The organism is Bradyrhizobium sp. WSM3983, assembly GCF_000473045.1.
GTDB lineage: Bacteria > Pseudomonadota > Alphaproteobacteria > Rhizobiales > Xanthobacteraceae > Bradyrhizobium.
In genome coordinates this window covers 171,550-286,114 of sequence record NZ_AXAY01000008.1, presented here as the reverse complement: position 1 = coordinate 286,114, position 114,565 = coordinate 171,550, and the positions used below count along the sequence as shown (strand labels likewise).

101 protein-coding genes and 4 pseudogenes (1 of these 105 cut by a window edge) are annotated in these 114,565 nt (G+C 64.7%); 39 read left to right on the top strand and 66 right to left on the bottom strand.

Annotated elements, in window-relative coordinates:
• The 4 genes from accD to YUA_RS0115760 all read left to right on the top strand — a co-directional run.
• Positions 1–257 carry the final stretch of an acetyl-CoA carboxylase, carboxyltransferase subunit beta gene (accD, locus tag YUA_RS0115775; protein ID WP_027531587.1) on the top strand. It extends 685 nt beyond the left edge of the window, so 257 of the gene's 942 nt are visible here — the last part of the coding sequence; the start codon falls outside the window, past its left edge; it ends in the stop codon at positions 255–257.
• On the top strand, positions 254–1,597 hold the full coding sequence (locus tag YUA_RS0115770; RefSeq protein WP_027531586.1) for a folylpolyglutamate synthase/dihydrofolate synthase family protein: 1,344 nt from the start codon (positions 254–256) through the stop codon (positions 1,595–1,597). Before accD ends, YUA_RS0115770 begins: the two co-directional genes overlap by 4 nt.
• 37 nt (positions 1,598–1,634) lie before the next feature.
• The gene (locus YUA_RS0115765; protein WP_027531585.1) at positions 1,635–2,375 is read left to right on the top strand and encodes a metallophosphoesterase; all 741 of its coding nucleotides are present in this window, start codon (positions 1,635–1,637) and stop codon (positions 2,373–2,375) included.
• A gap of 70 nt (positions 2,376–2,445) precedes the next feature.
• Positions 2,446–2,880: an SRPBCC family protein gene (locus YUA_RS0115760; protein ID WP_027531584.1), complete on the top strand. Its 435-nt coding sequence runs from the start codon at positions 2,446–2,448 to the stop codon at positions 2,878–2,880.
• A gap of 71 nt (positions 2,881–2,951) precedes the next feature.
• Here YUA_RS0115760 and trxA read toward each other — a convergent pair whose 3' ends face one another.
• From trxA to ubiE, 11 genes are all read right to left on the bottom strand, one after another.
• On the bottom strand, positions 2,952–3,272 hold the full coding sequence (trxA, locus tag YUA_RS0115755) for a thioredoxin (RefSeq protein ID WP_007598398.1): 321 nt from the start codon (positions 3,270–3,272) through the stop codon (positions 2,952–2,954).
• 69 nt (positions 3,273–3,341) lie between these two features.
• Complete coding sequence (addA, locus tag YUA_RS0115750; RefSeq protein WP_027531583.1) at positions 3,342–6,851, bottom strand: double-strand break repair helicase AddA; 3,510 nt, start codon at positions 6,849–6,851, stop codon at positions 3,342–3,344.
• Entirely contained in the window at positions 6,845–9,991 is a 3,147-nt protein-coding gene (gene addB, locus YUA_RS0115745; protein ID WP_027531582.1) for a double-strand break repair protein AddB, read from the bottom strand. The genes addA and addB overlap by 7 nt, the downstream gene beginning before the upstream one ends.
• Positions 9,992–10,215: 224 nt before the next feature.
• A complete protein-coding gene (locus YUA_RS0115740; RefSeq protein ID WP_027531581.1) occupies positions 10,216–10,938 on the bottom strand; it encodes a nucleotidyltransferase family protein in 723 nt (240 codons plus the stop codon).
• A 123-nt stretch (positions 10,939–11,061) separates the two neighbouring features.
• Positions 11,062–11,379: a PilZ domain-containing protein gene (locus YUA_RS0115735; protein ID WP_027531580.1), complete on the bottom strand. Its 318-nt coding sequence runs from the start codon at positions 11,377–11,379 to the stop codon at positions 11,062–11,064.
• Positions 11,380–11,467: 88 nt separating this feature from the next.
• The gene (gene tsaE, locus YUA_RS0115730) at positions 11,468–12,988 is read right to left on the bottom strand and encodes a tRNA (adenosine(37)-N6)-threonylcarbamoyltransferase complex ATPase subunit type 1 TsaE (protein ID WP_027531579.1); all 1,521 of its coding nucleotides are present in this window, start codon (positions 12,986–12,988) and stop codon (positions 11,468–11,470) included.
• Positions 12,985–15,489, bottom strand: coding sequence for a PAS domain-containing sensor histidine kinase (locus YUA_RS0115725; protein ID WP_027531578.1), 2,505 nt, complete (start codon positions 15,487–15,489; stop codon positions 12,985–12,987). The genes tsaE and YUA_RS0115725 overlap by 4 nt, the downstream gene beginning before the upstream one ends.
• A 365-nt stretch (positions 15,490–15,854) precedes the next feature.
• The gene (gene dut / locus YUA_RS0115720) at positions 15,855–16,313 is read right to left on the bottom strand and encodes a dUTP diphosphatase (RefSeq protein ID WP_027531577.1); all 459 of its coding nucleotides are present in this window, start codon (positions 16,311–16,313) and stop codon (positions 15,855–15,857) included.
• On the bottom strand, positions 16,310–17,758 hold the full coding sequence (gene coaBC / locus YUA_RS0115715; RefSeq protein WP_027531576.1) for a bifunctional phosphopantothenoylcysteine decarboxylase/phosphopantothenate--cysteine ligase CoaBC: 1,449 nt from the start codon (positions 17,756–17,758) through the stop codon (positions 16,310–16,312). Before coaBC ends, dut begins: the two co-directional genes overlap by 4 nt.
• Positions 17,759–17,815: 57 nt before the next feature.
• Complete coding sequence (gene ubiB, locus YUA_RS0115710; protein ID WP_027531575.1) at positions 17,816–19,390, bottom strand: 2-polyprenylphenol 6-hydroxylase; 1,575 nt, start codon at positions 19,388–19,390, stop codon at positions 17,816–17,818.
• Positions 19,387–20,148: a bifunctional demethylmenaquinone methyltransferase/2-methoxy-6-polyprenyl-1,4-benzoquinol methylase UbiE gene (gene ubiE, locus YUA_RS0115705; protein ID WP_027531574.1), complete on the bottom strand. Its 762-nt coding sequence runs from the start codon at positions 20,146–20,148 to the stop codon at positions 19,387–19,389. Before ubiE ends, ubiB begins: the two co-directional genes overlap by 4 nt.
• 80 nt (positions 20,149–20,228) lie before the next feature.
• Here ubiE and mutM point away from each other — a divergent pair, with 80 nt between their 5' ends.
• Positions 20,229–21,110 (top strand): bifunctional DNA-formamidopyrimidine glycosylase/DNA-(apurinic or apyrimidinic site) lyase, encoded by an 882-nt coding sequence (mutM, locus tag YUA_RS0115700; RefSeq protein ID WP_027531573.1) that lies wholly within the window; start codon positions 20,229–20,231, stop codon positions 21,108–21,110.
• Positions 21,111–21,116: 6 nt separating this feature from the next.
• A pseudogene (locus YUA_RS51645) lies at positions 21,117–21,246 on the top strand (GNAT family N-acetyltransferase); the annotation flags it as partial.
• 177 nt (positions 21,247–21,423) lie between these two features.
• On the opposite strand, the gene YUA_RS0115690 reads toward YUA_RS51645, so the two are convergent.
• Positions 21,424–22,164, bottom strand: coding sequence for a ParA family protein (locus YUA_RS0115690; protein WP_027531572.1), 741 nt, complete (start codon positions 22,162–22,164; stop codon positions 21,424–21,426).
• A 244-nt stretch (positions 22,165–22,408) separates the two neighbouring features.
• On the opposite strand from YUA_RS0115690, the gene ggt reads away from it, so the two are divergent.
• Entirely contained in the window at positions 22,409–24,088 is a 1,680-nt protein-coding gene (ggt, locus tag YUA_RS0115685; RefSeq protein WP_027531571.1) for a gamma-glutamyltransferase, read from the top strand.
• Between the two features lie 3 nt (positions 24,089–24,091).
• Here ggt and YUA_RS0115680 read toward each other — a convergent pair whose 3' ends face one another.
• On the bottom strand, positions 24,092–25,453 hold the full coding sequence (locus tag YUA_RS0115680) for a serine protease (RefSeq protein ID WP_027531570.1): 1,362 nt from the start codon (positions 25,451–25,453) through the stop codon (positions 24,092–24,094).
• Between the two features lie 91 nt (positions 25,454–25,544).
• Here YUA_RS0115680 and YUA_RS0115675 point away from each other — a divergent pair, with 91 nt between their 5' ends.
• A complete protein-coding gene (locus tag YUA_RS0115675) occupies positions 25,545–26,348 on the top strand; it encodes a molybdopterin-synthase adenylyltransferase MoeB (protein ID WP_027531569.1) in 804 nt (267 codons plus the stop codon).
• Positions 26,349–26,357: 9 nt separating this feature from the next.
• Here the strand turns inward: YUA_RS0115675 and YUA_RS0115670 are convergent, their stop codons facing one another.
• The gene (locus YUA_RS0115670; RefSeq protein ID WP_027531568.1) at positions 26,358–27,365 is read right to left on the bottom strand and encodes an aldo/keto reductase; all 1,008 of its coding nucleotides are present in this window, start codon (positions 27,363–27,365) and stop codon (positions 26,358–26,360) included.
• A 116-nt stretch (positions 27,366–27,481) separates the two neighbouring features.
• Between YUA_RS0115670 and YUA_RS0115665 the strand changes: the two genes are divergently transcribed.
• Positions 27,482–28,393, top strand: coding sequence for a LysR family transcriptional regulator (locus YUA_RS0115665; protein WP_027531567.1), 912 nt, complete (start codon positions 27,482–27,484; stop codon positions 28,391–28,393).
• 3 nt (positions 28,394–28,396) lie between these two features.
• Here YUA_RS0115665 and YUA_RS0115660 read toward each other — a convergent pair whose 3' ends face one another.
• Positions 28,397–29,398: a D-glycerate dehydrogenase gene (locus YUA_RS0115660; protein ID WP_027531566.1), complete on the bottom strand. Its 1,002-nt coding sequence runs from the start codon at positions 29,396–29,398 to the stop codon at positions 28,397–28,399.
• 329 nt (positions 29,399–29,727) lie between these two features.
• Between YUA_RS0115660 and YUA_RS0115655 the strand changes: the two genes are divergently transcribed.
• Positions 29,728–30,258 carry an SH3 domain-containing protein gene (locus YUA_RS0115655; RefSeq protein ID WP_027531565.1) on the top strand — a complete coding sequence of 177 codons (531 nt, stop codon included), beginning with the start codon at positions 29,728–29,730 and terminating at the stop codon, positions 30,256–30,258.
• A 161-nt stretch (positions 30,259–30,419) separates the two neighbouring features.
• On the opposite strand, the gene irrA is transcribed toward YUA_RS0115655, so the two are convergent.
• Positions 30,420–30,911, bottom strand: a complete 492-nt coding sequence (irrA, locus tag YUA_RS0115650; RefSeq protein ID WP_027531564.1) for an iron response transcriptional regulator IrrA — start codon at positions 30,909–30,911, stop codon at positions 30,420–30,422.
• 349 nt (positions 30,912–31,260) lie between these two features.
• Here irrA and fabA point away from each other — a divergent pair, with 349 nt between their 5' ends.
• The 3 genes from fabA (at position 31,261) to fabI (ending at position 34,020) form a co-directional block, all read left to right on the top strand.
• Entirely contained in the window at positions 31,261–31,782 is a 522-nt protein-coding gene (gene fabA / locus YUA_RS0115645; RefSeq protein ID WP_027531563.1) for a bifunctional 3-hydroxydecanoyl-ACP dehydratase/trans-2-decenoyl-ACP isomerase, read from the top strand.
• 39 nt (positions 31,783–31,821) lie between these two features.
• Positions 31,822–33,045, top strand: coding sequence for a beta-ketoacyl-ACP synthase I (gene fabB / locus YUA_RS0115640; RefSeq protein WP_027531562.1), 1,224 nt, complete (start codon positions 31,822–31,824; stop codon positions 33,043–33,045).
• A 174-nt stretch (positions 33,046–33,219) separates the two neighbouring features.
• Complete coding sequence (gene fabI, locus YUA_RS0115635; protein WP_027531561.1) at positions 33,220–34,020, top strand: enoyl-ACP reductase FabI; 801 nt, start codon at positions 33,220–33,222, stop codon at positions 34,018–34,020.
• Positions 34,021–34,130: 110 nt separating this feature from the next.
• Here the strand turns inward: fabI and YUA_RS48205 are convergent.
• The 3 genes and pseudogenes from YUA_RS48205 to YUA_RS0115620 form a co-directional block, all read right to left on the bottom strand.
• A pseudogene (locus YUA_RS48205) lies at positions 34,131–34,262 on the bottom strand (glutathione S-transferase family protein); the annotation flags it as partial.
• The gene (locus YUA_RS0115625; protein WP_027531560.1) at positions 34,259–34,723 is read right to left on the bottom strand and encodes a GNAT family N-acetyltransferase; all 465 of its coding nucleotides are present in this window, start codon (positions 34,721–34,723) and stop codon (positions 34,259–34,261) included. The gene YUA_RS0115625 and the pseudogene YUA_RS48205, both read right to left, overlap by 4 nt.
• Before the next feature lie 7 nt (positions 34,724–34,730).
• Positions 34,731–35,657: a hydrogen peroxide-inducible genes activator gene (locus YUA_RS0115620; RefSeq protein WP_027531559.1), complete on the bottom strand. Its 927-nt coding sequence runs from the start codon at positions 35,655–35,657 to the stop codon at positions 34,731–34,733.
• Positions 35,658–35,771: 114 nt separating this feature from the next.
• Between YUA_RS0115620 and katG the strand changes: the two genes are divergently transcribed.
• Complete coding sequence (katG, locus tag YUA_RS0115615) at positions 35,772–37,931, top strand: catalase/peroxidase HPI (protein ID WP_027531558.1); 2,160 nt, start codon at positions 35,772–35,774, stop codon at positions 37,929–37,931.
• A gap of 110 nt (positions 37,932–38,041) precedes the next feature.
• Here the strand turns inward: katG and pnp are convergent, their stop codons facing one another.
• From pnp to rbfA, 4 genes are all read right to left on the bottom strand, one after another.
• Positions 38,042–40,198 carry a polyribonucleotide nucleotidyltransferase gene (gene pnp, locus YUA_RS0115610; protein ID WP_027531557.1) on the bottom strand — a complete coding sequence of 719 codons (2,157 nt, stop codon included), beginning with the start codon at positions 40,196–40,198 and terminating at the stop codon, positions 38,042–38,044.
• Between the two features lie 378 nt (positions 40,199–40,576).
• Entirely contained in the window at positions 40,577–40,846 is a 270-nt protein-coding gene (rpsO, locus tag YUA_RS0115600) for a 30S ribosomal protein S15 (protein WP_027531556.1), read from the bottom strand.
• A 2-nt stretch (positions 40,847–40,848) separates the two neighbouring features.
• Positions 40,849–41,967: a tRNA pseudouridine(55) synthase TruB gene (truB, locus tag YUA_RS0115595; protein ID WP_027531555.1), complete on the bottom strand. Its 1,119-nt coding sequence runs from the start codon at positions 41,965–41,967 to the stop codon at positions 40,849–40,851.
• Positions 41,964–42,341 (bottom strand): 30S ribosome-binding factor RbfA, encoded by a 378-nt coding sequence (gene rbfA / locus YUA_RS0115590; protein WP_245285176.1) that lies wholly within the window; start codon positions 42,339–42,341, stop codon positions 41,964–41,966. The genes truB and rbfA overlap by 4 nt, the downstream gene beginning before the upstream one ends.
• Between rbfA and YUA_RS51640 the strand changes: the two genes are divergently transcribed.
• Positions 42,258–42,542, top strand: coding sequence for a hypothetical protein (locus tag YUA_RS51640; protein WP_245285177.1), 285 nt, complete (start codon positions 42,258–42,260; stop codon positions 42,540–42,542). The genes rbfA and YUA_RS51640 overlap by 84 nt on opposite strands.
• 9 nt (positions 42,543–42,551) lie before the next feature.
• Here the strand turns inward: YUA_RS51640 and infB are convergent, their stop codons facing one another.
• The 4 genes from infB to rimP form a co-directional block, all read right to left on the bottom strand.
• On the bottom strand, positions 42,552–45,257 hold the full coding sequence (infB, locus tag YUA_RS0115585; protein ID WP_027531553.1) for a translation initiation factor IF-2: 2,706 nt from the start codon (positions 45,255–45,257) through the stop codon (positions 42,552–42,554).
• Positions 45,258–45,327: 70 nt separating this feature from the next.
• The gene (locus tag YUA_RS0115580; RefSeq protein WP_027531552.1) at positions 45,328–46,011 is read right to left on the bottom strand and encodes an RNA-binding protein; all 684 of its coding nucleotides are present in this window, start codon (positions 46,009–46,011) and stop codon (positions 45,328–45,330) included.
• A 23-nt stretch (positions 46,012–46,034) separates the two neighbouring features.
• Positions 46,035–47,645 (bottom strand): transcription termination factor NusA, encoded by a 1,611-nt coding sequence (gene nusA, locus YUA_RS0115575; protein ID WP_027531551.1) that lies wholly within the window; start codon positions 47,643–47,645, stop codon positions 46,035–46,037.
• 2 nt (positions 47,646–47,647) lie between these two features.
• Complete coding sequence (rimP, locus tag YUA_RS0115570) at positions 47,648–48,406, bottom strand: ribosome maturation factor RimP (protein ID WP_027531550.1); 759 nt, start codon at positions 48,404–48,406, stop codon at positions 47,648–47,650.
• 368 nt (positions 48,407–48,774) lie between these two features.
• On the opposite strand from rimP, the gene YUA_RS0115565 reads away from it, so the two are divergent.
• A complete protein-coding gene (locus tag YUA_RS0115565) occupies positions 48,775–49,857 on the top strand; it encodes a DUF2336 domain-containing protein (RefSeq protein WP_027531549.1) in 1,083 nt (360 codons plus the stop codon).
• A 56-nt stretch (positions 49,858–49,913) separates the two neighbouring features.
• On the opposite strand, the gene trmB is transcribed toward YUA_RS0115565, so the two are convergent.
• The 16 genes from trmB to murJ form a co-directional block, all read right to left on the bottom strand.
• Positions 49,914–50,624, bottom strand: coding sequence for a tRNA (guanosine(46)-N7)-methyltransferase TrmB (gene trmB, locus YUA_RS0115560; RefSeq protein ID WP_027531548.1), 711 nt, complete (start codon positions 50,622–50,624; stop codon positions 49,914–49,916).
• The gene (locus YUA_RS0115555) at positions 50,621–51,778 is read right to left on the bottom strand and encodes a M20 family metallopeptidase (protein WP_027531547.1); all 1,158 of its coding nucleotides are present in this window, start codon (positions 51,776–51,778) and stop codon (positions 50,621–50,623) included. Before YUA_RS0115555 ends, trmB begins: the two co-directional genes overlap by 4 nt.
• A gap of 85 nt (positions 51,779–51,863) precedes the next feature.
• The gene (locus YUA_RS0115550) at positions 51,864–52,277 is read right to left on the bottom strand and encodes a helix-turn-helix domain-containing protein (RefSeq protein WP_027531546.1); all 414 of its coding nucleotides are present in this window, start codon (positions 52,275–52,277) and stop codon (positions 51,864–51,866) included.
• 232 nt (positions 52,278–52,509) lie between these two features.
• A complete protein-coding gene (gene lnt / locus YUA_RS0115545) occupies positions 52,510–54,123 on the bottom strand; it encodes an apolipoprotein N-acyltransferase (RefSeq protein ID WP_027531545.1) in 1,614 nt (537 codons plus the stop codon).
• Positions 54,120–55,235 carry a hemolysin family protein gene (locus YUA_RS0115540; RefSeq protein ID WP_027531544.1) on the bottom strand — a complete coding sequence of 372 codons (1,116 nt, stop codon included), beginning with the start codon at positions 55,233–55,235 and terminating at the stop codon, positions 54,120–54,122. The genes lnt and YUA_RS0115540 overlap by 4 nt, the downstream gene beginning before the upstream one ends.
• Before the next feature lies 1 nt (position 55,236).
• The gene (gene ybeY, locus YUA_RS0115535; RefSeq protein WP_027531543.1) at positions 55,237–55,746 is read right to left on the bottom strand and encodes an rRNA maturation RNase YbeY; all 510 of its coding nucleotides are present in this window, start codon (positions 55,744–55,746) and stop codon (positions 55,237–55,239) included.
• Positions 55,747–55,805: 59 nt separating this feature from the next.
• A complete protein-coding gene (locus YUA_RS0115530; RefSeq protein WP_027531542.1) occupies positions 55,806–56,804 on the bottom strand; it encodes a PhoH family protein in 999 nt (332 codons plus the stop codon).
• A gap of 64 nt (positions 56,805–56,868) precedes the next feature.
• On the bottom strand, positions 56,869–58,263 hold the full coding sequence (gene miaB / locus YUA_RS0115525; protein WP_027531541.1) for a tRNA (N6-isopentenyl adenosine(37)-C2)-methylthiotransferase MiaB: 1,395 nt from the start codon (positions 58,261–58,263) through the stop codon (positions 56,869–56,871).
• 139 nt (positions 58,264–58,402) lie between these two features.
• Positions 58,403–59,083 carry an HAD family hydrolase gene (locus tag YUA_RS0115520; protein ID WP_027531540.1) on the bottom strand — a complete coding sequence of 227 codons (681 nt, stop codon included), beginning with the start codon at positions 59,081–59,083 and terminating at the stop codon, positions 58,403–58,405.
• 52 nt (positions 59,084–59,135) lie between these two features.
• A complete protein-coding gene (locus YUA_RS0115515) occupies positions 59,136–59,591 on the bottom strand; it encodes a Fur family transcriptional regulator (RefSeq protein ID WP_027531539.1) in 456 nt (151 codons plus the stop codon).
• Between the two features lie 38 nt (positions 59,592–59,629).
• Positions 59,630–60,115, bottom strand: a complete 486-nt coding sequence (rimI, locus tag YUA_RS0115510) for a ribosomal protein S18-alanine N-acetyltransferase (protein ID WP_027531538.1) — start codon at positions 60,113–60,115, stop codon at positions 59,630–59,632.
• Complete coding sequence (tsaB, locus tag YUA_RS0115505; RefSeq protein ID WP_027531537.1) at positions 60,112–60,807, bottom strand: tRNA (adenosine(37)-N6)-threonylcarbamoyltransferase complex dimerization subunit type 1 TsaB; 696 nt, start codon at positions 60,805–60,807, stop codon at positions 60,112–60,114. Before tsaB ends, rimI begins: the two co-directional genes overlap by 4 nt.
• A gap of 88 nt (positions 60,808–60,895) precedes the next feature.
• Positions 60,896–61,465: a NifU family protein gene (locus tag YUA_RS0115500; RefSeq protein WP_027531536.1), complete on the bottom strand. Its 570-nt coding sequence runs from the start codon at positions 61,463–61,465 to the stop codon at positions 60,896–60,898.
• Between the two features lie 170 nt (positions 61,466–61,635).
• The gene (locus YUA_RS0115495; RefSeq protein ID WP_027531535.1) at positions 61,636–62,130 is read right to left on the bottom strand and encodes a universal stress protein; all 495 of its coding nucleotides are present in this window, start codon (positions 62,128–62,130) and stop codon (positions 61,636–61,638) included.
• A 108-nt stretch (positions 62,131–62,238) separates the two neighbouring features.
• The gene (gene trpS / locus YUA_RS0115490; RefSeq protein WP_027531534.1) at positions 62,239–63,291 is read right to left on the bottom strand and encodes a tryptophan--tRNA ligase; all 1,053 of its coding nucleotides are present in this window, start codon (positions 63,289–63,291) and stop codon (positions 62,239–62,241) included.
• Between the two features lie 94 nt (positions 63,292–63,385).
• Positions 63,386–64,918, bottom strand: a complete 1,533-nt coding sequence (murJ, locus tag YUA_RS0115485) for a murein biosynthesis integral membrane protein MurJ (protein WP_027531533.1) — start codon at positions 64,916–64,918, stop codon at positions 63,386–63,388.
• 125 nt (positions 64,919–65,043) lie between these two features.
• Here murJ and YUA_RS0115480 point away from each other — a divergent pair, with 125 nt between their 5' ends.
• Positions 65,044–66,045, top strand: a complete 1,002-nt coding sequence (locus YUA_RS0115480) for an adenosine kinase (RefSeq protein WP_027531532.1) — start codon at positions 65,044–65,046, stop codon at positions 66,043–66,045.
• Positions 66,046–66,211: 166 nt separating this feature from the next.
• Here the strand turns inward: YUA_RS0115480 and YUA_RS0115475 are convergent, their stop codons facing one another.
• Positions 66,212–67,906: an AMP-binding protein gene (locus YUA_RS0115475; RefSeq protein ID WP_027531531.1), complete on the bottom strand. Its 1,695-nt coding sequence runs from the start codon at positions 67,904–67,906 to the stop codon at positions 66,212–66,214.
• Between the two features lie 116 nt (positions 67,907–68,022).
• Positions 68,023–69,216, bottom strand: coding sequence for a serine hydrolase (locus tag YUA_RS0115470; RefSeq protein WP_027531530.1), 1,194 nt, complete (start codon positions 69,214–69,216; stop codon positions 68,023–68,025).
• A 339-nt stretch (positions 69,217–69,555) separates the two neighbouring features.
• Here YUA_RS0115470 and YUA_RS0115465 point away from each other — a divergent pair, with 339 nt between their 5' ends.
• Positions 69,556–69,876, top strand: coding sequence for a hypothetical protein (locus tag YUA_RS0115465; protein WP_027531529.1), 321 nt, complete (start codon positions 69,556–69,558; stop codon positions 69,874–69,876).
• Between the two features lie 179 nt (positions 69,877–70,055).
• Complete coding sequence (locus tag YUA_RS0115460) at positions 70,056–71,549, top strand: NAD-dependent succinate-semialdehyde dehydrogenase (protein ID WP_027531528.1); 1,494 nt, start codon at positions 70,056–70,058, stop codon at positions 71,547–71,549.
• 12 nt (positions 71,550–71,561) lie between these two features.
• Here the strand turns inward: YUA_RS0115460 and YUA_RS47455 are convergent, their stop codons facing one another.
• Positions 71,562–72,374 carry an AraC family transcriptional regulator gene (locus YUA_RS47455; protein WP_027531527.1) on the bottom strand — a complete coding sequence of 271 codons (813 nt, stop codon included), beginning with the start codon at positions 72,372–72,374 and terminating at the stop codon, positions 71,562–71,564.
• Between the two features lie 118 nt (positions 72,375–72,492).
• Here YUA_RS47455 and YUA_RS0115450 point away from each other — a divergent pair, with 118 nt between their 5' ends.
• Complete coding sequence (locus tag YUA_RS0115450) at positions 72,493–73,374, top strand: NAD(P)H-binding protein (protein WP_027531526.1); 882 nt, start codon at positions 72,493–72,495, stop codon at positions 73,372–73,374.
• A 48-nt stretch (positions 73,375–73,422) separates the two neighbouring features.
• Here the strand turns inward: YUA_RS0115450 and YUA_RS0115445 are convergent, their stop codons facing one another.
• The 3 genes from YUA_RS0115445 to YUA_RS0115435 all read right to left on the bottom strand — a co-directional run bounded on the left by YUA_RS0115445 (position 73,423) and on the right by YUA_RS0115435 (position 77,930).
• Entirely contained in the window at positions 73,423–75,639 is a 2,217-nt protein-coding gene (locus YUA_RS0115445; RefSeq protein ID WP_027531525.1) for an SLC26A/SulP transporter family protein, read from the bottom strand.
• 382 nt (positions 75,640–76,021) lie between these two features.
• Entirely contained in the window at positions 76,022–76,936 is a 915-nt protein-coding gene (locus YUA_RS0115440) for a phosphoribosylaminoimidazolesuccinocarboxamide synthase (protein ID WP_027531524.1), read from the bottom strand.
• Positions 76,937–77,012: 76 nt separating this feature from the next.
• Positions 77,013–77,930, bottom strand: a complete 918-nt coding sequence (locus YUA_RS0115435; protein WP_027531523.1) for a pirin family protein — start codon at positions 77,928–77,930, stop codon at positions 77,013–77,015.
• 292 nt (positions 77,931–78,222) lie between these two features.
• Here YUA_RS0115435 and YUA_RS0115430 point away from each other — a divergent pair, with 292 nt between their 5' ends.
• Positions 78,223–79,287 carry a helix-turn-helix domain-containing protein gene (locus YUA_RS0115430; RefSeq protein WP_027531522.1) on the top strand — a complete coding sequence of 355 codons (1,065 nt, stop codon included), beginning with the start codon at positions 78,223–78,225 and terminating at the stop codon, positions 79,285–79,287.
• A 146-nt stretch (positions 79,288–79,433) separates the two neighbouring features.
• Positions 79,434–80,861, top strand: a complete 1,428-nt coding sequence (locus tag YUA_RS0115425; protein WP_027531521.1) for a serine hydrolase — start codon at positions 79,434–79,436, stop codon at positions 80,859–80,861.
• 191 nt (positions 80,862–81,052) lie between these two features.
• On the opposite strand, the gene YUA_RS0115420 is transcribed toward YUA_RS0115425, so the two are convergent.
• Complete coding sequence (locus YUA_RS0115420; RefSeq protein WP_027531520.1) at positions 81,053–82,423, bottom strand: MmgE/PrpD family protein; 1,371 nt, start codon at positions 82,421–82,423, stop codon at positions 81,053–81,055.
• A gap of 117 nt (positions 82,424–82,540) precedes the next feature.
• Between YUA_RS0115420 and YUA_RS0115415 the strand changes: the two genes are divergently transcribed.
• Complete coding sequence (locus YUA_RS0115415) at positions 82,541–83,656, top strand: aromatic acid exporter family protein (RefSeq protein WP_027531519.1); 1,116 nt, start codon at positions 82,541–82,543, stop codon at positions 83,654–83,656.
• A gap of 129 nt (positions 83,657–83,785) precedes the next feature.
• Positions 83,786–84,172: a VOC family protein gene (locus YUA_RS0115410; RefSeq protein ID WP_245285175.1), complete on the top strand. Its 387-nt coding sequence runs from the start codon at positions 83,786–83,788 to the stop codon at positions 84,170–84,172.
• Between the two features lie 35 nt (positions 84,173–84,207).
• Here the strand turns inward: YUA_RS0115410 and YUA_RS0115405 are convergent, their stop codons facing one another.
• From YUA_RS0115405 to rpsT, 9 genes are all read right to left on the bottom strand, one after another.
• Positions 84,208–84,858, bottom strand: a complete 651-nt coding sequence (locus YUA_RS0115405; RefSeq protein WP_027531517.1) for a 2-hydroxychromene-2-carboxylate isomerase — start codon at positions 84,856–84,858, stop codon at positions 84,208–84,210.
• Positions 84,855–85,343 carry a DUF2867 domain-containing protein gene (locus YUA_RS0115400; RefSeq protein ID WP_027531516.1) on the bottom strand — a complete coding sequence of 163 codons (489 nt, stop codon included), beginning with the start codon at positions 85,341–85,343 and terminating at the stop codon, positions 84,855–84,857. The genes YUA_RS0115405 and YUA_RS0115400 overlap by 4 nt, the downstream gene beginning before the upstream one ends.
• A complete protein-coding gene (locus tag YUA_RS0115395; protein ID WP_027531515.1) occupies positions 85,340–86,731 on the bottom strand; it encodes an MATE family efflux transporter in 1,392 nt (463 codons plus the stop codon). Before YUA_RS0115395 ends, YUA_RS0115400 begins: the two co-directional genes overlap by 4 nt.
• 240 nt (positions 86,732–86,971) lie before the next feature.
• Entirely contained in the window at positions 86,972–88,267 is a 1,296-nt protein-coding gene (murA, locus tag YUA_RS0115390) for a UDP-N-acetylglucosamine 1-carboxyvinyltransferase (protein WP_027531514.1), read from the bottom strand.
• A gap of 292 nt (positions 88,268–88,559) precedes the next feature.
• Positions 88,560–90,995, bottom strand: a complete 2,436-nt coding sequence (gene gyrB, locus YUA_RS0115385; RefSeq protein ID WP_027531513.1) for a DNA topoisomerase (ATP-hydrolyzing) subunit B — start codon at positions 90,993–90,995, stop codon at positions 88,560–88,562.
• Between the two features lie 448 nt (positions 90,996–91,443).
• Positions 91,444–92,580: a DNA replication/repair protein RecF gene (gene recF, locus YUA_RS0115380; protein WP_027531512.1), complete on the bottom strand. Its 1,137-nt coding sequence runs from the start codon at positions 92,578–92,580 to the stop codon at positions 91,444–91,446.
• A 205-nt stretch (positions 92,581–92,785) separates the two neighbouring features.
• Positions 92,786–93,904, bottom strand: coding sequence for a DNA polymerase III subunit beta (gene dnaN, locus YUA_RS0115375; RefSeq protein ID WP_027531511.1), 1,119 nt, complete (start codon positions 93,902–93,904; stop codon positions 92,786–92,788).
• A gap of 247 nt (positions 93,905–94,151) precedes the next feature.
• Positions 94,152–95,564 (bottom strand): chromosomal replication initiator protein DnaA, encoded by a 1,413-nt coding sequence (gene dnaA, locus YUA_RS0115370; RefSeq protein ID WP_027531510.1) that lies wholly within the window; start codon positions 95,562–95,564, stop codon positions 94,152–94,154.
• Positions 95,565–96,846: 1,282 nt separating this feature from the next.
• Positions 96,847–97,113, bottom strand: coding sequence for a 30S ribosomal protein S20 (gene rpsT / locus YUA_RS0115365; protein WP_018319466.1), 267 nt, complete (start codon positions 97,111–97,113; stop codon positions 96,847–96,849).
• Positions 97,114–97,509: 396 nt separating this feature from the next.
• Here rpsT and YUA_RS0115360 point away from each other — a divergent pair, with 396 nt between their 5' ends.
• From YUA_RS0115360 to YUA_RS0115350, 3 genes and pseudogenes are all read left to right on the top strand, one after another.
• Positions 97,510–97,827 (top strand): hypothetical protein, encoded by a 318-nt coding sequence (locus tag YUA_RS0115360; protein ID WP_027531509.1) that lies wholly within the window; start codon positions 97,510–97,512, stop codon positions 97,825–97,827.
• 4 nt (positions 97,828–97,831) lie between these two features.
• Positions 97,832–98,110, top strand: a pseudogene (locus tag YUA_RS44030) (peptide-methionine (S)-S-oxide reductase); the annotation flags it as partial.
• A 303-nt stretch (positions 98,111–98,413) separates the two neighbouring features.
• A complete protein-coding gene (locus YUA_RS0115350; protein WP_198029426.1) occupies positions 98,414–99,121 on the top strand; it encodes a polysaccharide biosynthesis/export family protein in 708 nt (235 codons plus the stop codon).
• Positions 99,122–99,138: 17 nt separating this feature from the next.
• Here the strand turns inward: YUA_RS0115350 and YUA_RS0115345 are convergent, their stop codons facing one another.
• From YUA_RS0115345 to YUA_RS0115325, 4 genes are all read right to left on the bottom strand, one after another.
• Complete coding sequence (locus tag YUA_RS0115345) at positions 99,139–99,624, bottom strand: hypothetical protein (protein WP_027531507.1); 486 nt, start codon at positions 99,622–99,624, stop codon at positions 99,139–99,141.
• A 234-nt stretch (positions 99,625–99,858) separates the two neighbouring features.
• Complete coding sequence (locus YUA_RS0115340) at positions 99,859–100,530, bottom strand: dienelactone hydrolase family protein (RefSeq protein ID WP_027531506.1); 672 nt, start codon at positions 100,528–100,530, stop codon at positions 99,859–99,861.
• Positions 100,531–100,694: 164 nt separating this feature from the next.
• Positions 100,695–101,036, bottom strand: coding sequence for a hypothetical protein (locus tag YUA_RS0115330; RefSeq protein ID WP_027531505.1), 342 nt, complete (start codon positions 101,034–101,036; stop codon positions 100,695–100,697).
• A gap of 23 nt (positions 101,037–101,059) precedes the next feature.
• On the bottom strand, positions 101,060–101,824 hold the full coding sequence (locus tag YUA_RS0115325) for an alpha/beta fold hydrolase (protein WP_027531504.1): 765 nt from the start codon (positions 101,822–101,824) through the stop codon (positions 101,060–101,062).
• Positions 101,825–102,168: 344 nt separating this feature from the next.
• On the opposite strand from YUA_RS0115325, the gene YUA_RS0115320 reads away from it, so the two are divergent.
• From YUA_RS0115320 to YUA_RS0115310, 3 genes are all read left to right on the top strand, one after another.
• Positions 102,169–102,660: a (2Fe-2S)-binding protein gene (locus tag YUA_RS0115320; protein ID WP_027531503.1), complete on the top strand. Its 492-nt coding sequence runs from the start codon at positions 102,169–102,171 to the stop codon at positions 102,658–102,660.
• The gene (locus tag YUA_RS0115315; RefSeq protein ID WP_027531502.1) at positions 102,657–104,942 is read left to right on the top strand and encodes a xanthine dehydrogenase family protein molybdopterin-binding subunit; all 2,286 of its coding nucleotides are present in this window, start codon (positions 102,657–102,659) and stop codon (positions 104,940–104,942) included. The genes YUA_RS0115320 and YUA_RS0115315 overlap by 4 nt, the downstream gene beginning before the upstream one ends.
• A 388-nt stretch (positions 104,943–105,330) precedes the next feature.
• Positions 105,331–106,425 carry an HD-GYP domain-containing protein gene (locus YUA_RS0115310; protein WP_027531501.1) on the top strand — a complete coding sequence of 365 codons (1,095 nt, stop codon included), beginning with the start codon at positions 105,331–105,333 and terminating at the stop codon, positions 106,423–106,425.
• Positions 106,426–106,435: 10 nt separating this feature from the next.
• On the opposite strand, the pseudogene YUA_RS48190 reads toward YUA_RS0115310, so the two are convergent.
• A pseudogene (locus YUA_RS48190) lies at positions 106,436–106,791 on the bottom strand (ATP-dependent acyl-CoA ligase); the annotation flags it as partial.
• Positions 106,792–106,929: 138 nt separating this feature from the next.
• Here YUA_RS48190 and YUA_RS0115295 point away from each other — a divergent pair.
• The 4 genes from YUA_RS0115295 (at position 106,930) to YUA_RS0115280 (ending at position 109,577) form a co-directional block, all read left to right on the top strand.
• Complete coding sequence (locus YUA_RS0115295; RefSeq protein ID WP_027531499.1) at positions 106,930–107,904, top strand: tripartite tricarboxylate transporter substrate binding protein; 975 nt, start codon at positions 106,930–106,932, stop codon at positions 107,902–107,904.
• 114 nt (positions 107,905–108,018) lie between these two features.
• A complete protein-coding gene (locus tag YUA_RS0115290) occupies positions 108,019–108,471 on the top strand; it encodes a helix-turn-helix transcriptional regulator (protein WP_035971052.1) in 453 nt (150 codons plus the stop codon).
• Positions 108,471–108,815 (top strand): SRPBCC domain-containing protein, encoded by a 345-nt coding sequence (locus YUA_RS0115285; RefSeq protein WP_245285174.1) that lies wholly within the window; start codon positions 108,471–108,473, stop codon positions 108,813–108,815. Before YUA_RS0115290 ends, YUA_RS0115285 begins: the two co-directional genes overlap by 1 nt.
• A gap of 27 nt (positions 108,816–108,842) precedes the next feature.
• Entirely contained in the window at positions 108,843–109,577 is a 735-nt protein-coding gene (locus tag YUA_RS0115280) for a DUF899 domain-containing protein (protein ID WP_027531496.1), read from the top strand.
• Between the two features lie 163 nt (positions 109,578–109,740).
• Here the strand turns inward: YUA_RS0115280 and YUA_RS0115275 are convergent, their stop codons facing one another.
• On the bottom strand, positions 109,741–110,982 hold the full coding sequence (locus tag YUA_RS0115275) for a S1C family serine protease (protein WP_027531495.1): 1,242 nt from the start codon (positions 110,980–110,982) through the stop codon (positions 109,741–109,743).
• 203 nt (positions 110,983–111,185) lie between these two features.
• On the opposite strand from YUA_RS0115275, the gene YUA_RS0115270 reads away from it, so the two are divergent.
• The 5 genes from YUA_RS0115270 to YUA_RS0115250 all read left to right on the top strand — a co-directional run bounded on the left by YUA_RS0115270 (position 111,186) and on the right by YUA_RS0115250 (position 113,768).
• The gene (locus YUA_RS0115270; RefSeq protein WP_027531494.1) at positions 111,186–111,803 is read left to right on the top strand and encodes a hypothetical protein; all 618 of its coding nucleotides are present in this window, start codon (positions 111,186–111,188) and stop codon (positions 111,801–111,803) included.
• Positions 111,790–112,164: a transcriptional regulator gene (locus tag YUA_RS0115265; protein ID WP_027531493.1), complete on the top strand. Its 375-nt coding sequence runs from the start codon at positions 111,790–111,792 to the stop codon at positions 112,162–112,164. Before YUA_RS0115270 ends, YUA_RS0115265 begins: the two co-directional genes overlap by 14 nt.
• Before the next feature lie 31 nt (positions 112,165–112,195).
• Positions 112,196–112,936, top strand: coding sequence for a di-trans,poly-cis-decaprenylcistransferase (locus tag YUA_RS0115260; RefSeq protein WP_027531492.1), 741 nt, complete (start codon positions 112,196–112,198; stop codon positions 112,934–112,936).
• Positions 112,827–113,186, top strand: coding sequence for a GNAT family N-acetyltransferase (locus YUA_RS44025; protein ID WP_371259884.1), 360 nt, complete (start codon positions 112,827–112,829; stop codon positions 113,184–113,186). The genes YUA_RS0115260 and YUA_RS44025 overlap by 110 nt, the downstream gene beginning before the upstream one ends.
• Before the next feature lie 96 nt (positions 113,187–113,282).
• Entirely contained in the window at positions 113,283–113,768 is a 486-nt protein-coding gene (locus YUA_RS0115250; protein WP_027531490.1) for a Crp/Fnr family transcriptional regulator, read from the top strand.
• Here the strand turns inward: YUA_RS0115250 and YUA_RS0115245 are convergent.
• Positions 113,707–114,534, bottom strand: coding sequence for a metallophosphoesterase (locus tag YUA_RS0115245; protein ID WP_027531489.1), 828 nt, complete (start codon positions 114,532–114,534; stop codon positions 113,707–113,709). The genes YUA_RS0115250 and YUA_RS0115245 overlap by 62 nt on opposite strands.
• Between the last annotated feature and the right edge of the window lie 31 nt (positions 114,535–114,565).

Sequence of the window (114,565 nt, the reverse complement as noted above, 5' to 3'; positions counted from 1 at the left end):
CCGGTGCGCGCGTGATCGAGCAGACCATCCGCGAGAAGCTGCCTGAGGGTTTCCAGCGCGCCGAATATCTGAAAGAGCACGGCATGGTTGACATGGTCGTGCACCGCCATGAATTGCGTCCGACCCTGGCGCGGCTCTGCCGCCTGCTGACCAGGGCTCCGGCGCATGAGGGCGCTTCGAAATCGGTGCAGCCTGTCGTCAGCCCGGCGCAGATCGTATCGGCCGCTGAGCCGGCGCCGGCTGCGCCCCACGCGTGAACGTGTCCTCTAACAGCGCAAAGCCGCCGCTTGATGCATTGATCGGGCGACTGTCGGCCCTGCATCAGAAGCGCATCGACCTCGGGCTTGAGCGGATTCACCGCCTGCTCGAGCGGCTCGGTCATCCCGAACACAAGCTGCCGCCGGTGATCCACGTTGCCGGCACCAACGGCAAGGGCTCGACGGTGGCCTATCTGCGCGCGACGCTGGAGGCTGCCGGCCTGCGCGTCCACGCCTACACCTCGCCCTATCTCGTCCGCATCAATGAATGTTTCCGGCTCGGCCGCGTCGGCGGCGGCGTGCTCGTCTCCGACGACGAATTGCGCGCGGCGCTGGAAGAGGTCGAGCGCGTCAATGCCGGCGAGCCCGCGACACTGTTCGAGCTGAAGACCGCCGCCGCTTTCCATCTGTTCGCGCAAAATCCGTCCGATGCGGTGCTGCTCGAAGTCGGCCTCGGCGGGCGGCTCGATTCGACCAACGTGGTCGATGCGCCCGCGGCCTGCGTGATCACACCGATCAGCATGGATCACACGGATTTCCTCGGGGACACCATGACGTCGATTGCCGGCGAGAAGGCCGCGATCATCAAGCGCGGCGTGCCTGTGATCTCGGCGGAGCAGATGTCTGAGGCGATGGCCGTGATCGAAGCGCAGGCCAAGCGCATGCGCGCGCCGCTGTTTGCCGCGAACGAAAGCTGGCACGTCAATGTCGAGCACGGCCGTCTGGTCTATTCCGACGAGCGCGGCCTGATGGATCTGGCAGCGCCGCGGCTGTTCGGCCGCCACCAGTTCGACAATGCCGGCCTCGCCATCGCGACGCTGCGCGCGATCAGCGCCTTCAAGATCAACCAGGCGGCATTCGAGGCCGGCATCCTCAGCGCCGAATGGCCGGCGCGGATGCAGCGTCTCACCTCGGGCGAGTTACTCTCCTGGGGCCCGCAGGGCTCGGAAATCTGGCTCGACGGCGGGCACAATGCCGAAGGCGGCCGTGTCGCGGCCGCCGCGCTCGGCGATCTCGAAGAGCGGGTGTCGCGGCCGCTGGTCGTCATCGCCGGGATGATGGCGAACAAGGACCCGAAGGCGTTCCTGGCCAACTTCGCCGGCCTGACCCGCCACATCATCGCGGTGCCGATTCCGGACACCGAGAACGCGATGCCGGTCGACCGTCTCGCGGACGCCGTCCGCAGCTTCGGCATGCGCGTCGAGGTCGCGCCCGGCATCGAGGCCGCGCTGCGCGCCTTGTCGCGGCTCGCCTACGAGGTGCCGCCGCGCATTCTGATCACCGGCTCGCTCTATCTCGCCGGCCACGTGCTCGGCCTCAACGGCACGCCTCCTGCATAGAAGTCTCGTGCCTTCGATACGAGACCGGGAATGCCGAATGCGTTTTGCCGCAATTGCCGACGTCCACGGAAACTATCTCGCGCTGGAGGCGGTGCTTGCCGATATCCGCGCCCTCGGCATCTCCGACATCGTCAGTCTCGGCGACATGCTGAGCGGCCCGCTCGATGCGCGGCGCACCATCGAGATCCTGATGCCGCTCGACGCCGTGCACGTGCTCGGCAATCACGACCGCTATCTGCTCGACCGTCCGCCGGAGAAGATGGGTTCGTGGGATCGACCCGCCCATGCGCAGCTCAATGCCGCGCAGCTCGACTGGCTGAGTGCGCAGCCGATGACGCGCATGTTCCGGGACCAGGTGTTTCTCTGTCACGCGACACCTAACGATGATGAAATCTATTGGCTCGACACGGTGCATCCCGACGGCACCGTTGCGCTATCGCCGCTCGATCGCATCGAGCAGCTCGCGCAAGGCGTGACGCAATCCCTGATCCTCTGCGCTCACACGCATCTCGCCCGCGCCGTGCGGCTTCGCGACGGCCGGTTGATCGTCAATCCCGGCAGCGTCGGCAGCCCCGGCTATCGCGACGTGCATCCGTTCCCGCATCTGGTCGAAGCCGGCACACCGCACGCGCGCTATGCGATTCTTGAGCTCGTTCACGGCGTCTGGCAGGTGACGTTCCGCCAGATCGCCTACGACCATGAAGCGATGGCCGCGCTCGCCCGCCGCAACAATCAGCCGGAGCTCGCGAACGCACTGGCGACGGGGTGGATCAAGTAGCGCCGCTACGGGTTTGACTCCTTCATAAGTGCGCTTGTTATAAGCGTACATCTCAAAGAGGGAGCGCGCCATGGGCGACGGACATGTCTGGCGAAACGAATATGCCATCGAGACATCTGCAACCGCAGAGACGATCTGGAGCATCTTTCGCGATGTCCCCGGCTGGAAAAACTGGAATGCGGGTATCGAGCAGATCGACATTGACGGGCCATTTGCGACCGGCACCTGGTTCACGATGAAGCCGCCCGGCGAGGAAGCGCTGCGCTCGCAACTGATCGAAGTTCGCGAGAACGCGTGCTTCGTCGACGAGACGCAAGTCGGCGATCTCGTCATCAAGGTCGCTCATCGCATCGAGTCGCTCGGACCGGCGCACACACGCATCGTCTACGCCGTCGACGCCCAAGGCTCGCAAGCGACCGAAATTGGTCCGGTTGTCGCATCAGATTTTCCCGAAGTCCTCGCGAGCCTGGCCAAGCTCGCGGAGGGCAAGGCCGGTGAGAAATAGACCCGGGCTGCGGGCAAAATAAAACGGCCGGCGATCGGCCGGCCGTTTCGAAAAATCTTCCGCGACGTGGATCAGACCGCGGAGGTGATCCACTGCTGCAGCTTCGCCTTCGGCGCCGCGCCGACCTGACGGGAGGCCATCTCGCCGCCCTTGAAGATCATCAGGGTCGGGATCGACATCACGCCGTACTTCGACGCGGTCTTCGGGCTCTCGTCGACGTTGAGCTTGACGATCTTGACCTTGTCGCCCATCGCGCCGGCGATCTCATCGAGGGCGGGCGCGATCATGCGGCAGGGGCCGCACCATTCGGCCCAGAAATCGACGACGACGGGGCCGTTCGCCTTGAGCACTTCGGCTTCGAAATCGGTGTCGGAAACCTTGCCAACGGCCATTGGAGCACCTCACTCGGTTGAAAGAGAATCGGCGCGACGTGGAATCGCGCCCGGGATCATGGCGTCAACCTATGAACGCCCCCTTGCCGGGTCAAGGATGCTCACGCCGACATGAAGGGATGCCAGCGCCGCGTCCAGCGCGGAGGCTGAAATCTCCATATATTCAAGGGCCTCGGTCCAGAGCAAAACGGCGCGGATCGGCTTTTGGGGATAAAGCCGCGAAAGCACCGCCCGGTACAGCGCAAGCTGCCGGACATGGGCGGCGGGCGCTTCCGCGGCGCTTTTGGGGGCCGCCTGGTTGGTCTTGAAATCGACGATCAAAACCTCGTCCGGACGAACGACCAGGCGGTCGATCTGCCCCGACACCAGCGCCGGCGGGCGGCCCGGCCGGTCGAGTCTCCCGACGATGGCGGCCTCCGCCCGGCTGCCCTCGGCAAACACCGGTGCAAAGCGCGGCTCGGCGATCAAGGCGAGCACCTTGTCGGCCAGCCTGACGCGATCGGCTTCCGCCCAGTCGCCGGCATTACGGGTCATGAAGCCGAGCGCGGCGTCGCGCCGGCGCTCGATGGCGATGTCCGGGAGCGATTGCAGCAGCCGGTGGACCAGCGTGCCGCGCTGCAGCGCCAGTGCGCGCGACTGCACTGATTCGCCGGATCGCACCGCGCGGCCTTCCTCGGCTGACTGCCCGGAGGGACGCACCGGATCGTCGTCGATCGTCTCGCGCTGCGCCGGCGTCCGGAGCCAATCCGGCAGGCTGATCGTCTGGTCCACGGAGGTCGCGGGCGTACCGAGTGCCGCGGCATCCCCGGGCCGGGCGAATCGGGTCACCTTGCCGAGCGGCGTTTCTATCGTCTGCTTGTCCAGGCCGGAGCCGGTGAGCCCGGTGTCGATGAGGTCGTACCAGCTCAGCTTGCGGACCGTCCTCATATTGCCGGGCAGGCAGCCGCCAACGATCAGCCGATCGGCCGCGCGCGTCATCGCGACATAGAGCAGGCGGCGATATTCGTCCTCGGTCTCCTCCAGCATCGCCTTGCGCGCGTCGGCGACGGGCTTGGGATCGTCCGCCTTGCGCCCGGCCCACACCACGACCTCGCCGCCGTTGCCGCGCGGCACGTGGATCAGCCGGACCCGCTGCGAGTCTGCAGGCGACGATGTGGTGTCGACCATGAACACGACCGAGGCCTCGAGACCCTTGGCGCCATGCACTGTCATCACCCGCACCTCGTCGCGGGTGATTTCCATATCGCGCTTCACCTCGGTGTCAGCCGAGCGCAGCCAGGCCATAAAGCCCTGCAGCGAGGCCGGCGCCTTGCGCTCGCAATTCAGCGCCAGCTCCAGAAATTCGTCGAGCGCGTCATTGGCCTCATGGCCGAGCCGGCGCAGGATGCGCGCGCGGCCGCCGTCACCGCCGAGCAGCCAGGCATAGAAGGCGAACGGTGTTTCCTCGCGGGCGCGCGTCTCGCAAGCTTCAAGGCGCTGCAGCACAGTCGCGAACTTCTCGCTTGTCGAGGCATGCTCGCCGAGCGCACGGCGCAGCGATCCCTTGCGGGCGTGGGCGAGCTGGAACAGGTCGTCGTCGTCGAGACCGAACAGCGGGCTCTTCAGCGCGACCGCCAGCGCGAGATCGTCCTGCGGCAGCAGCAGCGCGTCGGCAAGATTCATCAGATCGATGATCGCGATGTGTTCGGTCAGCTTCAGCCGGTCGGCGCCGGCGACGGGAACGTTGGCGTGCTTCAGCGCCTGGATCACCGCGTCGAACGCATTGCCGCGCCGGCGCACCAGGATCAGCATGTCGCCGTAACGCAGTGGCCGCCGCTCGCCCTCGTGTCCGGTCAGAGTGCCGCTCTCCACCAGCCGCTTGATCTCGGCCTGAATGCGGCGGGCAAGCTTCACTTCGGGGCTGGTGACGGCGACGCCGTCGAACGGCGCGCGCCAGCCCTCGATCTCCTGCCTGTCATCGGCTTCGGCAAGATCCCACAGCTCGATCACGCTCGGGCCCGCATCGGCGAGCGCATTGTGCAGGGGATGGCCAATCTCGACCGAATGGATGCTCTTGTAGATCGTGGGTTCGCGGAAGACGTGGTCGACCGAGTGCAGGATCGCGGCGCCGGAGCGGAACGAATAGGTGAATGCGACCGGATCGAATTTCAGCCCGGCCGCGGTGAACTTGCGATGCAGCTCGCGTCGGCGCGCGTCGAATTCGTGCGGCGCCGCGCCCTGGAACGAGAAGATCGACTGCTTCTCGTCGCCGACGGCGAAGACCGTGCGGTTCAGCCCCTCGCGCGCGCCTTCTCCGGCCGTGAATTCCGAGATGATGTGCGCGACGATATCCCATTGCCGCGGGCTGGTGTCCTGGGCCTCGTCGATGAGCACGTGATCGACGCCGCGGTCGAGTTTGTAATGCACCCAGCCCGACGAGATGCGGTTCAGCATCGCCAGCGTCTTGTCGATGAGGTCGTCGTAGTCGAGCAGGCCGCGTTCCTGTTTTTCGCGGCGGTAATTTGCGGCCGCCGCGGTCGCGATATGCAGGAGAGCCGCGGTGCGATCGCGCATGGTGACCGCGCGGCGCTTCTCGATCAATCCGCTGAGGCGAGACGCTTCGTTCTCGAACAGGCGCGCGACGGACGGATTGTGCTCGCCGAACTTCTTGGTCAGCACCGCCTTGCGCGGCAGTTTTTCATCGGTGAGGAAGACGCCGAGATAGGCATCGACCTGTGCGGCGCCGGAAAACGCCTTTGCCTCGCGGAGCCGGCTGGCCTGGTCGTTGTCGGACTTGCTGCCGTCCTCCAGCGCGGAGGCGATGTCGTCCCAGCGCGACCGCGGTAGAAATGGGCCATCGAGAATCTCATTCTCGACGTCCTCGATGCGGTCGTTCGAAGCGACGCCCAACACGGCCGCCATCTGGTCAGCCGCCGCCCCGGCGTTACCGGCCTCATCGGTCCAGGCCATGAAATGATCGCGGCTGAGGCAGGCCTCGCGGACGACCTCCTTGAAGGTGACGTCGGCGGCACTCGCCATCGCGGTCAGCAGCGCGCGGCCGGTGACGGTCTCCGGATCGCGCGCCGCCTCCAGCAGTACCTTCAGATTGGCGCGCTCCATCATGTCGGTCTGGTCGCGCTCGTCCATGACGGCGAACCGCGCCGGCACGTTGGCCTCGAACGGGAACTGCTGAAGCAGGCGCGTGCACAGCGCGTGGATGGTCTGCACTTTCAGCCCGCCCGGCGTCTCCAGCGCGCAGGCGAACAGCTTTCGCGCCTCGCGGCGCAATTTTCGGTCGGGATGGGGCATGCCGACTGCCTTGATCGCTCCGTCGAGCGCCGCATCATCCAGCGTCACCCAATGTCCAAGCGTCGTGAACACGCGCTCGGCCATGTTCGCGGCCGCCGCCTTGGTGAAGGTGATGCAGAGGATCTTTTCCGGCGGCACGCCCGACAGCAGCAGGCGGATCACGCGCTGCACCAGCACATGCGTCTTGCCCGAGCCGGCATTGGCTGACACGAAAGCCGACGCAGTTGGATCGGAGGCACGCGCCTGCCGCGCGCGCACTTCATCGGGGATGGGACGCAGCGCCTTTACCATTCCTCGATCCCCAAACCGCCGGCCGCGGACCATTCCTTGATCCGGGCGAGATCGTCATAGGCGCCGTAGCGGTTTGTCCACATCGGCAGGTTCAGCGAGGTGTAGGGCTGGTTCTCGTCCTCGAAGGCGCGGATCAGCGCTTCCAGCTTGGCCCGCGCTTCTGCGGCTGCCGTATCCGGCGGCTGCGGCTCGTCGCCTGGCTTGAATTTCAGCTCGAGGATGCGCTCCTCGCCCGGCGGATTGTTGCCGCTCAGCCGGACATAGACGAGCTGGCTCACGGACGCGCCGGCGTCGATGTCGCGGAAGCCGCCCTCGCGGAGGATCGCCGCCTCCAGCGTGAGCTGCGGCGACAGGCCCATGCGGACCTGCTTGCCGGTCGGCGGCTGGCCGGTCTTGTAGTCGAGGATGGCGTAACCGCCGCCCTGGCGCCGCTCGATGCGATCGGCACGCGCGGACAGGCGAAAGCTGCGCTCGTTGTCGAGCTTAATCGAGATTTCGCCGCGGGTCTCCGCCGTGATCGCCTCGATCGCGCCACGCCGCGCCGTCTCCCACTCGCCGAACCAGTGTGCGATGCGCTGGAAGCGTGGCCACCACAGCGCCCGCGCCTCGGGCCGCTCCATCAGCGGCGCAAAATACTTTTCGCCGATCGCACGCAGCACACGCGCGGGATCGTCGGGCAGATGCGCGGCAAAATTTTCGGTGAACTCGCCGAGTGCGTCGTGGATCGCGGAGCCGCGATCGGCCGCGGAGAGCGGCATGTCGACGGGATCGAGCGCGTCGAGCCGCAAGATGTGCTTGGCGTAGATCGTATAGGGATCGCGCAGCCAGTCTTCGATCGCAGTCACCGACATTTTCAGCGGCCGTGTCGCGCGCGGCGGGCGCGGCTCCGGCTGCTTGATCGGCGTGACCTCGGCGGGCTGGTCCAGCGCGCCCGCGAACTGCACGTATTTTTCACCCGCGCGAATCGCGGTCTTCCAGAGATCGTCGCCCGCGACCGCCTCCAACCGATGCAGGAAGCGGGAAGCCACCGCCGGCGCGCCGCCGGCCTTGGCGGAATGGGTGAGGATCACCTCGTCGCCGCCGAGCAGCTGTGCGAAGTCATGGGCGGATAGGCCGATACGGCGTTCCGGCAGGTCGAGGCCAAGCTCATGCCGCATCGGTCGGCTCAGCCAGGGATCGATCCGCGGCGCCGGCGGCCAGACGCCCTCGATCAGGCCACCAATAATGACTCGGTCGGCCTGCATCAGGCGCGATTCCAGCGGGCCGTAGATCTGTAAGCGCGCGCCGGGCTTGTCGCGCCGCCGCACCGCGCGATCGCTGAACGCGGTCTGGAAGACATCGGCATAGTCAGGCAGCGTCACCACCAGCCCGCTGGTCGTGCCGCCGCGCAGGAGATCGTCGAAGGCGCTGGCGAGCGCGAGGCCTTCGCGATCCTCGAAGGCGAGAGGAATACCCTGCTCGTCCCGCGACAGCTCGATCATGATCTCGCGATGGCGGTGCGCGAGCTCGGCGAAGTCAAACGGTTTTGATGACGCGAGACTCTCGATCGGCGTCAAGGCTTTCTGCAACGTGTCGATCAGCGCCTGGATACGGTCGAGGTCGTCCGCCTTGAGACGTGCGCGAGGTTCGGCGTGGTGCAACGCGGAGACTTCGCTGCGCCACAGCTTTGCCAGCTCGTCGCGAAAACGGTTGAACTCGCGCAAGAGGCCGAAGGTCGCAGCCGGCGGACGCGTGCCGCGCAGCACTGCGAGCTCCAGGCCCTCGATCGCAACCTTCCACGCGCCGGGCGCCCGGCCGAGCCGGCACAGCGGATGCTTCAGCAGCGCCAGCAGCGTCGGCGGCTCCAATCCCTTGGTTGCCGCCTCCGCCGCGAGACGGGCAAAGACGCCCGCTGAGGTTTCCATCAGCACGTCGCCGCCGGAATCATCGAAGGCGAGATCCCATCGGGCCAGCGCGGCCATGACGCGTCGCGCCAGCGCACGGTCCGGCGTGACCAGCGCGGCCGATTTGTCGAGATGCCGCGCCTCGCGCATCGCAATGGCGATGGCAAGCGCCTCCATTTCCGGATTGGGGGCTTCGACCACCGCGAGATTTTTCATGCCGCCGGCGATCTTCGCCGCGACCTCCGGCTGCTTCAGCCGGTCGTGCCAAACTTCCGTTTTGGCGGAGGGCCGCATCGATTCGGAGGCGAGCAGATCGCGGCCGCCGTCCGCCGGTGGCTGAAGGATCTGGACGTCGCTGCGCCTGATGCCAAAACGATCCAGCAGCGCATGCATCGCATATTGCGGATGGTTCGATGCCGGATGCTCCGCGAACTTGCCGAGCGAATCGCGCACGCCGCCGATAGTTCGCCAGGCATCGTCGTCGAGATCGGTGTCGAGGCCCGGCAGCACCACGGCGCCGTGCGGCAGCGAGGCGACCGCATGGAGGAATTTTGCGGTGGCCGGCATCGAGCCGGTCGAGCCGGCTGCGATCACGGGCCCATGCGGATGCGCGGTTAGTCGTTTGGCTTCCGCCGCGATCAGCAGATCGCGCCGCGCCGCGGGTTCGATCCTGTTGATCTCGGCGAGATGGCCGGGCCAGGCGATGCGCGCGATCCGCAAAAATTCCAGCGAGTGCTGCCAGTACCGATCGAGCTGGTCCGGCACGAGGCCATCGAGCGCGCTCCAGTCGACGCCGCGCGTGACCATGTCGTCGATCAGGCGGGCGAGATCGCCGGCCAGCGCCAGGGTGGAGGCGGGGCCTCCGACCACCAGCGGCGCCAGCACCGGGCCCTTGGCCCAGGCGGCAACGAGCTGCGCCAATGTCAGCCGCCGTTCGAGCTCGCCAAGCCGCGGCGGAATCTCGAGCGGGGTTGCGCCGGAAAACTGCTCGCCTTGGTCGGCGAAAGCGAGCTCATCCTCATCGATGTCGCCGAGCGCGACGATGCGCGGCAGAACCGCGGCGTCGGCTTTCATCTCGTCGAGGAAGATCTCGCGGACAACGCGCATGGCGCGCCGCGTCGGCAGATACAGCGTGGCGTCCGCGAGCCGCGCCGGTTCCTTGCGCGCCTCGAACCCATCGACCAGCCGGCCGTCCAGCAGAGCCGAGACGATCGTGCGCAGGAACGGAACTGAGACTGGAACGCTGAAAACGCGCATGGGCTGCCTGATTCGGGGATCAGGCGCCAATATAGGGAGGCGGATTCAAATGGATATGGGCTGGGCGAGGTCGTCCCCGCTGTTCGCGGTACTGGAACAGGTGCTGTAGAGTGGGCAAGGGCGCACTTGCGCCGTGCCCACCATGTTCGTCACCCCGATCGCCGGTTTGATTGGTGGGCACGCTTTCGCTTTGCCCACCCTACGGCACCGTGTTCGAGGCCGGCCTACGCCACGCTCTCCAAAAACGCCTCTTCCGCGGCGTGGACCGCATCGGGCGTGCCGACATGCATCCATACGCCGTCGAGGCGGAGGCCGAACAGGCGCTCCTGCTCATTGGCGCGGTCGAACATTTTCGTCAGCGAGAACTCGCCCTGCGGCGCATCGGCGAAGATCGCCGGCGACAGGATGGCGGCACCCGCATAGACGAACGGAACTATCTCTTTTTCCTTGCGCTTGCGGAGCGCACCGTCGGGCAGCATGCCGTAGTCGCCGCGGCCGCCATAGCCGATGCTGGTCGCGGTCGGCGCCATCAGCAGCAGGATGTCCATGCGCTCGGGGTCAAAATTTTCCGCGAGCCGCGTCAGGTTCGAGCGCACGCCGTCGATCCACAGCGTGTCGGAATTGACATGGAAGAACGGCGCATCGCCGAGCAGCGGCAGCGCCTTGACCACACCGCCGCCAGTGCCGAGCACCTGGTCGCGCTCGTCCGAAATGATCACGCGCGGATGCTGGCGCTTTGCAGTGTGGTCGATGATCTGGTCGGGCAAATAGTGCACATTGACCACTGCCTCGGTCACGCCGGCCTGGCCGAGCTTGTCGAGCACGTGGTCGAGCAGCGGCTGGCCAGCCACCGGCACCATCGGCTTCGGCATCCTGTCCGTCAGCGGACGCATGCGCAGGCCGAACCCCGCGGCGAGCACCATGGCTTTGGTCGGTTTGACAGACATGCTTCGCTTTCTCGGACCTCTAAATTCGCGTTTGCAGCAATCCTAGCACGAACCGGAGTCAGCCGCATCGCAACCGAACCGCCTTAACCAGCCGCCGTGACGGTTGTGCGACGTGTGTTGCCGTTACGCCCCGACGGCTGTGGAGCGCGCCTTTTTCTTCTTGTCGCCGACTTTCAGGAAATTGACGCCGATCTGGTCGCCATTGACCCAGGCCAGTTCGCAGCGCCGGTAAGCTAACCCGGTCGACGACAGCAGCAGAAAAAATTCCTTCAGGTGCAGGCCTTCGACCGAGCCGTCGATGGTCAGCTTGGCGCCGCTCTCGGAGACGTCCTCCATGGTGCATTCGCGCCGCCAGGTGCCGTCGATCCCCATCATCTGGGCCGGAATCCCGCGTTCGAAAACAACTCGACTGTTCCCGCGATGGTCCGTCTTGACCGCCATCTGCCCTTGCTCCAGCCCCCTATTTGTCCGGCTGCCTGCGGGCGATGATACCGGTGTGATGGCTAACAGCCGGTAAACCGGTTCCGGCTCAGGATTGGGGCGGCGGGACGTTAGCGAGATACCACTCGCGCAATTGCTCGAGCGCCGGATGCGCCAGCGAGCGCTGGAGGTAGGTCCAGATCCGCGGCTGGTGGCGCAAATAATGCGGCTTGCCGTCGCGGCGGTTGAGCCGGGCGAAGGTGCCGAGCAGGCGCGTGTTGCGCTGCGCCGACATGATGGCATAGAGCTCGGCAAAGCCGGCCGGATCGAAGCTCGCATCATCAGCACGGCGCGCCTTGATGTAGCGCGACAGCAGCGTCAGCTCGATGTTCTCGGGCACGTCGATGCGGGCGTCCTGAAGCAGCGAGACGACGTCATAGGAGCGCGGTCCGAGCACCGTGTCCTGGAAATCGATCACACCGACGCGCGCGATGCCGGTGCGCTCCGCAAGCCAGATCAGATTCGGCGAGTGGTAGTCGCGGATGATCCAGGTTTTGGGCGCAGCCAGCGGCGTCTTCAGCAGCTCGCGCCACATCGCGAAGAACTCCGCGCGCTTCTCATCGCTCAGCGGCGCGTTGCGATCGGGCAGATACCATTCCGGCATCAAACCGATTTCAATCAGCAGCGCGTCGGTGTCGAAAGCGGGAATGGCATAGGTCTGCCCGTCCAGCGGCAGCATCTCTGGCAGCGCCTTGCCGTGCAGCACGGCCAGCACGTCGGTCGCGGCTTCATAGCGCTCAGTGATGGGGCGCGGAGGATCGCCTTCGATCACGCCTTCGCCGCCGAAATCTTCCGAGATCAAAAAACCGTGGTCGAGATTGAAATGGTGGATCGCTGGCGCCGAGATTCCTGCAGCGCGCAGGCCTTCGCCGATGGCGACGAAGGGCCTCACGTTTTCCGCGAGATGCACCGCGGCGCTGTATGATTTTCCGTTGTAGATCGCTGCGCCATCGGGGCGCTGCGGCGAGTTCATGAGGATGACGACGCCATCGTCGCGGATCAGCCGCGCATAGGAACGCGTCGAGGCATCGCCGGCCATGCGCTTGCGGACTGCGTCAAGATAGCCGGAGGCATCGAGGAATTCGCGCAGCGATTTCAGCCGTGCGACTACGGCGGCGGCCTTGCCATAGCCGGTGATGTCGGCGGCGCGCGCACTCGAGCCCAACGCAGGGCGATGCGTCAGCGCGATGTCGATGCGGTCGGCGGGCATCGCCGACGGCGCCCGCTCCGGCCATTCGATCAGCACCAGCGTGGCATCCGGCAGTGGCGACAGCCCGATCTCCTCGAGCTCGCTCTCGTCCTCGACGCGATAGAGGTCGGCATGCATCACCGGAAACGCCGGCAGCTCGTAATCCTGCACCAGCGTGAAGGTCGGGCTCGGCACTTCCAGCTCTTCGTCGCCGGCGAGATAGCGGATCATGGCGCGGGCCGCCGCGGTCTTGCCGGCGCCGAGATCGCCGGTGAGCGTGATGGTATCGCCGGGGCCGACCAGCAGCGCGAGGTCGGCCATCAGTTGCGCGGTGGCCGTCTCGTTGTGAAGCGCAACGGAGAATGTGGCCGGCGCGATCATTCGGCGGCGTCGCGATGCGCCGCCTGGTCGGTCGGGAAGTCGCAGATCACGACCGTGCCTTTGCCGACGACCGAATCCACCTGCACCTTGCCGCCATGCAGCTCGACGAAGGAGCGCACCAGCGACAGGCCGAGCCCGGCGCCGCGATGACGCGAGCCCTGCGAGCGGCTTTCAAACCAGTTGAACACCTTGTCCTTCATGTCGGCGGGTATTCCAGGACCGGAATCTGTCACAATGAAGACCACGCTGCGCTCGGTGCGGCGCGCGCTGATCCCGACGGTGGAATCCTGCGGCGAGAAGCCGACGGCGTTGGCGAGCAGGTTATAGAGCACCTGCACCACGCGCTTCTCGTCGCCGACGAAGCTGCCAACATCGGGCGCGATCTCGACCTTGAGGCGGATACGGTCGGTGGCGAGCCGGTCCTGGATGCCCTCGGCGGCGAGCTCGATGGTCTTGCTGACGTCGACCGGGCCGAGTTCCAGCTTCATGGCGCCGGCGTCGATGGTCGCGAGATCCAGGATGTTGTTGGTCAGCGCCAATAGCGCATTGGTCGATTTGGTGACGTAGTCGAGATATTCGGCCTGCTTCGGCGTCAGCGGCCCGGTCGAGGGGTCGCTGAGGAAATGCGCGAAGCCGATGATGGTGGTGAGTGGCGAGCGCAGCTCGTAGGAGACATGGTGAACGAAATCCACCTTCATCTGGTCGGCGGTCTCCAGCGCCTCGTTGCGCTCGCGCAGCGCGCGTTCGACGTTCTCGGTGTCGGTGATGTCGAGGAAGGTCAGCATGGTCGCGCCGTCAGGCAGCGGACGGATCATGCCGTCGAGCACGCTGCCATCCTTGCGCTCCAGCTTGATCGGCACGTCGCCGCGGTTCTCGATCGAGGTGATGGCCTCGCGGATCTGGCGCCAGACCGCGGCGTCGTCGAACAACTGGTGGCACCAGCCCTCGACAGTCTGAATATGGGGTTCCTCGCGCATGGCGTCGTTCGACAGCTTCCACATCCGCAAGAACGCCGGATTGAACAGCTGTGCCTTGCCGTTGCTGCCGAACACGGCGACGCCCTCGGCGAGGCTGTCCAGCGTCTCGCGCTGGACCCGGATCATGCCGTCGAAGCGGCGGGCGAGCTCGAGGCTCTCGGTGACGTCGTCGAACAGGTAGGTGACGCCGCCCTCCGGGTTCGGCGTGGTGACGACGGACAGCGCGCGGCCGTCGGGCAGATACCAGGTGTCCTTGGCGGCCTCGACCGCGCGATAGGCTTCGTGCAGCTTGGCCTTCCAGGCACGGAAGTCCGGCTGCTCCGGCAATTTGCGCGCCGCGCGGAGTTGGTCGAGCACGCTGGAATCATCGGGATTGGCGTCGAGGAAGGCGCGGTCGAGGTCCCACAGCCGCCGGTAGGAATCGTTGTAGAAGGCGAGCCGGCGCTGGCCATCGAACACGGCAACGCCGGAAGAGAGCTGGTCGAGCGTGCGGCGATGCGCCTCCGCCATCCGCACCAGGGCTGCACTCAGCGCGTTCGCCTCGCTGGCGTCGATCGCGACCCCGACGCTGCCGCTGCCGACATTGACGGCGCGCACGTCGTAGATGCGCCGCTCGCCGCCGGTCACGATCGGCAGCCGCGAGGTGAAGCTCGCGGCGTCTTTCAGGCTCCGCTCCATGGCGGTGCGGTCGGCGCTGTCGAGCAGCTCGAGCTTGCGTTCCTGGGCGTCAATGATGCTGGTCGCTTCCGTCGCGCGCACATAGGCCGGATTGGCGAAGGTCAGCGCGCCGTTCTCGCCCTTGGCCCAGATCGGCCATGGCGCCGCGGCGGCGAAGCCCCGCAGCATCTCGGTTTCGTTGGAGAGCGCCTTGTAGCGCAGATTGGTCTCGGCCAGATCGCGCCGCAGGCCGGAGAGTTCGCGAATCCGGACAATGGCTTGGCCGCCGATGGCGCGGCCGAGCGCCTCCAGCGTGTGGCCGTTGGCGGTGGTCAGCGTGAGCTGAAAGCCGTCGCCGCGGTCGCGCAGCGCATCGACGGCGTGATCCATCAGCAGCGCCGGTTCCGGCGGCAGCCAGGTTCCGAACGCGAGCACGCGCTGCGGCGACGAATCGCGCGGCAGCACCATGGAGACGTCGCCCGAAATCTGCGCGCGATCGTCGCCGGCCGGCCAGGAGATCAGGACTTGCGGTTCGGCGAACAGCAGCGCGCCGAAGCGGTCGGACTGCAACTGGAGTTCCCGGATCCGCGCGCCTAACGCCGCCTCGTTCTTGGCCGTGCGCACGCGCGTGCGCATCAGCAGGATCGCGGCCACGACCGAGAAGCCGAGCAAAGCGAGCGCAGTGGCCAGCACCGCGAGTTCCTGCCGGTTGAAGTCCAGCAATATCGAGAGGGTGTCGACGAGGTCGGCGGCCTCCGCCGGCTCAGCCGGCAGCAGCGCTGCGAGAGCGCCTCCTAACAAGCCGCTGCGCGCCAACGATGTGCACGACAGCAGCGTCCGACGCATCGACACGATCACGCCTGACATAGTTGCCCCAAGACCGCACAGATTTACGCGCGGCGACCCCCGCCGCACGCGAATCAAACGACAATACCCTCACCGTGACTCCACCGGTAAGAGTCCAGACCGTGAACGCAAAGGCGGCCACACAAAAATGCCGGGCTCGGGGTTCCGGTCCACGTAGTTCTTCGGGTGATTCGGCTGGAGTTGCCGCGTGTTAGCGTCGGATTACGTGCCACGAAACCGGTGCGCTCCCTCCCCCGCTCGCGGGGGAGGGTTGGGGAGAGGGTGTCTCCAAGATGGGACAATCCCCCAGAGGATAGANCCCTCACCCGGCGCTACGCGCCGACCTCTCCCGCAAGCGGGAGAGGTGTATCCAACACTCAGCTCAGCTAGCGGCCGGTCGAGCCGAAGCCGCCGGCGCCGCGATCGGTCGACGACAGCGTCGCCACGGGAACCAGCGCGGCCTGGACCACGGGCGCGATCACCATCTGCGCGATGCGCTCGCCGCGCTTGATCACGAAGGGGGCGGCGCCGTGGTTGATCAGGATCACCTTGATCTCACCGCGATAGTCAGCGTCGATGGTGCCGGGCGAGTTCAGCACGGTGACGCCGTGCTTCGCGGCAAGCCCCGAGCGCGGCCGCACCTGGGCCTCGTGCCCGGGCGGCAAGGCGATCGCAAGCCCCGTCGGCACCACCGCATATTGGCCGGGCGCGAGCGTCATCGGCTCGCTGTCCGCCACCGCCGCCATCAGGTCGAGGCCGGCGGCTTCCGTCGTCTGATAGGCCGGCAGCGGCAGGCCTTCCGCGTGGGGCAGGCGTTGCAGTTCGACTGTGACTTTGGTGCTCAAGACGCCGGCTCCAGGGATTTGCCGGTCACGCTTTTCACGATATGCGCGACCAGTTCGATGGCGACCTGTTCCTTGGTCATCACCGGCCAGGAATCAACTGTGATCTCGGCGTTGTTCTCAGCATTCTTGCTGATGAGGTGCACGGTGTTGCGGTCGCCGCCCATCACGCCGGTGGCGGGCGAGACGTCGTTGGCGACGATCCAGTCGCAGCCCTTGCGGGCGAGCTTTGACTTGGCGTTGTCGATGAGATGCTCGGTTTCGGCGGCAAAGCCGATCACCAGCGGCGGGCGCTTGTCGGCGAGCTTGGAGATCGTGGCGAGGATGTCGGGGTTCTCGACCAGCTGAAGCGGCGGCATGCCGGCCGAGGTCTTCTTCAATTTCTGCTCGCCTTCATTGGCGACGCGCCAGTCGGCAACGGCCGCGGCAAAGATCGCGATGTCGGCGGGAAGCGCTGCCTGCACCTGCTCCAGCATCTGCCGCGCGGATTCCACGTGCTTCACTGTCACGCCCTGGGGATCGCCAAGGTCCACGGGGCCGCTCACCAGGATCACTTCGGCGCCGGCGGCCTGCGCGGCGGCAGCAATGGCAAAGCCCTGCTTGCCGGAGGAGCGGTTGGCGATGTAGCGCACCGGATCGATCGGCTCGTGCGTGGGACCCGCGGTGATCAGCACGCGCTTGCCGGCGAGCGGCCGCGGCACCGGCGGCCGCAGCAGGCGCTCGGCGGCAGTGGCGATCTCGATCGCCTCGGACATGCGGCCGACGCCGGCTTCGCCGGCCTCGGCCATCTCGCCGGAGTTGGGACCGATCAGCATCACGCCATCGCGCTGGAGCTGCGCGACGTTGCGACGCGTCGCAGCGTTGTTCCACATCAGCGGGTTCATCGCCGGCGCCAGCAGGATCTTGCGGTTGGTCGCGAGCAGGATGGCGCTGGCGAGATCGTCGGCATGGCCGTTGGCCAATTTCGCCATCAGGTCGGCGGTCGCAGGCGCCACCACGACCAGGTCGCAGTCGCGCGCGAGGCGGATATGGCCCGCGTCGAACTCGCTCTGGGGATCGAACAGATCGGTGTAGATGCGCTCATGCGAGAGTGCGCTCACGGCCAGCGGCGTGACGAATTGCTGCGCGGCCTTCGTGAGCACGCAGCGGACCTCGATGCGGCGCTCCTTCAGCCGGCGGATCAGGTCGAGCGATTTGTAGGCCGCGATCCCGCCGCCGATGATCAGGGTGATGCTGGCCACGGGGACGGCGCCGATGCGCTGGGACGGGGAGGCGGTGGATGTCGCCGGCGGGGCCGCAAACGGCGTCAGCGGCTCCTCGCGGCCCTCGATCAGCTCGCCCAGGATGACCCGGACCTCTTCCTCGACCGATCTGCGGTTCTTGGCCGAGCGCAGGCGCAGATAGGTTTTAACGCCCTCGTCGAGCTTGCGGATGGTCAGGCTTGCCATGACGCCCCTCCAGCACGGAATGATAGCGATGCTATCAGCCCCGTGATTGCAGTGCAATCATAGATTCCGGACGGCGATCAGAATGCCGATGAAGGTCGCGGCAATGATCCAGAGCGCCACGGTACGCCAGCGGTTCTTGCGGCCCTCGCTGCGACCCATCGCGGCGATGCTCTCCGGCGACAGCCGTAGGCCCTCCCGCGTCATGGTCTCGAGCTGCTCGAGCACCGCGACCGAGCGCGCGGCAAGATCCGGGAGACGCATCAGGATGCGGGCGAGATCGCCGCCGCCGGCGAGCGCGCCCTGCACCCGGCCGATCGGCCCAAGATTGCGCTCGATCCATTCGCGCACCACGGGATCGGCGACCTTCCAGATGTCGAGCCTGGGATCGAAGCCGCGCGCCACGCCCTCGACCACGACCATGGTCTTCTGCAGCAGGATCAGCTCGGGCCGCGTCGTCATGTCGAACAGGCCAGTGACCTCGAGCAGCAGCGTCAGTAGCCGCGCCATCGAGATTTCCTCGGCGGTGCGGTTGTGAATGGGTTCGCCGATGGCGCGGATGGCCTGCGCGAAATTCTCGACCGAGTGGTGCGCAGGCACGTAGCCCGCCTCGAAATGCACTTCGGCCACGCGGCGATAGTCGCGGGTGATGAAGCCGAGCAGGATTTCCGCGAGGAAGCGCCGCTCCTTCATGCCGAGCCGGCCCATGATGCCGAAATCGACCGCGACGAGACGGCCGGCATCGTCCAGGAATAGATTGCCCGGATGCATGTCGGCGTGGAAGAAACCGTCGCGCAGCGCGTGACGCAGGAAACTCTGGATCACCTTGCGGCCGAGATCGGGCAGATCGACCTGCGATTCCGCCAGGCGCTTGTGATCGTTCAGCGCAATGCCGTCGATCCACTCCATCGTCAGCACGTTGTGCGTGGTGCGGTCCCAGTCGACGGTCGGAATGCGGAAATCGGGATCGTCGCGCGTGTTCTCCGCCATCTCGGACAGCGCGGCCGCCTCGAGCCGCAAATCCATCTCCATCGCGACCGAGCGCGACATGGTGTTGATGACTTCGATCAGGCGCAGGCGCCGGGCCTCGGATGAATAGGCCTCGGCCTTGTGCGCGACGAAGAAGAAATCGGAAAGGTCGCGGCGGAAGCGCGACGCCACGTTCGGCCTGAGCACCTTGACCGCGACCGCCTTGCGGATGCCATCGCGTTCGACCTCGCCGCGATGCACCTGCGCGATCGAGGCGGCCGCCACCGGCGGGCCGAAACTCACGAATACATCCTTCAGTGGCCGTTCCAGCGATGTCGAGATTGCCGCTTCGGCTTCCGCTTGCGAAAACGGCGGCAGGCGATCCTGAAGGCTTTCGAGGTCGCGCGCCATGTTGAAGCCGACGACATCAGGACGCGTCGCCAGGAACTGGCCGAGCTTGAGATAGGCCGGGCCCATCCGTGTCAGCGCGCGCGAGATCCGTGGTCCCTGCTTGTCGCCACGGCGTTCGATGATACGCGCGAGTTTCAGCGCAAGCTGTCCAGGCGGCGGCACCAGGCTCGGGTCGACGGCGCCGAACACGCCCTCGCGCGCAAAGACGAACGCGGCGCGGATCAGGCGCGAAATGTGGGTGATGGCAGAAATCACAAACGCCAGCCCGAATGCAGTGCGACGATGCCGCCGGTCAGGGTCTGAAAGCTCACGCGCGAGAAGCCGGCATCACGGATCATGTCGGCGAAGGCGTTCGGCTTCGGGAATTTGCGGATCGATTCGACGAGATATTGATAGGACTCGGCGTCGCCCGTGACCATGCGTCCGAGCGGCGGGATCACCTTGAACGAAAACAGATCATAGATCTTGTCGAGGCCGGGCATCTCGACGGTGGAGAATTCCAGGCACAGGAAGCGGCTGCCGGGCTTGAGCACGCGATAGGCCTCGCGCAACGCCTTGTCGATCTGCGGCACGTTGCGAATGCCGAAAGCGATCGTATACGCGTCAAAGCTGCGGTCGGCGAAGGCGAGGGCCTCGGCATTGCCCTCGACGAAATCGACCTGGGTATCGAGGTGGCGCTTGGCGGCGCGCTCGCGGCCTACCGCCAGCATGTCGGAATTGATGTCGCAGACGGTGGCATGGAAGCCCGGACCTGCCGCCTTGGCGGCGCGGAACGAGATATCACCGGTGCCCCCGGCAACGTCGAGGAGCGCAAACGGCCGGTCGCTCCTGGGCGGATCCAGCGCGTTGATCATGATGTCCTTCCAGACCCGGTGCAGGCCACCGGACATCAAATCGTTCATCAAATCATAGCGCGACGCCACGCTGTGAAACACATCGTTCACCAGCGTCTGCTTGTCCCCCAGGGGGACGTCCCTGAAACCAAAATGCGTGGTTTCGCCCGGCCGATCCATTACTCTACTCCAGAGGCGGACCATAGCGCGGCCGCCGCAATGGCGCTATCACACCGCCCTCATAAGGTGAATGCCTGACCATGCCTGAATTGCCTGAAGTCGAGACCGTCCGCCGCGGCCTTCAGCCCGTCATGGAGGGTGCGAAAATCGTGGTCGCGGAGGCTCGCCGGCCGGATCTGCGGTTTCCGTTCCAGCCGGACTTCGTGGCCCGGCTCCAGGGGCAGATCGTCATGGGGCTCGGCCGCCGTGCAAAATATCTCATGGCCGATCTCGCCTCCGGCGACGTGCTGCTGATGCATCTGGGCATGTCGGGCTCGTTCCGCGTCATCAAGCCCGACAACGAGGCCGCGCCCGGCGAGTTTCACTATCCTAGGGGTAAGGACTCCGCGCACGACCACGTGCTGTTTCGGATGTCCTCGGGCGCCGATATCGTCTTCAACGATCCGCGCCGCTTCGGTTACATGAAAGTGATCGCGCGCAACGCGCTCGAAGACGAGCCGCTGCTGCGCGGGCTCGGTCCCGAGCCGCTCGGCAACGAATTTGATGCCGCGATGCTGGCGCACTCCTGCGAAGGCAAGACCACGAGCCTGAAGGCCGCGCTGCTCGACCAGCGCGTCGTCGCAGGCCTCGGCAACATCTATGTCTGCGAAGCCCTGCATCGCTCGCATCTGTCGCCGCGCCGGATCGCCGCGACGCTCTCGACCAAGAAGGGTGAGTCGACCGATCACGCAAAGCGGTTGGTCGGTGCGATCCACACCGTGCTGAACGACGCCATCAACGCCGGCGGCTCGTCCCTGCGCGACCATCGCCAGACCTCGGGCGAGCTCGGCTATTTCCAGCATTCGTTCAAGGTTTACGACCGCGAGGGCGAGAAATGCACGACGCCCCGCTGCGGCGGCACGATCAAGCGCTTCACCCAGAACGGCCGGTCGACGTTCTGGTGTCCGAAATGTCAGAAGTAGCCCGCCATGCAGACGCCGCAGCTTGAGACCGAACGGCTGATCCTGCGTCCGCTCGCAATGTCCGACGCGCCAGCGATCCAGCGCCATTTCGACAATTGGAACATCATCCGCCATCTCTCGACAGGTGCCTTGGCCGGAAGTGGTTCTACTGTGCATGGGGTTGTTTTCGACATTTTTGTTCAAGGGCGCGGCCGCCATCGTCAAAAACGCGAAGCGAAGCAATCCGGCCGGGCTGGTGGCCGGATTGCTTCGTCGCCTGGGCTCATTCACCGGATAGCCAAGAGCCCGTCTGCGTCCTGAGCGATCGCCCCGCTCAGGATGCCAGGGTCGTGGTTTCGTTCAACGTGTGCTCGGCGGCGACGAGCAGCATGTCGTCGGCGACCGGGATGACCTGGTCGATCAGAACATTGGTCGCCGAGATGTTGAGCCGGGTCTCGACCCACTGCCAGAGGCCGCGGATTTCCTCGGTCGACTTGCCGTTCGGCGCGAACTCGCTGACGGCGAGGCCTGAGGCGAGCGAGTCCTGGTGATCGTTGCGCATCACGATCATCGGGCGTGCGAGCACCTCAGTGAGATCGAGCGCGGCTTCCTCGGCGAGTGTGTTGGCCGCGTTGTCGATGCGCTGGCCGCGGATCGGCGTCTGGTTCAGTACGAAGCTGTAGGGCCGCTTCCAGGCGCGCGCGACGCTCAGCGTCGAGACGGTCGCCTCGATGTCGGCGACGCTCGGGCGGGCCGGAATCAGGCAGAGGTCGGAATGGCGGATCGCGGCGGTGGTGGCGGCGCTGAGGCCGGCCGCGGTGTCGACGATCGCGAGCTGGAGGCCGCTGTCGGCCAGCATCTTCAGCCGCGGCGCCAAATCTGCGGCGTGATAGATCGGTTCGACGACGACATCGTCGTTGTTGCGGCGGCGCTGCCAGTTGGACAGGGTGCCCTGCGGGTCGGTCTCGATCAGGCGGACGGTGAAGCCGGCCTGCTTGGCGGCCAGCGCGAGGCCGATGGCGAGCGTGCTCTTGCCACTGCCGCCCTTTTGGGTGGCCAGTACGATCGTGTGCATGGAAAGTTGAATCCTTTGGAGTGCCTGGGTCGTTGGGGTAACGCCACGCGAACGTGCATCGCTTCTTGATGCTGAGCTCTTCTCGCTCAGGACGTGCCCTGCCCGATCCAAAGGGGACCGCGGATGTCCGAATCAACGGCTAGGATGATGGCAGAATCGGGAATGCCAGCTAATCCGTACCATTACTGGACCCGTAATCCTGCGTGTGATGTGCTCGCCGCCGTGAATGAAAGGGACAGGCGGCATGGGCGGAAACTGGCGCGACCGGACGGCAACCACCTTCGAGTGCCAGAAGATGCCGGCGGTCTCGGGCCGCGGCATGGTGGTCAGCAACCATCCCTTGGCCTCCAGCGCCGGCGCCGAGATGCTGGCCGCCGGCGGCAACGCCATCGATGCCGCGATCGCCACCCTGTTCACGCTGACCGTGGTCGAGCCCATGATGGTCGGCATCATCGGCGGCGGCATGGCGCATATCCGCCTCGCCGACGGCAGCCACCGTTTCATCGACGGCCAGAGCACCGTGCCGGCGGCGGTCCGCGACACCACCTACACCTCCAGGCCGGGCTCGGCGCACGACGTGTTCGACACCGTCGGCAACGAGAACCTGAACGGCCCGAAGGCGGTTGCAACGCCGGGATCGCTGAAAGCTTGGTGCGAGACGCTGCGCCGGTTCGGCACCATGAGCCTCGCCGAAATCATGCAACCCGCGATCAAGCATGCCGCGCGCGGCTATGCAGCGACGCCTTATTTGCATGAATGCATCAGCGAGAGCGCCGCCGCGATGCGCAAGGACAAGCCGATCGCGGCGATCTATTTGCCTGATGGAGAGCCGCTCAAGGTTGGCCAGCGCGTGGTGCAGGCTGAATATGCCGAGACACTTCGTTATATCGCCGACCACGGCGAGACCGCGCTCTACGAGGGGCCGCTCGGCGACATTCTCGTCGACTACATGGAGAAGGCCGGCGGCTTCATCCGCCGCAACGATCTCACGGCTTACAAAACCGTCGAGCGGCAGCCGATCCGCGCCGACTATCGCGGCTGGACCATCTTTGGGCCGCCGCCGCCCGCGGCCTCCGGCGTGCACATCGCGCAGATGCTGAACATTCTGGAGGGCTACGACGTCGGCGGCCTCGGCTTCGGCACATCAGAGACCATTCACTACCTCGCCGAAGTGCTCAAAATTGCCTTCGCCGACCGCGCTGCGGCCAGCGGCGACCCTGACTATGTCGGCGTGCCCGTGGAGAAGCTGACCTCGAAGGCTTACGCCGAAGAGCGCCGCCGCGCCATCGATCCGGCGTGTGCGCAGGCTTTTGGCGCCGGCGTGTCGCAGCTCGAAAGCGCGCACACCACGCATATGACGGCGGCAGATAGCTTCGGCAATGTCGTCGCGACCACGCAGACCATCAACAATCTGTTCGGCGCCAAGATCATGATCCCCGGTCTCGGCGCCATCGCCAACAATTACATGAACCTGTTCGATCCGCGGCCGGGCCATGCGCTGTCGCTGGCGCCGGGCAAGCGCGTGACGACCTCGATGTCGCCGATGATGGCGCTCCGCGACGGCAAGCTGCGCTACGCGCTGGGGCTGCCCGGCGGAAAGCGCATCTTCCCGAGCGCGATGCAGGCGCTGGTCAATCTGATCGACCACGGCATGAGCCTGCAGGAGGCCGTCGAGGCGCCGCGGGTCTGGACCGAAGGCAACGCCCTCGAGGTCGAGCAGACGGTGCCGGAGGCCGTGCGCGCAAAACTCGCGGCGCTTGGCCACAAGGTCCAGCCCGTCGCGACAGTCGCCGGCGGCATGAACGGCATCGCCTTCCACGACGACGGCACCATGACCGGCGCCGCCTGCTGGCGCGCGGACGGCACGCCGGTCGGGATCTCCGGCGGGCTCGCGAAGAGCGGGATCAGGTTCAGGCTGAGCTGATCATTACTTCCGCACGCAGATCACACGCACGACGGCGGCCTTCGCATCCGTCGACGTGCCGTTCGCGGCGACGCCGTTCGATTTCAGGAAATCGCGCACGGCATCAGGGGAAACCATCACCGCCTGTGATGCCGGCACCGTTGTCGCCGGTCCCGCAACCATTGCCGGCTTCAACAGCACAACGCCGGCGAACTTGCCGTCGCTGTCGATGGCCGGGCCGCCGGAAAATCCAACGGCCGGCGGCGGTGACAGCGCGGAGTCGCCGCCACCGAGCGATGCCAGCGCGCCCTTGACGCTCGACACGCCGGCTGCGCCGCCCTGACTCTGGGGATCGGCGATGCCGACGACATCGACACTCGTCTTCGCGGCGCCGCCTGTCAGGCTGAACGGCTTCAGGCCACGCGCGCCATAGATGTGCAGCAGCGCCAGATCGTGCTCCTTGTCCTCGGCGACGCGGTCGGCATTGCCGTAACCGCCAATGGTGATCGCGAGGCAGGAATCGGTGACGAGACGATCCGTGACAATTGCGCCGTCGTCGCTGACGACGATGCCGGTGCCGTATTCGACGGTCTTGCGCGGCGGCGGTGCGGCCTGCGGTCCGGTCGGAAACGCATTGAATGCGCTCGACATCGCGATCACGACCGGCTCGACCGTGTTCTCGGTCGCCTGGTCGTACAAGATCGTCATGATGCGGACTTCGTCGCCCTTGAAGGTGCCGCGCACGTAAAATTTCTTCAGGCCCTGCAATCCCGACAGCACGAAGAAGTCGGGCTTCACCACGGTGTAGTCGACCTTGCGTCCGGCCGGCTCCTTTTTCTCCAGGTCCGCGAGCTTCGCCGTGGTCGGGTTAGCCTCCTTGCGACGGCTCAGGAGCACCTGCACCGTTCCGGTCGGTGAGGTCCATTTCGAACCATTGGCGTCGGTCGCCTGCTGCGGCACCAGTTTTGAGGGAATGCCGAGCCGCGCGCCGCTGGTCATCTCCGTCACGATTTTCCAGCCGACGCTGTCCTGCTTCCGCCGTGCGGTTTCTGCGAGCGCGGCGCGCTCCTGCGGATTGAGCACGCCGGTCGGCTTGCCGCCCTTGGCCTTCTGGTACGCCCTGATGGCATCGACCATGCGCGAGCTGACATCGCCGGTGATGGCGCCGTTATATTCGCCGACCCAGGCGAGGTCGGACTGCAGCGACAGCCGCTCGGCCTGCGCCATTCCGTCCGCGGTTTCTGAGGGCGTCTGCAATGCGGGCGGGCGGATCGGGACGGTCTGGACCACTTTCGGCTTGCTGCCGGGGAGCTGTGGCGTCGTCATCTGGGCGCTGATGCCTGTGGCGGACGCCAACATCAGTGTTGCCGCAAGCATCGATCTCATGACAAATCCAGCCAGCCCATTGAACGCGCTGCCATTGAAGCACATCTTCTTGGTCGCGAACAATGTTGGGGTGGTTCAGGAGTAGATGAGCTTGCTCAGCCCGGACGAACTCGAACGCTATGCCCGCCACATCGTGCTGCGCGATGTCGGTGGTCCCGGCCAGGCTGCGCTGAAGCGGGCGTCCGTGCTGGTGATCGGCGCCGGCGGGCTCGGCGCGCCTGCTCTGATGTATCTGGCGGCCGCCGGCATTGGCACGCTCGGCGTGGTTGATGACGACGTCGTGTCGCTGTCCAACCTGCAGCGCCAGGTCATCCATACGACGCCTGACATCGGCCGGCACAAGGTCGAGAGCGCGGCCGAGCGAATCGCGGCGCTCAATCCACATGTCCGCTTCGTCGGCCATGCGACCTGGCTCAATGCCGACAATGCGCTCAGCCTGATCGGCGACTACGATCTCGTGCTCGACGGTTCCGACAATTTCTCGACGCGCTATCTGGTCTCGGATGCCTGCTTCTTCGCGAGGCGACCGCTGATCACCGCGGCGCTCGGCACGTTCGACGGCTCGCTCACCACCATCCGCGCGCATGAGACAAACGAGCAGGGCGTGTTCAACCCGACCTATCGCTGCCTGTTTCCGGAGGCGCCGCCGCCCGGCACCGTGCCGGCCTGTGCCGAGGCCGGCGTCATGGGCGCGCTTGCGGGCGTCATGGGCTCGATGATGGCAATGGAGGCGATCCGCGAGATCGTCGGTTTCGGCGACGGCCTGGTCGGCCGCCTCCTGATGATCGATGCGCGCGCGATGCGCTTCGAGACGCTGCGCTATGCGCGCGATCCGGCCAATCCGCTCAATGGCGATGGGCCGGTGATCACTGATCTCAGTGCCCATCGCACCTGATTGAAGCCGCTAAATCGTCGCCGGCCTCTCACTGTCGAGATGCGCCATCTGCTCGGCCGCATAGCGCGTGCCGGCGGCGACGTTCGGCGGGAAGGCTTTTGCCAGCGCGGCGAGATGAGCTTGCGTCAGCGTTAGTTTGGCTGCGCCGAGCGCCTCGGTCAGACGGTTGCGGGTGCGGGCGCCGATCAGCGGCACGATCTCCTTGCCCTGCGCGGCGACCCAGGCGATCGCGACTTGTGCGGGCGTTCCGCCGATCTCGGCGGCAATAGTGCGCAGTTGCTCCACCAGTGCGAGATTGGCATCGAGGTTCGATCCCTGGAAGCGCGGCGTCATCAGCCGGTAATCCCTGCCGGTCTTGCCGGACTCCTTCGACCAATGGCCGCTGATCAGGCCGCGCGCCAGCACGCCGTAAGCGGTAATGGCGATGCCGAGCTCACGGCAGGTCTGCAAAATATTGCGTTCGATGCCGCGCTCGATCAGCGAATATTCGATCTGGAGATCGGCGATCGGATGCACGGCGTGTGCGCGGCGGATGGTGTCGGAGCCGACCTCGGACAGGCCGATATGCCTGACATAGCCGGCCTTCACGAGATCAGCGAGACCACCGATCGTCTCCTCGATCGGAATGCTGGGATCGAGCCGCGCCGGGCGATAGACGTCGATGTGGTCGGTGCCGAGCCGCTGCAGCGAATAGGCCAGAAAATTCTTGGTCGCGGCCGGCCGCGTGTCCATTCCGATGAAGTCACCGGCGGGACCGCGCAGCGCGCCGAACTTCACGCTGATCTGCACTTTTTCGCGCGCGACATTTTTCAGCGCCTCGCCGATCAGCATCTCGTTGTGACCCATGGCGTAGAAATCGCCGGTGTCGAGCAGCGTGATGCCGGCATCGAGCGCGGCGTGAACCGTGGCGATGGCTTCGCCGCGATCGGCGGGACCATAGACCTCCGACATGCCCATGCAGCCGAGGCCAAGGGCGGACACGTTGGGGCCGGTCGAACCGAGTTTGCGTTGTTCCATGATGGCTCTCCTCGAAAAGGCGGCGGACCGCGCCGCGTGATGAGGGCAGATATGCGTCTTCCCGATTACGCAGATAAGCTGGACAATCCGGAATAGCTTGTTCACTTTGGCGAACAATGGCCGATCCTGACCTGCGCGATCTCGACGCCTTCGTGGCGGTCGCCCGCACCCGCAATTTCCGGCGCGCGGCGGTCGAAATTCGCGTGTCCGTATCAAGCCTTAGCCAGCGATTACGGGATCTGGAGGAGCGCCTGGGCGTCCGCCTGATGAACCGCACCACCCGCAGCGTCGCGCTGACCGAGGCGGGAGAGCTGTTGCTGTCGCGGGTGGCCCCGGCCTTGCGCGACGTTGGCGATGCCCTGGATCAGGTCCGGGGCCTGCGCGAGATCGCCTCAGGCCGCCTGCGCATCAACGCGCCGCCGCCGGCGGTCGACCTGGTGCTGGCGCCGATGGTCGGACCATTTCTTAGCGAGCACCCGCAGGTCGATCTCGACATTGTCTCGGAGAGTGGTTTCGTCGATATCGTGAGCGGGGGCTACGATGCCGGTGTGCGCTATGGCGAGCACCTCGCGCAGGACATGGTCGCGATACCGCTGAGCGGTCCGCAAAGCTATGTCGTCGTCGCGTCGCCTGCCTACCTCGCGCGACGCGGTCGGCCGAAGCATCCGAAGGATCTGCTCGAGCACGATTGCATTCGCGCGCGCTATTCGAGCGGCGTCATGCACGATCTGGAGTTCGAGAAGGCCGGCCAGGTCGTCAAGGTCGATCCGCCCGCAAAACTGATCTCGACCAATATGGGCCTTGCGATGCGCGCCGCGCTCGATGGCGTCGGCATCTGGGCGACGCTCGATGGTTATGTCGGCGAAGCCCTAAAATCCGGCGCGCTGGTCAGCTTGATGGAGGATTGGTGCGAGCCGTTCCCGGGCCCGTTCCTGTACTATCCGAGCCGGCGCCAGACACCGCCGGCGCTGCGCGCCTTCATCGATTTCGTCGCCGATTGGCGCAAGCGCGAGCCGCGCGCGAAATAAGCCTCAGAGCATGCTCGGCAGCACGCGATCCGGCGGCTTGTGTGCGTCGAGGAAGGTGCGGATGTTGATGATCACCTTCTCGCCCATCTCGACGCGGCCTTCGATCGTGGCCGAGCCCATATGGGGCAATAGCGTCACCTTGCCGGCTTTCGCGAGCCGCACCAGCTTTGGGTTGACCGCCGGCTCGTGCTCATAAACGTCGAGGCCGGCGCCGCCGATCTCGCCGCCTTCGATCAGCTTGATCAGCGTGTCCTCGTCGGTAACTCCGCCGCGCGCAGTGTTGACGATGTAGGCGTCCTTGCGGATCAGCTTCAGCCGCCGCGCCGAGAGCAGGTGATAGGTTGCCGGTGTGTGCGGACAGTTCACCGAGATGATGTCCATCCGCGCCAGCATCTGGTCGAGGCTTTCCCAATAGGTCGCGCCAAGCTCTTCGGCGATCTTCGGCGCCACGGGACGACGGTTGTGATAGTGGATCTGCAAGCCGAACGCGCGGGCGCGGCGTGCGACCGCCTGGCCGATGCGGCCCATGCCGATGATGCCGAGGCGCTTGCCGCCGATGCGGTGGCCGAGCATCCAGGTCGGCGACCAGCCCGCCCAGGGTTTTCCTTCCGTCAGCACCGAGGCCCCTTCGATCATCCGGCGCGGCACCGCCAGGATCAGCGCCATGGTCATGTCGGCGGTGTCTTCGGTCAGAACCTTTGGTGTGTTGGTGACGGTGATGCCACGGGCATGCGCGGCCTCGACGTCGATATTGTCGACACCGTTGCCGAAATTGGCAATCAGGCGGAGCTTGCAGTCAGGCTGGTTGACGATGTCGGCGCTGATGTGGTCGGTGACGGTCGGAACCAGGATATCGGCGGTGCGCGCGGCTTCCGCGATCTGCTCGGCCGACATCGGTGTATCGTCGAGATTGATGCACGCGTCGAACAGTTCGCGCATCCGGGTCTCGATCGAGTCCGGCAGTTTGCGCGTCACCACGACGAGGGGCTTTTTCTTCACCGACATGTCATGCCCTCATGAGGCGTTGCAGGCCGCCTCTGTCGCCAAAGGCCGGCCGTTGAGGCCTCATTAACCCGGTTGTTCGACACTGCCTTAGCCGTGCCGTCCCCGGCGTTTCCTTCAAGCTCTCCCCCCACTTTCCGGCCGGAAAATCGGGGCAAACTGGTTCTCCAGATGTCCGTCCTCTCTAGCAGAAGGCCGGGCCAAGACAAGAACCACGGGTCAAGGCTTGGCGGAACACCCGCATGGGGCGGGACAGGGGTCTACACGGCAGGTTTTTGGAATTTGGGGTGAGGACCGGGCTTAGGCCTGCGTCTTCGACAGGAGACGGGTTGATGGCGTTGGGGCGTTTTTGTGCGGTGATGGCGCTCGTTTGCACGTGGTTGAGCGCCTCGGTCAGCCCCGGGCACTCGGCCAAGGACGCCACACCTCAGACGGCCAGCGGCCTTCCGGTGCCGCGCTATGTCAGCCTCAAATCGGATCACGTGAATGTCCGCGCCGGCCCGACCAAGGACAATGATGTGGCCTGGGTCTACACCCGGTCCGGCCTGCCGGTCGAAATCACCGCTGAGTTCGAGAACTGGCGTCGGGTGCGCGATTCCGAGGGCGCCGAGGGCTGGGTTTATCACTCGCTGCTGTCGGGCCGCCGCACTGCGGTGGTCACCATGAAGCACAAGGACGACCTCGCGCCGATCTATGATCGCGCCGATCCCGACAGCGCGGTGGCCGCAAAGCTCCAGGCTGGCGTCGTCACGCAGGTGAAAAAGTGCACCACAAGCTGGTGCCACGTCACCGGCAACGGCTTTGACGGCTGGATCCAGCAGGAGCGCCTCTGGGGCGTCTACGCCGACGAGCAGGTGAACTGACCAGTGGTCGTCCCGGCGAAGGCCGGGACCCATAATCACAGGCAGAGCTTTGACGACGACTGGTTGTCATCCAACCACCCGCGATACTCACAACTGCGCCTATCGATAAATCACGCGGTCCGGGTTCCGGCCTTCGCCGGGACGACGCTAGAGTGTGAGACTCAGCGCTTCTTGCGCAGGCGCACGACCATGTCGATGCGCGCGATCTCGTAACCCTCCGGCACCTCCGGCATCTTGGACAGTGCCAGATGCGGATCCTCGATATCGACCAGCTCGTGGCTGTTCTCGAGGTAGTAATGGTGGTGGGTGGTGACGTTGGTGTCGAAATAGGTCTTGGTGCCGTCGACACTGACCTGACGCAGCAGGCCGGCATCGGTCAGCTGGTTCAGCGTGTTGTAGACGGTCGCGAGCGAGACCGGGACCTTGGCCAGCGTCGCTTCCTCGTAGAGCATTTCAGCCGTGAGGTGACGTGCACCCTTGCCAAACAGCAGCCAGCCGAGAGCCATGCGCTGACGCGTCGGGCGCAGGCCCGCAGACTGCAGCATTTCATTGACGTCGTGCCAGGGGCAGCCGGTCAGGGCCGGCTGGCGGCCGGACAGAAGGGCGGCCGCATGGGCGTCTTCGTCGTGATGAGTGGCGTTGTTTTCGCTCATTTCCAGAATTCGGGCACGCGTGAACACTATCTATCTGCAATATATGGACAGATAGATGCAGATGCAAGTTTCTCGCAACTAGAGTGGTTCTAATCAGCAATGGAACTGGGCCGCAGCCCGGTCATTTTACCTTCATGGGATCGCTTTGCTACCCGAAAAGGCCTGTGTTAGAGAGCGCGCGGTTCCGCTTAACCGATTTTGGCGCAGCCAGGCATTGGGGCCCGGCCCCCGGTCGATCCGGCGCCCCGATATTGGCACCTGACGGCGGCAATTGGGTTGCCTTCCGAGCAGGACGGAGCCCATTTTGCCAGAAACGCCGCTCAATCGGGGTTAGAACAAAGGCTTCCGCATGCTGAACAGGCGCAACGGCTACGAATACGAAGATCTACTGGCATGTGCCCGCGGTGAGATGTTCGGCCCGGGCAATGCCCAGCTGCCGCTGCCGCCGATGCTCATGTTCGACCGCATCGCGGAAATTAACGACAATGGCGGTGAGTTCGGCAAAGGCGTGGTGCGTGCCGAGCTCGACGTGAAATCCGACCTCTGGTTCTTCGGCTGCCACTTCAAGAACGATCCCGTGATGCCCGGCTGCCTCGGCCTCGATGCGCTGTGGCAAATGGTCGGCTTTTATCTGGGCTGGACCGGAGGCGAAGGTCGTGGCCGCGCGCTCGGCTTGAACGAATTAAAGTTCAGTGGCCAGGTGCTGCCCGAGGCCCGCAAGGTTGTGTACAACGTCGATATCAAACGCGTGATGCGTTCAAAGCTCGTGCTCGGCATTGCCGACGGATGGCTTTCGGTCGACGACCAGATTATTTATCGCGCGAAGGATCTGAAGGTCGGCCTGTTCAAGCAGGGCACGAGCCTGAGCTAAGCGCATCACCAAGACGACAACGATTGAGGCGAGGCTGTCATGAGGCGGGTTGTGGTCACCGGGATGGGTATCGTCTCGTCGATCGGAAACAACACCCAGGAAGTGCTTGCGAGCCTTCACGAGGCGAAGTCGGGCATTTCGCGGGCTGAGAAATACGCCGAGCTCGGCTTCCGTTCGCAGGTGCAAGGTGCGCCGACACTCGATCCGTCGACAGTGGTCGATCGGCGCGCGATGCGCTTCCTCGGCCAGGGCGCGGCCTGGAATCACGTCGCGATGGAGCAGGCGATCCAGGACGCCGGTCTGTCGCCTGAGGACGTCTCCAACATCCGCACCGGCATCATCATGGGCTCCGGCGGCCCCTCGGCGCGCACCATCGTCGAAGCCGCCGACATCACCCGCACCAAAGGACCGAGGCGCGTCGGTCCGTTTGCAGTGCCGAAGGCGATGTCGTCCACGGCGTCCGCGACGCTTGCAACCTGGTTCAAGATCAAGGGCGTGAACTATTCGATCTCCTCGGCCTGCGCAACGTCGAACCATTGCGTCGGCAACGCCTATGAGACGATCCAGATCGGCAAGCAGGACGTCGTCTTCGCCGGCGGCTGCGAAGAGCTCGACTGGTCGCTCTCGGTGCTGTTCGACGCCATGGGCGCGATGTCCTCGAAGTACAACGACACGCCCGCTACCGCCTCGCGTCCCTACGACGTCAACCGCGACGGCTTCGTGATTGCCGGTGGCGCCGGTGTGCTGGTGCTGGAAGAGCTCGAGCATGCCAAGGCGCGCGGCGCGCGCATCTACGGCGAGATCGTCGGCTATGGCGCGACCTCCGACGGCTACGACATGGTCGCGCCGTCAGGTGAAGGCGCCGAGCGCTGCATGCGCATGGCGATGTCCACGGTGAAGACCAAGGTCGACTACATCAATCCGCACGCGACCTCGACGCCGGCCGGCGATCCCCCGGAGATCGACGCGCTCCGCCGCGTGTTCGGCGCCGGCGAAAAGTGCCCACCGATCTCGGCGACCAAGGCGCTGACCGGCCATTCGCTGGGCGCGACCGGCGTGCAGGAGGCGATCTACTCGCTGCTGATGATGAACAATGGTTTCATCTGCGAGAGCGCGCACATCCAGGAGCTCGATCCTGTGTTCGCCGACATGCCGATCGTGCGCAAGCGCATCGATAACGTCAAAATCGGCACCGTGCTGTCGAACTCGTTCGGCTTCGGCGGGACCAACGCCACGCTGGTGTTCAGCCGGCAGGATGTGTGATTTGGGCACGCTGTCATGCCCCGCCTTGTGCGCAATTGCGCACTGGGGCGGGGCATCCAGTACGCCGCGGCCTCTCGCTTTGCAGCAAATGTCTCGGAATACTGGATCGCCCGCCCCAGTGCGCAAGTGCGCACAAGGCGGGCGATGACGCCGGATAATGGGAGCCACTAGACAATGGAAGGTTTGATGCAAGGCAAGCGCGGTCTGATCATGGGCATCGCCAATGATCATTCGATCGCCTGGGGCATGGCGAAGACGCTGCATGCCCACGGCGCCGAGCTCGCCTTTACTTTCCAGGGCGAGGCCCTCGGCAAGCGCGTCAAGCCGCTCGCGGATTCTCTCGGCGTCGAGTTGGTGCTGCCTTGCGACGTCGAGGACATCGCCAGCGTCGATGCCACGTTCGACGTCTTGCGCGAAAAGTGGGGCAAGCTCGACTTCGTCATCCACGCGATCGGCTTCGCCGACAAGAACGAGCTGAAGGGCCGCTACGCCGACACCAGCCGCGAGAATTTTTCGCGCACCATGGTGATCTCCTGCTTCTCGTTCACGGAGGTCGCGAAACGCGCGGCCGAACTGATGAATGAGGGCGGCAGCATGATCACGCTGACCTTTGGCGCCTCGGAGCGATCGATGCCGAATTACAACGTGATGGGCGTGGCCAAGGCGGCACTGGAAGCCTCGGTTCGTTATCTCGCCTCCGATTTCGGACCGCGCGGCATCCGCGTCAACGCGATCTCCGCCGGCCCCATCCGCACGCTCGCCGGCTCCGGCATCGGCGAGGCGCGCGCGATGTTTGCCTTCATGCAGAAGCATTCGCCGCTCCGCCGCGGTGTCACGCTCGACGAGCTCGGCGGCTCGGCGCTGTATCTGCTGTCGGATCTTTCCGGCGGCGTGACCGGCGAAATCCACTATGTCGATTCCGGCTACAACACCGTCCTGATGCCGCGGCCGGACGATCTGAAAGCCTCGGAGTAGGACGCCGTAGGGTGGGCAAAGGAGCGCAAGCGACGTGCCCACCATCTCTCAACAATTGCGATACGGATGGTGGGCACGCTTGCGCTTTGCCCACCCTACGAGAGTTGGGCTAAATAATCCGGCGCCTTCTGCGCACCGGTCGAAATGTCGGTCAGCACGCGCTCATAGGGAAGACCGCTCTCTTCCATCAGCCAGATCGTCAAGAAGGAGCGCGAGCGGGGCGACCAATAGAGCTTGATCATGGCGCATCTCCTTTGTTCTTCCACCGGTAGCACTTCATCATGAAACCGGTCGCCGAGGCGATCTCTTCCTTCTCGAACACAAATCCTTCGCGTTCGTACCAGCGCCAGGCCTTTTCGTTCTCGCGCACGCAGCGCAGGTAGATCTCGTCAGGCAATTGCGTTCGCGTGAAGTCGAGCAATTGGCGACCAAGCGATTTGCCTTGATAGCCTGGGGCCACGAAAAGCTGGTCGAGATAGAATTTTGGCAGATGTAGTGCCAGCATGGCGGCGATCGTGCCGTCGTCGTCGGCGACGAACAGGCTCACGCCGTCGTCGATCTCGCGCAGCAGACGCGCGCGCAGATTGGCAAGCAGGAAGTTGCTGGCCTCGGCGAGTCCGGTCGAGACCCAGCTCTCCATCCAGACACGGCCGATCTCGTCATACTCGTCGGGACGGGCGGAGCGGATGATCGGTTGCGACATCGGGACCTTAGTCCCGTTGGTTGCGCGGGGCCTGCCGCGGGCGCGCCTTGCCGGCCGACAGGCACACCACCTCGGAGATCTGGAGCAGCTGCCGCGCCAGCGGACTGGTCTTGCGCCAGACCATGCCGATGGTGCGCGAGGGCTCGGGGTCGCGGAAACGCGACAGCGAGACCGAGGCCGATCGCGTCTCCACCGACACCGCCATCTCCGGAATGAGCGTAACGCCGATTCCGGCGCTGACCATCTGGACCAGCGTCGACAGCGAATTCGCGTCCAGCATCTCGCGTGGCGGCACCGATTGCATGTTGCAGAACGACAGCGCCTGGTCGCGGAAGCAATGTCCTTCTTCGAGCAGCAACAGCCGCATCTCGCGCATCATCTCGCGCGACGGTACCGGCGTGCCCTCATCCGTGCCCGGCCGCACCAGCAAAAACTTCTCCTCGAACAAGGCGACCTCGGTGAGCGAGGGCTCCGAGACCGGCAGCGCGACGATGGCGGTGTCGAGCCGGCCCTCCACCAGTTCCTGGATCAGCCGCGGCGTCATCGTCTCGCGCACGCGGATGTCGAGCTCCGGATGCATGCGCGTGAGGTTCTTGGTGATCTTGGGCAAGAGATAAGGCGCGATCGTCGGGATCATGCCGATGCGCAGCCGGCCCGCGAAGCGGTCCTGCGAGGCACGGGCGAAATCGCCGAGCTCATCGACCGACCGCAGGATGTCGCGGACGCGCTGTGCGAGTTCCTCGCCGAACCGGGTCAGCGCGACCTGCCGGGCGCTGCGCTCCAGCAGCAGCCCGCCGAGCGCCTCCTCCAGTTCCTTGATCTGCATCGACAGGGCCGGCTGCGAGATGGAACAGGACTCCGCGGCGCGGCCGAAATGACCATGGCGCGCCAACGCGTCGAAATACCGCAGTTGGCGCAGCGTCACGTTGATCATCAGAAAATCCTATCGCAGCGATCATTAAAGTCAACTTCCCCTGATCGAACGCGACGCTTAGAGTGTTTCTACCTGGTCAATGGCGCGAGTGCGACGCCACCAGAGGAGGTATTCATGGACGACACTTCGAAGTGCCCGTTTTCGGGCGGAAAACCCACGCCGGTGAACCGCGACTGGTGGCCCACCCAGCTCAACATCGAGATGCTGCACAAGAATTCCGGCCTGTCCGATCCGATGGGCGAGGCGTTCGACTACGCCAAGGAATTCAAGACCCTCGATTTGAATGCGGTCGTCAAGGACCTGACCGCTTTGATGACGGATTCGCAGGAATGGTGGCCCGCCGACTTCGGTCACTATGGCGGTCTCATGATCCGCATGGCCTGGCATAGCGCGGGCACCTACCGCATCACGGACGGTCGCGGTGGAGCCGGTGCCGGTCAGCAGCGTTTCGCCCCGCTCAACAGCTGGCCCGACAACGCCAACCTCGACAAGGCGCGCCGGCTGCTCTGGCCGATCAAGCAGAAATACGGCCGCAAGATTTCCTGGGCCGATCTGATGGTGCTCGCGGGCAACGTCGCGCTGGAGTCGATGGGCTTCAAGACCTTCGGTTTTGCCGGTGGCCGCGCCGATGTCTGGGAGCCGGAAGAACTCTATTGGGGTCCGGAAGGCACGTGGCTGGGCGATGAGCGCTACAGCGGCGAACGCCAGCTCGCCGAGCCGCTCGGCGCGGTGCAGATGGGCCTCATCTACGTCAACCCGGAAGGCCCGAACGGCAAGCCGGATCCGGTCGCCGCGGCCAAGGACATCCGCGAGACCTTCTTCCGCATGGCGATGAACGACGAAGAGACCGTTGCGCTGATCGCCGGCGGCCACTCGTTCGGCAAGACCCATGGCGCCGGCGATCCGTCGCTGGTCGGACCGGAGCCGGAAGCGGGCGCGCTGGAAGATCAGGGCCTCGGCTGGAAGAGCAAGCACGCGTCGGGCCTGGCCGGTGATTCCATCACCAGCGGTATCGAGGTGACCTGGACGACGACACCGACGAAGTGGAGCAACAACTTCTTCGAGAACCTGTTCAACTACGAATGGGAGCTGACGAAGAGCCCGGGCGGTGCGAACCAGTGGACCGCCAAGGGTGCCGACGCCATCATTCCGGATCCGTTCGACAAGTCGAAGAAGCATCGCCCGACGATGCTGACGACCGACCTCTCGCTGCGCATGGATCCGGCCTATGAGAAGATCTCGCGCCGCTTCATGGAGAATCCCGATCAGTTTGCGGACGCCTTTGCCCGCGCCTGGTTCAAGCTTACCCACCGCGACATGGGTCCGATCGTGCGCTATCTCGGCCCGCTGGTGCCGAAGGAGACGCTGATCTGGCAGGATCCGATTCCGAAGGTCGACCACGAGCTGGTCAACGATCAGGACATCGCTGCGCTGAAGTCGAAGATCCTGGCTTCGGGCCTCTCGGTGCCGGAACTGGTCTCGACCGCCTGGGCGTCGGCCTCGACGTTCCGCGGTTCGGACAAGCGCGGTGGCGCCAATGGCGCGCGCATCCGTCTTGCCCCGCAGAAGGACTGGGAAGTGAACCAGCCGGCCCAGCTATCCAAGGTGCTCGGCAAGCTCGAAGCGATCCAGAGGGACTTCAACGCGGGCGCGAAGAAGGTCTCGATTGCCGACCTGATCGTGCTCGCCGGTTCTGCCGCGGTCGAGAAGGCCGCCAAGGACGCCGGCGTCGATGTCAAGGTCGCGTTCACACCGGGCCGCATGGATGCTTCGCAGGAGCAGACCGATGCTGCCTCCTTCGCACCGCTGGAGCCGCGGGCCGATGGTTTCCGAAACTATATCGGCAAGCGGCAGCAGTTCCTGCAGCAGGAGGAAGCCCTCGTCGATCGCGCGCAGCTTCTGAAGCTCACCGGGCCGGAGATGACGGTGCTCGTCGGCGGCCTGCGGGTGCTCGGTGCCAATGCGAACGGTTCGAAGCACGGCGTCTTCACCTCGAAAGTGGGCACGCTCTCCAACGACTATTTCGTCAACCTGCTCGACATGAGCACGCAGTGGGCGCCAGCCGCTGACGGCTCCTACGAGGCTCGCGACCGCAAGACCAATGCGGTGAAGTGGACCGGCACGCGCGCCGATCTGATCTTCGGCTCGCACTCGCAGCTCCGCGCCTTCGCCGAGGTCTATGCCTCGTCGGATGCGAAGCAGCAGTTCGTGCAGGATTTTGCCAAGGCCTGGACCAAGGTGATGAACCTCGACCGGTTCGATATCGCGGCCTGAGTGTTGCACCTCTCCCGCTTGCGGGAGAGGGAGCACATCGATCGGAACAAGCGACAAACAAAAAGGGCGGCCGCGAGGCCGCCCTTCGTGTTTCTGATGTGGCTAAGCGATTACTCGCCGGCCGCTTCGCGCGGGGCCTTCTCGCCCTCGCCGCCCTTGCCTTCGAGGTCTTCGCCGGTGGTCTGGTCGACGACCTTCATCGAGAGGCGGGTCTTGCCGCGGTCGTCGAAGCCGAGCAGCTTGACCTTGACCTTGTCGCCTTCCTTGACGACGTCGGAGGTCTTCTGCACGCGTGCCGAAGCGAGCTGGCTGATGTGGACGAGGCCGTCCTTGGAGCCGAAGAAGTTCACGAAGGCGCCGAACTCCATCACCTTGACGACGGTGCCGTCGTAGATCTGGCCGACTTCCGGATCGGAAGCGATCGACTTGATCCACTTGATCGCGGCCTTCATCGCCTCGCCGTCGGAGGAGGCGACCTTCACGGTGCCGTCGTCCTCGATGTTGACCTTCGCGCCGGTCTTCTCGACGATCTCGCGGATCACCTTGCCGCCGGTGCCGATCACTTCGCGGATCTTGTCGGTGGCGATCTTGAAGGTCTCGATGCGCGGCGCGTATTCGCCGAGCTCGGCGCGGGCGTTGGTGAGCGCCTTGGCCATCTCGCCGAGGATGTGGATACGACCATCCTTCGCCTGGGCGAGCGCGACCTTCATGATCTCTTCGGTGATGCCCTCGATCTTGATGTCCATCTGGAGCGAGGTGATGCCCTGCTCGGTACCGGCGACCTTGAAGTCCATGTCGCCGAGATGGTCCTCGTCACCGAGGATGTCCGAGAGAACCGCGAAGCGCTTGTCTTCGAGGATCAGGCCCATCGCGATGCCCGCGGTCGGCCGCTTCAACGGCACGCCGGCATCCATCAGCGCGAGCGAAGCGCCGCAGACCGAAGCCATCGAGGACGAACCGTTCGATTCGGTGATCTCTGACACCACGCGCGTGGTGTAGGGGAACTCGTGATGCGGCGGCAGCACCGGGTGGATCGCGCGCCAGGCAAGCTTGCCGTGACCGATCTCGCGGCGCTTGGTGCCACCGAGGCGACCGGTCTCACCGACCGAGTAGGGAGGGAAGTTGTAGTGCAGCAGGAACGTCTCTTTGTACGTTCCCGACAGCGCGTCGATGTACTGCTCGTCCTCGCCGGTGCCGAGCGTGGTCACGACCATCGCCTGGGTCTCGCCGCGGGTAAACAGCGCCGAGCCGTGAGCGCGGGGCAGCACGCCGACTTCGGCGACGATGTTGCGCACGGTCTTGCTGTCGCGGCCGTCGATGCGCTTGCCGGTGTCGAGGATGTTCCAGCGAACGATCTTCGCCTCGAGCTCCTTGAACACGCCGGAGATGCGCAGCTTGTCGTATTTCGGCTCCTGCCCTTCGGGGAAGTAGTGGGCGATCACCTTTTCCTTGACCCTGCCGACCGCGGCGTAGCGATCCTGCTTGACCGGAATGGCGTAGGCGGAGCGCAGCTCCTGCTCGACCAGGCCGAGCATTTCCTTCTCGAGCGCCGAATTGTCGATGACGGTGACTTCGCGCGGCTCCTTGGCGGCCTTCTCGGCGAGCTCGATGATCGCGTTGATCACCGGCTGGAAGTGGCGGTGACCGAACATCACGGCGCCGAGCATGACCTCTTCGTTGAGTTCCTTGGCTTCCGATTCCACCATCAGCACGGCGTCGGCGGTGCCGGCGACGACGAGGTCGAGCTGGGTGTCGACCATCTCGTCCAGCGTCGGATTGAGGATGAACTCGTCATTGGCGAAGCCGACGCGGGCTGCGCCGATCGGGCCCTTGAAGGGCGCACCGGACAGGGTCAGCGCGGCCGAGGAGGCAACGAGCGCCACGATATCGGGATCGTTCTCCATATCGTGCGACAGCACGGTGACGATCACCTGGGTCTCGTTGCGCCAGCCATCGACGAACAGCGGACGGATCGGACGGTCGATCAGGCGGGAGACCAGCGTCTCCTTCTCGGTCGGACGGCCTTCGCGCTTGAAATAGCCGCCGGGAATGCGGCCAGCTGCGTAGGTCTTTTCCTGGTAGTCGACGGTCAACGGCAGGAAATCGACGCCTTCACGCGGCGCCTTTGCTGCGACGACGGTGGCGAGCACCACGGTCTCGCCATAGGTGGCGACGACGGCGCCGTCGGCCTGGCGTGCGATCTTGCCGGTTTCGAGCTTGAGGGGGCGTCCGCCCCAGTCGATCTCGACTGAATGCTTATTGAACATAGAGGTCTTCTTTCATGGTTTCTCGAAAGAAGGGACGGCTCGAAAAACAAAAACCATGTCAAGATTGCAGGACGCTGATCGGAGCGGGCGATCAGCGTCCTGCGATCCTGCCATGGTTTTCGGATGTCGGATGGCGTCCATCCTTTCGGGTCATACGGGCACCTTGCCCGTTGCGCCCAGCCGCCGGATTGCTGCTGGACTGTCAGTCGGCACGAACGCGAACACCGAACCGCGGTCTTCGCTCATCATGCCCCGGATGCCAAGCAACATTGGCCCGCACCGGACGTACGCGTGAGCCTCGATCAAAAACCTTGAAACAAAGCGCTTTCGCTCGAAATCACGCGCAAAAACGCGCGCCGTTGGCGCGCGCAAGAACTCTTAACGACGAATGTTGTGCTTCTCGAGCAGCGCCTTGTACCGCGCCTCGTCCCTCTTCTTGAGGTAGTCGAGGAGCGAACGGCGAGTCGAGACCAGCTTCAAGAGGCCACGACGCGAATGGTTGTCCTTCACGTGGGTCTTGAAATGGTTGGTCAGGTTGTTGATGCGTTCCGACAGGATCGCGACCTGAACCTCCGGCGAGCCGGTGTCGCCAACCTTGTTGGCATTCGTCTTGATGACTTCCGCTTTGCGTTCTGCGGCAATCGACATCGTCAAATTCTCTCGTTGCGACCGGTTGAAGCAGTCAGGCCGGTCAGGTTGAACACACGCTTGGGGATGATTTCGCCGTTGCCAACTTCAGCAAGCGCCAAAAGACGGCCTGCTACCGTGACATAGACTGTGCCGCTACTAGTGGGCGCATCCCGTCCGCGCAACAAAACGGCTTGGCCCCGATGGAGCCTTGCCGCATCAGCCCGTGTGACGGCCAGTGCCGGGATGTCGTCCAGCGCGGTCTCAACGGGCATCAGCGCGTCGGCGAGACTTCCCTCGCCGGACGCGGCTCTATCGCACAAAGCCTCCAGCTGATCCAGCGGAATCATGTCGTTTTCGCCAAACGGGCCGACCAGGGTCCGCCGCAGCGCGCAGATATGGCCAAAAGTGCCGAGAATCCGGCCCATATCGCGGGCCAGCGCCCGGACATAGGTGCCCTTGCCGCACTCGGCCTCAAACACGGCTCTGTCGTTATCTGGTTGATCCACAAGGGTTAAATGGTGAATTTCAACCGGGCGGGCGGCCAGTTCCACGACCTCGCCGTCGCGGGCGAGGTCATAGGCCCGCTCGCCCTGGACCTTGATCGCCGAATAGCGCGGCGGAACCTGTTCGATCACCCCGGTGAAGCGGGGCAGCAGCGCCAGGATGGCCTCGCGGGTCGGACGCTGGTCCGAGGTCGCAGTGACCTGGCCCTCGATGTCGTCGGTGTCGCGCTCCTGGCCCCAGCACACGGTGAACTGGTAGCGCTTGCGGCCGTCCATGACGAACGGAACCGTCTTGGTGGCTTCGCCAAGCGCAATCGGCAAGCCGCCGGAGGCGAGCGGGTCGAGCGTGCCGGCATGTCCCGCACGCTTGGCGTTGAACAGGCGCTTGAGCACGGCGACGGCTTGCGTCGAGGTCATCCCGATCGGCTTGTCGAGCACGACCCAGCCGTGCACGTCGCGCCGGTCGCGGCGCGGCTGATTGCCCTTCTGCTTGTTGGCGCGCGGGTCGTTGTTGACGCGACGCGCTTGCTGATGCGGCTGAGCATCGCCGCCGACATCTGCAAAATTATTTTGCTGCAGGTCGCGCGGATCGGCCTCTTCGCTGCCGATCGTGCCGTGAGCCGGGTCCATCATCATTGTTCTTCTTCCCGATCCGAATCCGGATCCTGTTCCAGGTCCTTCTGCACCGCAGGTGTTCGCAAAAGCTTCTCGATCCGTTCCGCTTCGTCGAATCGTTCGTCGACGCGGAAGCGAAGGTCAGGTGCAAATTTCAGGTTAACGCGCCGCGCGACTTCGCCGCGCAGGAATTTCTTGTTGCGATCGAGCGCAGCGATGACGAGCTCGGTGTCACGGCCACCAAGCGGCATCACGTAGATTGTCGCGAGCTTCAGGTCGGGCGACATCCGCACCTCCGGCACGGTGATGATGTGACCTTCGAGGTCCGCATCATGCACGCTGCCTTGCGCCAGAATCTCGGCTATCGCGTGGCGAACCTGCTCGCCGACGCGCAGCTGACGCTGCGAGCCGCCGGGCGCGGAACTTTTTTTCTGATGATGGCGGGGCATGATCGAAAATCACCTCGACGTGCCCGCGTTTGGGACACGAGCGTTGTCATTTGTCCTGTTGCAACGAATGAGGCGTGGATGGCCGGAAAAAATCCGGCCATCGCACTCCCGCAATTTCGGCTCAAAAAGATCCGGGCGCTTCGGTAAGATTTGGACTTACAGGGAGCGCTGGATCGTCTCTACGCGATAACACTCGATGACATCGCCTGCGCGCATGTCGTGGTAGTTCTCGAAGGCCATGCCGCATTCCTGACCGGACTGGACTTCCTTCACTTCGTCCTTGAAGCGCTTCAGCGTCGACAGCTTGCCTTCGTGCACGACGACGTTGTCGCGGATCAGGCGCACATTGGCGCCGCGTTCCACGGTGCCGTCGGTGACGCGGCAGCCGGCAACCTTGCCGACCTTGGAGATGTTGAAGATCTCCAGGATCGAGGCATTGCCCAGCATGGTTTCGCGCAAGGTCGGCGCGAGCAGGCCGCTCATGGCCTTCTTCACGTCGTCCACGAGATCGTAGATGATGTTGTAGTAGCGGATCTCGATGCCGTTGCGCTTGGCGGCCGCAGCCGCCTCCTTGTTGGCACGAACCGAGAAGCCGATGATCGCGGCATTAAAACCTTCCGCGAGCGTCACGTCCGATTCCGAGATGCCGCCGACACCGGCATGCAGGATACGCGCGGCGACCTCGTCGGTGCCGAGTTTCTCCAGCGAGCCGAGGATCGCTTCCAGCGAGCCCTGCACGTCGGCCTTGATGATCAGCGGGAATTCCTTGCGGCCCGCCGTCTTCAACTGCGACATCATCTGCTCGAGCGAGCCGCGCATGCCGGAGATCGAGGCCGCCGCGTTCTCGCGCTTCTGGTGCGCGCGGTAGCTCGTGACCTGGCGGGCGCGGGCTTCGTTCTCGACGACGGCCAGACGATCGCCGGCTTCCGGCGGACCGTTGAAGCCGAGCACCTCGACCGGCACCGAGGGACCGGCTTCCTGAACCGTCTCGCCCTGATCCGAGATCAGCGCGCGGACGCGGCCCATCTCGGCGCCGGCGACGATGATGTCGCCGACACGGAGCGTGCCGCGCTGGACCAGCACGGTCGCGACCGGACCGCGGCCGCGATCGAGCTTGGCTTCGATCACGGTGCCTTCGGCCGGACGCTCCGAATTGGTCTTCAGGTCGAGGATTTCGGCCTGCAGCGCGATCATCTCGAGCAGCTTGTCGAGGTTGGTCTTGTTCTTGGCGGACACTTCGACGTCGACGACGTCGCCGCCGAAGGATTCCACCTGCACCTCGTGCTGGAGCAGCTCGGTGCGCACGCGCTCGGGCTTGGCATCGGGCTTGTCGATCTTGTTGATGGCAACAATGATCGGCACCCGTGCCGCCTTGGCGTGGTTGATGGCTTCGATCGTCTGCGGCATCACGCCGTCATCGGCCGCGACCACCAGAACGACGATGTCGGTGACCTTGGCGCCGCGGGCGCGCATCGCGGTGAACGCGGCGTGGCCGGGCGTGTCGATGAAGGTGATCGTCTTGCCGCTCTCGGGCGACACCACCTGATAGGCGCCGATATGCTGGGTGATGCCGCCGGCTTCACCGGAGACAACATTGGCATGACGGAGCGCGTCGAGCAGCGAGGTCTTGCCGTGGTCGACGTGGCCCATCACGGTCACGACAGGCGAACGCGTCTCGATGTCGGTGGAATCGTCGACCTGGTCGAACAGACCCTCTTCGACGTCCGACGCCGCGACGCGCTTGACAGTGTGGCCGAGCTCTTCGGCGATCAGCTGTGCGGTGTCGGCGTCGATCACGTCGGTGATCTTGTGCATCGCGCCCTGCTTCATCAGCATGCGGATGACGTCGACGGCGCGCTCGGCCATGCGGTTGGCGAGTTCCTGGATGGTGATCGCTTCAGGAATGATCACCTCGCGGATGAGCTTTTCCTTCGGCTCATTCGCGGCATGGCCCTTCAGGCGCTGGGTGCGGCGGCGGAACGAGGCGATCGAGCGCTCGCGGACCTCGTCGGCATTGAGCGCGGTCACAACCGTCAGGCGGCCGCGCTCCTTCTGCGGGCCGGGCTTGTGGGTAGGCTTGGGGGCTACCACAGGCCGTGCGGCGCCGCCGGGGCCGCGACGGATCTGGCGCGGACCATCGTCCTCGTCCGGTCCGGCTGCGACGGCGGGCGCGCGGCCCACCGGGCCACCAGCCGGCCTCGCGGTCGTTGTTCCGGGCCGCGCCGTCGTTGTTCCGGGGCGTGCGGTCGTGGAGGTTCCCGGCCGCGCCGCGGGCGCTCCGGGCCTCGGCGCAGCGGCGGCCGGGGCCGCCGTCGCAGGGCGCGCGGCCGATGCCGGCTGCTCGCCTTCGCCAAAACGCTTCTTGGCCTCGGTCTCGGCCTTGCGCTTGGCTTCGTCCTCGTGACGGTGGCGCTCTTCCTCGGCCTTGCGGCGAGACTCGGCGGCTTCGCGCTCGGCGCGTTCGGCAGCCTCGCGGACGGCGCGGCGCTGGGCCTCGTCCTCGGCCACGCGGCGCTCTTCGACTTCGCGCACCTTGGCATCGGCCAGAGCGCTGGCGCGGGCAGAACGTTCGTCCTCGGTCAGCGTGCGCAGCACAACGCCGGAGCCGGCGTTGCGCGGCGGTGCCGGGCGTGATGGGGCAGGGGCAGGCGCGGCCGGTGCCGGCTTGGCAACAACCGTGGGAGCCTGCGGCTCAGGGCTGCCGTCGATGCGGCGCTTGCCGCGCTTCTCGACCACGACCTGCTTGCTGCGGCCATGGCTGAAGCTCTGGCGAACAGTGCCCGTTTCGACGCGCGGCTTGAGCGATAGCGTCTTGCTCGGAACGCTCAGCTTCTTGTCGTCAGGGGTCTTGGTATCAACCATTCAGCAGTCCTAATCCTGATTTATCAGTGTTGTGCGTTGCCGCACCGTCCTATCGGGTCGTCGTTGTCTCTCAGAAATCCTGGCCGGGTTTTTCGGCAGTCTTGTCAGCGTCCGCCATCCGGTATCGGACCAGCATCTGGCTACGTGACAGGAATGACTTGCTCGCCGGGCCCGCGAGCAGGGCAGCATGTATCACATTTGACCGGGTAAGTGCCAAATCCAATTCTATCGATTTCAGGGCCGTAACGACGGGAATCTGCGGCTTGGTACCGCGATTTCCGGCATTTTGACGTGCCAGCATGTCCAATTTGCGGATTCCGTCCGCGGCCCCGTCGCTGGCGTGGATCAGGACCTCGACCGTGCCTTCCCGCAGGGCGCTTTCGACCTTGCCGAAACCGGCAACGATCTGGCCCGCCTTGGCGGCAATCCCAAGGGCTTCGGTCACGCTCCGAACCAGGAGCGCCTCGATGTCAGCGGGAAGCGTCTGGGGAATGCGCAGATCGCGCTTGAAGCCTTTGGTAAATTGGTGACGGCGGACGGCTTCCGCAACCACCTGTCGCGATGCCGTGACCCACATGCCCCGTCCAGGCAGCTTGCGTTTGAGATCGGGAACTATGTCGCCCCGGGGCGATACGACGAAGCGGATCAGCTCGTCGATCGGCCGGACCTCGCGGCTGACAGCGCACATACGCATGGTCGCGGACCTTTCGGTCCGCGGTCCATGGTCGAGTTCGTTGTCAGTGCTGGCAAGCATCCGGGCGACATCCTCCTTCGCCCTTAAGCCGGCTGATCTTCGGTCGCGTCAGCCTCTTCGGTCGGCTTGGCGAGGTCAGCCTCGGTGATCCAGCCGGCCTTGACGCGGGCCTGCATGATCATGGCTTCCGCGTCGTCGCGGGAGACGCCGAGGCCCTCGAGCGCGCCGGCGAATTTGGTCTGCTCGCCGCCTTCCTTGCGCTCGGTCCAGCCGACCAGATCGTCGGTGGCGCAGCCGGCGAGGTCTTCGACCGACTTGATGTCGTTCTCGCCGAACTTCACCAGCATCTTCGAGGTGACGCCGGGCACGTCCTTCACCGCGTCCTCGACGCCGAGTTCCTTGCGCCGGGCCTCGATCTCGGCTTCCTGCTGATCGAGATATTCGCGGGCACGGTTCTGGAGCTCCTGCGCGGTCTCCTCGTCAAAACCCTCGATGCCGGCGAGTTCCTTGAGATCCACCATCGCGAGCTCCTCGACCGAGGTGAAGCCTTCGGACGCCAGCAGCTGACCGACGACTTCATCGACATTGAGCGATTCCATGAAGACGCGGGTGGAGTTCTCGAAGTCGGCCTGGCGGCGTTCCGATTCCTCCTGCTCGGTCAGGATGTCGATGTCCCAACCGGTGAGCTGAGAGGCGAGGCGAACGTTCTGGCCGCGGCGGCCGATCGCCAGCGAAAGCTGGTTGTTGGTGTCAGGCACCACGACCTCGATGCGCTCGCGGTCTTCGTCGATCACGACCTTGGAGACTTCAGCCGGCGCCAGCGCGTTGACCACGAAGGTCGCGATGTCGGGCGACCAGGGAATGATGTCGATCTTCTCGCCCTGCAATTCGTTCACCACGGCTTGCACGCGCGAGCCGCGCATACCGACGCAGGCGCCGACCGGATCAACCGAGGAATCGCGGGAAATCACGCCGATTTTCGCACGCGAGCCCGGATCGCGGGCCACCGCCTTGATCTCGACGATGCCGTCATAGATTTCCGGCACTTCCTGCGCGAACAGTTTTGCCATGAACTGCGGATGGGTGCGGGAGAGGAAGATCTGCGGACCGCGGGTCTCGCGGCGGACGTCGAAGATGTAGGCGCGGACGCGATCGCCATTGCGGAACACTTCGCGCGGCAGCATCTCGTCGCGGCGGATGATGGCTTCACCGCGGCCGAGATCGACGATCACGCTGCCATATTCGACGCGCTTGACGACGCCGTTGACGATGTCGCCGATGCGGTCCTTGAATTCCTGATATTGCCGGTCGCGCTCGGCCTCGCGCACCTTCTGCACGATCACCTGCTTGGCCGACTGCGCGGCGATGCGGCCGTATTCGAGCGGCGGCAGGGTGTCTGCGATGGTGTCGCCGACCTGGGCGCCGGGATTGGCGCGCTGCGCGTCGACCAGCGAGATCTGATTGGAGTGGTTCTCGACCTTGTCGACCACCAGCATGTGGCGCGACAGCCGCAGCTCGCCCTTCTTCGGGTCGATCTCGGCGTGAACGTCAGTCTCGCTGCCGTAACGGGCCCGTGCCGCCTTGGCGATGGCATCTTCCATCGCCGCGATGACGATGCCGCGGTCGATCGATTTCTCGCGGGCGACGGCGTCGGCGATCTGGAGCAATTCAAGTCGATTGGCGCTGACTGCCATGGCTAGTCTCCTTCGTCAGGCTCGATCTCGCCGCGTCGCGCGCGTTCGGCGGCAAGGCGATGTTTCTTGGTATTGGTCGGTGCCGGCTTCTTTTTTTGCGGCTTGGTGTTCTTGGTGGTTTTCGCGCTGATCTCGGCGTGCGGCGCCTGCGGCGGCTCGATGCCGAGATCGCGGCGCATCTGGCGCTCCTCGGCCTTGCCGCGGCGCATGGATTCCGCGATCAGCTCATCGGTCAGCACCAGTCGTGCCTCGCCGATATCTTCCATCGTCAGAAGAACGTCGGCAGCTTCGCCAGCCTTAGTGTCATCGCGGTGCAGATGAACGCGGTCACCTTCGACGGCACCGAGCATGCCGCGGAACCGCTTGCGCCCTTCATGGGCGACGGCCATGTCGATCTTGACGAGATGACCCGTATACCGCTCGAAATCGGACCGCCGCACCAGCGGCCGGTCGATCCCGGGTGAGGAGATTTCCAGCCGATAGGCGCGATCAATGGGGTCGGCGACGTCGAGCACGGGCGACAGCGCCCGCGAGATCGCCTCGCAATCTTCAAGCTGCATCGAGCCGTCCGGCCGTTCGGCCATGATCTGCACGGTGCAGCCGGCTTCGCCAGAGATGCGGATCCGCACCAGGCGGTAACCCATACCCTCGAGCACCGGAGCTGCGACCGCAGACACCCGCGCCGCCGCGCCCGGCTCGACCACGAGCCTCGGTTCGGCCAGCAATTCGGCATCGGTGGAACCAGTGTTCGGTTCGGTCATATCAGGGTCAAGGCGCTCGATAGTCTCGATGGTTAAGGCTTGGTTAAAACGTCAAAGCCCGCTTCGGAACTTTCCCGACAGTGGGTCGGGCCGCATCTTCCGCCAAGCCGCGTTCAGGTAATAAAAAAGAGCGGGTCCTTTCGGGCCCACTCTCACTACGCGGATCGTATGAGAAGATGAATTGACGCTGATATAGCGCTTTCCGCCCGCCCGGACAAGGCCCATCGCAGGCGGATGCGGGGTTTTTGCGCCCCGGCTGGCGCCCCCAGAGCAACGCTTCCTTCACGAAGCAGCCCTAAATTTCAAGATTGTGGGGCGGCTTGAGCCTATGGCGCGCCCACGGCGTGCCAGATTTCGAGTTGCGTTTCATGAACGTTGCCACGTCGCTTATTCCAGGATTGGACGATATCGTCAGACGCGGCGATCCGAAGCGTCGTGGCGAGATCGCGAGCGCCATTGCCGCGCTGTTCTTTCAGGACGCCTCAAAGCTTCGTCCCGAACTTATCGATCTCTTCGACAATCTCCTGATCGATCTCGTCCCGCATGCGGAGCTTGCCTCGCGCGTCGATCTCGCCGAGCGCTTCTCGCGGCTGGACAATGCACCGCCGCATCTGGTGGGCCAGCTCGCCCGCGAAAACGAAATCCTGGTGGCGGGCCCGGTGCTGCGTCGCTCGCCGGTGCTCGACGAAGCCGCGCTCGTCGAGATCGCCCGGCTGAAGGGCCAGGGCCATCTGCTGGCGATGACGGAACGGCCGACCTTGTCGACTGAAATCACCGACGTGCTGGTCGAGCGCGGCGATCGTGACGTGGTGCGTCGTGCCGCCGGCAATGCCGGTGCGATCTTCTCAGCCGGTGGCTATTCGGAGCTGATCAAGCGCGCGAGCCAGGATGGCATGCTGACGCTCAAGATCGGCCAGCGCGAGGACCTCTCCGGCGAGCACCTCAAAGAACTCTTGGACGGCACGCTCGATGTCATTCGCCGTCGCCTCTCCAGCGTCGTCAATCCGGTGCGTCAGGTCGAGATCAAGCGCGCCATGGCTTCGATCGAGGAAGCCGCGCTGCCGCCTGGCCCGCGGCGCGATTTCTCGGCCGCGCAACGCACGGTGCTTGGCCTGCATCACGGCGGCCATCTCGGCGAGAGCGCGCTGCTCGGTTTTGCCAAGGCGCATAAATACGAGGAATCGGTCGCCACGCTCTCGGCGATGGCCGGCGTCAGGCTGACGATCCTCGACCGCCTGATCGCGGGCGACCGCTACGATCCGATTCTGATCCTGGGACGGTTGCTGAACCTGGGCTGGCCCACGGTGCGTGCGCTGATCCTTACGTGGTATGGCCCGAATCGCACACCGGCCGACGCCGATCTTGAGCAGGCGCGTGTGAACTTCACGCGCCTGATGCCGACGACCGCCGAGCGCGTCGTGAATTTCTGGCGCAACCGGCAGACGATCTAGAGCATGATCCGGAAAAGTGTGTAGCGGTTTTCCGGAAAGATCATGCTCAAAGAAATCTAGAGTCTGCGAAATCGCAAGTACGCTGCCTTGCGTCCCTCGCGCGCGGCTTTTCGTCCATAGCGCGTCATGGTGTAGCCGGCCCACGGCTGACGAAAATCATCGGCGCATTCTGCAAGCCACTGAAAATCCGGCGATCGCGAAAGATGCGACAGCGTCCAGGCGCAGTAATCGTCGATATCGCAGACGAAGCGGAATTCGCCGCCTGGCTTCAGCACGCGCGCCATCGCGGCGATCGTCCTGTCCTGAACGAAGCGTCGCTTCCAGTGCCGCCGTTTCGGCCAGGGGTCGGGATGGATCAGGTCGATCCGTGACAGCGAGGCGTCCGGCAGCCAAGCCAGCAGTTCGGCGGCATCGCCGGCGAACAGGCGGATGTTGGCGATGTTGGCGGCCTCGATCTGTGCGAGGACCTTGGCCATGCCGTTGACATAGGGCTCGCAGCCGATGAAGCCGGTCGTCGAGAAGTTTTGCGCCTCCGCCGCGAGATGCTCGCCGCCGCCGAAGCCGATCTCGAGCCGCACGTCATCGGCCGCGGGATCGAAGATCTCTGCGGCGTTCGCCGGCCTCTCCGTGGTGATGTCGAGCGAAAGATGCGGCAGCAGATGATCGACCAGCTCGGCCTGGTGCTGCCTGAGCTTGTGGCCCTTGCGCCGTCCGAAGAAGGCGCGCTCGCCGTCCGCGCGATCGGGATCTGTTTTGCGTTCGCTCATCGCAGCGTCTGGTACAGGCGATAGAGCAGCCGCGCGCGCGGCTCGAGCGAGGAGACGTAGAGCTGCTCATAGTGAGTGTGCGCGCCTTTGCCGTCGACGCCGAGCCCGTCGAGCGTGCCGGTATGCGGCGCGGTGAAATTGCCGTCCGAGCCGCCACCGGTATGGGTATCGATCAGCTCGAAACCGATCTCCGCGGCAATCGTCTTTGCATGTTCGTACAGCGAGGCGCCCGCATTGCCCTTCTCATAGGGCGGACGGTTGAGCTCGCCGGTGACGGTGACGGTCACGCCGTCGGTCTTTGACGTCAGTCCGAGGATCTTGCCGACGAACTCTTCCGCATCGTTGATACCAGGCACGCGCAGATCGACTTCGGCATAGGCCTCTTCCGGCGTGACGTTGGGGCGCGTGCCGCCGCGCACCACGCCGACATTGACGGTGACGCCGCGCTTCAGATCATTCATCCCTTCCAGCGTCTGGATGACGTTGGCGAGCTCGCGCACGGCGCTGCGGCCGTCTTCGGGCCGTGAGCCCGCATGCGCGGGCACGCCCTTGATGAAGATCCGGAAGCGCCCGACGCCCTTGCGCCCGGTGACGATCTTGCCGCCGTCGCGCGCCGGCTCCGTCACCAGCACGTATTTGGCCTTGCGCCCTTCCTTCTCGATGAGAGCGCGCGAGGTCGGGCTGCCGATCTCCTCGTCGGAGGTGAACATGTGGGTGACGCCGAGCGGCGGGCGCTCGGGTGCCGCGCAGAGCTCGCGAAAGGCGTGATAGGCGATGTAGGCACCGCCCTTCATGTCGTAGATGCCGGGACCGAACGCGCTGTCACCTTCGACCTTGAACGGCAGGCGCGCGATGAAGCCCATGGGATGAACGGTATCGAGATGACTGAGCACCAAGATACCGGGCCGGTCCTGGCCCCAGGTCGAACGCACCACGAGATGATCGCCGCAGCCGTCGACACCGGCGACGCGTTCGAGCGTGACGGGCAGATCGCGATAATGGTCGGCAACCATCGAGGTCAGCTTGTTGACCTGCTCGGGCACTTCCGTCGGCGTCTCGATCTCGACCCAGCGGCGGATACCGGCGAGAATAGTTTGGGAATCGAACGAATTGGAGTTCGCCATGAACGTATCTGTGCCTTCGAATCGCATCATCTCGGCGGAGGCAGCGTGTGGCGTCCCCGCAAATGACGACATAGGCCAGATTTGGCGCAGTCTCAAATCGGAATGAAGGCGCGCGTCAGCGCTTGTCCGGGCCTTCGCGGGCGGCGATCTGCTCGACGAGATCGACGATCGAACGACGCAGCTTCGAATCGGTGATTCGGGTGAACGCCTTGGTCAGCGCTAGCCCTTCCGATGTCGCGAGGAAGTCGGAGACATAGGAGGGCGATGCACCTTCCGCGAAGCCGTCCGTCCCCGCTACTCCGCTCGGTCCACCCTCAAACAGGAACGACACCGGCACCTGGAGAATCTCGGCAATCTGCTGGATACGGCTTGCACCGACCCGGTTCGTGCCTTTCTCGTATTTCTGAATCTGCTGGAATGTCAGGCCCAAAGCTTCACCGAGCTTTTCCTGGCTCATGCCCAACATGATGCGGCGCATACGCACGCGACTGCCGACATATTTGTCAACAGGGTTGGGCGCTTTCGACATTTCCTCAGCCCTCCAAACACCACCGTCGGCGCAATAGAAAGTATTGCCTCAGGTGACAGCGACGCCAAAACTTCACCCTGATTGGGGAAACATTGCGGAGAAATTTAGCAATGCACCGCTGTCTTGTGCAGCCGGTGCAGAATGGGGAGCCCGCGTGCAGTCTGTCAACCGTGGGACCGCGGTTGTCAAAAGTTTCCGGCCGCCTCGCTCGAAACCGCTAGCGACTGCGAGATCAGGGGTGCCGTTTGGCAACACGTCGTCGCACCGCCAAAATCACAGCCAGCGCGACGAGCATGGCTGTCGGGATGTCACCGACTCTCGCATAGATGGTGGGCGGGATTGAGGTGGGCAGACCTGCGTCCAAAATGCCTTCGATTCCGAGACCGAGGCTGGCCACAATGCGTCCCACTGGATCGACCACGGCCGAGATGCCGGTATTGGCGGAGCGGACCAGCGGCAGCCCGAGCTCGATGGCGCGCATCCGCGCCTGCTCCAGATGCTGGTACGGACCGGTCGAGATGCCGAACCAGCCGTCATTGGTGAGGTTCACCATCCAGCCCGGGCGCTCGTCACGCGTCCCGACCTCGCCGGGGAAAATCGCCTCGTAGCAGATCGACGGCAGCGCGGGCGGTGCGCCCGGCACCGGCAGCACGTGCCGCACCGTGCCGGCGATGAAGCCGCCGCGGACCCGCGTCAGCTGTTCGAAGCCGAGCTTCTCCATCATGTCCTGGTACGGAAGATATTCGCCGAATGGAACCAGGTGCAGCTTGTCGTAGACCGCGAGCACGCTGCCGTCATGGTCGATCACGTAGATCGAGTTGTAGGCCCGCGTGATCGGCCTGCCAGGCGGCAGATCGGGAGCGCGGACCGATCCGGTGATCAGCACCGTGCCCTTGGGCAGCAGCGCGGCGATCTCGGCCATCGCATCGGCTTCGCGGGTCAGGAAGAACGGAAAGGCGGATTCCGGCCAGATCAGGATGGTGGCATCGCGCACGCCGGTCGATTGCGGTCCGGAGGACCGGTCCGACAGCGCCAGATATTTCTTCATCACCTCCGCCTTGGCGGCGTAGTTGAACTTGGCGTCCTGCTGCAGGTTCGGCTGCATCAAGCGCAGCTTGGTGCCCGCAACCATCGTGGTCGGATGCAGCGACAGGCGGATGGCGCCGAAAATGCCCATGACGACCAGCAGCGCAACGGCCCCGGCCGGCACGCGCCACGCCAGGCTGCGGTCGCGCGTGCGATCGATCAACACCGCGGGACTTGCGAAGATCGCAACGGTGAGGAACGTCATGCCCCACTGGCCGATCAGCGAGGCCGTCTGCGCCAGCTGCAGCGGCTCCGACAGCGCATAGCCGAAAGCGTTCCAGGGAAAGCCGGTGAGCACGTGCCCGCGCAACCATTCGCCAATCGTGAGGCTTGCGGCGAGCGCGAGAATGCGAGTGGCATCCTTGGTCCAGAGCAGGCGGGCCAGCGCGAAACCGATCGCCGTGAAAATCGAAAGATAGGCCGGCAGGCCCAGCACGGCGAACGGCGTCAGCCAGGCGAACGTGTCGGCGTCGACGAAGAAGGCGAAGCCGATCCAGTAGAGGCCGGGGACGAAATAGCCGAGTCCGAACCAGTAGCCGGTCAGCGCCGCGGCGGGGACGCCGCCATATCGGCCGGCCCCGGCGCCGTCGATCAGCCAGACCATCACGGGGAATGTGATGAACAGCACCGGCCAGGCATTGAACGGCGCCAGCGCCAGCACTGACAGTGCGCCGCATGACATCGCAAGAAGCGCGCGCTTCCATCCCCAGGTCAGGATGATGGCAAGCGCGATCTGACGAAGACGCTGAAATGCGCTCACTGCGGGCCGGTTCCGTCGGCAGGCGGCGGGGTCGGCGTGTCGCCGGCCGGTTGGCCACTCTCCGGCGGGGCCTCGCGGCGGCGGCTCTCGCGCTGGGTGCGCGGCGCGGGGCGTTCTTTCCGCGTCGAGATGCGCAGCCGCTTGACGCGGCGCGGATCGGCATCGAGCACCTCGACCTCGTAATGGCCGGGGCCCGAGATCACCTCGCCGCGCACCGGCAGGCGGCCTACGAAGCTGACGAGATAGCCGCCCAGCGTCTCCACCTCCTCGCCGGCCTCGCCGGTGACGAAGTCTTCGCCGATCACGGTGCGGACATCATCGAGGCTGGCGCGGGCATCGGCGATGAAGGCGTTGTCGGGCAGACGCACGATCGACGGCGGCTCATCGCTGTCGTGCTCGTCGTCGATCTCGCCGACGATCTGCTCGACGATGTCCTCGAGCGAAACCAGCCCGTCGCTGCCGCCATATTCGTCGACGACCAGCGCCAGGTGAATGCGCGTGGCCTGCATCTGCGCGAGCAGGTCGATCGCCCGCATCGACGGCGGCACATAGAGCAGCTTGCGGATGATGCGCGCGTCCTGCAGCGGCAGCGCCAGATCGACCGTGCGCAAATCCAGCCCGGCCGGCAGCGGCTTCTTGCGCTTGGTCTTGGTGGCCTCCGACACGCGCGCACGTGCGGTCATGAAGGCGAGCAGGTCGCGGATGTGGACGATGCCGACGGGATCGTCGAGCGTCTCGTTGTAGACGACGAGGCGCGAATGGCCGGCGCTCTCGAAGCGGTCCATCAATTCGCCAAGCGGGATGTCGCGCTTCACCGCGATGATGTCGGCACGATGCACCATGACGTCGGCGATGCGGCGCTCGTGCAGGCCGAGGATGTTGCGCAGCATGGTGCGCTCGACCGCAGAAAAACCGGTGTCGTCGGGCGTCGTCGCATTCAGCACGACCTGGAGATCGTCGCGCACCGAGCCCGCCTTCCAGCCGAACAGGGTACGGATGGCGCGCAGCAGCCAGCCTTCCGCGGTCGGGCGCATGACCTCGCCAGGCGTGACCACGGCCGGCAGATTGGCCGTGTTGCGCGGATTGTCGTGGATAGGTTCTGAATCCGGCATCTCAGTGCGTCCCCGCGCGGTCTGCATAGGGATCGGGGATGCCGAGGTGAGCCAGGATCTCGGTTTCGAGCGCTTCCATCTCTTCCGCGTCGTCGTCGTTCTCGTGATCGTAGCCGATCAAATGCAGGAAACCATGCACGGCGAGATGACTCAAATGATGATCGAACGGCCTGTGTTCCTCGTCCGCCTCGCGCCGCATGGTCTCATAGGCGATCGCGATGTCGCCGAGCATGCGCGGCGCATCGTCCGGCTTCCATTCGCCTTCCGGCTGGAGCGCGGGAAACGACAGCACATTGGTCGCTTTGTCGATGCCGCGCCAGTTGCTGTTGAGCGTGCGGATGCCGGCATCATCGGTCAGCATCACGGCCACTTCTGCGTCGGCGATATCTTCGTCGACAGATTCGGCGGCGGCCGCAACGGCGCGCTGGATCACGGTTTCGGCGTCAGGCTCGCTCTGCCAGCAATCGGCGACGACGAGGACCTCGGTCATGGGAAGGTTGGGATGCGACATGGCTTTGTTCGGAACGATGGGCGCTGTGTCCGCGCCCGCACGGTCCCGTTGTTGTCTCGTCAGGATTTGTTGCCGGCGGGCGGCCGCTGCGGCAACCCCTCGTAGGCGGAGACGATTCTTGCCACGAGCTCGTGGCGGATCACGTCTTCGGCCTTGAAATGAACTTGCGCAATGCCTTCGACGCCGCTCAGCAGACGGGTCGCTTCCGCGAGGCCCGACGTCTGACCGTTCGGCAGGTCGATCTGCGAGGGATCGCCGGTCACGATCATGCGGCTGTTCTCGCCGAGACGGGTCAAAAACATCTTCATCTGCATCGATGTCGTGTTCTGCGCCTCGTCCAGGATGATGGCAGCGTTGGTCAGCGTGCGGCCGCGCATGAAGGCGAGCGGCGCGATCTCGATTTCGCCGGTCTGCAGCGCGCGCTCGACGATGCGCGCGTCCATGAGGTCATAGAGCGCGTCGTAGATCGGGCGTAGATAAGGATCAACCTTTTCACGGAGGTCGCCGGGCAGGAAGCCGAGCCGCTCGCCGGCTTCCACCGCCGGACGCGACAGGATGATCTTGTCGACCTCCTTGCGCTCGAACAATTGCGCGGCATGCGCGACCGCGAGCCAGGTCTTGCCGGTGCCGGCGGGGCCGATGCCGAACACCAGCTCATGGCGCTTCAGCGCGCGGATGTAAGAGTCCTGCGCGGCTGTGCGCGCACGCACCGGGCGTTTGCGCAGATTGATGCTGTCGAAGGCCGACTTCGCCGACTTGGCGTCGAACTCGAACAGGGACCCTTGCGCGATCACGGCCCGGATCGCGCCCTCGACCTCGCCCTGGTCGACATCCTGCCCCTTGACGGCGTGGGCGTAGAGCGTCTCTAGCACGCGGCGTGCAGCGTCGCAGCCGTCACGCGTGCCACCGATCGTGATGTGGTTGCCCTTGGAGTCCACGACGACGCCGAGTCTCCGCTCGATCTGCGCCAGGTTCTGGCCGTAGGGGCCGACCAGCGCGGATGCGGCGCGGTTGTCGTCGAAGTCGATGACGACTTGGGTCTCGGGCGGAACTTGCATGTCGCGGTCAAATTTGCGGCTGGGAGCGATAGTAGACGAATCCGATGCGCTTTTTGGCAAGGGTTCAGGCTCCAGTGGCGATGGATGATAAAGTGGGCTCGCGCCTGCGTGGCGTGGTGAGCTCACCGAGGAAACTGTAGCGCTCGAGGCTGTCGATCCGCACCGGCAGGATTTGTCCGATGATGTCGGGCGAGGCCATTACATGTGCAGGCTGGAGGAAGGCGGTGCGGCCGACGATCTGGCCGACCTTGCGCGCCGGACGTTCGAACAGCACGTCGACCGTTGAGCCAATCGCAGCCTTGTTGAAGGCCGATTGCTGGCTGTCGATCAATTCCTGGAGCCGCTCCAATCGTTGGTCCATCTCGGCTGGGGACACCGTCTCCTGCATATCCGCGGCCGGCGTTCCCGGCCGGGCGGAGTATTTGAACGAATAAGCCGCAGCGTAGCCGATTTGCGTGACAAGCGCGAGTGTGGCGAGAAAATCTTGCTCGCTCTCGCCCGGGAAGCCCACGATAAAATCTGATGAAAAAGCAATGTCTTGGCGCGCGGACCGGAAACGGTCGATGACACGCCGATAATCATCGGCGGTATGTTTCCGGTTCATGGCGGCCAGGATTCGGTCCGAGCCCGACTGCACCGGCAGGTGCACGAACGGCATCAGCGAATCGAGATCGCGATGGGCTGCAATCAATGTGTCATCGACGTCGCGGGGATGGCTGGTCGAATAGCGCAGCCGCGCGATGCCGGGAAGCGCTGCCAGGCGCTCCAGCAATTGGCCGAGCCCCCAGCTTTTTCCGTCCGGTCCGTCGCCGTGATAGGCGTTGACGTTCTGGCCGATCAGCGTGAGCTCGCGCACGCCGTTGTCGGCAAGGCGCTTCACGTCGTCGATGATCTTCGCCACCGGACGCGAGACTTCGGCGCCGCGCGTATAGGGCACGACGCAGAAGGTGCAGAACTTGTCGCAGCCTTCCTGCACCGTGACGAAAGCGGAAATGCCGCGCGCGCGGATCGCATCGGGCTTGGGCTGGGCCAGGAAGCCGAACTTGTCCGCGGCCGGAAACTCGGTCTCGATCGCGCGGCCTTCGTTGCCGGCGCGCTTCAAGAGCTCGGGCAGGTGATGATAGCTTTGCGGACCGACCACGACGTCGACCGCAGGTGCGCGGCGCACAATTTCCTCGCCTTCGGCCTGAGCGACGCAGCCTGCCACCGCGATCTGCATTGTGCGGCCCTCGCGCGCGGCCTCGTCCTTGGCGACGCGCAGGCGGCCAAGCTCGGAGTAGACCTTTTCAGAGGCCTTCTCGCGGATGTGGCAGGTGTTGAGGATGACGAGGTCGGCGTCCTCGGCGTTGGCCGTCTCCACGAATCCTTCCAGAGCCAGCGTGTCCACCATGCGCTGGGCATCGTAGACGTTCATCTGGCAGCCATATGATTTGATGTGCAGCTTGCGCGGCGGCTTCATGGAACCCGGAATTGTGGTGGAGGACGGCCCTCAAATATAGGCTGGGAGGCGGAAAATCCAGCGATTGGGAGGCCGGAAGGGTCGTTCCGGGGTACGATGTGGCCGCGAAGTGCGGAAATCGAGAGGTTTGGCGCCGGATTCAGCCCGTCAGGGCATCCGCCGCCACCCGCCGGACCAGCTCAGGTAATTGATGCATCTCCGAGAAGGTCAGGTCGGCGCCGGCCTGGCGCAGGGCGCCGGCATGGCCGGCCCCGCAATGGCTGCCACCGTAAAAGCCGAACACTTTCATCCCGGCCGCCCGCGCCCCGGCGATTCCGGCAAGGCTGTCCTCGATCACCACGCAGCGCTTGGGCGGGACGCCCAATTCCTTGGCAGCAAACAGGAACAGGTCCGGTGCGGGCTTGCCGTTCGTCACTTGCGAGGACGAGAAGATGTTCGGCGCCAGGCGTTCATAGAGCCCCGTCCTTCCGAGGCTCACCCGCATGCGCGGATGCGAACCGCTCGAGGCAACGCAGACACGTTGCGTCACGACGTCGAGCACGTCATGGATGCCGCGGATCGCTTCGAGATCGGCTTCGAATGCGCGAAACAGCTCGTCCTGCAAATCGCCGTGATAGGCCTCGGGCAGCTTGCGGCCGAGTTCGGTTTCGATCTCGAGATTGGCCTGTTTTGTCGAGCGGCCAAGGAAGCGCTCGGACACCTGCTCCGAGGTGATGGGATAGCCGTGCCGGGAGAGGACGTCTGCATGCGCGCGACACGAGATCACCTCGCTGTCCACGAGCACGCCGTCGCAATCGAAGATGATGAGATCGATGGGCACTAGGGCATGATCCGGAAAAGTGTGGAGCGGTTTTCCGACAAGATCATGCCACTTAAGAAGTCGGCTTGTCGTCGTCGAGCGGAACGCAATAGAGCTCGAGCCGGTGATCGACCAGCTTGTAGCCGAGCTTGCGGGCGATCTCCGCCTGGAGCTTCTCGATCTCTTCGGAAGTGAACTCGATCACCTTGCCGTCGCGCAGATTGATGAGGTGGTCGTGATGGCTGTCGCGCATCGTCTCGTAGCGCGCGCGGCCCTCGCGAAAATCGTGGCGCTCGATGATGCCGGCATCCTCGAATAGTTTGACGGTGCGATAGACGGTCGAGATCGAGATCTTGTCGTCGACCGCGACACAGCGCCGGTACAATTCCTCGACATCGGGATGATCGACTGCTTCCGCAAGCACGCGGGCGATGACGCGGCGCTGCTCGGTCATGCGCATGCCGGTGGCGGCACAGCGCGCCTCGATACCGGTCGCCTTGGATGCGGGAGAAGGTTTAAGTCCAGTCATATTGTGTCCGCCTGACGGGGCGCTTTCTGCCATCAATGTTACGACAAGTCACGTCGCATCAGAAGTGCATTCAATTGTTCCCCGTTGGCCTGCTTATAGTAGCGTTCGCGGCGCCCGACCACCACGAATCCGCATCTCGCATAGAGCCGTCGTGCCGGCTGGTTGTTCTCCTCGACCTCCAGAAATATCGTGCGCACGCCACGCCCTGCGAGATGACCGAGATGGGTCATCAGCAGCGTGCGGGAGAGGCCGCGGCCGCGACGGGACTGGTCGACTGCGACCGAGAGGATTTCGGCTTCGTCCGCGCCGATCCGCGACACTGCAAAGCCGATGGTCTTGCGCCCGAGCCGCAAGCGGTGGACGAGCGTGTTGCGCTCGCTGAGCATGGTCTCGAACTCGCTTTCGCCCCAGCCGTGCGCGAAGGAGGCGCCGTGAAGCTGCGCCAGCCGCGCCGCGTCGCGCGCGGACGCCGGTTCGACGGCGGCGGTGCCGCCGCGCCACCATTCCGAACACCATCTCATCATGAGGTTGCGGCTTGAGCTGCGAGCAGCGGCTGGGCCGCCGGCTTGGCATCGGGCGCCTTCAGATAGAACGGCCGCGCCGGATTGGTGTCGGGATTGGCCGCGGCGCCGAGCCAGGCGACCCAGCTGATGTCGGGTGCGGGCTGCGCGTCGACCGAAACAGGTTGTGGCGCATCCTTCGGCCAGCGCTCGGCGAGAATTTTCGCGGCATTGCCGACCAGATGCGGCGCGCCGAATTGCGAGGCCGCGATCGCCTCGTCGATGGCAGCGACGGCTGGCGGCACCAGCAAACTGCCGTCGCCGGCGACGATCTGGAAATAGGCGTGGTCGTGCCGCGCATCGATCGCCGAGATCACCGGCGCCGGTCCGCTCAGGCCGACAATGGCGGCCGCATAGGCCGACAAGGTGGTCACTCCGACGGCCGGCCGCTTGGCCGCGAGCGCAAAACCGCGGGCCGCCGAAATGCCGACGCGCAGGCCGGTGAAGCTGCCGGGGCCGACCGTGACCGCGATGCGGTCGAGCGCCGTGAAAGCGAGATCGGCCGATTGCATGACGCGCGCGATCATCGGCATCAGCGCCTCGGCATGGCCGCGCTTCATGAGCAGTTGCTCCTGCGCGAGGAGCTCACCGGCGTCGGTGTCGAGCACGGCAGCCGCGCACGCTTCCAGTGCGGTATCGATGGCCAGGATCAGCATGAGACCGCGAATTGCGAATGGCGAGTGGCGAATAGTCTAGCCGATCCCGGTTCCATTCGCCATTGGCTACTCGCCATTCGCCTGCCGCCTACATCGGCCGGACTTCAACCACGTCGGGCACAAAGTGCTTCAGCAAATTCTGAATGCCGTGCTGGAGTGTTGCGGTCGATGACGGGCAGCCGGAGCAGGCGCCCTTCATGTTGAGATAGACGATACCGTCCTTGAAACCGCGGAAGGTGATGTCGCCGCCGTCATTGGCGACCGCCGGCCGCACGCGGGTCTCGATCAGATCCTTGATCATGTCGACCGTCTCGGCGTCGGCTTCGTCGAAGAACTCGTCCTCATCGTCGAGGTCGACATCGTTGGTGGCAGCGCCGTCGGCGAGCAGCGGCGCGCCGGACATGTAGTGCTCCATGATGGCGCCGAGGATCGCGGGCTTGAGCTGTTGCCATTCACCGTTCGCCTTGGTCACGGTGATGAAGTCCGATCCATAGAACACGCCGGTGACGCCAGGCACCTCGAACAGCTTTTCGGCGAGCGGCGAGCGCGTCGCGGATTCGCGGCTCGCAAATTCCACCGGGCTGCCGTCGACCACGACGCGGCCGGGAATGAATTTCAACGTGGCGGGATTGGGGGTGGCTTCGGTTTGAATGAACATGGTTTTCTCCAGACGTCGCCGGTTCAAGGCCGGCGCGTGCCCTATCCACTAGCAGATGGCGACGGCGAACGCACGGTCAAGGGGAAGGACGGCTGTTTCGCAGTTATTTCAGCGGGTTAGGGTGCTTGTTTTCTCCCTCTCCCCCGCAAGCGGGCGAGGTGAGGAACGGTCTACGACAGCGAATCCACGCTGCCGTCGCTCAGCGCGCCGGAAATGATGGTCACCGGCACCGGAAACGTACCGAGCGCATGCGAGAGCAGCGCCACCCACGGCCCTGGCCCTTCCGCGCCCGGGCTGGCGGCAAGCACGAGCATGGCGATGTCAGGGTCCTCGTCGATCACCGCGAGCAGCTGCTCCATCGCGGCGCCCTCGCGGATGAGCCGTTCCGGCGTGATCGCGGCGATGCCGTTGGCGCGGCCGGCGGCGCGGTCGAGCGTGGCTTCCGCCGCTTCATGCGCTTCGGCGCGCATGATGTCGGCGACACCCAGCCATTGCTGGTTCTGGTCCTCGATCTCGATGATGCGCAGCATCACCACGCCGCCGCCGGCGCGGATTGCCCAGCGGCTGGCGTAATAGACCGCGCGATCCCATTCGGCGGTGTCGTCGACGATGACGAGACATTTGGGCTTGTGACCCGGCTCGAAGCAAAGTCGCTTGCTGGTCATGCCTATCCCGGAATGTGCACGGGGAGCATGCTGCCACACTCGCTCACGCTTGGGGAGGGGCGAAGCGGCCCGCGCCGTGGCGCAGGCCCAAGTTCGCAACCGCAGTAGTCAGCGACGGCGGATGAAGCCGACGATGTCCTTGGAGAGGTTCATGGTCTCCTCGGCGAGGGCGCGGGCCCGATCGGAACCATCGTTCAGGATGGTGTCGATATGGCTGGGGTCGGCGACCAGGCGCTTCATTTCGCCGGCGATCGGCGCGAGCTTCGTGACGCACAGCTCCGCCAGCGCGTTCTTGAAGCTGGAGAACTGGCCGCCGCCGAACTCGCCGAGCACGCTGGCCTTGGAACGGCCGGCGAGCGCTGCGAAAATGCCGACGAGATTGTCGGCCTCGGGACGCGCTTCCAGGCCCTTCTCTTCGCTCGGCAGCGGCTCCGGATCGGTCTTCGCCTTGCGGATCTTCTGCGCGATGGTGTCGGCGTCGTCGGTCAGATTGATGCGCGAATTGTCCGACGCATCGGACTTCGACATCTTCTTGGTGCCGTCGCGCAAGCTCATCACGCGCGTCGCCGGGCCCGTGATCAACGGCTCCGGCAACGGGAAGAACAGGCCGTCATTGGCGCCGTGGCTACGAATGGAATCGCCAAAGTCATTGTTGAACTTCTGCGCGATGTCGCGCGAGAGCTCGAGATGCTGCTTCTGGTCCTCACCGACCGGAACGTGGGTGGCGCGGTAAAGCAGAATGTCGGCGGCCATCAGCACGGGATAGTCGAACAGCCCGACCGATGCGTTCTCGCGGTCCTTGCCGGCCTTCTCCTTGAACTGGGTCATGCGGCCGAGCCAGCCCATGCGCGCAACGCAGTTGAAGATCCAGGCGAGCTCGGCGTGGCCGGAGACCTGGCTCTGGTTGAACACGATGTGCTTCCTGGGGTCGATGCCGCTGGCGATGAATGCTGCGGTCACCTCGCGGGTGTTGCGCGCGAGCTCGGCAGGGCCGCCCCAGACGTCCAGGCCTTGCGTGATCGCGTGCATGTCGACGACGCAATAGATGCAGTTGTGGGTTTCCTGCATCTTCACGAAGTTGACGATCGCGCCGAGATAGTTGCCGAGGTGCAGATTGCCCGTCGGCTGGACGCCCGAAAAAACCCGTTCAACGAATGGCATGATCAGTTTTCCTGAGAATTCGCCGGCCGTCGTTTCCAACAGCAGCGCTGCCCCGTCAAGGGCAATTCGATAGACCGGCGCGGGCCGAGGTCGGTCAGGCGGGCCGCTTCAGGGCGTCAACCGCCTCGCGCCAGGACGCCGCGCCGAGGATCTGCAGGAGCAGGCCATAGACGGCGATTCCGGCGCCGATCTGCAGGCCCAGCACAATGAAGCGGATCAGGCCGTGGGCCTCCACCGGCATCAGTCCCGTCGTCAGCCAGAGCAGGGCCCCCATGACGGCTGCGGCGAGCACGATCCGCGGCAGCCGCCAGCGAGCGGCGGCGTCGACCGAGAAGCCGAATTCGCTGGTGCTTTTCCGAAGCAGCGCCAGCGCGCTGCTCCAGGCGCCGGCGGCGATGCTCGCGGCGATCCCGCTTGCGCCGAAGTAGTGACCCAGCAGCACGGCGAGTGCGACCGCGACCACAAATCCCTTGGCGGTTGCGAGCAGCGGCGTCATCGTGTCGCTGCGGGCAAAGAAGGCGGGCGACAGCGCCTTGATTAGCACGTGCGCGGGCAGGCCGAGCGCCAGCCACATCAGCGCGTGCGCAGTGGCTGCACTGTCCTCTGCGCCGAAGGCGCCATGCTCGAACAACAGCCGCACGATCGGCTCGGCCAGCACGGCGAGGCCGAGCGTGGCGGGCAGCGCGAGCCCGGCCGCGAGCTCCAGCGCGCGCGATTCCGCATGTGCCACCGCGTCGCGGTCGCCGCTTCCAACTGCGCGCGTCAACTCCGGCACCAGAACGGTGCCCATGGCGACGCCGACAATGCCGAGCGGCAGCTCGATCAGGCGGTTGGCGAAATAGAGCCAGGACACGGCGGAAGGCATCGCCGAGGCGATGATCGCGCCGGCCACCATCAGCCATTGCGGCCCCGAGCTTGCGATCATGCCGGGGATCGCCTTGCCGAAGAAGCCACGCATCTCCTTGTCAAAACTCGCGCGCAGCGGCGTCGCGAGACCTGCACTTCGCTGCGACAGCAGCATCAGGAGCTGAAGCAGGCCGGCGATGCCGACCGTCGCTGCCAGAATCCATGCGGCGAGGGACGCATCGGCGTGCCACAGCAGCAGCGCCGCGATTGTCGCGATCAGCGCGATGTTGAACAGCAGCGGCGAGAACGCCGTGAGCGCAAATCGCCCCTGCGCGTTCAGTAACCCCATCAGCACCGTGACCGGGCCGGCAAAGGCCAGATAAGGCAGCATCAGCCGCGCGCTCTGGACGGCGAGATGGAGCGACGGGCTGCCAACAAAACCTGGCGCGATGATCATGATGATCAGCGGCATCAACAGCGCGATGCCGATCGAGATCACGATCAGCGCCACGCTGACCGTGCCGAGCACGCGCCCCGCAAATGCGGAGGCGGCCTCTTCGCCATCGCGGTCACGGACGCGCAGCCAGGCCGGGATCAGGGCCGCATTGAGCGCCCCTTCGCTGAGCAGGCGCCGCACCACGTTGACGAGCTGGAAGGCGGCCAGAAAGGCATCCGCCACGGCGCCGGTGCCGAGCAGCGCCGCGATCAGGGAATCGCGGGCAAAGCCCAGCAGACGCGAGGCCAGTGTTCCCGTCGAAACTGTCAGGAAGGAGCGGATCATTGCGCCGACATAATACCGTTGCTTGCCCGTAGCGGCCCGGTCGTGATAGGCCGCGGGCCAGATTTCAGGCTGACAGGAAGCGGATTTCCGCAGGTATCGCAATCCGGCAAACAGGATCAAGGTGAATGGCTGACGTGAAATATGACGTTCTCGGCATCGGCAACGCGCTGTTCGACGTGCTGGTCCGGACCGATGAAGCTTTTTTGGCCAAGCACAGCATGACCAAGGGCAGCATGTCCCTGATCGACGAGGCGCGGGCCACCGCCATTTACGCCGACATGGGCCCGGCGACCGAAGTCTCGGGCGGCTCGGCCGCCAACACCATCGTCGGCATCGGCAGCCTCGGCGCGCGTGCCGCCTATGTCGGCAAAGTCAAGGACGACCAGATCGGCAAGCTCTACGTCCATGACATCCGCGCCGCCGGCGTCGCCTTCAACACGCCGGCCGCGAAGGACGGCCCTGCGACCGGCTGCTCCTACATCCTGGTTACCGGCGACGGCGAGCGCACCATGAACACCTATCTCGGCGCGGCGCAGGATCTGTCGCCCGCCGACATCGAGCCGGCTGAAATCGCGGCGGCCAAGATCGTGTATCTCGAAGGCTATCTTTGGGATCCGCCGGGCGCCAAGGAAGCCTTCCTCAAGGCCTCCAAGATTGCCCACGAGGCCGGCCGCAAGGTGGCGCTGACGCTGTCAGACTCCTTCTGCGTCGGCCGCTATCGCGACGAATTTCTGGGGCTGATGCGCAACGGCACCGCCGACATCGTGTTCGCCAACGAGTCGGAACTTCACTCGCTCTACGAGACCTCCGATTTCGACACCGCGCTCAAGCAGCTGCGCAACGACGTCAAGCTCGGCGTGGTCACGCGCAGCGAGAACGGCTGCGTGGTGGTGACGCCGACGGACGCCGTCGCAGCTCCGGCCTCGCCGATCACGCAACTCGTGGACACCACCGGCGCCGGCGATCTCTTCGCGGCCGGTTTCCTGTATGGCCTCTCGCGCGACCTGTCGCACAAGCAGTGCGGCGAGCTCGGTGCGCTTGCCGCTGCCGAAGTCATCCAGCACATCGGCGCGCGCCCGCAGGTGTCGCTGAAGGAGCTGGCCCAGCAGCGCGGGCTGACGGTTTAAGGCTCGCCTCATCCTCGGTCGTCATCGCCCGCGAAGGCGGGCGATCCAGTATTCCAGAGACGTCAGTGGAATACGGAGAGGCTGCGGCATACTGGATTCCCCGCTTTCGCGGGGAATGACAGTCTTCGTTTGGCGAGAACTGCGGCCGGCAACAACGAAAGCCACCTCACGCCGTCTTCGCCGCCTTCAGCCCCAGCCGCTGCTCCACGGCCTCGCGCATCACGAATTTCTGGATCTTTCCGGTCACGGTCATCGGGAATTCGTCGACGAACTCGACGTAGCGCGGGATCTTGTTGTGGGCGATCTGGCCATCGCAGAAGGCGCGAACTTCTTCTGCCGTCAGCGTCTCGCCTGACCTGACACGGATCCAGGCGCAAAGCTCCTCGCCATAGCGGGTGTCGGCCACGCCGAAAATCTGCACGTCCTGAATCTTGGGGTGGCGATACAAAAACTCCTCGATCTCACGCGGATAGAGGTTCTCGCCGCCGCGGATGACCAGGTCCTTGATGCGGCCGACGATGTTGCAATAGCCCTCGACGTCGATGGTGGCGAGATCGCCGGTGTGCATCCAGCCGTTGGCGTCGAGCACGTCGCCCGTCTTGTCCTTCTCCTCCCAATAGCCCAGCATCACGCTGTAGCCGCGGGTGCAGAGCTCGCCGCGTTCGCCGCGCTTGACGATCCTGCCTTCGAGGTCGACGACCTTCACCTCGACATGCGGATGGATCCGCCCGACGGTGGAGACGCGCCGCTCCAGCGGGTCATCCGTCGCGCTCTGGAAGCTGACGGGGCTGGTCTCGGTCATGCCATAGGCGATGGTGACCTCGCACATGTTCATCTCGGTGTTGACGCGCTTCATCACCTCGATCGGGCAGGGCGCGCCGGCCATGATGCCGGTGCGCAGTGATTTCAGATTGAACGTCGCGAATTCAGGATGATCGAGCTCGGCGATGAACATGGTGGGCACGCCGTACAGCGCGGTGCATTTCTCCTGCTCGACCGCGCGCAGCGTCGCGAGTGGATCAAAGCCCTCGCCGGGATAGACCATGGTGGTGCCGAGCGTGACGGATGCGAGGTTGCCCATCACCATGCCGAAGCAGTGGTAGAGCGGCACCGGAATGCAGATGCGATCCTGCTCGGTCAGGCGCATCGCGCGTCCCGTGAAATAACCGTTGTTGAGGATGTTGTGGTGCGTCAGCGTCACGCCCTTGGGCGAGCCGGTCGTGCCGCTGGTGAACTGGATGTTGACGGGATCGTCGAACTGAAGCGCCGCGCCGAGCGCGGCAAGCTGTTCGCGATGCTTGGCGCCACCCATGCGCGCGACCTCTTCGAATGGGATCGTGCCGGGTGCTGCAGGCCCGCCGATCTGGATCACGATGCGCAGGGCCGGCAGCCGCGCCGCCTGCAACTGTCCGGGGTTTGCGGCTGTCAGCTCCGGCAGCAGCGAGTTGAGCATCTCCATATACTGGCTGGTCTTGAAAGCCGTCGCTGTGACGATCGCGGCGCAGCCGACTTTCTTCAACGCGAATTCCAGCTCGCTCAGCCTGTAGGCGGGATTGATCGTGACCAGGATCAGGCCGGCCTTGGCGGCGGCGAACTGGGTCAGCGTCCATTCCGGCCGGTTCAGCGACCAGATGCCGATCCGCTCACCGCGTTCGAGACCGAGCGCGAGAAATCCTGCGGCGAGCGCGTCGACGCGTTCGGCGAATTCGCTCCAGGTCCATCGCACGCCGTGGCTGGGCGAGACCAGTGCCTCGCGCTTGCCCCAGCGCCGCACCGCGTGGTTTAGACTGCGACCGATGGTGTCGCCGAGCAGCGGCGTGTCGGAGATGCCACAAACGTAACTGTCGGCCTTGTCTGCCATGGTCGCGTCCTCCAGCTCGGTCATTTTCGCCTCATGCCCCGAGGGGCATGCCTTCGGGGCACGAGGGTACATCCTGCTGTGAGCACGCGCGACAAGTCGCGCATCATACTAAGGGGCTAGGCCGCCCTCTGGCCGCTTCCCGCATCGAGCCCGGTATAGACGCCGCGCTCGAAGCCGGCGAAGGCCTCGAGGCACTTGGCGTCGACGAACGGCAAGACCTGCATCAGGATCACGCCGCAAACATCGCGCGCCGGGTCGATCCAGAAATACGTATTAGCGAGACCAGCCCAGGCGAGGCTGCCGGCGCTACGGCCTTCCGGCGTCTTCGCGTTATTGATCAGGAAGGAGAGCCCCCACTTCTTCACGATGTCGGGGAAGAGATCGACGTCGTTGGTGTACATGGGTGCCACGGTTGTCATCTTGCCAATGGTGAGATCGCCGATGTGGTTCTGGCCCATCAGCGCGACCGTCTCGGGCTTAAGCACCTGGTTGCCGTTGCCGCGGCCCTTGTTGAGGATCATTTGGGTGAACTTGATGTAGTCGCCGGCAGTGCCGTAAAGGCCGCCGCCGCCCATGTGGAATTCCGGATTCTGTTCGATCTCGAACGGGATCGGAGCCAGCGATCCATCCTCGCCGCGTGCATGCGTCGCGACCAGTCGCTGGCGCATGTGGTCGGTGATCTTGAAGCCGGTGTCGTTCATGCCGAGCGGCGCGAACATGTGGTCGCGCAGATAGGCATCGAGACGTTTGCCGCTCGCAGCTTCCACGGCTTTGCCGACAAAGTCGATGTTGATGCCATATTCCCAGCGCGTGCCGGGATCGGACATGATCGGCGTCTTCAGTGCGACGTTCTGGCAGGAGAAGATGTTCGGGGTTCCGGTCTTCTCCAGATATTGCGCGCAGTCGCCGTTCCACACGTTGTAGGCAAAACCGGCGGTGTGGGTCATGAGGTGACGTAGCGTGATCGGCCTGCTGGCAGGCCGCAGCTTCGGCTCGCCGCTCTCGTCAAAACCTTCGAGCACCTGCGGCGCGGCGAGATCGGGCAACACCTCACCGATCGGCGCGTCCAGCGACAGCTTGCCCTGCTCGACGAGCTGCATCGCGCCGGCGGCCGTCACCGCCTTCGTCATGGAGGCAATCCAGAACACGCTGTCCAATGTCATCGCATCGGGCTTGGAGAGATCGCGCTTGCCGAACGCGCCCTGATACAGGATCTCACTACCGCTGGCGGCGATCGCAACGACGCCGGGAATCTCCTTGGCGTCGCTTGTCTTGCGCAGAGTCTCGTCGATCTGAGCTTTGCTTTGCATACGCGTTTCCTCCGGTTTGATTATTGTTGGAAGTGATCGATTGTCCTCCCGCATCCGCTGCGCGGCAAGCGTGGCCATATGCACCCTTCGGTCGCGATGTCGTGACTTGACGGTCCCGGCCCGGCGCGGGACGACTGCACTGCAACACTTCTTCAAAATCTGCGGTGGATGGCCGCACTTCGCCGTAACCATGGATGGGCTCAGGCGATATGTTTCGAGCGTTTGAAGCACTTGAAATGTTTTGTGCGTTGCGGCGTTCAGCTGACGGCCTGATCGCCGGCTGACGTTAAGACTTGAAGCAAATTTGGCGGCCGTCCACCGGCCGCGAGGGGACCTGAGATGATTTCGACCTGGGGCGAATGGAAGCGCTATCCCCGCCCCGGACGGGGCGACAATCTGGAAGCGCCGATCTCGCCAGGTATTTACGAGGTCCGCATCGCCGGCACCGGCGCACTCTATTCCTTCGGCGCGGTCGACAATCTGGCGCAGTCGCTGGCGCTATTGCCGGTCGGTTCGAAATCCTGGTTCGGCCGCCGCGACACCTCCGACGCGCCCGATCTCGAATACCGGACCTGCGCGACCTCCTCGAAGGCCGACGCCAAGGCCGCCGCCGAGCGCATGATCGGCCGGCGCGAGACCTATATGAGCGGCGCGGCGTAGAGCATGATCCGGAAAAGTGTGCAGCGGTTTTCCGGAAAGATCGTGCTCAGACAATAAGATCGCCGCTCCGAGCTTAACTCCCATCAGATGTGCGTTGCGGGACGGTGCATTGCGGGCCGTCTGTCCCTATATTCCGGCCGACCCGATCGTCCCCCAATGATCGTCCGAGGAGTATCGCCATGACCCCGACCGCCGCTGCACGCGCCCAGCAAGCCACCGCCACCCTGCGTGACCGGTTGAAGGACCCTTCGCTCCTGAAGGAGGCCTGCTACATCGACGGCACCTGGGTCGGCACGCCGGTCTTCGCGGTGAACAATCCCGCGACTGGTGTCGAGATCGCAAAAGTGCCGCAGCTTGGCGCGGACGATACGACGAAGGCGGTCGAGGCCGCCCAGCGCGCGTTCCCGGCCTGGGCCAAGCACACCGCCAAGCAGCGCTCCAACATTCTGCGCAAATGGTTCGAGCTGATTACCGCCAACCGCGAGGACCTCGCGCTGATCCTCACCTCCGAGCAGGGCAAGCCGCTGTCGGAGGCGCTCGGCGAGGTCGACATCGGCGCCGCCTATATCGAGTTCTTCGCGGAAGAAGCCCGCCGCGTCTATGGCGAGACCATTCCGACGCAGCGGCCCGATGCGCGGCTGCTGGCGATCAAGCAGCCGATCGGTGTCTGCGGCGCGATCACGCCGTGGAATTTCCCGAACTCGATGATCACGCGAAAGGTCTCGCCGGCGCTGGCCGCGGGCTGCACCGTGGTGCTGAAGCCCGCCAACGAGACGCCGCTCTCGGCCTTGGCGCTGGCCGTGCTCGCCGAGAAGGCCGGCATCCCCAAGGGCGTGCTCAACATCATCACCGGTGATGCGCCGCCGATCGGCAAGGTGCTGTGCGAGCATCCGGCGGTGCGCTTCGTCGGCTTCACCGGCTCGACCGCTGTCGGCAAGATTCTCTACCAGCAGGCTTCCGTCGGCGTGAAGCGGCTCGGCCTCGAGCTTGGCGGCAACGCGCCGTTCGTGGTGTTTGACGACGCCGACATCGACGCCGCGGTCGAAGGTGCGATCGTCTCGAAATACCGCAACATGGGCCAGACCTGCGTCTGTGCCAACCGTCTCTATGCCCAGGACAAGATCTACGACGAGTTCGTCAAGAAGCTGTCGGCCAAGGTCGCGGCGATGAAGATCGGCGATGGTACCGAGAGCGGCGTCACCCAGGGGCCGCTGATCAACATGAAGGCGATCGACAAGGTCGAGCGCCACATTGCGGACGCCATCAAGCGCGGCGCCAAGGTCGTGACCGGCGGCAAGCGGAGCGAGCTTGGACGTTCCTTCTTCGAGCCGACGGTGCTGGCCGATGTGAAGCCGGATTCGCTGGTGTCGCAGGAGGAGACCTTTGGCCCGCTCGCGGCGGTGATCCGCTTCAAGGACGAGGCCGACGTGATCGCGATGTGCAACGCCTCGCCGTTTGGTCTCGCCTCGTACTTCTACTCCCGTGATCTCGGCCGCGTCTGGCGCGTCGCCGAAGCGCTGGAGTCCGGCATGGTCGGCGTCAACACCGGTCTCATCACGACGGAAGTCGCGCCCTTCGGCGGCGTCAAGGAAAGCGGCTTGGGGCGTGAAGGCTCACGTCACGGCATGGAAGAATATGTCGAGATCAAATATGTGATGATGGCGGGGGTGTGAGGGCCTCGCCGATCAGCTCTTGCTTCGACGCAGTTCGCTGGGCCTGCGACCGAACTCGCGGCGCATCCATTTGGCTAGGTGAGACTGATGGGAAAAGCCTGCTTCCAGGGCGATATCGCTGAGCTTGCGGTCGCCTTGGAGGAGGAGCTGCCGTGCGTGCTCCACCCTTCTTCTCAGGATGTAGCGATGAATCGTGACGTCCATGGCCACTTTGAACCAGGTCCGCAGATGTGAGCTGCTGACGCCGGCCTCGCGGCAGAGAATGTCGATTGTGAGCGGCTGGTCGAGATTTGCATCGATATAGACCAGAACTCTCTGAAGTTGCGCGTCCGAGAGGCGAATGGCCTGCGCCGGCGGATCATTCGCAAGGCTGAGCAACTCGACCGCCAGGGCCATTCCAACGTTTTCGGCAAACAAGGGCCCGCTTGGCGAGCCGGCTTTCACGTCGCTTTCGAGAGCTTGTCCGAGCAAAATGATGCGATCATTCCGCAGCATATGATGATGCGTGAGCCGGGCGGCCGCCAATTGTCGACTCCTGGCGGCCGCATGATCCAGCATGCTCGGCGCAAGCCGGATCTGAAGCGATTGGTAGGGCGTTTCTGCCACGAAACCGCCGAAGGCACCGGACGGAATCACATCGATATCGCCGGCTTGACGCAGAAACTGGTCCCCGGTCTCGAGACAAAGTGAGCGCGTCGCAGGGCTAAGGTGGATGATGATCCGGTGATCGCCGATCGGCTCCAGTGCAACGGAATCAGGCTCGGTTCGCGTGGCCGCAGCGGTGCTGCCAGTCGATGTGGGCGCCGAACTCGATCTCGCATGCATCGTCCGGACTCTCCGGTGCTTGGCGGAACGTGATCGATATTTGGCGCATCGTGCGCGATTTTCAACGGCTCAGGCGTCAAGAATTCATCTGTCGTTTCGTGGCAAATGAGGATGCAAAGTGAGTCATTACGTGATTGTCGGAGCCGGTCCTGTCGGACGCGAAACAGCTCGCCTTCTGGCAGAGGAAGGGCACAGCGTCATCCTGACCAGCAGGAATGCCGGGTCGCTCGATGCTGGAGATGTGCGCACGGTTTCGTCGGATGCAACTGACGCTGCGCAGCTGGCCGGGTTAGCCAAGGGCGCGGATGCGATCTTCATGTGCGCGATGGCGGCCTATCATCGATGGCCAACCGACTTCTTTCCGATCATGGATGGAACGGTCAAGGCAGCCGAGCAGGTTGGCGCCAGGCTGCTCGTGGTCGGGAATGTCTATGGCTATGGCGCGCAGGCCGTAAGCCCTCTGACGCCGGACCTGGAGCCGGACCCGACCAGCCGAAAGGGTACCACCCGGCACATCATGTGGCAGCGCGCACTGCGATCGAGCGTTCCCGCTATCGAGGTCCGCGCAAGCGACTATCTGGGCAAGGGTGCGGTCGCGTATTTCTCGCTGCTGGCCCTGCCATCGCTGCTCAAGGGCGAGCAGGTATCTTTCCTCGGCGATCCCGATGTGGCGCATGCCTGGTCTTTCACCAAGGACACCGCGAAGACGCTGGTCGCCGCGTCGCGCTTCACCGGAGAATGGGGCCGCGCCTTTCATGTGCCGTCGCAGTCCGCGTCCGTCCGCGAGCTGGTGCGAAGATTCGCGACCGTGCTGAAGATCGACGTTCCGAATCTGCTTCGCCTCACCTCGGCCGATCTGGAAGGCATCGGCTTCAGCGAAGGCATCGAGATGTCCTATTTGTTCGAAAAGCCGCTTCTGCTTGACGCCGGCGAGACGGAAAAACTGCTGGGGGTCACCGCGAGCAGCCTGGACACTATGATTCGTGACACCCTCGCGTAGGCGACAGGACGGATGCGGCAGGCTCGGTGGAAGGCGCGCGCGTGTCCCCTACCGCCTCAACACCGCGATCGTCCGGTTCGCAAACGTCAGCCGCTCCGCCATCACCGACACAAAGTACGTCAGCAGCTTATGGCTGAGCGCGGGCTCTTCTGCCTTGATCGCATCGAACTGGTGCGTGTTCAGCACGTAGAGCACGCTGTCGACCTCGGCCTGGATCGTGGCGCTGCGCGGCGCTTGTGACACCAGTCCCATCTCGCCGATCGTGGTGTAGCGGCCGAGGCTGCGCACGCGCGTGGTGCGGTCGTCATCGGCAGGAATCATGATGCCGACGCGGCCGTCGAGGATGAAGTGCATTGAATCGGCGGGATCGCCGGCCTGCACGATGATGTCGCCGGCGTCGACCTCGAGCCGCTGGCAGCGGCGGATCAACTCGTCGGCGTCGTCCTCGCTGTCGAGAATGCCTGCGAACCAGTCGCGCAAACTGGCCGTTTCCTGCGCCAATCCCTGATGCTGCGCGATGAGTTCGTTCTCGCACCATTCCAGCGCGTGATCGAGCTCGGGAACGACGGTGACGCCTTCGCCGATGAAGTCGCTGGAGCGCAGCACCTTCTCGGCCGCCGCCGACAAATGCACCAGGATGAGCTCGACACCGAGATCGGCCGCGCTGCGCTTGATCTGGGCGAAGCTGTAGGCGGCCGACGAATCCACGCCGGTGACAAGCTTGAAGTCGAACACCAGATAGCGGCACTCCGGGCGTTCCTGGAGCAGTCGCTTGACGTGCTGGTAGAGCCGGTTGGCGGAGCCGAAGAACAGATAGCTCTGGAGATTGAGCCCCTGGATCTTGCCGCCATGGGCCAGCAGCACCTCCTGGTCGTCGCGCGAGCGGTCGAGCGAGGAGCGATATTCGGAGCCGTCAAAACTGTACTTGATCGACTCCACCCGCGCCGCGCTGAAGGCAAAGGTCGCGCAGCCGATGATGACGCCGATCAAAATGCCCGGCACGAAACCCCAGGCCACGATGATGACGATGATGGCGACCAGCGACAGATATTCGAGCTTCGAAAGCCGCTTGCGCGACTCGATGATCCATTTGTGCAGCTGGTCGGCGCCGAGATAGAGCAGCAAGCCGCCGAGCACGAATTTCGGAATGAAGCCGAGCAGCTCGGGCGCGATCGCTAGCATCAGCAGCGACAGCACCGAGGCGGTGAGACCGGACAGCCGTCCGCGTCCGCCGCTGGAGAAGTTGAGGACCGAGCGGCTGATCGAGCTGCAGCCGGTGTAGCCGCCGAGCACGCCGCTGAGGATGTTGGCCGCGCCGGTGACATTCAGCTCGCGTTCCAGATTGGCTTCGCGGTGTACGGCAACCTCGATGCCGGTGGTATTGAACAGGGTGCTCGACGCGGTCACGAAGATGACGGCGACGAGATTGCCGAGCAGGTCCGGTACGGCAAACCAGGGATAGCGGGCGAGTTCGTCGGTGTGCCAGGGCAGCATGAATGCCGCCTGCGGCGGAGGCTGAAAGGTCCAGCCCAGGCTCCGTGCCTCGTCGAGCGAGACGCCCGAGATCCAGAACGCCACATGTGCCGTGATCACGCCGCCGACCAGAATGATCGGCAGGCCGAACGGATTCCGCGAGCGATGCCAGGTCAGGTACAGCACCAGCGCCATGGCGCAGGCGGCACCGAGTTCCAGCAGCGTGGTGCCATTGGCGAAGTGCGGAAGCGTCGTGAGCTGGACCGGGGTGTTGGTGATGACCCGGACCGCACCCAAGGCGATGAGAAGTCCGGTAGCGCCGAGAAAGCCACCGACCACGGGATAGGGCACGTAGCGGATGGCGCGGCCCATGCGCGTCAGGCCCAGCCCGCACAGCACGACCCCGGTCAGCACGGTCGACAGGCCGAGCGTGATCAGGACCGGTGAGAGCAACGGTGCCGACAGATTGGTCGTTTCGATGTGCTCGACCAGCGAGGCCGCCAGAATTCCGGTCACGGCGGCGGTCGAGCTGTCCGGCGCGGCAATCGCGAAGGGCAGCGAGCTGCCGAGCCCGATCACGGCGGCAAGCACCGCCGAGGTGATGAAGGTCGCAGTGATCCCGTAGGACAGATAGGGCGTGAGCGGGCCGGCGAAGATCAGCAGCGAATAGGACAGCCCGAACGTGAGGGTGAGGATGCTCGCGGCACCTCCCCCCAGCATATCATTCAGCGCGCGTTTGACGGATGGACTGACCCTGGTGACCGGATCGAAGCCAATTGCTGGATCTGTCACGCCGTGACACTCGCTCATGAAAATTCCTGTCCGGAGAGGTAGACCACTGCGAGCCTAGCGCAACAGGTTTCTTGCAAATATGAAGTATCCGACAAGTTCCGCGGGGGTCTTTGCGTGAACGGTCAATCATATGGTGGACGGAAAAGGCGCCGCAGACCTCACGTTGGGGCAAGAAGCGGCTCCCCGCCCACCCGCTGTCATTCCCCGCGAAAGCGGGGAATCCAGTACGCCGCAGCCTCTCCGTATTCCATCGCCGTCTCTGGAATACTGGATCGCCCGGCCAAGCCGGGCGATGACAGTTGGGGGTGTAGCAAACAGCTCCCCCTCGTCATCGTGAGCGCAGCGAAGCAATGACCGAGTTAGCGGCAGCAGTGCAGTGAGCCTAAATCTTCAGCTCTGCCCCCGTCACCCGGCGATACGCTTCCAGGTACCGCTTGCTGGTCGCATCCACGACGCTCGCGGGCAGCGGCGGCGGCGGGGCGTCGCCGTTCCAGTGGCCGGCGCGGCGCTCGAGGTCGAGATAGTCGCGCAGCGGCTGCTTGTCGAAGCTCGCCTGTGGCTGGCCGGGCTTGTAGGCATCGACCGCCCAGAAGCGCGAACTGTCCGGCGTCATCACTTCGTCAATCAGGATGATGCGGCCGTCCTTGTCGCGGCCGAACTCGAACTTGGTGTCCGCGATGATGATGCCCTGCTCGCGCGCCAGCTCCTCGCCCAGCGTGTAGATCGCACGCGTCATGCTTTCGAGCGTGGAGGCGACGTCCTCGCCGACGACTTCGCGCATCTTCGCGATGGTGATGTTCTCGTCATGGCCGGTCTCGGCCTTGGTCGCCGGGCTGAAGATCGAGGGCTCGAGCTTCTCGCTCTCGACGAGGCCGGCCTTCAGCTTTTCGCCCGCCAGCGTGCCGGAGCCGGCATATTCCTTCCAGGCCGAGCCGGAGAGATAGCCGCGGATCACGCATTCGACCGGGAACACGGTGGTGCGGCGGGACAGCATGGCGCGGCCGAGAATCTCGGCGCGGTGGGCTTTAAGCGCCGGCACGGCCGCGATGATCTCGTCGGTGTCGGCGCTGATCATGTGATGCGGCACCACGCCTTCGAGCTTGTTGAACCAGAACGCGCTGATCTGGGTCAGCACCGCGCCCTTCATCGGGATGGTCTCGCCCATCACGACGTCGAAGGCGCTGATGCGGTCGGTGGTGAGCAGCAGCAGGCGGTCGTCGTCGACGGCGTAGATATCGCGCACCTTGCCGCGGCCGATCTTGGTCAGGGGCAGGTCGCTGGAGAGCATCGTGGTCATCGCAAAGCTTTCGTAGACTTGGCTTTCAGGCGAGAAATCCGGCCGCGCCGGCAGCGCGACCGGAAACCGGATTAGCCTATTCCGGCAGCGGAATGAACTCATGTTCCTGCGGAACCCCCGCGAAGCGGCCGGTTTTCCAGTCCTGCTTGGCCTGCTCGATCCGCTCCTTGCTGGAGGAGACGAAATTCCACCAGATGTGGCGCGGGCCTTCCAATGCATCGCCGCCGAGAAACATCATTCGCGTGGCTTTGAGCGCCTTCACGGTGATGCGGTCGCCGGGGCGGAAGATCAGCAGTCGCGGCCCTTCGTAACGCTCATTCGCGATCTCGATCTCACCGTCGACGATGTAGATCGCGCGCTCCTCATGGTCGGGGTCGAGCGGCATGCTAGCGCCCGCCATGGCCGTGACCTCGGTGTAGAACCAGGGCGAGACCATTTTCACCGGCGAGGTGATGCCGAAGGCGGATCCGGCGATCACCCGCGCGGTGAAATCGCGTTCGGAGATCATCGGCAGCTCGCCCGCCGCATAATGCTGGAACGAGGGATCAATCTCTTCCGATCCGGCCGGCAGCGCGATCCAGCTCTGCAGGCCCAGCATTTGCTGGCCCGAGGCGCGCTGCGCATCCGGCGTGCGCTCGGAATGGGCGATGCCGCGGCCGGCCGTCATCAAGTTCATCGCGCCGGGCGCGATCTCCTGCACGTTGCCCTCGCTGTCGCGATGCATGATGGACCCGTCAAACAGATAGGTGACGGTGGCAAGCCCGATATGCGGATGCGGGCGCACGTCCATGCCCTTGCCGGAGACGAACTGCACTGGGCCGAAATGATCGAAGAAGATGAAGGGTCCGACCATCTGCCGCTTGCCATGCGGCAGCGCGCGCCGCACCGCGAATCCATCGCCGAGGTCGCGGGTGCGCGGCACGATGACGAGATCGAGCGCGTCGCAGGACATGGGATCGCCGAGCACGGGATCGTTTGAGGGCTGCCAGCTCATGGTGGACTCCTTCTGAATTTCTTGGGCCGATCGTAGCAGGAATTTGCATTGTCGTCGCGACAAAGGCCGATCACATGCTCCGCTGTCATGCTCCGCGAAGGCGGGGCATCCATTACGCCGCAGCCCATCGGTTCAATCACTGCCGTCTCGGAGTACTGTCATCGCCCGATCAAGTCGGGCGATGACAGTGGAGAATGAGACGCTGCTAACCCGGTGCGCAGACGGTCCTTGAAAAAATGTGCCTGACGAACGATGTTCGGCTGATTGCAACCGCGACCGATCGCATCGCCCGATGACACTTGCCGCAACGGAACTTGCCCTGCGTGCCGCGACCGTGGCCCTGCTGCTGATGCTGGCGGCCTCGCTGTTGCGCGACTTCCGCCATAGCGTGGCGGGACGCCTCACCATTGCGCTGGCGCTGGGGACGATCGCGCACGTCGTCACCTCGGAGATCGGCTCGACCGCGCCGGTCTCGATATGGCATGCGCCGCTGATCGCGCTGTCGACCGGCGATGCCGTGGTGCTGTGGCTGTTCACGCGCGCCTTGCTCGACGATTCATTCGTGCCGCGCTGGTGGCACGCGCTGATCTGGGCGGCGGTCTCGGCCTACAGTTTCGTCAGTTGCCTGTGGATCGCGCCGGCGGTCCACGGCCGGCCGGCCATTATCGTGGTCAATCTGCTGGCGCTTTGCTTTATCGTGCTGGCGATAACCCAGACCATTGCCTCCTGGTCGGCCGATCTGGTCGAGCGCCGGCGTAATTTGCGGGTTTTCATCGTCAGCGCAGCCTTGCTCTATGGCGGCGTCAATGTGCTGCTGCAGATATCGATATGGGGCAGGGATAACGCCGCGATCGCCAATGTCGCGAACGCGGCCGTTCTCGCCGGTCTCGTCGCCGCGATCTGCTATGCGATGATGCAGGTCAATGCCGCGGATTTGTTTCCGGCGCCCGTCGAAGCCGCGGCAAACCTTCCCGCCCCGGCCGCCATCGCCGCGGATTCCAGCGCGGATCAGAAGCTGGTCGATGCGCTGATGCGGCTGATGGCTGACGAGCGCATCTATCGCCACGACAACATCAGCATCGGCACGCTCGCCACAAAGCTCGGGATTCCGGAATACCGGCTGCGGCGGCTGATCAACCAGCGGCTCGGCTACCGCAACTTCAATGTGTTCCTGAACAACCACCGCATCGAGGAAGCCAAGGCCGCGCTCGCCGATCCCACCCAGGCCGAGGTCCCCGTCATCACCATCGCGATGGACGCCGGCTTCCAGTCGCTCGGCCCGTTCAATCGCGCCTTCAAGGCGGTGACCGGGGTGACGCCGACGGAGTACCGGCGGCTCAAGGCCGATGCGGCCTAGATTCTAGACCTTTGAAATCACGTAAGAATTTCAGAGTCGGCTAGCCCCGATCAGTTTCGACGAGGTCGTTTTTCAAATCCGGCGAGCGCGCATCGCCCGCATCCGGCCTGCTCTCCCGCACTCGCCCCGCAGCCGGAGAAAAGCCCGTGACCCGTCGTCGTAAGATCGTCCTCCTCACCACCGCCATCGCCTGTGCCGGCCTCGCGCTCGGCGTGGCGCGGGCGCGTGACGTGCCCAAGGTTGCCACCGGCTTCATCGCCGACACGCTCTGCTCGGAGACGTTCGTCTCCGGCTTGGATCCCCGGCGCAACCTCGCCGAGACCACCGACGCGATGCCGGGCACCGGCCTCCTGACCTGGGCGATGAATTTGCAGATCGACCGCGCCCGCAAGGATGTCACGGTGACGCTGTTCGGCATCGGCCGCAGCCATGCCGTCTATCGCGGGGGGCTCGGCTGCACGCTCGAGCACGGGCAGGGGATCGCCGATGTCACGTTGCCGCCGGACGACAATCAGCCCGCGCTGCTCCCCGAGATCGCCGGCCCGGGGATCGTGCCGCCGCAAAGCGAGGGCTTGGCAGCCGCGCTCGACCGCGCCTTCACCGAGCCCGCGCAGCCGCCTCATCGCCGCACCCGCGCGATCGTCGTCATGAAGGCCGGCCGCATCATCGCCGAGCGCTACGCCGACGGCATCGGGCCGGAGACGCAGCTGCTCGGTTTCTCCATGACGAAGTCGGTGACTTCGGCGCTGATAGGCATTCTGGTGCGCCAGCGCAAGTTGAAGCTCGACGGGCTCGCGCCCATCGCCGCCTGGCAAGATCCTGATGATCCGCGTCACGCCGTCACCGTCGACCAGTTGCTGCGTCACACCGCCGGCATCGCGCTCGGGAGCTCGTTGCAGGCCTCGCTCGGCTCCGCGCTCGAGAGGGTCAACGCCATGAAATACGCCGAGGATGATATGGCGAGCTTTGCCGAGCGCGCGCCGCTTGCGACCGCGCCGGGCACGGCGTGGAATTATCACGACGGCAACTTCCTCATCCTCGCCCATCTGATCCGCAACGCCGCCGGCGGCAAGCCTGCCGATGCGCTGGCCTTCGCGCGCCGCGAATTGTTCGCGCCGCTCGGCATGGTCAACGTCACGCTTCAGCTCGACGGTGCCGGCACGATCGAGGGCTCCGGCGAAATGCTGGCCTCTGCGCGCGACTGGGCGCGCTTCGGCCAGCTCTATCTCAACGACGGTGTCGCCGGCGGCAAACGCATCCTGCCCGAAGGCTGGGTGAACTATTCGGCAACGGCGACGCCAAACGCCTGGGTCGGCATCGGCGCCGGCTTCTGGACCAACCAGGGCGACAGTTTTGGTGCCAAGTTTCGCGTGGAGCACGGCTGGCCGCGCGATGCGTTCTTCGCCAAGGGGACGATCGGGCAGTACACGATCGTGATCCCGTCGGAACAGCTGGTGATCGTGCGGCTAGGCCGCTCGCCGAATTGGCCTCCGGAGGCGGATGGGGTGTTCGATCTCGTGCGCGATGTCGTTGCGACAACGCGCGAGAAGGGCAAGCTCGCGGGGGCGAATTAGAGCTGTCTCTTACCCTCCCCTGGAGGGGGAGGGTCGATCGCGCGTAGCGCGAGCGGGGTGGAGTGACGGTCTCTCCGCGGTGAAAAGTGCCCGTGTGGAGAGATCACCCCACCCCGTCTCACATTTCGCTTCGCTCAATGTGAGCCGACCCTCCCCCTCCAGGGGAGGGTGCAGAGTACAACGGTGACGACCTACTGCCGTCCCAGCTCCGTCGCCTTTGCTACGCGATCGAACCGCTCCAGCGTCATGATCGCGTCGGCGAACTTGTCGGCCCGTGCATTCAGCACGGGTCGCGCCAGCGTCAGGAACTTCTGCTGCATCGCCTGCGCGTCGGGGAACGATGTCGGCTCGCCCGAGGGATCAGCATAGAGCCGCTCGTGCACGCCATCGTCGGTGGTGATGCTGACGCGCGCGCCGAAGGGATGGGTGCGGCCGACCTCGAGCCGGTCGTCCTGGACCACGTCGAACCTGTCGGCGAGCGCGTCGATCGCGGCGTCGCCGAGGCGGTTATAGTCGTCCCAGCCGAACGAGCCCTGGTCGAGCGCAAGCGCGCCGGTGAAGAACATCGAGAACTGGCCGCCGACGATCGAAGTCGGATGCCGCTTGGTGGCGGCGTCGCCGGTCAGCGTAATGCCGTTGCGGTGCAGGCCGATCTCGACGCGCTTGATCTGGTCGGGCGTCAGATTGTGCTCGCGCCGCATCGCGATGAGGGCGTCGATCGCGGCATGGGTGTAGCGGCAGCTCGGATACGGCTTCACGCCGATCTTCATGGTCTCGTAGGTCTCGCCGAGCCCGGCGACCGCCTTGTCGGGATGCGCATCGTCGGTGTAACCGGCGAGCAGGCCGTGCTTGCCTTCGACCGATTCCGTCGCGCCGACGAAATCGTTGCGCGCCAGCGTCGCGGCGATCACGCCGTTCATCGCGGCGGCGCCGACCTGGTAGCGTTTGTTCCAGGCGCCGTTCATCAGGAATTGCAGCGAGCCCGCGGCCTGGCTGCCGGCGACGCCGAAGGCGGCGATGATCTGTTGCTCGGAGAGGCCGTACAGCTTGGCGGCCGCAGCGGCCGCGCCATAGGTGCCGGCGGTCGCGGTCGGATGGAAGCCGCGTGCATAATGCGAGGTCGGGTCGAGCGCGTTGCCGAGCCGGCAGCAGACCTCATAGCCCGCAACGATCGCCGTCAGCACGTCGCGACCCGAAGCGCCGACCATCTCGCCGACGGCAAACGCCGCTGGAACCACCGGCGCGCTCGGATGCAGCGAGGAATCCGCATGCGTGTCGTCGAAATCGAGGGAATGGCCGAGCGCCCCGTTGAGCAGGGCCGCCACCGCCGGCGTCCAGGTCTTCGCATCGCCGAACACGGTGGTTTCGCCCTTGGTGTCGAGCGCGAGCGCTTCCAGCATCTTCAGCAGCGACGGGGTCGATTCCGCCTCACTCCGCGCCCGGATGGCGCTGCCGAGGAAATCCAGCGTCAGCACCTTGGCGCGATCCAGCACCTCCGCCGGAATATCGGCGAATTTCAGCCTGGCGACATAGGCGGCGAGCGTTGCGGTTTCGTGAGCCATCGTGTTTCCTCGTTTTGGCCGGCAAATTAGGCGGGCTGATTTTGCCTTTCAAGCGGCCTTGGGGCCGCGGGCATCAGCCATGCTTTTGGCTGGTTGCGAGGATCGGGACATTCGACGATGGCAGGCGCAAAGGAGCTGTTCGAGCGGATCCGGTCGCGGCGGACGCAATTGGGGCTGGCGATCCGGGTTACGGTGGCCGCCGTAGCGGCCTATGCGATCGCGACTGCGCTGCATCTCTTGCTGCCGCTATGGGCGGTCCTGACCTCGCTGATCGTGACCCAGATGAGCGTCGGCCGCTCGCTAAAGGCGACGCGCGACTACATGCTCGGCACGATCGGCGGTGCCATCTATGGCGGCGCCATCGCGATCTCGATTCCCTATTCCAGCGAAGCGGGCCTGTTGGGGCTGCTGGTGCTGGCGGTCGCGCCGCTCGCCTTCGTCGCCGCGATCTATCCGAACCTGAGCACCGCCACCGTGACCGCCGTGATCGTGCTGCTGGTCCCGACCATGCATCATGCCGATCCGCTCGCGTCGGCGATCGATCGCGTCAGCGAGGTCTCGGTCGGCGCCATCACCGGGCTGCTGGTCTCCTTCGTGGTGCTGCCGTCGCGCGCGGTGCGGCAGATCCGCGCCAGCGCGGCGAAGCTGCTCGAGCTGATCGCGGAGGCTTTTACCGAGCTGCTCGCGGGCCTCACCCGCGGCCGCGACAACGATGCGCTGCACCGGATCCAGGACGGCATCGGCACCGCGATGGTGGGCCTCAATGCAATTGGCGCCGAGGCCGAGCGCGAGCGCTCGGCGCGGCTGTCGAGCGGTCCCGACACCGGCCCGCTGCTGCGCACGATCCTGCGGCTGCGCCACGACGTCGTGATGATCGGCCGCGCCACGGTTGTGCCGCTGCCGGTCGAGGTGCAGATCAGGCTCGCCGGGCCCCTCGCAGAGGTGAGCGCAGCAATTGTGCGCTTCCTGAAGTCAGCGGCCGATGCCATTCGCGAGGGCGCCGGCGCGCCGCCGATCCACCCGGTGCATGTCGCGCTTCAACACTATTCCGAGGCGGTCGCGGCCGTGCGCCAGGACGGACTGATCCGCGGCCATCCCGGCGACACCGCGGAGCGCTTCTTTGCGCTCGGCTTCTCGCTGGAGCAGATGCACCAGAATCTCTGCGATCTCGACCGCGTCGTCGGCGAATGGTCGGAAGCTGGGGCCGACAAGTCTGCGCGCGTGGCGGAGTAAGCCAGGGCGTGTACTCGGATGAGCTGGCATCCGACAGCACGTCGAACACGTTCGGAAACGTCCAGTGCCCGCAAGAGAGGTAAACGAGCTTAACGAAGAAGGGTGAGAGCAATGCTAGGGAACGCGAAGGTGGCAACCCGGCTTCCGGCCAAAGACCTGAACCGCGCGCGAGCGTTTTACTCCGAGAAACTCGGGCTCGAGCCGATTGAAGAACGCGCGGGCGGACTGCGCTACGTCTGCGCCGGGAGCGAGTTTGCGCTATTCATCTCAGCCGGAATGCAATCCGGCACGCACACACAGATGGGTTGGGAGGTCGAGGATATCGAGGCGACCGTGCGTGAGCTTCGCGCCCGGGGAGTCGAGTTCGAGGAGTACGACCTGCCCGGCTTGAAGACCGTCGATGGAATTGCGGACATTGCCGGGAATTACCCCAGCAAGGGTATCGGTGAGCGAGGCGCCTGGTTCCGTGATAGCGAAGGCAACTTGCTGAGCGTCGGACAGCCGGTGTTGACTTGACGGGCGATCGCGTCGCCTGCGAGGGATCTCATGCTCTAGCGCTGCGCCAGCCCCTTGCCCTGCAGGCGCCAGACCAGGAGATCGATGCGGTCCTGGCCGAAGAACGGCTCGTTCTCGAACACGAAGGTCGGCACGCCCCAATGGCCTGATGCTGCGTGATCCTTTTCGTTCCCGGCAATCACCTGCTCGTAGCGATCAGGATCGGCGCTGATCGCCGCATCCATTGCGGCGAGATCGAAGCCAGCTTTTTCAGCGGCCCGCGCGAGATGATCGCCTTCGTTCCAGCCGGGGACCGAGCCGTCCCAGAGCACGCGTGCGATCGCATTCGTGAATGCGAGCGAGCGGCCTTCGAGTTGCGCCATGGCGCCCAGCCGTGTCAGGCGATGGATGTAGGGCTGCTCTGTGGCGACATCGAACGTCGTCTTGTCCTGCACGATTGGATCCGGTCGCGGAAAGCGGAACGGAATGCCCTCGTGCTGCGCCACGCGCGTGCTGTCGAGCACCACATAGCGAATGAAATTTGGACTGGCCTTCTTGAAGAAGCCTGGCACGCGCACCGCGAGCGGATAGACCGGCCGCAGGTTCACCGCGAGATCATATTCCACGACCAGCTTCAGCGTCTTCGGCAGCGCCAGATAACTGAAGGGGCTACGAAAGGAAAAGAAGAGATCGACGGACAGCGTCATCGGGCCGGCTCCACGATGCGTCCCATCATGCCGCGAACCACGAGCTTGTGGAAGGGTATAATGAGCGTGAGGTAAGTCCGTCCGAGGAGATTATTGGTCCGAACCAACGTGGTCGAGGTGACATGGCGCAGCGTCGCTTCGCCCGCGACGTCGACAACGAGGCGGAAGTCAAGGTGGGAATCATCGAAACCGGCGACCAGTTGCTCCGGCGTCTCGCTCAACACCGGAAACAGGCCTATCAGGCCGCCAGGCGCGTACGCGCCTTCGCCTGACTTTTTCAATCCGAACGGCGTCACCAGAATGTTGCGCAGGCGCACCAGTGCGTCGACCCAGCGCGGTCCGTTCACCACCATCCTTGTGCAGGCCTCGCGGGCGCTCAACGGTGTTGCGCCGATCTCCACGCGAAACGAGTCGATGAATTGCGCGCCGGCCAGCACCGTGCTGGCATAGACATTGGGGGTGACTTCGCGAACGGGTCCTGTCATCCCGCCAGTTTGCGCGTCAGCATCCGGAATCGCAAGATCAAGAGTCCGGCATAGACGAATGATCCGATCGACAGTCCGATCCAGACGCCGACCGCGCCGAGGCCGGCGTGGAAGGCAAGCGCCCAGGCGATCGGGAAGCCGACGCACCAATAGCCGATCGCCGCGAACACCAGTGTCATCCGAGTGTCATTGATACCGCGCAACGCACCGCCCATGATGGTCTGCAGTGCATCGGCGATGAAGAAGGTTGCGCCGACCAGCAGAAGTGTTGCGATCAGCTCGATGGTCGGCGCGCTGGCCTCGCTGCTGCCGAAAAACAGCCGCCCCAGCTCATAACGGCCGAGGATGATGGCAACCGTCAGGCCTGCGACGAACGCGATCCCGAGCACCGTCGCGACGAGGCCCGCGCGCCGGACGCCGGCCGGATCGTTGCGGCCAAAGGCGTGGCCGACGCGCACCGTCGCGGCCATGCCGATGCCGAGCGGGACCATGAACAAGACGGCCGTGACCTGGAGCGCGATCTGGTGCGCGGCCAGCGCGGTGGTCGAGATCAGCCCCATCAGCAGCGCGGCCGAGGAGAACAGGCCGTATTCCAGCAGGAGCGAGAACGAGATCGGCGCGCCGATCGCGATCAACTGGCGCATCAAGGGCCAGTCGATCCGCCACAGATGAGCCAGCAGATGATAGTCGGCGAACGGCTTGCGCCACGCCGCGATGGCAAGCGCAGCAACGAAGGTGCCGAGATTGACGAGCGTCGTCGCAAGCCCCGCGCCGAACAGGCCGAGCTCCGGCAGGCCGAACAGGCCATGGATCAGGCAATAGACCAGCGCGAAATTCGCCGGGATCGCCGCGAGCGTGATCCACAGCGGCGCCTGCGGCCGGTTCACCGCGCTCATCATGCTGCGCAGCGCGATGAAGCCGAGGGCCGGCGCGATGCCCCAGGCGAGGCCGTTCAGATAGCGTTGGGCGAGGCCGGCTAAATGCGGCGCCTGTCCGAGCGCAATCAGGATGTGCTCGCCATAGAGCGGCGAGGCCATCATCGGCAGCGAGATCAGCAGCGCAACCCACAGGCCGACGCGCAAGGAGAGGCGGATGCGCCTGACGTCGCCGGCGCCGAACGCCTGCGCGGCCAGCGGCGACACCGCGGCCATCAATCCAAGCCCGAAGGTGAAGCTGACGAAATAGACGGTGTGCGCAAGTGCCGCAGCGGCGACCGCATCCTCGCCGAGCCTTCCGATCAGAACGAGATCGCTCGTGATCATCGCGATCTGTCCCAGCTGCGTCAGCATCATCGGCACGGCCAGCCGCAACGTCTCGACGAACTCTTGCGCGAGATGGCTTTGCACGCCGGCTTGCGGCGGTTGTTGTGGTTGGACAGTGTCGAGCATGGCGGCGTCAATAGCACGGCCGCACGTCGAAAACATGGCCCGTTCTGTCCGCGAGCTCGGAATCGTAGGGTGGGCAAAGGCGCACTTGCGCCGTGCCCACCATCTATCCAACGCCACAACAAAAGCGGTGGGCACGCTTCGCTTTGCCCACCCTACGATACTGTGGTCGCGGAGAGATACTCCTCATCCGGCGCGCTAAGCACCACCTTCTCCCACAAGGGGGAGAAGGAAGAAAATAGATTAGCCCTTCCGTTCCGGCACGCGCCGGATCTTCGCACCCAGCGCGTTCAGCCGTTCGTCGATGCGCTCGTAGCCGCGCTCGATCTGGTCGGCGTTGTTGATGGTGGAAGTGCCTTCGGCGCACACGGCGGCGAGCAGCATCGCCATGCCGGCGCGGATATCGGGCGAGCTCAACGTCGCGCCGTGCAGCCGGCTTGGCCCTGCGATGATGGCGCGATGCGGATCGCACAGCACTATACGCGCGCCCATTCCGATCAGCTTGTCGACGAAGAACATCCGCGACTCGAACATCTTCTCGAACATCAGGATCACGCCTTCGCATTGCGTAGCGGTGACGATTGCGATCGACATCAGATCGGCCGGGAAGGCCGGCCAGGGCTGGTCCTCCAGCTTCGGTACGTGGCCGCCAAAGTCGTCCTGGATCTTCATCGTCTGGTTCGAGGGCACGATGAGATCGTCACCCTCGACGCGGCAGACGATGCCGAGCCGCTCAAAGCCCATGCGGATCGAGCGCAGATGCTCGACGCCGGCGCGCGTGATGCGCAAGGGCGAGCGCGTCACTGCGGCGAGACCGATCAGCGAGCCGACCTCGATATGGTCGGGCTGAATCCTGTAGGTCGCTTCCCCCAGCGTCGCCGGCCCATGCACGATCATGGTGTTGGTGCCGATGCCCTCGATCTTCGCGCCGAGCGCGACCAGGAAATTGGCGAGGTCCTGCACATGCGGCTCGGAGGCCGCGTTGCGCAAGTAAGTGACGCCGTCAGCCGCTACGGCGGCAACCAGCGCATTCTCGGTCGCGGTGACGCTCGGCTCGTCCAGGAACACGTCGGCGCCGGTGAGCTTTGGCGCGCGGAATTCGAGACGGTCGGTCGCGGTGACCTTGGCGCCAAGCTGTTCCAGTGCGAGCACATGGGTGTCGAGCCGGCGCCGGCCGATGACGTCGCCGCCGGGCGGCGGCAGCATCACCTCGCCGCAACGGGCGAGCAGGGGGCCCGCGAGCAGGATCGAGGCGCGGATGCGGACGCAGAGCTCGGGATCGAGATCGGCGGCGCGGATGCTCTTGGCGTGGATGTGAAGCGTGTTGCGGGCGGTCCATTCCGCGGACGCGCCGACCGAGCGGATCAGCTCGACCAGCGTCTCGGTGTCGCGGATCCGCGGCACGTTCTCCAGCGTCACCGGATGCTCGGTGAGCAGTGCGGCCGCGATGATCGGCAGCGCCGAGTTCTTGTTGCCGGCCGGCTCAATCGAGCCCGAGAGCCGCTGACCGCCCTCGACGATGTATTGGATGGGCGCCACGGGGATCTCTCCGTCCTGTTGGGTTGGGGCGGGCTGCTTTGGAGGCGGAAACTATAGGGAATTGAGCGCGGTAGCAATTCGGGCTTGAGGGTTGCTGCGAAGGCGGTGCGCTCCCTCCCCCGCTTGCGGGGGAGGGCCGGGGAGAGGGTGTTTCCGCGATGGGATTGTCGAAATTTACGGAGAATATCCACGCGAGGAGAAAGCCCTCACCCGGCGCTTCGCGCCGACCTCTCCCGCAAGCGGGAGAGGTTACAGCGAGCGCCTGGCTAGAGCGCGGCCAAAGCCATCCGCCTCAGATATCGATCGTCGCGCTGAGCGAATGTTCCTGAATGAAGTCGCGGCGCGGCTCGACGACGTCGCCCATCAGCTTGGTGAAGATGTCGTCGGCCTCGTCGACCTCCTTGACCTTCACCTGGAGCAGTGAGCGCGCATCGACATCCAGCGTCGTCTCCCAGAGCTGTTCCGGGTTCATCTCGCCCAGCCCTTTGTACCGCTGTAGCGTAACGCCCTTGCGGCCCGCGTCGGTGACGGCCTCGAACAGATCAACCGGCCCGTAGACCATGTGCTCCACGTCCTTGCGCCGCAGATTGCCGGGGCGGGCATAAACGTCCTGGAGCTTCACCGTGTATTCGTCGAGCTTGCGGGCTTCGACCGAACCCAGGAAAGCGTCGTCGATCAAGGCGACTTCCTTGACGCCGCGCACCGTGCGCTCGAACTGGAAGCCCTGACCTTCGACGTACTGACCGCCCCAGCCGCGCTCGACCTCCTCGGCCTGGTTGTCCAGCCGACCGGCGATGTATTGCGCCGCTGCTGCGGCCTTCCCAGGATCGCCGTAGATCGCCTTGTTAAGCACGCCGGTGATGGCGGCCTGCTCGATCACCTTGCGATTGTAGCGGCTGTGGAGGTTGCGCAGGATGCTGCGGACGACGCGGGCGTCGTCGACCAGTGAACGCAAATCGCGGCCGGTGCGATCGCCGCCGTTGCCGGGAATGAACACGCAGTCGTCGAGCCCGGTGTCGATCAGATAGTCTTCCAGCGCCCGTTCGTCCTTCAGGTACTGCTCGGACTTGCCGCGGTTGACCTTATAAAGCGGCGGCTGCGCGATATAGAGATAGCCGCCGTCGATGATGTCGCGCATCTGCCGGTAGAAGAAAGTCAGCAGCAGCGTGCGGATGTGGGCGCCGTCGACGTCGGCGTCCGTCATCACGATGATCTTGTGATAGCGCAGCTTCTCGATCGAGAACTCGTCGCTGATGCCGGTGCCGAGCGCGGTGATCAGCGTGCCGATCTGCTCGCTGCCCAGCATCTTGTCGGGGCGGACGCGCTCCACGTTGAGGATCTTGCCGCGCAGCGGCAGAACCGCCTGGAATTCGCGGTTGCGGCCCTGCTTGGCGCTGCCGCCTGCCGAGTCACCCTCGACGATGAAGAGTTCGGACTTGGCGGGATCCTTTTCCTGGCAGTCGGCGAGCTTGCCGGGCAGCGAGGAGACCGAGAGCGGGCTTTTGCGCGTCAGTTCGCGCGCTTTTCGCGCCGCTTCGCGGGCGGCGGCGGCCTGGATCACCTTGCCGACGATCATCTTGGCTTCAGAAGGGTGCTCCTCGAACCAGGCCTGGAGCGCCTCGTTGAGCACGTTCTCGACCACCGGGCGCACTTCCGAGGACACCAGCTTGTCCTTGGTCTGCGACGAAAATTTCGGGTCCGGCACCTTCACCGACAGCACGGCGGTCAAGCCTTCGCGGCAGTCGTCGCCGGTCAGCGCGATCTTTTCCCTTTTCGCATTAGCCTCGGCATAGCCGTTGACCTGGCGCGTCAGCGCGCCCCGGAAGCCGGCGAGATGGGTGCCGCCGTCGCGCTGCGGGATGTTGTTGGTGAAGCACAGCACGTTCTCGTGGTAGCTGTCGTTCCACCACAATGCGGCCTCGACGCCGATGCCGTTGGCTTCCGCGCGCACCATGATCGGCGCCGGCACGATCGCCTTCTTGTTGCGGTCGAGATATTTGACGAATTCCTCGACGCCGCCGGAATAGTGCATCTCCTCGCGCTTCTCGACCGCGTGACGCATGTCGGAGAGAGCGATGTTGACGCCGGAATTGAGGAAGGCGAGCTCGCGCAGCCGGTGCTCCAGCGTCGCGAAATCATACTCGATGTTCTTGAAGGTCTCGGTCGAGGCCTGGAACGTCACCTCGGTGCCGCGCCGGCCCGGCGCATCGCCGACGACCTTCAGCGGTGCAACGGCATCGCCATGGGCGAACTCGATGTAGTGCTCCTTGTCATCGCGCCAGATGCGCAAGCCGAGCTTGCTCGAGAGCGCGTTGACGACAGAGACGCCGACGCCGTGCAGGCCGCCGGAGACCTTGTAGGAATTCTGGTCGAATTTTCCGCCGGCATGGAGCTGGGTCATGATGACCTCGGCCGCCGAGATGCCTTCGCCCTTGTGGATGTCGACCGGAATGCCGCGGCCATCGTCGCGCACGGTGACGGAATTGTCGGCATTGAGCACGACGTCGACGCGCGAGGCGTGGCCCGCCAACGCTTCGTCGATCGCGTTGTCGACGACCTCGTACACCATGTGGTGCAGGCCCGAGCCGTCATCGGTGTCGCCGATATACATGCCGGGACGCTTGCGGACGGCATCGAGCCCCTTGAGCACGCGGATCGATTCCGCGCCGTATTCGCTCGCGGTGGAGGGCTCGTTTTCGGCAGCGGGCTGCCGAGCAGGTTCTGTCATGAGAGGCCTTCGAGATGTCGCCCGAATCAGCCGCGCAAAAGGCGCTGATTGGATGCTATTTGTGCCATGAAAGAGGGGTTGCGCATAGCGCAAAGTGTCCTCCGGCAACCCTTTGAGCAGATAGGGTTTTCTGGCCAGATTTCAAGGTGTTCGAAGGTCGATTCCGGGGCTCGCGAAAAGCCCGATTCGAGGCAGCATTTTCAGGCTCCAAAGGCGTGGATTTTCCGGGAGCGGGCAGGGCGTTCCGGGGCGCTGTTTCGGAAGAGAGCGAGGCCGCACACGAACAGCCGCCATCGTGCCGGAACTTTCGTCCCGTGCCTTACCGTTGTCATGGTCTCTCTCCAAGGAAATCGCGCGTGTCGATCGCGCGATTGCAACGGCTGCGACACCGCCGGCGCGGCCTCGCAGAACTAGTCGCGGCCTGAACAAGGCAGGTTCAACAATGCAGCTATCGCCGGGCCGAAACGCGTCCGCTCTCGACGTCAAAGACTTCGCCGCCGGCGCCGATCTCGGCAAACGCAGCCGGGTCCGCGCCGGTCAGCCACACCTGCGCGCCGAGCTTGCGCAGCTCGTCGAACAGCGCGGCGCGGCGGTTCGGATCGAGATGGGCGACGACCTCGTCGAGCAGCAAGAGCGGCACGATGCCGGTCATCTCGGCGACCAGCGTCGCATGCGCCAGCACCAGCCCAATCAGCAGCGCCTTCTGCTCGCCGGTGGACGCGTCGCGCGCCGGCATGCTTTTCGGCGCATAGATCACCTGGAGATCGGTGAGATGCGGGCCGTCGGTGGTGCGGCCGGCGATGGCGTCGCGCGGGCGGTTGTCGCGCAGGATCTGGCGGTAGCGGTCCTCGACCGAGGTCGCGGTCTCGGTCAGCAGCGCGTTCTCCATCCAGCCGTCGAGCGCGATCTGCGCCGACGGAAACGTGGATTGCTGTGCGCGCGCGTTCAACATGCCGGTGAGCCGCGCCGCGGTCTGGCCGCGCGTTGCGGCGACCGCAACCGCGAGCTCGGCGGTCTCGCGTTCGATCGCGTCACACCAATGGTCGTCGTAATTGCGGGTCTCGAGCAGGCGATTGCGCGAGCGCAGCGAACGTTCGAGCGCGTTGATGCGGCTGGAATGCTCGCTGTCGAGCGCCAGCACCAGGCGGTCGAAGAAGCGGCGCCGCTCCGAGCCCGCGCCCATGAACAGCCCGTCCATCGCCGGCGTCAGCCACACCATGCGGATATGGTCGCCAAAGGCCGCCGCCGAATTCGCCGGCTCGCGGTCGATGCGGCAGCGCCGGCTCACCGCACTGTCTGCGCCGGGCGGATCGATCCCGGTGCCGAGCGTGGCGAGCCCCAGCGCGCCCTCGACCTGCGCGGACACCGCCCAGGAACCATCGCCCTGGTTGTCCGCGACATCCTCCAGCGTGGCGCGCCTTAAGCCCCGTCCTGGCGAGAGAAACGAGATCGCCTCGATGCAATTGGTCTTGCCCGCCCCGTTCGGCCCGACCAGCGCCACCATGTCAGCCGCCGTCTCGAGCCCCGCCGCCCGATAATTCCGAAAATGCGTCAGCGTCAGTCGATGAATGCGGGAGGGGGTCATGAGTTCTTTGTCGTGGACGCGCGCTCTCCCTTTGCGGGAGTATGCCGTAGGGTGGGCAAAAGCGCGCTCTGCGCGCGCCGTGCCCACGTCTCGCCGCGATCATCCGTGCCGCTGCATGGTGGGCACGCTTTCACCTTCGCTCTTCGAGCTACGGCGCAAGCTTTGCCCACCCTACGGCTCCGATGGATGGTCGAGAGAGCTCCCCTCACACCCGCATCGGCATCAGCACGTACAGGGCGCTCTTGTCGTCGCGGTCTTGCACCAGGGTCGGCGAGCCGGGGTCGGCGAGCTTCAGGGTGGCGACGTCGCCTTCGATCTGGGCGGCGATGTCGAGGAGGTAGCGCGAGTTGAAGCCGATATCGAGCGCGTCGGAGGCGTACTCGACCTCGATCTCTTCGGTGGCGCTGCCGGAATCCGGATTGGTCACCGACAGCACCAGCTTGCCCGGCGACAGCGACAGTTTCACCGCGCGGCCGCGCTCGCTGGAGATGGTGGAGACACGGTCGACCGCGTTCTCGAAGTCCTTCTTGTCGACGACGAGCTCCTTGTCGTTGCCTTGCGGAATGACGCGGCCGTAATCGGGGAAGGTGCCGTCGATCAGCTTCGAGGTCAGCACCACATTGCCAATGGTGAAGCGGATCTTGGCCTGCGACAGCTCGATCGTGACCTCGGCCTCGCTGTCCTCGATCAGGCGCTGCACCTCGCCGACGGTCTTGCGCGGCACGATCACGCCGGGCATGCCCTCGGCGCCCTTGGGCTGGACCAGATCGAGCTGGGCGAGGCGGTGGCCGTCGGTGGCGACGCCGCGCAGGGTCGCGGCTTTCGCCGTGCCGGCGGCATGCAGATAGATGCCGTTGAGATAATAGCGCGTCTCTTCGGTCGAGATCGCGAACTGGGTGCGGTCGATCAGCCGCTTGACGTCCTTGGCGGCGAGTGAGAACGAATGCGACAGGTCGCCGGTGGCGAGATCCGGGAAGTCGTTCTCCGGCAGGGTCTGCAGCGTGAAGCGCGAGCGGCCGGCGCGGATCGCCAGCACGGCGCGGTCGCCATCGGCTTCCAGCACGATCTGCGAACCGTCCGGCAGCTTGCGCACGATGTCGTAGAACATGTGCGCCGGCACCGTGGTCGAGCCCGCGGTCGCAGTTTCCGCCGGCAGCGTCTCCGTTACCTCGAGGTCGAGGTCGGTCGCCTTCAGCGACAATTTGGCGTTCTCGGCGCGGACCAGCACGTTGCCCAGGATCGGAATCGTGTTGCGGCGCTCGACCACGCGATGGACATGGCCCAGCGACTTCAGGAGTTGCGCGCGTTCGACCGTAACCTTCATTGCACTACTCGCCCGATCCCCAAAGATGGAAAAAGCCGGGCGGAGGAAAGCGCGCCGCGGCACCGAAGACCCCGGAAGCCGGGTCATCGAGCCGATATGACCAAAGCCGTCAGGGTCGCGCAAGGTGGCTCGGATAGCCATGGGATTCAAGGGATCGGGAGGCAGTTCCCCACGATTTACCGGCAAAAACGCGACCGCCGCCCAGGCATGGCCAGGGCGGCGGGAGAATGGCAGGAGCGCTAGGCGTTTATTCCTGAAGCTGGCGCTTGAGCGACTCGACCTCCTCGGACAGCGCATTGTCCTTGGAAACCAGTGCCTCGATCTTGCGCACGGCGTGCAGCACGGTGGTGTGGTCGCGACCACCGAAACGGCGGCCGATCTCGGGGAGCGAGCGCAGGGTCAGCGTCTTGGCGAGATACATCGCCACCTGGCGCGGACGCACCACATTGGCGGTGCGGCGCGAGGACAGGAGGTCGGAGCGGCTGACATTATACTGCCGTGCCACCACGCGCTGGATGTCCTCGATCTTGATCCGCTTCGGCTCCTGCGGCCGGATCAGGTCGCGGACCTCGTGTTCGGCCATTTCCAGCGTCACCGGCCGGTTGTTGAGCTTCGAGTGCGCCAGCAGACGGTTGATCGCGCCCTCGAGGTCGCGGCCGTTATGGGTGATGGCGCGCGCCAGATAGGTCAGCACCTCCTCGGGCACCTCGAATGTTGCATGATGGGCGCGGGCGGCTGCGACGCGCGACTTGAGGATGCCGTGGCGCAGCTCTTCGCCGAGCGAACCCATCTCGACCACGAGGCCGCCGGCCAGCCGCGAGCGGACGCGGTCATCGAGGCTTTCGAGATCGGACGGCGGACGGTCGGCCGCGATCACGACCTGACGGCCGGCATCGATCAGCGCGTTCAGCGTGTGACAGAATTCGGCCTGGGTCGACTTGCCCTGCAGGAACTGCAGATCGTCGATGACGAGCACGTCGATGCCGCGCAGCGCTTCCTTGAAGGCGAGCGCCGTCTGCGTCTTCAGCGCAGCGACGAAGCCGTACATGAATTTTTCCGCGGTGAGATAGAGCACCTTGCGCTCGTTGCCGGAATTGCCGGCCCAGGTCACCGCCTGCAACAGATGCGTCTTGCCGAGGCCAACGCCGGCGTGGATGTAGAGCGGGTTGAACATGACGGGATCGCCGCGGCGTCCTTCGGCGACCTGACGCGCGGCGGCATGGGCCAGCGTGTTGGAGCGGCCGACGACGAAGCTCGCAAAGGTCAGGCGCGGATCGAGCGGCGAGCCGCCGAGCGCATCATGATTGGCGGAGACCGGCGCAGTCGCGGTCGAGCGCAGCTCGGGCGCAGGCGCACGGCGCGTTTCGACCGCAGCCGGGGCTTCCTTCGCCTGCACCACGGGGCGCACCGCGGAGCGAACCGTGAGATCGATGCGATGCACCTCCGGCATCTCGGCCTGCCAGCACGACAGCACGCGCTCGGCATAATGGGCCTGGATCCAGCTCTTCAGGAAGCGGGTCGGGACCGAGAGCCGCACGCTTTCCTCCTGCACGCCTTCCAGATCCATGCGCGCAAACCAGCTCGTATAGACGTCTTCGCCAACGTTCGAGCGCAGCCGACTCTTCACGCGTGACCAGCGATCCTGTTCCGATGTCGTCATCATTTGAAAACTTTTCTCGAGAGATAAGGTTGCGTTGTTGGGCCATGCAGAGTTCCTGCCAGGACATCTGCAATGGCGCGACCTCAAGCGAGTCCATCTTCGGGCATAGCTCGACCGCTCGGCGGGAACGCCGCGGGTCAGATCAGCGATGTCAGAGATGGATGGTTCGCGAGGTCAGCGCGTACTCAGCGCCTCGTCACACGCGGGGGGATGAAGGTCCGACGAATCCAGAACGGCATCATTGGAATGGGAAACGTGATTCAATACCGCGTTGAGTTCGTAAGACATGATCCCTCCCCGTCCTGCCGTGATTGCTCACGGCAAGGTCCTGCGTGTCTTGAAGACAACCGCGATCAAAGTCGCTGATGCCCCGCCCGTCTGCACTGTTCGTCCGCTCGGCTACGCCATCATGCGTATCGGGGTAGCTTTACGACATCTCTCATTTGCGCCTGGCGCGAGTGGGATGCATAAGATCCCGCTTGGAGACATTCAGACAAAGAACTACCATTCCCACATTGCTGTGGGTTTTGAACCGACAATCGCTTGATGAAGCGTCGCCTACGTGCACACCGCCGCCGATTTGCACGCTCGCCCCGTTTCTAAAACCGCGCTGGTCTCAAGATCGTGGGCGCCGCGAACGACTTAAGAAATACACTAAGCGGAAAGACTCGCAACGGAATTGATTCACACTTGAGGCGATTAAAAACTTGATCTGCGTTAACGCCGCGCGGGAGTTGTTCACAGGCTTCGGAGCAAGTTTCTGGATTCGTGCACAGATTCGAAAATGCGGCACGTCATGTGACAACGACTCCCACACCGCCAAAAATTTTTTACAAAAGCGTCACGCGTGTGCCGTGCACGCGAATTTTCCAAATGCTTGGCACCACTATGTCGATAAGTGATTAGCGAGACACCGTTTTTTGAGTCTCGTTTCGCAGGGTAACCCCGCAGCGAAACATGTCCGGTGAAACTACGGTGTGCAGAACTCGCGCGCGCGAGAATGCAACTTAGCCCCGCCCCGCAGCGGCTTTTCGCAGCGCAGTGAAAGTTTCGGCTGTTGCAAAAACACCGGGAGGCAAAATTACCGGCGCACCATAGGGAAGGCGACCGGACTCTTCCAATGGAAGATTGGTCACCCAACGACGCGCAAGAGCGAATTGTGACAGTCAACAAAGGACCCGCAACAAAAAGCCCGGCACGAAGCCGGGCTGATTGAGAACGCGATGTTCGATTGCTTCAGCCGATCGAATGACCCGATCGGATCGTCAATCGTCTGGCGAGCTTACTTCGCGAGCTTGGCGATCTGCGCGGTGAGGCGCGAGACTTTGCGGCTGGCGTTGTTCTTGTGAATGATGTTGCGCTGCGCGGCGCGCATCAGCGCGGGCTCGGCATTGGCCAGCGCCTTGACGGCGGCGGCCCGATCGCCGGTCGCGATGGCTTCCTCGACGTTACGCACGGCACCGCGCATCTGGGTGCGGCGCGACTTGTTGACGGCAGTGCGGCGGGCGATCTTGCGCGTCGCTTTCTTGGCGGAAGTGGTATTGGCCATGGTCTCAATGTCCTTTGCGGTACCGGTCGCGTCTTGGTCGGGTAGCGCCGGCAGCTTGACCGCGTAATCGACGCTCGGATTTAGGGTGTTCGGTTGCTGGGCCGTTCCCGGAACATGAGCGACAGCCTTGCGGCCATCTCTGAGGCTCGAAAGAGCCTGCAACTGCTCAAAGAACAGCGGCGGCAGGATTGCGCCCGCCGCCAGTTGGCGCCCTTATAGAGGGGGTCTTTGGCACCGTCAACGCTTTCCAGGCCCGGAAAACAGGCCCTCGGCGTTCCACGGGCGGGCTGTAACGCCCTGATGAGGTTGAATTTCTGCCGTCTCCCGGCTATTGGCTGACGGCATTTCGACGGCGTTTCTTGGGTCGTCCGACCGGACGACCATTTGGGGTGAGGCATGATCCGCGGCTTTTTCCGACTGATTGGGCTGCTGCTGCTGGCCGGCGGGTTCTTCTTCATGGTCTATGACGGCGCCCGCTGGGTGGCCGACCAGACCCTGCGCTTCACCCGATTCGGCCAGTTCTGGAACGACATCCACCAGACCAGCCAGTCCGCATTCCGGACCTGGGTCGAGGCCAAGGCGCCCTGGCTCTGGACCTCGGTGATCCGCGTGGTGCTGGACCAGCCGGTTTTCGCCGTCCTCGGCCTCCTCGGCATTTTGCTGATGATCCTGTTCCGTCCGCGCAAGCCGCTGATCGGCTATTCCCGGGACTGAGCCGGGCATGCGCCAGGGCAACGACGTCGGCACGCAGTACCGAAGCGCGATCTACACTTACTCCGATGCGCAGAAGACGGCCGCCTTCGAGCCGAAGGCGCTCTATCGGAAGGCGCTCGCTGCAAAGGGCCTCGGCGCCATCACCACCGAGATCGCGCCGGCCGGCGAATTCTATTTCGCCGAGGACTATCAGCAGCAATATCTGGCGAAGAATCCCGCCGGTTATTGCGGCCTCGGCGGCACCGGCGTGTCGTGTCCCATCGGTGGGGGCGTGAGCGCGTAAGCGCTCGGTCGCGCCACAAGCGCCGCTGCACCTCTCCCGTTTGCGGGAGAGGTCGACGCGCTCGAAGAGCGTGGCGGGTGAGGGCTTTCTCCTCTTGGGGAGTCTCTATGCGGAAGCACCCTCTCCCCAACCCTCTCCCGCAAGCGGGAGAGGGAGCGCACCTGCAATCGCGGCTACATTATCGCGCCGCGTCGCTCTCGAGCCCCCTCAACCCTTTATTAACCATACCAGGTGCATCAGTGGAGCTGTCTCGTTTGTAGGGATGGTCCGGTGCGGGTTCTGCGCGCGTTTCGATGGTCGATCATGGCAGCGTCCGCCGCGCTGACCCTGGGCGGCTGCATGCAGACCACCGGCCCCGTTGCATACATGCAGCCGCGCGCTGATCTCGACACCATGGCCTATGGCCAGCCCTATAGCGCTCCGCAGCCGGTCGTCGTTGCCAACAACGGCGGCGGCGCCATTGCCGCGCTCAGCAATTCCTTTGCCGCGGGTCCCGCCCCCGTGCCGGTCGCCTATGCCGCGCCGATGATGACCGCGCCCGTGCGCTATGACGCCTCCTATCACCTCGATGCCGGCGACAAGCTGCGCGTCGTGGTCTATGGCCAGGAAGGTCTCACCAACAGCTACGCCATCGATGCCGGCGGCTCCATCACCATGCCGCTGATCGGCGCGGTGCCGGCGCGCGGCCGCACCACGGCGGGGCTCGCCGGTGAAATCGCCGCGCGTCTGCGCAACGGCTATATCCGTGAGCCCTCGGTCGCCGTCGAGATCGAGTCCTACCGCCCGTTCTTCATCCTCGGCGAAGTCGCAGCGCCCGGCCAATACCCTTACGTGCCCAACATGACGGTCGAAAGCGCAGTCGCGATCGCCGGCGGTTTCTCGCCGCGCGCCAAGCGCGACGTGGTGACTGTCACCCACACAGAAGGCGGCGGCGCCATGCGCGCCATGGTGCCGCTCGGCACGCCCGTCAGCCCCGGCGACACCGTGTTCGTCGGCGAGCGCTGGTTCTAACTCTCCCCCCGCGTCGTTCAGCGCCTGAAATCAAGCCGCCCATTAGGAAAGCACCCGTCAATCCGCGCGGCATCGACCACCAACCCGACCCACGGGCGCGTGATCGTGGGATTGGTCAGGTTGATGTATTTCCCGACCAGGCGATCCCCGCCGCCCTCGCGGCGCGCATCGATCAGTCCGTGCCGCCGGCCATTGTCCCAATCGAACCGCAGATAGATCCGCTCACCCACGACACGGACCTCCGCGCGGCCCTGCTTCCATGTCTCAGGCGTATCGCCCGCGATGGTCGGATCGGCGCCGCCGCTCCAGCGGCTCGCCCAGGCGCCCTCGAGCGGATCGGAGAGTGCGGGAACGGCCGCCCAATGCGCCGCATTGCCGTCGGCGGCATCGCCGGCAAGCCGGGCGGATACGGCATAGTGCACGACTTCGGAATCACCGGGCTCCGGCACGTCCATGGTGCCGAACGGGTTGCGGATGATGATGTTCGTGTTGGCCTGCTGCATGACGATCTCCCGGCGTGAACTGGCTTGATCAGCCAGCTCTATCGCCGCGCGCCATGATGCAGCCACCCGTTTCCCGTTCTCTTCTCGTCATTCCGGGGCGCGCAGAGCGCGAGCTATGGTGCGCTATTGCGCACCAGAGAATCCATCGCGCCACCAACTCTGCCGTCCGATGGATTCCGGGCCTGCACCGCTTCGCGGCGCATCCCGGAATGACGGAGGAGAGAGTCGTGCACCTTACTTCAAATGCTTCGCGAAAAAGTTGAGGCTGCGCGGCCAGGCGATGTCGGAGCTGGCCTTGTCGTAGCTCGGCCGCTCGTCGCAATGGAAGCCGTGCTGGGCGTTCGGATAGATGAAGACCTCGACATCAGGCCGCTTCGCCTTGACGGTCTCGACATCGGTCAAGGGAATGCCGTGGTCCTGCTCGCCGAAATGCAGCTGTGTCGGCACCTTCGGTTTCTCGTCCGCAAAGCGCACGACGGCGCCGCCGTAATAGCCAATCGCGGCTTTCAAGCCGGTCAACCGCGTCGCGGCGACATAGGCGATGCTGCCGCCGAGGCAGAATCCGATGATGCCGACCGGGCCGACGCTCTTCACCGCATCGATCGCCGCCCGCGTGTCGCGCAGCATCGCATCCCAATCCGGATTGGCGATGAATTTGCGCGCTTCCGCGATCTCATCGGGCGTATAGCCCGACCGGAAGCCGGGCGAGGTGCGGTCGAAGATCGACGGCGCGATCGCGACATAGCCTTCATATGCGAGGCGGTCGCAGACCGAACGGATGTGATGATTGACGCCAAAAATCTCCTGGATCACCACCACCGCGCCCTTCTGCGCGCCCGAGGGGTCGGCGCGATAGGCGCCGAGCTGGAAATTGTCCGATGCCGTCAGTTTGATGTCCTGTCCCACGCGGGTTGTCCTTCGTGCTTGTCGATCTGAAATTTCAGCTCTCTTCCCTCATCCTGAGGAGCGCGTCAGCGCGTCTCGAAGGATGGAAGGCCGAGCTGGAGCAGCGGGGGCCTTCATGGTTCGAGACGGCGCTGGCGCGCCTCCTCACCATGAGGAGGTAGACCTCACTCCCACATCCAGTTCTCGCCGTAATCTTCCTTCCATCCTGCCAGCCGTCCATGACGGAATTGCAGGAACAGGCGGTGGCGGTACGGCACCAGGCCACTGCCGCCGATGTCGCGAAGGGCGAGATAGATCTCGTTGCCGTGGCGTCCTTTGACGTATTGCAAGGGCTGTCCGAGGGCGTGCGCGGTCTGCTCCGCATCCATCCCGAACGCCAAGGGCGTGTTGTTCGACAAGGTCTCGACGAAGGGCCGGCGCGGCGGCACTGTGCCGAACGGCTCAGCCTGCACCGACGCTGCCATTGAGAGAAGCGCTGCGCCTGCAGCCAGGATTGCCCGCTTCATTGCCGTGATCCTCATCTCGCCGCCTATCCCGGCAAGTTCTTCAGGAAAGGCTCCACGGCGTCAACAAAAGCCTGCGGCTGATCGATGTTGACGGCGTGTCCTGCCGCGGGGATCACGATTTTTTGTGCGCCGGGGATCTTGGCCGCCATGTAGTCGGACGCCGCCAGGAACGGCGTGTCGTCGGCGCCGACCACGATCAGCGACGGCACCTTTATGTCGGGCAGCAGCTCCATCACCTTGGCATCACGCTGGGTCAGCATGCCGCGCGCGGCCAGCGCCAATCCCTTGGCATTGCGATGGTTGGCGGTGGCGCGCTCTCGTGTCGCCGCTTTCAGCACATCGAGGCCTTCGCGATCGAGCTTGTCGGCGGTGGCGAGTGCACGCGCATTCCACGCCTCGCGCGCGTCGTCCTTCTTGAAGCCGGGACCGGTGTCGATGATCAGCAGTGCGCGGGCGGTGTGCGGGTGGGCACGATAAAACGCAAGCGACATGTAGCCGCCGAGCGACAGCCCGCCGATGATGGCGCGCCTGGCGCCGACCGCATCGAGGATCGCCGCGATGTCGCCGACGGTGAGTCCTTCGCTGTAGGCGTTGGGATCATCGGGATAATCGGACTGGCCGTGGCCGCGCATGTCCCACAAGATCAGTTTGTGGTCGCGTGCGAGTGCATCGATCTGCCCATGCCACATCGCCGAGGTCGAGGAATAGCCGTGGGTGAGCAACAGCGGCGGCCCATCGCCGTGCACTTCATAGTAGATCCCGACGCCGTCCCGATCGATCCTCGGCATTCCACCCACCCTGTTTTGTTTCCCTCTCCCCCTACAAGGGGAGAAGGAAGTCCTCGTCCGCGCAGCTGCACCTTAGCCTGCCAAGTTACCTCGAAGAAACTGCCTCGACGCGATGATATGCATGCTCAGCGTGTTGCCTGTTGTGTCCAGTCGCCAACATCAGCGCTGTTGTCGCAACGCACAACAATCAGATGCCGAGATAGTTTCGATCGATTCCAAATTGCATTTGCCTCTGCGCGCGAACCCGATCATTCTTCGCGCAAGGCGGCCGCCGACCCGGTGGGCGTCCGCTAAACAAGTTGCCGCCGTAAGCGGCTTCATGCACCGGCAGGGGGAAGACGCCTATGCCAATGCTCACCATCAACGGGCGGAGCATGTCCGTGGATGCGGCAAACGACACGCCGCTCCTTTGGGCCATCCGCGAACAATTGCAGATGACCGGCACGAAATTCGGCTGCGGTGCCGGCCTGTGCGGTGCCTGCACCGTGCACGTCAACGGCGAAGCCGTGCGGTCGTGCCAGACCATGGTCGGCGATGTCGCCGGCAAGAAGATCACCACCATCGAAGGTCTTTCCGCCAAGGGTGATCATCCCCTGCAGAAGGCATGGGTTGCCGAGCAGGTGCCGCAATGCGGCTACTGCCAGTCCGGGCAGATCATGCAGGCAGCCTCGCTGCTGGCGAAGAATGCCAACCCGACCAAGGAAGAGGTCGTGGCCCATATGGACGGCAATCTCTGCCGTTGCATGACCTATTCGCGGATCCAGAAGGCAATCATGCGCGCCGCCACCGAGATGCGTACCGCATCCGCCGCCGGCAACGAGCGGAGGCCCACATGAATCAGCACGTGAAGAACGTCACCCCTGAAACGACCGATCTCAGCCGCCGCTCCTTCCTGGTCGGCACCGCCGCCACCGGCCTCATGCTCGGCTATGCCGGCGTGCCCGGCATCGGCGAAGCGCTCGCTGCGGCGCATGCCAATTTCGAGCCGAGCGTCTGGTACGCGATCGCGCCCGATGGTCTCGTCACCGTGACCTGCGGCAAGGCCGACATGGGACAGCACATCGCCTCCACGATGGCGCAGATCGTCTGCGAGGAGCTGGGCGCGAAGTGGAGTGACATGCGGGTCAACCTCGCCTCCAACGATCCAAAATTCAACGACCCCGTGCTCGGTGCGCAGCTCACCGGCGGAAGCTGGTCGACCATGATGAACTTTGACGCCATGAGCCGCGCGGGCGCCGCCGGCCGCATGGCGTTGACCGAAGGCGCGGCCGCCGCGATGGGCGTGCCGGCGGCAGAGCTCGTCGTGCGCGATTCCGTGATCTCGCATCCGAAGTCGAAGAAGAAGATGTCGTTCGCCGAGATCGTCAGAAGCGGCAAGGCGACGAAAACTTTCACGCCGGACGAGCTGAAGGCGATCAAGCTGAAGACGCCGGATCAATACACCATGATCGGCGTGTCGGTGCCGCAGCTCGACATCCCCTCCAAGACCAACGGCACCGCCAAATACGGCATCGACGTGATGATTCCGGGCATGGCCTATGGCGCGGTGGTGACGCCGCCGGTGCGCTACGGCGCCACGGTGAAATCGGTCGACGACAGCGATGCGAAGAAGGTGCCGGGCTTCATCAAGGCCGTCACCCTCGATGACAAGACCCAGACCACGACCGGCTGGGTGGTTGCGGTCGCCAATACCTATGCCAACGCCAAGAAGGCCGCGGCGGCGCTGAAGGTCAGCTATGACGGCGGGCCGAACGCGAAGGTGTCGAGCCAGTCACTGCTCGATGAAGCCAAGCGGCTTCAGAAGTTGGATGACTCCGGCCAGTTCTTCGTCAAGGATGGCGATCCCGCGGCCGCGCGCGGCACGGCGGCCAAGGTGCTGGAGGCGGAATACACCACCAGCATCAACATCCATGCGCCGATGGAGCCGATGAACGCCACCGCGGAGTTCAAGGGCGACATCCTGCACATCTATTCCGGCAACCAGTTCGCGACGCGCTCCGGCGCGATCGCGGCCGGTGCTGCCGGGATCGATCCAAAATTCGTGGTGATGCACCAGATGTGGCTCGGCGGCGGCTTCGGCCGCAGGCTCGACGCCGACATGATGGTGCCCGCGGTGCAGGCGGCCAAGGCCGTCGGCAAGCCGGTGAAGGTGATCTACACGCGCGAGAACGACATGACGATGGATTTCTCGCGTCCGCTCACCTACCAGAAGGTGAAAGCCGGCGTGGACGGCGACGGCAAGCTTGTCGCGCTCAGCCACGACGTGGTCTCGGCCTGGCCGACGCAGCGCTGGGGACTTCCTGATTTCCTCACGCCCTCGGTCGACAAGAAGGGTCCGCTCGATTCCCTCACGGTGAACGGATCGGACTTCTTCTACACGGTGCCCAACCATCACGTCCGGGCGATCAAGAACGAGATGGCGCACAACGCCACCCCGTCGGGTCAGCTCCGTTCGGTGGCGCCGGGTTGGACCTTCTGGGCGGTCGAAAGCATGATCGACGAGATCGCGGTCGCGGCCGGCAAGGATCCGGCGCAATACCGCATCTCGCTGCTCGACGGCGCCGGCAAGAACGACGGCGGCGCGCAGCGGCTGCGTAACACCCTGCTCGCCGCGATGGGCCTCGCCGGCTATGGCACCAAGAAACTCCCCAAGGGAGAAGGGATGGGCGTCGCCTGCGTGTCGTCGCAGGAACGCGCGACCGCAAGCTGGACCGCTTGCGTCGCGCACGTCGCCGTCGCACCGTCGGGCGAGGTGTCCGTGAAGAAGCTTACGGTCGCAACCGACGTCGGCACGCAGGTGCATCCCGACAACATCCGCGCCCAGGTCGAGGGTGCGGCGCTGTGGGGCCTGTCACTTGCGATGTACGAGAAGGCGACGCTGAAGGACGGTGGCATCGAACAGACCAATTTCGATGGCTACACGCCCTTGCGCATGAGCCAGATGCCGGAGGTCGCGGTCACCGTGATCGCCAATGGCGAGATGGCCACCGGCGTCGGCGAGCCCGCGGTGACAGTGGTGGCGCCAGCCATCGGCAACGCCATCTTCAACGCCTCCGGCGCCCGCGTCCGGGCGCTGCCGATCACGGCGGAAGCCGTGAAGGGGGCGATGAAGGCGTAAGCTGGCGCGTGACTGCTGAATAAGGTGATCCGCCGGAGGGCAGCCTCCGGCGGATTTGTTTTTGGACTGCCTCAACAATCTCACTGTCTGTCATGCCCCGCGAAAGCGGGACATCCAGTACGCCGTAGCTTCTCGGTTCAAGCCGCGCCGCTTCGGAGTACTGGATCGCCCGGTCAAGCCGGGCGATGACTGCGTGGCCAGAATTTCCTTTGTCATCAATGGCCTTTCTACTGTGCATGGGGTTGTTTTTCGCCGTTTGATTGGAACCCTTAATCCATAAAATTGCACCCAATTCCGCCAGGTTCCGTTGAGCACGCCTCTTAAGGGCCGGAGAACCTGATCCGGCCTAGGCTGACGCCAAATACACTCCCATGCTTTTGGGGAAGCCATGAACGCGCCAGCCAAATCCGCCGCCAAACGCCGGCTTCTGCTCGCCTCCGACCGGAGCGATGCCAGCACCGAGCTCGCCAGCATCCTGAAGGCGGTCGGCGATGTCTCGACGGTAACGACGCAGGAAATCCCTGAGCAGCCGTCGCGCAATCTCTCCGGCCTCGTGGTCGACATCAATCTGCGCTCGCCCGAGAGCGTGCAGCGGGTGCGCAACAAGCTGCGCGGCGATGCCTATCGCGCGATGCCGCGGCTGTTCGTGCTGGCGGACGCTTTGCATCACGGCACCATGCAGGCCTGGGCGTTAGGGGCCACCGACACCATCTCGCGGCCGCTGCAGCCCGACGCGATCCTGCAGCGCATCCGCGCCGCGTTTCCGGACACCGCGACCTATGACGCGACCGATCGCGGCAAGACGCTCAACCGCGGCGTCGAGGCGGCGCATGCGGTGCTGAAGAAGATGTTCGAGAAGCTGCCGCTCGGCGTGCCCCTGACCTTCGACGACGTCATCGCCGCCGAGAGCAAGATCCTGAAGGCGATCAAGCACTCGTCGCTGCGCGAATGGCTCACAACGGTGGGCTGCCACCATGTTGGCAGCTATCGCCACTGCCTGTTCGTCACCGGCTTTGCGGTGTCCTTCGCGCAGCATCTCGGCATGCGTGAGGACGACCAGCGCCGGCTGACCCGTGCCGCGCTGCTGCACGATGTCGGCAAGGCCTTCGTGCCCTCCAACCTGCTCGACAAGCCCGGCAAGCTCACCGACGAGGAGATGGCCGAGGTCCGCCAGCATCCGCGCCGCGGCTATGACGCGCTGGCAGCGCAAGGCGGCTTCCCGCCGGAGATGCTCGACGTGGTGCTGCATCACCACGAATTCCTCGATGGCTCGGGCTATCCGAACGGGCTGTCGTCGAACCAGATCAGCGATATCGTTCGCCTGACGACCATCGTCGACATCTATGCGGCCCTGGTCGAGAAGCGCGCCTACCGCATGCCGTTCACCCACTCGCGTGCCTTCACGATGATGGAAGGCATGGGCGGCAAGCTCGACCAGCAATTGCTGCAGGCGTTCCGCCCGGTGGCGCTGGGGTCGTTCTGAACCGGCGCCGCTAGCCCACCATCTTCCGCAACTCCGCCTTCGCCACCTTCTCCAGCGTCGAGCGCGGCATGTCGTCGACGAGCCTGATCTCGCGCGGCACCTTGAAATCGGCAAGGCCCTTGCGGCAGGCGGCCATCACGCGGTCGTGCAAGTCGGGCGGCGCGCCGGCGACGCCGCCTCGCGCGCGCCGGGGACGATTGCGATCACCTGCTCAATCCCGCCGGCCGCGACATTCTCGCCGCCGACCTTCAGCATGTCCTTGGCGCGATCGCCGAACCTGATGAAGCCGTTTTCCAGCCGCGTGACACGATCGCCGGTGATGAAGAAGCCGTGCCCGGCATGCCTTATTCTTTCGTCGCCATGAACGTTCCGCACTTTCCGCGCGTGGCGGGCTTTGTTACAACGCCGCTGACGCCACTATCAAGATATCCGGCCTTCAAGAACAACCCCCTCTTTGAACAACAACCTCCTCTTTGAACAACAACACTTGGGAGAACCCTTGAGATGATCACTCGCCGTTCCGCGCTCGGCCTGCTCGCCGCCACCCCGCTTGCAGCCAGCCCGCTGTCGAAGGCCTTTGCAGCGGATTATCCGTCCCGGCCGGTGAAGTTCGTGGTCGGCTATCCGCCGGGCGGCGCCACCGACATCCTGGCGCGGCTGATCGGCCAGCGCCTGTCGGAGCGGCTCGGCCAGCAATTCATCATCGAGAACAAGCCGGGCGCCGGCAACAATATCGGCACCGAATCCGTGGTGAACGCCGAGCCCGACGGCTACACCGTGCTGCTGGTCAATCCGGCCAACTACATCAACGCCACGCTCTACGCCAACCTCAAGTTCAACTTCGTCCGCGACATCGCGCCGATCGCCGGGTTCCAGCGCGTGCCCAACGTGATGACCGTCAACAAGGACGTGCCAGCCAAGACCGTCGCCGAGTTCATCGAGTATGTGAAGGCCAATCCCGGCAAGGTGAACATGGCCTCGTCCGGCAACGGCACCTCGGTGCATTTGTCCGGCGAGATGTTCATGGCGATGACCGACTGCAAGATGCAGCACGTGCCCTATCGCGGCGCGGCGCCCGCGATCACCGACATGCTCGGCGGCCAGGTGCAGGTGATCTTCGACAACATGCCCTCGATCATCCAGCACATCCGCTCCGGCTCCCTTCGCGCCCTCGGCGTCACCACCGCGCAGCGCTCGCCGCAGCTGCCAGACGTGCCCGCGATCGGCGAGACCGTGAAGGACTATGAGGCGAGTGCGCTGTTCGGCATGGGTGCGCCGAAGAACATGCCCAAGGACATGATCGCCAAGCTCAACAACGAGATCAACACGCTCATGAAGGAGCCCGACATGGCCAAGCGCCTGGTCGAGCTCGGCGGCGATCCGCTGGTGCTGACGCCGGAGGCGTTCGGCCAGCAGATCGAGGCCGAGACCGCCAAGTGGAAGAAGGTCGTCGAGTTCGCCGGCCTCAAGGTCGAGTAGCGATTTCGCGAATGACCGTGAATGGAGCCCCGCCGAGAGGCGGGGCTTTTTCTTGGCGTACCGTCGTGCGGGTTCCCGCTTGACGGGCTGGTGTTTGCGCCTATACTAAACCTTATGGTTAAGTATCAGGACGAGACGCTCGATCGTACCTTTGCGGCGCTGTCCGATCCGACACGGCGCGCGCTGCTCGCGCGTCTCGGCGAGCGGGACAGCCTGTCGGTGAGCGAGCTGGCCGCGCCGTTTTCGATCTCGCTGCCGGCGATCATGAAGCATCTCGACGTGCTCACGGATGCGGGCCTGATCGTGCGCGAGAAGACCGGGCGCACGGTCTCCTGCCGGCTCACCGCGCAGCCGATGGAGCAGGCGATGAACTGGCTCAATCGCTACGCGCAATTCTGGTCCGAGAGTTTCGACCGCCTTGCCGCCTTTGTGGAGGACAAACCATGGTCAACGCAGCCGCCAACACAGCCGAACGCGCAATCGAAGGTCCAAGCCTCACACTCACGCGCCGGCTCCGCGCGCGGCCGGAAAAGGTCTTCGCCGCCTGGACGCAAGCCGAGCAACTAGTGCAATGGTTCGGACCGCCGAACATGAAGCCGGCGACGTTGAATGCCGAGCTCGATGTTCGCTCTGGTGGCCGCTACCGCATCTCCTTCACCCGCGAGGACGGGGAATATTTCGAGGCTGGCGGCCTCTATCGCGAGGTCGTGCCGAACGAGCGGCTGGTCTTCACCTGGGCCTGGCATTCGACGCCTGAGCGCGAATCGCTGGTGACGATCACGCTGAAGCCTGACAGCGCCGGCACGCTGATGATCTTTCATCACGCCCAGTTCTTCGACGAGACCGCGCGCGACAACCACCAGCGCGGCTGGAACTCGTTCTTCGACAAGCTCGACGACTTCGTCGCCTGATCGCAAGGGGATATCAAGGAGGACATCATGCAGCAACATCAGATCGTCTCGCGCGAGCAATGGGTCGCCGCCCGCAAAGCCCATCTGGCGCATGAGAAGGAACTGGGCAAAGCCCGTGAGCGCCTTGCCGAGCAGCGCCGCGCATTGCCCTGGGTGAAAGTGGACAAGAACTATGTGTTCGATGGCCCGAACGGAAAGGTCACGCTCGGCGATCTCTTCAAGGACCGCCCGCAGCTCGTGGTCCAGCACGTGATGTTCGCGCCAGATTGGGAAGCCGCCTGCAAGAGCTGCTCATTTTGGGCCGATGGTTTTGAGCGCATGGTGCCGCATCTGGCGGCGCGGGACACCACCATGGTTGCGATCTCGTTGGCGCCCGTCGACAAGCTCGAGGCGTTCAAGAAGCGCATGGGCTGGAGCTTCGACTGGGTGTCCTCAGGCCACAACGACTTCAATTACGATTACGAGGTCTCGTTCACGCGCGAGCAGATCGACCAAGGCGTACCAAGATACAATTTCGGCACCACGCCGTTCTATGGGCCCGAGCTGCCGGGCATCAGCGTGTTCTTCCGCAACGAGGCCGGCGAAATCTTTCACACCTATTCCTGCTTCGCCCGCGGCCTCGATATGATGAACGCCGCCTATCAATATCTCGACCTCACCCCGCTCGGCCGTCACGAGGAAGGGCTGCCCTATCCGATGGACTGGGTCCGCCTGCGCGACCAGTACGAGCCTCAGGCGAAAGGCGCGTGCTGCCACGGGTGAGTTGATGGGCTCGTTGCGTCCACATCAATGGTGTCATCGCCCGGCTTGACCGGGCGATCCAGTACTCCGAGACAGTAGTGCTTGAATCGAGGGGCCGCGGCGTACTGGATTCCCCGCCTTCGCGGGGAATGACAGTAGTGGTTGAGGCTACAGCGTACGCCTCTCACCTCTTCGCGTCGGCCTGCTCGGTCCCGTTGCACGAGATCAGCATCGTGTAGGCGCGGGCGTTGCCGGCGATGTCGGTGGTCTTGAGCTCGCCCTTCGGCTCGGCCGTCTGGTACGGCACGACCGAATTGTCGAGAAAATCACGCAGCGCGCCGGTCTTGATGGCGAAGTTGATGTTTTCGGGGATGCTGCCGGTTGCCACGGCGACTCGCAATCCATCGAGCTTTCCAGTGACGACTCCGACGATCTGACCAGTCGTGTCGAACAGCGGGCCGCCGCTGTTGCCGGGCTGCACGGGCGCACTGATTTGCAGGAAGCGCGAATCGTTGCGCATGCCGCTGAGCGAGCTCACAATGCCCGTCGTCACGGTAAGGTCCGAAGTCAGCAGTCCGTGGAAAGGGAAGCCGATCGCGACGACGTCATCGCCTGAGCGGATCGAACGGTCACGGATCCGGGCAAACTCCTTGAATGTCGTGGTCGACGGCGCTTGCAACAAAGCGAGATCGTTGTTGGCGTCGCTCGACACGACGCGCAAGACCATCGCGGCCTCGCCCGTGAGATTGCCCTTCAGATCGCTGCATCCCTCGATCACATGGTGGTTGGTGACGATGTGCCCCCTGGCGCTCACCACAAAACCAGTACCGCTCTTGGACTTGACGGGCTTGCCGGCCGACGGTGCGCCTTGCTTGTCCGCTGTGGCTGCCGGCTTCGCGGCAACCTTGGTGAAATCGCCGGCCTTGCTCAGTCCGTCGGCCTTCACCTTGGTCACGCAATTGGCCAAGGCCGCGATCACCGGCCCGGTTGAGGTCAGGTCGAAATTCAGCACGGCGCGGCCGGCTGTCGCCACCATCAGGCTCGCCTTCTGAAATGTCCGCACGACATTGGCGGGCATGATGGCCGTGAGCATGTTGGACTGATACGCCGTGGCGAACAGCCTGGCTTGCTCCTGCCCGTCAAAGGTCACGTCGATCGCGGCGCTCTCACCCTTGTTGAAGCGGTAGCTGGGACTCGCAAAAGCCAGCGACCATGTGCCGGCGGCATTTTGGCTTACGACGAGGATGACGCCGTTCGCATAGGGCGTCGTGGCGGCGCAATGGGAGAAGGCGCCGGTTTCGTCGTTGCTGAAGGCGCCGCCGATCCAGTTGCCGACATTGACGGAGCCGAACGGCCCCGCCGCATGTGCTGCTCCGGCGATGCTCATCTGCAATAGGGACGCAACGACAAACGACCTAAACCACATACCTTCCCCCCGGAGCGCTTCCGGATCCATCTTATCTGCGGGAGGACGTATAGCGCAACCGGCAGTTGTTCGTCCGAATCAAGTCTCTCTTCCGGGCACCTTCCCGCTTGCCTTTACTTTGAGGTGCTATATGCTTTGCGATACAAAGTGACGGGGCGGGGCAGTCCCGGGCAATTGGGTGGAGCGGAATTTTGGCGTTGCCGATGCGCGATCTCGACAAGGCGCTGGCCGACATCGTGGCGATCCGCAGCCAGATTGCGGCTGGCACGGCGTTCCGCGGCTACGGCCCGGCGACGATGGCTGCGACCGGCGCGGTCGCGTTTGTCACTGCGATCCTGCAATTCTGGCTGCTCGGCGATCCCACAAGCGAGCCGCTCGGCTTCTTCCTTGGCTGGTTGATTGCGGCGACGCTGTCCGGCCTGATAATCTGGATTGAGATGCGCGCGCGTTCGCGCCGTCATCATTCGGGCCTTGCCGACGCCATGATCCACCAGGCGGTCGAGCAGTTCCTGCCCGCGGGCGTCGCCGGCGTCCTGCTCGCGGTGGTGATGTGGAAGTTTGCCGCCGAGACGCTGTGGTTCTTGCCGGGGCTGTGGCAGATCCTGGTGTCACTCGGCATCTTTGCGTCCATCCGTTCGCTGCCGCGCAGCGTGGCGTTCGCCGGGGCCTGGTACTTCATCTCGGGCTTTGTGGTGGTGGTGCTCGCGAGCCGGACCCACATGCTGTCGCCATGGACCATGGGACTGCCCTTCGTGGTTGGCCAGTCGGTAATGGCGGCTATTCTGTATTTCGCGTCCGGAGACAATGATGTCGAAGACTGACAGCGCACCTTTCTCCTATGAAGGGCTCGACCGTGTGATCCATGAGAAGGCGAGGCTCGGGCTTCTGACCTCGCTGATGGCTCACCCGAAGGGGCTTGCGTTCGCCGATCTGAAGCAGCTTTGCGGCCTTACCGACGGCAATCTCAGCCGGCACCTCGCCGTGCTCCAGGAGGCCGGGCTGGTCGAGGTGACCAAGAGCTATGAGGGCAATCGCCCGCACACCACCTGCCGTCTGACCAAGACCGGCCGTCGCCGCTTCCTCGACTATCTCGCCGTGCTCGAGCGGCTGGTGCGCGATGCCGCCAGGGCTGCCGGCCGCGAGGCCCCGCCGCTCGGCCGCCTTGGCATTCTCCCGACCTGATCGTCCCCCCTTTTTGACTGGAGACTTTGCAATGCAAAGTGACGTCACGTCCCACAACGAGAAGCTTCATGTCGGCATCATCATGGACGGCAATGGACGCTGGGCAACGCGGCGCGGCCTGTCGCGCGTGCGCGGCCACGAGGCCGGCGTCGAGACGATACGCCGCATCGTCGAGACCGCGCCCAAGCAGGGCATCGGTACGCTGACGCTCTATGCATTCTCGACCGACAATTGGCGCCGGCCGAAGGCCGAGGTCGCCGCGCTAATGATGCTGCTGCGCTTCTATCTCGCCAATGAGGTGCAGAGCCTGGTGAAGAACGGCGTGCGGCTCAACGTGATCGGCCGTCGCGACCGGTTGCCGGACGGCATCGCCACCGCCATCGCGCGCGCGGAGGCGGCTACCGCTCACGGCAACACGCTGCATCTGCGCATCGCCGTCGACTATTCCGCGCGCGACGCCATCCTGAATGCCGCAGCGAAGGCGGCCGCGCTGACCAGCCTGACCCGCGAAGCCTTCTCCCAGCTTGTGACAGGCGAGGCAGGCCTGCGCGACGTCGATCTCATCATCCGCACGTCAGGCGAAAAGCGGCTGTCGGACTTCCTGCTCTGGGAAGGCGCCTATGCCGAACTGCACTTCACCGAGCGGATGTGGCCGGAATTCGATGCGGGCGATCTCGCCGCAGCGCTCGCTTCCTTCCATGGCCGCGAGCGTCGCTTCGGCGGCCTCCAGGCCATTATGCCGGAGGAGGTGCCTTCACTCTCTCGGGCATGACGCCGAGGCGGTCGCCCGGCACGGCGATTTCGTCATCTCTGTTGCCGATGTCTTTCAGCGCAAAGGCATCGGCCTCCAGATGATGGCAGCGATGAAAAGACACGTGAGCGATCTCGGTTACGAGATGATCGCGGCTGAGACCGCGCGAGCCAACGCCGAGATACGCGGTCTTGCGAAGAAGGCGGGGTTCGCGGATGCCCGCCTCGGAGACTGGCAGTCGGTTCATCTCGCCAAGCGGCTGTCGCGCTGAGCTTGCCTGCTGGGCAGGCATGCGGCACGCTCAAAAACCGCTGCATCTCCTTGCGGATCGTGCTCTACTCATCTCCCGAGAAGGGAGTATGCGGCGATGCGCGCGGTTCTGGATTATTGCATCGGTGGAACTGAGCGGCAGGTTGCGGCCGGCACGCATCTGGTGACCGAAGGCGGCGCCTCCGGCCATCTCTATGTGCTGATGAGCGGCAAGCTCGAGGTGCTCAAGGGCGAGATGGTGGTCGCCACCATTGCGGAGCCCGGTGCGGTGCTGGGCGAGATGTCCGTGTTGCTGGGGGTGCCGCACACGGCGACGGTGCGGGCCTGCTCCCACGCGGTCGTCTATGAGTTCGAGGATGCTGCCTCGCTCCTCAAGCAGGAGCCGGAGGTCGCGCTGCTGATCGCGCGCATGCTGGCGCAGCGGCTCAATGCCGCCAACACCTATCTCGCCGATCTCAAGCGGCAATATGCCGGCCACGGCACGCATCTCGCCATGGTTGGCGAGGTGCTGCAGAGCATGATCAACCTGCCGCCGCTCGAGGTCTCGCCAGGCTCGGATCGGCAATCCGACCCAAGGATGTGAACCAGTCCGGCGGCTCCTCGATGTAAGCGGCCGGCCGCTTCAGTGGCGCGCCGAGATCAATCCACTGCGCCTCGCCTGCCGCTAGCCAAAACGCTTTGTTCTCATCCAGGTCCAGCACGATGTGTGTCGGCGGCCGTCCGGGCTGCAGGCCGGCATTGAACACCCAGGTCTGGCCCAGCCGGTCGAACCAGGACCCATCCGTGATGAAGGGGGATTGATGCACATGGCCCGAGATTACGATCGACGGCTGATGCTGCATGATCCACTGGACCAGTTCGACATCGCCGAAGAAGCGCTTGCCGCCCCAGCTCGTCGGTGAATTTGCCGGCGGCGCATGATGCGCCCAGATCCATCGCTGCGGACGGTTGAGCGAGGCATCGTGCAGCTGGTCGGCGATGCGCTGCTTGACCAGCGGTCCGTCCCACCACGGGCACACCGTGAACAGCGTGCCGCCGATGGTGAGATTGTCGCCGTCGCAGGCAATGCCCAGGTCGCGCACCTCCGAAATCCAGCGCGAGATCTTCTCGCCCTCCGCATTGCGCTCGTCGAGATCGTGATTGCCGGAGCAGAGAATGACCCTGGTCTGCGCCGCGATCAGTGCGAGATACTTCTTCACCACCACGATCTGGGCGCGGAAATCCACCATCGAGCCGATGTCGAGTGCATCGCCCGCGAAGATCACCAGATCGAACTGCGGCGCCGCGCTGACCAGCCAGTCGAGCTGCGGCAGCGAGTAGTGCAGGTCGGCCACGACCAGGCAGCGCATTGAGAATCCATCGGAGAGCGAGAGAGTGAAA

Bases quoted from the DNA above. Each gene is read 5' to 3' on its own strand.
- YUA_RS0115330 (WP_027531505.1), bottom strand. From the start codon at position 101,036: ATGAAGCGGGCAATCCTGGCTGCAGGCGCAGCGCTTCTCTCAATGGCA.
- YUA_RS0115665 (WP_027531567.1), top strand. From the start codon at position 27,482: ATGGCCGATCCTGACCTGCGCGATCTCGACGCCTTCGTGGCGGTCGCC.
- YUA_RS0115470 (WP_027531530.1), bottom strand. From the start codon at position 69,216: ATGCAAAGCAAAGCTCAGATCGACGAGACTCTGCGCAAGACAAGCGAC.
- YUA_RS0115250 (WP_027531490.1), top strand. From the start codon at position 113,283: ATGCGCGCGGTTCTGGATTATTGCATCGGTGGAACTGAGCGGCAGGTT.
- YUA_RS0115655 (WP_027531565.1), top strand. From the start codon at position 29,728: ATGGCGTTGGGGCGTTTTTGTGCGGTGATGGCGCTCGTTTGCACGTGG.
- YUA_RS0115290 (WP_035971052.1), top strand. From the start codon at position 108,019: ATGGTTAAGTATCAGGACGAGACGCTCGATCGTACCTTTGCGGCGCTG.
- YUA_RS0115280 (WP_027531496.1), top strand. From the start codon at position 108,843: ATGCAGCAACATCAGATCGTCTCGCGCGAGCAATGGGTCGCCGCCCGC.
- YUA_RS0115740 (WP_027531581.1), bottom strand. From the start codon at position 10,938: ATGTCTGTCAAACCGACCAAAGCCATGGTGCTCGCCGCGGGGTTCGGC.
- YUA_RS0115530 (WP_027531542.1), bottom strand. From the start codon at position 56,804: ATGCAAGTTCCGCCCGAGACCCAAGTCGTCATCGACTTCGACGACAAC.
- YUA_RS0115500 (WP_027531536.1), bottom strand. From the start codon at position 61,465: ATGTTCATTCAAACCGAAGCCACCCCCAATCCCGCCACGTTGAAATTC.
- ggt (WP_027531571.1), top strand. From the start codon at position 22,409: ATGGGCGGAAACTGGCGCGACCGGACGGCAACCACCTTCGAGTGCCAG.
- trmB (WP_027531548.1), bottom strand. From the start codon at position 50,624: ATGAGCGAACGCAAAACAGATCCCGATCGCGCGGACGGCGAGCGCGCC.
- YUA_RS0115565 (WP_027531549.1), top strand. From the start codon at position 48,775: ATGAACGTTGCCACGTCGCTTATTCCAGGATTGGACGATATCGTCAGA.
- YUA_RS0115315 (WP_027531502.1), top strand. From the start codon at position 102,657: ATGAATCAGCACGTGAAGAACGTCACCCCTGAAACGACCGATCTCAGC.
- YUA_RS0115475 (WP_027531531.1), bottom strand. From the start codon at position 67,906: ATGGCAGACAAGGCCGACAGTTACGTTTGTGGCATCTCCGACACGCCG.
- YUA_RS0115260 (WP_027531492.1), top strand. From the start codon at position 112,196: ATGCAAAGTGACGTCACGTCCCACAACGAGAAGCTTCATGTCGGCATC.
- YUA_RS0115350 (WP_198029426.1), top strand. From the start codon at position 98,414: ATGGCAGCGTCCGCCGCGCTGACCCTGGGCGGCTGCATGCAGACCACC.
- YUA_RS0115735 (WP_027531580.1), bottom strand. From the start codon at position 11,379: ATGGCGGTCAAGACGGACCATCGCGGGAACAGTCGAGTTGTTTTCGAA.
- YUA_RS0115435 (WP_027531523.1), bottom strand. From the start codon at position 77,930: ATGAGCTGGCAGCCCTCAAACGATCCCGTGCTCGGCGATCCCATGTCC.
- YUA_RS0115540 (WP_027531544.1), bottom strand. From the start codon at position 55,235: ATGCCGGATTCAGAACCTATCCACGACAATCCGCGCAACACGGCCAAT.
- YUA_RS0115625 (WP_027531560.1), bottom strand. From the start codon at position 34,723: ATGTCGCAACCGATCATCCGCTCCGCCCGTCCCGACGAGTATGACGAG.
- YUA_RS0115765 (WP_027531585.1), top strand. From the start codon at position 1,635: ATGCGTTTTGCCGCAATTGCCGACGTCCACGGAAACTATCTCGCGCTG.
- YUA_RS0115495 (WP_027531535.1), bottom strand. From the start codon at position 62,130: ATGACCAGCAAGCGACTTTGCTTCGAGCCGGGTCACAAGCCCAAATGT.
- nusA (WP_027531551.1), bottom strand. From the start codon at position 47,645: ATGGCAGTCAGCGCCAATCGACTTGAATTGCTCCAGATCGCCGACGCC.
- dnaN (WP_027531511.1), bottom strand. From the start codon at position 93,904: ATGAAGGTTACGGTCGAACGCGCGCAACTCCTGAAGTCGCTGGGCCAT.
- YUA_RS0115550 (WP_027531546.1), bottom strand. From the start codon at position 52,277: ATGTCGAAAGCGCCCAACCCTGTTGACAAATATGTCGGCAGTCGCGTG.
- YUA_RS0115460 (WP_027531528.1), top strand. From the start codon at position 70,056: ATGACCCCGACCGCCGCTGCACGCGCCCAGCAAGCCACCGCCACCCTG.
- fabB (WP_027531562.1), top strand. From the start codon at position 31,822: ATGAGGCGGGTTGTGGTCACCGGGATGGGTATCGTCTCGTCGATCGGA.
- YUA_RS0115265 (WP_027531493.1), top strand. From the start codon at position 111,790: ATGTCGAAGACTGACAGCGCACCTTTCTCCTATGAAGGGCTCGACCGT.
- YUA_RS0115325 (WP_027531504.1), bottom strand. From the start codon at position 101,824: ATGCCGAGGATCGATCGGGACGGCGTCGGGATCTACTATGAAGTGCAC.
- pnp (WP_027531557.1), bottom strand. From the start codon at position 40,198: ATGTTCAATAAGCATTCAGTCGAGATCGACTGGGGCGGACGCCCCCTC.
- YUA_RS0115310 (WP_027531501.1), top strand. From the start codon at position 105,331: ATGAACGCGCCAGCCAAATCCGCCGCCAAACGCCGGCTTCTGCTCGCC.
- YUA_RS0115395 (WP_027531515.1), bottom strand. From the start codon at position 86,731: ATGCTCGACACTGTCCAACCACAACAACCGCCGCAAGCCGGCGTGCAA.
- trpS (WP_027531534.1), bottom strand. From the start codon at position 63,291: ATGCCATTCGTTGAACGGGTTTTTTCGGGCGTCCAGCCGACGGGCAAT.
- rimP (WP_027531550.1), bottom strand. From the start codon at position 48,406: ATGACCGAACCGAACACTGGTTCCACCGATGCCGAATTGCTGGCCGAA.
- YUA_RS0115275 (WP_027531495.1), bottom strand. From the start codon at position 110,982: ATGTGGTTTAGGTCGTTTGTCGTTGCGTCCCTATTGCAGATGAGCATC.
- YUA_RS0115580 (WP_027531552.1), bottom strand. From the start codon at position 46,011: ATGCTTGCCAGCACTGACAACGAACTCGACCATGGACCGCGGACCGAA.
- ybeY (WP_027531543.1), bottom strand. From the start codon at position 55,746: ATGTCGCATCCCAACCTTCCCATGACCGAGGTCCTCGTCGTCGCCGAT.
- YUA_RS0115690 (WP_027531572.1), bottom strand. From the start codon at position 22,164: ATGCACACGATCGTACTGGCCACCCAAAAGGGCGGCAGTGGCAAGAGC.
- katG (WP_027531558.1), top strand. From the start codon at position 35,772: ATGGACGACACTTCGAAGTGCCCGTTTTCGGGCGGAAAACCCACGCCG.
- tsaE (WP_027531579.1), bottom strand. From the start codon at position 12,988: ATGATCGCGCCGGCCACATTCTCCGTTGCGCTTCACAACGAGACGGCC.
- YUA_RS0115480 (WP_027531532.1), top strand. From the start codon at position 65,044: ATGGCTGACGTGAAATATGACGTTCTCGGCATCGGCAACGCGCTGTTC.
- YUA_RS0115430 (WP_027531522.1), top strand. From the start codon at position 78,223: ATGACACTTGCCGCAACGGAACTTGCCCTGCGTGCCGCGACCGTGGCC.
- YUA_RS47455 (WP_027531527.1), bottom strand. From the start codon at position 72,374: ATGCATGCGAGATCGAGTTCGGCGCCCACATCGACTGGCAGCACCGCT.
- YUA_RS0115405 (WP_027531517.1), bottom strand. From the start codon at position 84,858: ATGACGCTGTCCGTCGATCTCTTCTTTTCCTTTCGTAGCCCCTTCAGT.
- YUA_RS0115440 (WP_027531524.1), bottom strand. From the start codon at position 76,936: ATGACCACGATGCTCTCCAGCGACCTGCCCCTGACCAAGATCGGCCGC.
- murJ (WP_027531533.1), bottom strand. From the start codon at position 64,918: ATGATCCGCTCCTTCCTGACAGTTTCGACGGGAACACTGGCCTCGCGT.
- YUA_RS0115465 (WP_027531529.1), top strand. From the start codon at position 69,556: ATGATTTCGACCTGGGGCGAATGGAAGCGCTATCCCCGCCCCGGACGG.
- YUA_RS0115725 (WP_027531578.1), bottom strand. From the start codon at position 15,489: ATGTCAGGCGTGATCGTGTCGATGCGTCGGACGCTGCTGTCGTGCACA.
- trxA (WP_007598398.1), bottom strand. From the start codon at position 3,272: ATGGCCGTTGGCAAGGTTTCCGACACCGATTTCGAAGCCGAAGTGCTC.
- rimI (WP_027531538.1), bottom strand. From the start codon at position 60,115: ATGATGAGATGGTGTTCGGAATGGTGGCGCGGCGGCACCGCCGCCGTC.
- rpsO (WP_027531556.1), bottom strand. From the start codon at position 40,846: ATGTCGATTGCCGCAGAACGCAAAGCGGAAGTCATCAAGACGAATGCC.
- YUA_RS0115680 (WP_027531570.1), bottom strand. From the start codon at position 25,453: ATGAGATCGATGCTTGCGGCAACACTGATGTTGGCGTCCGCCACAGGC.
- tsaB (WP_027531537.1), bottom strand. From the start codon at position 60,807: ATGCTGATCCTGGCCATCGATACCGCACTGGAAGCGTGCGCGGCTGCC.
- truB (WP_027531555.1), bottom strand. From the start codon at position 41,967: ATGATGATGGACCCGGCTCACGGCACGATCGGCAGCGAAGAGGCCGAT.
- YUA_RS0115320 (WP_027531503.1), top strand. From the start codon at position 102,169: ATGCCAATGCTCACCATCAACGGGCGGAGCATGTCCGTGGATGCGGCA.
- irrA (WP_027531564.1), bottom strand. From the start codon at position 30,911: ATGAGCGAAAACAACGCCACTCATCACGACGAAGACGCCCATGCGGCC.
- YUA_RS0115620 (WP_027531559.1), bottom strand. From the start codon at position 35,657: ATGATCAACGTGACGCTGCGCCAACTGCGGTATTTCGACGCGTTGGCG.
- YUA_RS0115420 (WP_027531520.1), bottom strand. From the start codon at position 82,423: ATGGCTCACGAAACCGCAACGCTCGCCGCCTATGTCGCCAGGCTGAAA.
- recF (WP_027531512.1), bottom strand. From the start codon at position 92,580: ATGACCCCCTCCCGCATTCATCGACTGACGCTGACGCATTTTCGGAAT.
- YUA_RS44025 (WP_371259884.1), top strand. From the start codon at position 112,827: ATGCGGGCGATCTCGCCGCAGCGCTCGCTTCCTTCCATGGCCGCGAGC.
- YUA_RS0115555 (WP_027531547.1), bottom strand. From the start codon at position 51,778: ATGATGCGATTCGAAGGCACAGATACGTTCATGGCGAACTCCAATTCG.
- addB (WP_027531582.1), bottom strand. From the start codon at position 9,991: ATGCGCGTTTTCAGCGTTCCAGTCTCAGTTCCGTTCCTGCGCACGATC.
- fabI (WP_027531561.1), top strand. From the start codon at position 33,220: ATGGAAGGTTTGATGCAAGGCAAGCGCGGTCTGATCATGGGCATCGCC.
- mutM (WP_027531573.1), top strand. From the start codon at position 20,229: ATGCCTGAATTGCCTGAAGTCGAGACCGTCCGCCGCGGCCTTCAGCCC.
- YUA_RS0115360 (WP_027531509.1), top strand. From the start codon at position 97,510: ATGATCCGCGGCTTTTTCCGACTGATTGGGCTGCTGCTGCTGGCCGGC.
- gyrB (WP_027531513.1), bottom strand. From the start codon at position 90,995: ATGACAGAACCTGCTCGGCAGCCCGCTGCCGAAAACGAGCCCTCCACC.
- YUA_RS0115515 (WP_027531539.1), bottom strand. From the start codon at position 59,591: ATGACTGGACTTAAACCTTCTCCCGCATCCAAGGCGACCGGTATCGAG.
- YUA_RS0115660 (WP_027531566.1), bottom strand. From the start codon at position 29,398: ATGTCGGTGAAGAAAAAGCCCCTCGTCGTGGTGACGCGCAAACTGCCG.
- addA (WP_027531583.1), bottom strand. From the start codon at position 6,851: ATGGTAAAGGCGCTGCGTCCCATCCCCGATGAAGTGCGCGCGCGGCAG.
- YUA_RS0115760 (WP_027531584.1), top strand. From the start codon at position 2,446: ATGGGCGACGGACATGTCTGGCGAAACGAATATGCCATCGAGACATCT.
- YUA_RS0115345 (WP_027531507.1), bottom strand. From the start codon at position 99,624: ATGCAGCAGGCCAACACGAACATCATCATCCGCAACCCGTTCGGCACC.
- YUA_RS0115400 (WP_027531516.1), bottom strand. From the start codon at position 85,343: ATGACAGGACCCGTTCGCGAAGTCACCCCCAATGTCTATGCCAGCACG.
- coaBC (WP_027531576.1), bottom strand. From the start codon at position 17,758: ATGGCAAGCCTGACCATCCGCAAGCTCGACGAGGGCGTTAAAACCTAT.
- miaB (WP_027531541.1), bottom strand. From the start codon at position 58,263: ATGAAGCCGCCGCGCAAGCTGCACATCAAATCATATGGCTGCCAGATG.
- dnaA (WP_027531510.1), bottom strand. From the start codon at position 95,564: ATGACGACATCGGAACAGGATCGCTGGTCACGCGTGAAGAGTCGGCTG.
- YUA_RS0115295 (WP_027531499.1), top strand. From the start codon at position 106,930: ATGATCACTCGCCGTTCCGCGCTCGGCCTGCTCGCCGCCACCCCGCTT.
- fabA (WP_027531563.1), top strand. From the start codon at position 31,261: ATGCTGAACAGGCGCAACGGCTACGAATACGAAGATCTACTGGCATGT.
- YUA_RS0115270 (WP_027531494.1), top strand. From the start codon at position 111,186: ATGCGCGATCTCGACAAGGCGCTGGCCGACATCGTGGCGATCCGCAGC.
- YUA_RS0115245 (WP_027531489.1), bottom strand. From the start codon at position 114,534: ATGCGCTGCCTGGTCGTGGCCGACCTGCACTACTCGCTGCCGCAGCTC.
- YUA_RS0115670 (WP_027531568.1), bottom strand. From the start codon at position 27,365: ATGGAACAACGCAAACTCGGTTCGACCGGCCCCAACGTGTCCGCCCTT.
- ubiE (WP_027531574.1), bottom strand. From the start codon at position 20,148: ATGGATCGGCCGGGCGAAACCACGCATTTTGGTTTCAGGGACGTCCCC.
- YUA_RS0115415 (WP_027531519.1), top strand. From the start codon at position 82,541: ATGGCAGGCGCAAAGGAGCTGTTCGAGCGGATCCGGTCGCGGCGGACG.
- infB (WP_027531553.1), bottom strand. From the start codon at position 45,257: ATGGTTGATACCAAGACCCCTGACGACAAGAAGCTGAGCGTTCCGAGC.
- rpsT (WP_018319466.1), bottom strand. From the start codon at position 97,113: ATGGCCAATACCACTTCCGCCAAGAAAGCGACGCGCAAGATCGCCCGC.